Source organism: Clostridium sp. AUH-JLR23 (genome assembly GCF_964238065.1).
In the GTDB taxonomy this organism is placed as follows: Bacteria; Bacillota_I; Bacilli_A; order Erysipelotrichales; family Coprobacillaceae; genus Allocoprobacillus; species Allocoprobacillus merdigallinarum.
On record NZ_CAXSKY010000012.1, the window covers coordinates 1 to 81336 of the forward strand.

An 81336-nucleotide genomic window follows, 5' to 3' on the forward strand; every position below is an offset into this window, starting at 1 on the left:
CAGAAAGAAAAAAGGGAGAATTTTGAATTTGATCAAATATTCTCTCTATTTTAATGTCATTAAATTGACGACATTGAGCAGAATTTACTGCTTCTTTTCTATTTCAATAACATAAGGTGCTTTCTTTTTATTCAACATTTGAAAGCACGAAACATGAAACTGATGAGAATCTAACTGTGATACATATTCATGAATCCATAAACTTTCCTGATATCCTTCTTCATGACCAGGATAAACAACAATAAAAAGAGCTTTTTTCATCATTTCAATAGCTTGACAGACAGCCTCTTGAGTAGACGGCAATGTTGTTGTAATATGATGAGAAGCCTGTGGTAAATAGCCAAGATTGAATATTCCTATATCAAATGATGAAAAATACTGTTTCATATTTTCATGACTATCTAAAATCAGTTGTACATGTTGTCTATCTCCTAAACGTTTTTTTGTATTTTCCAATGCTTCAGGCTGTATATCAAAAGCATAGACCTTTGGACACTGTTCAGCTAAAAAAAGTGTATCATGACCATTTCCCATAGTAAAATCAACACCCACCTGAAAAGAATACGTTGATATTCTTTGATGAACATATTCAACCATCGTTAACATACTATGATCACCCTTTCTTATACATCGACCACTGACATTGATAATCTTTATAGATCACAACAAGATAATGATCTTGAATTTCTTCTACAATTGCATATCTAAATAAGAGCTCAGAATCAAGCTGATATTTTTGTGAAAGTTCTCTTAAAACCTGTTTCTTTGATTGTGGAGTTAAAGTAGACTGATACCATTTTTTAGGTTTCACTTTAAACTGCAATAAATAATCCATAATCAATAAATCATGATACTTCTCAGGTAAATAGGAATCCAAGTAAAGATAAAGTTCATCTAACTGATAACCTATTTTTTTATATTGTTTTTCATGATAAAAACATGAAAGATCATAAAAGAACGCAAATGGCGAAGAAACGTCATCCATCACCGCATTCATCGTATGTACAAAACGCCCACTATTCCAGTATTTCTCCAACATATCTTCAGCCATATGAATATTTTCCATATCATCATGAGATAACCATTTGTTTTCCAGCATTTCATAAGGAGGCTCTTTTTGATAGACATACCCATAATCTTTAGCATCATTACGTAATGATGTTCCTCTTAATAGTTTTAAAAAGCCCAATTGTAATTCTTTTGCACGAAAGGCAAAAACATCATCAAATGATTGAGCAAATCTTTCATATGTTTCATATGGTAAACCAGCAATGAGATCTAAATGCAAATCACATTGACCATCTTGCATTAACATAGTGATCACTTCGCTTAAACGTTTAAAATTCTGAATTCTTTTGACTGCGCGATTTGTCGGTTCATAAGTTGATTGAATTCCTATTTCAAATCTCAATAATCCCTTTGGTGCTTTCTCTCTAATAAAATCAATAATTTTTTGATTGAGGACATCCGCATTAATTTCAAATTGAAATTGCTGTCCTTCTTGATAATGTTTAAAAATATAATCTAAAATCATAATAGCATGATTTGCATCAGCATTAAAACTACGATCTAAAAATTTAATTGTTTTGGCTGAACTATGACAAATCAAATTGAGTTGTCTTTTGAGATAGTCTTCACTAAAAAATCTAAGTCCCTGTTCTAATGAAGATAAACAATATTGACATTGAAATGGACACCCTCGACTTGTTTCAAAATATAAGATACGTTTACTCATATCTTTTTGATCTTGTGGTAAACAATACGGCGAATCTAAGGATTCTACATATTTTAAATCTGCAACAGCTACTGTTGATGAGATATGCCCACGATAACTGACACCTGGTAAACATACATCCTGTTTCTTTTCTAAAGCTTCTAATAATTGAGGGAATATTTCTTCCCCTTCACCACTTAAAATGTAATCTACTGGTATATGCTCTAAAAAGTACTGTGGTTCATAAGTGACCTCAGGTCCCCCTAAAGCAAGAATAATATCAGGTTGTCTTTGACGTAACATATGGCATAGCTTATCAATATATTCAATATTCCATATATAACAAGAAAACGCAATCATATCTAAATGCATTGATAATAAATCATCAACAATATGTTCAAGTGAATCCTTAATTGTATATTCTTTAAAATCAACATCAAAGCGATGATAAGAAGCTACATAAAGCAAACGCAATGATAATGACGTATGAATATATTTTGAATTGAGAGTTGTTATTAATGTTTTCATGATTTTCTCCTAAAAAATAATCTAGGGATAACCCTAGATTATTGACCTTTCTTAATATCAGGGATAACCCCTTTATTTAAGCAATATTCTTCTAATGTCCAACCATTATTAAAGATTTCTTTTGCTGCTTCTTTTCCAACATATCTAAAATGCCATGGTTCATTAGCAATACCTGTAATACCAGCTTTATCTTCTTCATATCTTAAAATAAAACCATATTTATAAGAATTTGCTACACACCATTTATAATCAGGTTTATAACCAAAACGACTATTTTCAATACCATTTAATTTATCATCAATAACAGCCTGACATGTTAAATCAACACCTAATCCTGTCTGATGTTCACTTCCTCCTGGTTCAGCAACTAAACTTGCTGCAGTCACAGGATCATATTTATTGAAGTAATCATCATATGTTGCCTTTTGATCTGCATATGAACGATAAGCACTATTCACAACCAAATCATAACCTTCTTTTTTAGCTGCATCAAACATTTCTACTAAAGCGTTAGCAGCTTCTTTTCTCAATCTTGGATCGTCGCAATCAGATGCCACCTTCACTTTATCAGGATCTGGATTCACTAAATCAGATGGTTCATAATTAGCTGGTAAATAGAATCCTTTTTTCACTAATGTTAAAACATCATCTGGATTTTGAATTGTATAAGGTTGATCAACTTCATTTTCAGAAATAATAAATGGATATGTTGTAATCAATACAGCATAATTATAATTTTTATTTTCTTCATATGATTCCATGTATTGATCAATATCTTCAAAAACAAATCCTTTGACTTGCATAAATGGTTCAATTTGAGCATAAGTATATTGTTTATCTACCAAATGTTTAACTTCATTCACACCTGCGGTTTTTAAAACTTCCCAAATCTGATCATTTGAATAATTAAGCGTTGTTAATTTAGGAACATAATTATCAAAAATATTATCTATAGTTGAAATAACTTCTTTCACTTGCATATCCTTATGTAAGGATAGATATTTTTCATATTCATCATAATATTGAACTTTTTGACTTTGGCTCAACCATTGTGAAATATGTTCCAATTTATCATATGATAAGATTTCATCAACTTCATTATTTTCTAACGCAAGTATTTCACTTTGTTGTGAAAAAGAATAACCTTTAAAAGCCAATTGAATACGACTAAAATTAAACCATACAATAACTCCAATCACAATTGCAACAACAATGCCGATAATAGCAATTCTATCCCAACGTATTCTTGGATGCCTTGATGGAGAATACGAACTATAATATGTATATCTTTTACCTCTATTAAATCTCATAATCTACCTCTTTTCTACGTCTTATAGTTTAACATATTCATCGCTATAATTCTACATTTTCAGCGAATTTCACATGATTAAAAAAATGACATGATATAATATTATTGCAATCTGAACATAATTATGTTATTTTATTTGTTGTATATAAAGGAGGTTTCTCTATGCATTTTGTGATTTGTATGTTTATTGCATTTATCTGCCTCATTACAGCTGTATTATTTGCAGAAGTTTTTCCTAAATGGTTTAAAGCTGTTCTTGCCTTACTAGGAAGTGCGACTGCCGGATATGCAATTGCAATATTCATTAGAAAAATAGCCATGTGGACAAAAGCGTTCAGTAAACCTGAACTTTTACCTACTGCAGGTATCTGTGCAGCAATTATGCTTATTATTGTCATCATTGTGGTCTTTATTCTTAACAAGAGAAAAACAAAAACAGCATAAAAAAACAATCTTTATTATAGAGATTGTTTTTTTATAATCTTTATAGAAACTTAACATAAATTTCATCTTGAACCTTTTGAAATCATATATAATAAACATATAAGGAAGTGAAATTTATGGAGTATGCATATAAGGAATATTATCTAGGCGCATTAACAATGTCAGTAATTGCCTGTATCGGGTCATTATTGAGCGTAGTCAATCTGATTCCTTTATTGATTACTTATCAGTTAATCCAAAAAGCCTGTCACCGTGGACTTCCACATTCTTCGTATAAAATTCTATCCACAATCTTTCAGACAGCTATCATGTTAACATTGTTAATCACAGTTTTATATTTGAGTTTTCAGTGGTGATCGTCAGATGACCACTTTATTTTTTGGGTATATAAACACTGACACTTCCATCTTGAACAGTAAACAGTCCATACCCTTTGTCATCAATAGTAACAGTTTCATTGACATTTTCTAAATAATCATAAAATATCTGATTTTGATATTGCTGTCCTACATACATGTACAGTTGTCCACCATTTTGATTGGTCATAATGCAAGCCAATCCATAAGCTTCTCGTGTCCATCCTATGATATGACGATCATAAAAATAATCATTTTGTTGACCATAGGCATAATATTGACGTAAATATAAAAGACGATCTATAACCTGATTTTGTCCTGATAAAGAAGGTTTTTCAATTCCATAATAATCACCATAAAAGATACAAGGATAACCATCCTTTCTTAGCAAAATCAAGGCATAGGCCAGTGGTTTAAACCAATCCAAAACCCATGATTGCAGACCTTGCTGTGGTTGTGTATCATGATTATCAACAAATGTGACAGCATTCATACAGGCTTTTTGAACCAATGTGTTATTAAAAATTTGGGACATATCATATTGTCCAAAGCTACGTGAGGCTTCATAAAAATGATAATGCAAAGGAACATCAAATAATGATAATGAATAATTCACTTCAGTGAGATATTGAAGTAATTTTTGTACATCACCATGCCAATATTCTCCCACTGTAAATAATTCTTGGTGTGTATACTGTCGCATATGATAAAGCCAATCCTGATAAAATGATGCATTAATATGTTTAACTGCATCCAATCTAAAACCGTCTATATGTGTTGTATCTAAGTACCATTCTCCCCATCTTTTAAGTTCACTTACAACACGATGATTTGAAAAATCTAAATCTGCTCCCATTAAATAATCATAATTCCCATTTTCATTATCAACCTGTGAGTCCCATGTTTTATCCTGAAACAAAAAAGTAGCATGACGTTTTGTTTTGGCATCATAATCTATGCCATCAAAACAACTCCAATCCCATGTAAAATCACTATATTTTTGATGACGATTGGGAAAAGTAAAAAGAGTCGGAACTTGAATCCATTCATTTTGTCTTTCAATATCATAGGTATCATGTTGATTGACTTCACTCGCTTTCACATCTTCATAGCCATCAGCACCCATTTTATGATTCAATACAATATCCCCATAAACCTGTATGCCGACTTGTTGCAGGGCCTGGATTGCTTGTAAATATTCATCTTTGGTTCCATATTTTGTTGGAACAGTTCCTTTTTGATAAAATTCACCCAAATCATATAAATCATATACCCCATAACCAACATCCTGAGTTCCACCAATACCTTTAAAAGCTGGTGGTAACCACAACGCTGTCACTCCTATATCAAAAAGATGCTGTGCATCAGCCTTAACTTTTTGATACAAATGAGGATCTGAAGGTAAATACCACTCAAAATATTGCATTAAAACGCCTTGTTTCATTCAGTTCATCTCCTTATAAAAAAGTATAAAGAAAAAAGTCAAAGACTGCAATAAACAATCTTGACTTTTTGTTACTTCATTAATTGATTGATAACGTCCATCATCTCTTCTATTTTTTGATCAGCATCTTGACTGCCAATAGCATCATGAACACAATGCTGCATGTGAGCTCCAATAATTTCTTTATTAGCACGTTTTAAAATAGCCTGAGTTGCCATGATCTGATTAGATATATCAATACAATAACGATCATCTTCAATCATTTTCATGATGCCATCAATCTGTCCTCGAGCTGTTTTTAATAAACGCATAACATGTTTTTGATCTGCCTGCATTATTCAAATCCTTTAACACTATAACCAGCATCTTCAACTGCTTTGATTAAGATACTTTCATCAACATCATGAGATAATTTTAAATAAGCACAGTTATTTTTTAAATCTACTGTTGCTTCTACACCTTCAATACTATTTAAAGCTTTATCTACATGCTTTTGACAATTTGGACACATCATACCTTCAATATTCATTGTTTTTTCCATTTTCTTTTCCTCCTGTCTGATTATTGTATTTTGATGTTTAGGTTTAAAAAATCTCAGTCTTAGGGCATTGCTGACAACAAAGATCGAACTCAAACTCATTGCCGCACCACCAAACATAGGATCTAACAGCCATCCAAAGACTGGATAGAACACACCTGCTGCAATTGGAATTCCAATCACATTGTAGAAAAATGCCCAAAACAGATTTTCTTTAATATTTTTTAACACTGCATGACTCAGTTCAATCGCATTCACAACATCCTGTAAATCATTTTTCATCAAAACAATGTCTGCTGAATCCATGGCTATATCAGTTCCCGACGTCATCGCTATACCAATATCGGCACGCATAAGCGCTGGAGCATCATTAATTCCGTCTCCTACCATGATAACACGTTCACCTTTTGCTTGTAAATCTCTGATATGTTTTTCTTTATCCTGTGGTAAAACTTCAGCAATGACCTGGATTCCCAGTTCATCACCAATCGCTTGAGCAGTTAATTGATTATCTCCTGTCAACATATAAATAGTTAATCCCATATCTTTTAATTGATTAATAGCGTTTTGACTTGTTTCCTTTAACACATCACTGACAACAATTAAACCAATCATTTGTCCATTATAAGCATAGAATAATGGCGTTTTTCCTTGGCTTGCTAAAAGTTGCGCTTTGGCTTGTACAGGTGATAAATCAATATCATGTTCCTTCATCAAACGTTGATTACCAGATAAAATCATACCTCCATCAATAGTCCCTTTTAGCCCTTTACCAGATAACATCTGGAAATTTTCAACAGTTTTTAAAGATATCCCCTGCTCTTTGACATAATCAACTACAGCTTTGGCAAGAGGATGCTGTGATGAACTTTCAATAGAAGCAGCTAAAGTTAATAACTCTTTAGTGTCTATACCAATAGGATAAATTTCAGTTACCTGCGGTTTTCCTTTTGTAATCGTTCCCGTTTTATCTAAAACAATACTTTTTGCCTTAGATAATAATTCTAGATTTTCTGCTGATTTGATCAGAATACCTAATTGTGCGCCTTTTCCTGTTCCCACCATAATGGCAGTTGGAGTTGCTAAACCTAATGCACATGGACAAGAAATAACCAATACTGCAATCGCACATGTTAAAGCAAAATGGAAAGTCTGTCCACCAAGAGTCACCCATAAAACAAATGTCACTAAAGCAATCACAATTACAACTGGTACAAAGATTCCACTAATCTGATCTGCCAGTTTTGCAATTGGGGCTTTAGATGAGCTGGCTTCTTCAACCAATTCTATGATTTGTGATAAGGTCGCTTCTTGACTTGTATGAGTCACCTCAACTTGAATATACCCTTCTACATTCATCGTTGCACCAATCACTTTATCATCGACAGATTTGTCTACGGGTAAACTTTCACCAGTAATCATAGACTCATCAATGGATGTCTGTCCTTTGATAATCACACCATCTAAAGGTATATTTTGCCCAGGTTTGACAATCATAATATCGCCAATCTGCACATCATCAATAGCCACTTCTACTTCCTGATTATCTTTCAAAAGTGTTGCAGAAGACGGCATTAAGTGAATCAGTTTTTCAATTGCTTCCGTTGTTTTCTTTTTAGAACGAGATTCTAAATATTTTCCTAAAGAAATAAGGGTCAAAATCATGGCTGCTGACTCAAAATAAAGCTGCATCATATATTGATGAGCATCATGAAGATTGCCATGACCTAAATCATAACCCATCATAAAAATAGCATAAATACTATAAACTGCCGCAGCCGTTGAACCAATAGCTATAAGTGTGTCCATATTAGGGCTGCGATGCCATAAAGACTTAAAACCTCTTTGAAAATAGCCACGATTGATATACATGACTGGCAAAGTTAAAAAGAGCTGCGTTAAAGCAAAAACCATCATATTTTCTTCACCAACAAGAATAGATGGTAAAGGTGCTCCTAGCATATGTCCCATTGAAATATAAAACAAAGGAATTAAAAAGACAAAAGAAAGAATCAATGATTTTTTCTTATGATCAACTGTTTCTTCCTGTTTCTGTGCTTGAACAGTTTCTTTTTCTAATACAGCTTTATATCCTGCATCTTCTACAGCTTTTTCAATCATTTGATCGTTGACTTTATTTTCATCATAGTCAACAACCATACAATTGCTTAAAAGATTAACATTAACATCATGAACACCATCAAGATGCCTGACAGCTTTATCTACATGAGCACTGCATGCACTGCATGTCATACCCACAACATCATATTTCTGTTTCATAAGATACCTCCCATACCCCTGTGGGGTATACTAACATTATATATGATTTTTATAAAATAGCAACCAAAATGATAAAAAATAATATTTTCAAATAAAAATGCCCTCATCATTTGGATATCCAAATAACGAAAGCATTGAAAATAATAAAAAGAATGAAACACACTGTCCATTCCTCAATATAAATTATTTACATTTTCCAATAGGAATAATCATTGGCCGTTGTGTTATAGGATCTTTAATAATTTTACTATTTAAACCATAAACTTCTCGTATGATTTCTTCATTAATTATTTCTTCTGGTGTTCCATGAGCTAGTAATTTTCCATTAGATATCGCAAATATATAATCTGCGTAGCGAGCAGATAGATTAATATCATGTAATACCATGGCGATGGTTGTACCTTTTTTCTGATTTAATTCAGTTAATAAGTCTAAAATTTCGATCTGATAAGATATATCTAAAAAAGTTGTAGGTTCATCTAACAACAAAATATCTGTATCCTGTGCTAATGCTAAAGCTAGCCATACTCTCTGTCTTTGTCCACCGCTTAATTCATCTACACATCGATCAGCTAAATCAGAGATACCCATCATATCCATTGCTTCACTAACAATTTGATAATCTTCTTTGCTCATCCCTTTTAGTGGCTGACGATATGGAAATCGACCTCTTGCGACCAAATCAGCAACAGTTATTCCCTCAGGTACAATAGGTGACTGTGGCATTAATCCTAAGTTTTTTGCTAATGCTTTTGAAGGATATTTATGTATGTCTTTATTATTCAAATATACAGCACCATTTGAAGGAAGAACTAATTTGCATAATGTTTTCAATAAAGTTGATTTCCCACATCCATTTGAACCAATTATTACACTAATTTTATGCTCTGGCAACACTAGATCGACATCCTTCACAATTGTATGATTTCCATATCCTGAGGATAAATGTTCTGCATATAAACAATCTGTCATATTAGCCTCCTTTATGATTCATTCTAAATAGCATCAGTAATAAATATGGTGCTCCTAAAATACCTGTAATAATTCCTACTGGATAACGAGCTGGTAATAAATTTTGGGCAACTAAATCTCCCGCTAATACAAGAATAGCTCCCATAAGACCGGCTTGTAACATATTAGCCTGATTTCCTTTGCAGATTCTAGTAATGATAGGACCAGATAAAAAGGATACAGCTGCAATTGGACCACTGATGGAAGTTGCTACAGCAGAGAGAATAATTGCATTAACAATCAACAGTAACTTTGTTCTTTGAATATTTAAACCTAAAGTAGTCGCAAAATCTTCTCCCAACTGTAAAAGCATCAGTCTTCTACTTAAATATACTAGAGAACTTCCCATGAAAATTACTACAATTACAATTCGAACCGCTTCTTCTATTGTGACATTATTTAAACTTCCGCTTAACCACCGTAAGGCATTTGCTACATCATATTGTGCTGCACGAAGTATAATATAAGAAATCACTGCTTGTAAGAATGCCTGAAATCCTAAACCGATTAAAATCATTCTGCCATTATTTGATCCGATTCCCTGCGATAGACGATAGATCAGAAATGCTACAAGCATTCCGCCTAAGATTGCGCCAATAGAAACAGCATTTCCACTCCAATGAAGGATAAGAATACAAAATACAGCTACTGTACTAGCTCCAGATGTTACGCCTATAATATCAGGACTAGCTAATGGATTACCTAACATTTTCTGAAAGGTATTTCCTGCCATACCAAAGGCTATTCCACAAAATACGCCTGCTAACATTCTTGGAAAACGTAATGTATTAACAGTAAATGATGCTCCTGGTATATTTTCATACAATAAGGACTGAATAACAGTATTTAGAGAGTAAAAAGTATTACCAAGCATCATGGATAGTGCCATAAGTATACATAATATAATGCATAATATGATAGTAATGGTTATAATTCTTTTTCTCTGGTGATGATAAACACGTTCTATAATTTCTCTTGTCTGTTTTTTCATAAACTACGTATTTTCACCTTTCTAACAATATAAATAAAGACTGGCGCTCCAAGAATTGCGGTTATAATTCCAACTTCTAATTCTGCTGGACTTGCGATTACTCTTCCAATAATATCTGCACCTAGTAACAGTATGCTTCCTCCCAATGCAGATAATGGAAGGAGATAATGCATATTCGATCCTATTAATAATCGCATAATATGGGGAACCATTAATCCAACAAAAGCAATTGGACCAGCTAATGCTGTTGTAGCACCACATAATAGTACTCCTGCAAATGCTGCCATTGCTCTTACTTTCTTACTATTTATTCCTAAGCTTGTGGCTAATTCATCGCCTAACGCTAAAGTATTTAATGAAGATGATAAATAAAATGATAGAAGTAATCCTAAAATGAAATACGGAAGCAGTACTAAAATCATATTCCACTTAGCTCCGCCAATACTTCCTGTTTGCCAAAAACGAAAACTATCCATTACCTGTGAATTTGGTAACATGATTGTATTCACTAATGACATAAGTGCCATCGATGTTGCAGCTCCTGCTAGTGCTAACTTAATTGGAGTAGCTCCACTTTGTCCTACAGAAGCAATACCATAAACAAGTATTGCAGTTAATATAGCCCCTGTGAAACCAAGCCAGATATACTGACTTGGTGAAGAGATTGAAAAGAACGCAATTCCCACAACCACAAAGAGAGATGCTCCTGTATTTATTCCTAAAATACTAGGATCTGCAATTGGATTTCGGGTAATTGATTGCATCAGACAACCAGATACTCCTAAAGAAGCTCCAGCTAAAATACCAAACAAAGTTCGTGGTATTCTTGCCTGAACAACACTAATAGAAAAGCTTTCTTTGTTGGTAAATAATGCATCAAATAATGTCTCCATATCTACTGATTTAGAACCATATAAAATAGACAATGCAGAAACAACAATTAGACATAGAGAAAGAATCACAAACAAGAAATAAACATTCTTTTTTCTCATTCGTTTACCTTATCTGCAGCCTGTCCAATTAATGATAAATACTCATCAATTGTTGCAGAAATACCTAAAACTGTAGGAGTCGCAGAACCTGCTAATGCACTATTACTATCAATAACTACTACTGAACCACGTTTAATAGCTGGAATCTTTCCAAAGATAGCATCTTTCTGTAAAGCTTTTAGGGTTGTATCATCACCATAAGTAACTAAAATATCTACATTATTTAAAATATCTGCATTTTCTGCGGAAACCGTCAAAGAGAAAGTCGTTTCATCTTTTCCCATTTCCTTAATATTTTCAGGGAATGATAAACCTAAGTCTGTAAGATAGGAAGCTCTAGGATCACTAGTTAAATATACATAGAATGAGCTAGTATCTGCTGGATTAACCCAAAGGAAAGCTCCGCTTTTGCCTTCTATCTGAGGATATTCTTTCAATTTATTCGCAATTAATTGTTCAGTTTCTTTAACCAATGCTTCTCCTTCATCTTTCATCCCCATAGCTTCTGCATTAATCGTAACTTGCTCTCTCCAATATGTCTGCCATGCTACACGTGGATATGCAACTACAGGAGCAATTTTACTTAAGGTATCATACTCTTCTTGTGTTAATCCTGAATAAGCAGCTAGAATGATATCCGGATTACTATCCGCAATAGCTTCATAATCTAACCCATCTGTATCATCATAGACTACTGGCTCTGTTACTCCTAATTTTTTAAATGCCTCCTGTGTCCATGGTGATAACCCATCTTTCGTTAATTCACCGAAATTTCCTTTTGAAACACCAACTGGAGCAACTCCCAATGCCAATGGGACATCCTGATTTCCCCAAGCTATGGTTGCTATGCGCTCTGGCTTTTCTGTAATCGTTGTTTCTCCAAAAGCATGTTTTATTGTAATTGGAAATTGTGTAGATGTATTTGTATTTTTATTTTCATATTCATTAGTTGACGATGATGAACAAGCTGTTGTCATCAATAAGAAACCTGTAAGTACTACAGCAAAAAATTTTTTCATATAAACCTCCTTACATAGTTAGCTTTAGCTAACTTATGAAATAACTATATCAGAACATAACATTTATGTCAATACTATATTAATTTTGAGTTTCGGGATTTTGCAAAGCAGAAGTATCCAATTTGGTAATTTCTGTTTCAAATTGTCTTGATATTGAATGATTTTTTCAATAAAGAAAAAAAGGGTATAACCGACCTGGCAACCTATCAGTTGCCTTGTATATATTATGACTCTATTTTTATACATTCAATTTTAATTGCTTATAAGGCTGATGTCTTCGTATTTGCAGATAGTCTTCAATTCCTATATGACCAAATTTCAATATTCGCCGATTCCATCTTTGATCTGATATAGCCAAAAGTAGTTTTTACTTTTTAAGCTCCTGCTTCTTTCCACTATCTTTATGACTAATAATTTCTTATTGATACTTTCTGTCAATAAAGTCAAATGTCCTATATGCATCATCAGCAAGCTATTGATTCCCAGATCAAGGAAATGATGGATTTTGGGAATACACTGGTCAAATGGAAATATGAGATTGTGAATTCATTTGTGCCGGCAAATGGAAGACGCATATCAAACGGCCTGATTGAAAACAGAAACAAATCCATCAAGCTGCTGAAACACAGTTCAAACGGATACCTCAACTGGCATCGTTTCAAGACAAGAATCATGTACAGTCTCAATAAAGACTCAACATATCACCTGTATCCAATCAAAAACAAGGGGGATTTTACAGAATGATGACAAGAAAAAAGATTTATACACTGATTGTGGACAATCATGATGTAAGCATTATCAGCAGACAACGTCTGCTGGAAGACATACTATACAGACTCAATATGATGAATATGCAGATGAACTGGATGACTTGACTCAGGAAATCAATCTGAAGTTAGATAAACTGATAGAAAAAGCAGAAAAAAAGAACCATGACCCATCATCAGATCATGATTCTCCTATACAGTTTTAAAATTGTGGGAAGAACAGCCTTCCCACAATTTCTTATAATCCAAAACCCCACAACCCCGTGTTATTTTAGATTACCAAAATCAGTAATTATAATTTTAAAGATTGAGTGTATGATAACGATAACCTGTTTGAAAGTCAACTAAATTTTCTAACTCTTCATGTGCTTTAAGATGCTCTAAATTTCTTATAACTAAATCAGTAAAATAAGTTCTGGCACTTTCCCATACATAACCACCTGAAGCATGTGGCGTTATCAAAACATTATCCATTTGCCAAAGCGGATGATCAGCTGGCAATGGTTCTTCTTCAACAACATCTAACCCAACCCCATAAAGATGCCCCTGATTCAATACATTGACAAGATCATCAGTAGCAATAGCACTTCCTCTTCCAACATTAATCAATACAGCATCCCTCTTCATTAACATCAGTTTTTGCTGATCAAATAAATGATAAGTCTGCGAAGATTGAGGCAACGCCAAAATAACAAAATCTCCACGTGGAAGAACATCTTCCAATTGATCCGTTGTATAAATTTCATCAAGACATGATGGACATTGAGATGGTCGACGTCTTACACCAATGTTATAACAGTCAAAAGCTTTTAAGCGTTTTGCGATTGTATATCCTAAATCTCCTAAACCAACAATCACAACAGTCTGACGATAAAGCTCTTTTCCAATAGTATCTGCCTGCCAGATTCCATTTTGCATATGCTGAATATATGTTTTAAAATTTTTATTCAAAGCTAAGATCATACCAATAGTATGTTCAGCAATAGCCACGCCATAAGTTCCAGAAGCATTAGCTAAAAGAGTATGAGAAGACAAAATACCTGGTTTGACATATTCATCACTTCCCGCACTATTTAATAAGATCGCCTGTAAATGCTCACGATTCAAATCATATTGCAACGGTGGATTGCCAACAATCACATCACACTGGTCAATCATCTTTTGTGTCACAGTATGCCTAGTTGCATAAATAAAATGATCTTGAGAAAAATGTTGTTCTATCTTTTCAAAATTATCTTTTTGTAAAGGAGCCAACATTAAAATATTCATAATCCATCCCTTTCATTATCAATGAATTCTTTATAAATAGCTTTAATAGCTGGCTTAAAATAACAGTTACGTACGCCAATAATAATATTTAATTCACTAGATCCCTGATCAATCATTTTGATATTGATATTTTCTTTAGCCAAAGCCTTAAAAACACGAGCCGCTGTTCCTCGACTGGCTTTCATTCCTCTACCTACTACCGCAATCAACGATAAATCCGACTCTAAAATAATAGAATCAGGGTGCACACTGCGATGTAATCCCGCTAAAATATCTTGTTCTTTATCAATAAATTCTTCAGTATTGACAATCACTGTCATTGTATCAATACCCGAAGGCATATGTTCAAATGAAACATGATAATCTTCAAAAACTTGTAAAACTTTACGCCCAAATCCAATTTCAGAATTCATCATATCTTTTTCAATCATGACTGTCGCAAAGCCTTGTTTTCCCGCAATACCCGTAATCACATGTGCTGGCTTATGGCAGGTACTTTCTACAATCAAAGTTCCTGGGTCTTGAGGTCTATTGGTATTTTTTATATGAATAGGAATTCCTTCCTTACGGACAGGGAAAACAGAATTTTCATGCAAGACTGAAGCTCCCATATAAGACAATTCTCTTAATTCTTTATAAGTAATTGTTTCAATAACATCAGGATTTTTCACAATACGTGGATCAGCAATCAAAAAACCTGATACATCAGTCCAGTTTTCATATAAATCAACTTTCCCATTTTTAGCCACTATAGATCCTGTTACATCTGAACCCCCTCTAGAAAAAGCTTTAATCTGACCACTATCATCATTAAGCGATCCATAAAATCCAGGTATCACTGCATAAGAAACTGATTCTAGTTTTTGAGATAAAATAGGATCTGTTTTTTTCGCATCATAACGTCCATCTTCATCAATAAAGATAACATCTTTGGCATCAATAAATTCAAACCCTAAATAAGCAGCCAAAATCTTTCCATTTAAATATTCTCCACGACTCACAATATAATCTTCACTCGTTCCATCTTCTAAAGCTTTTTGAATAGCTAGAAAATCTTCTTCAAGAGATATATCAATATGCAATCCTTCAATAATATCTAAAAAACGTTCTTTAAGCTGATCAAAATACAAATGAAACTCATTTTTTGTCTTAGCATAAAAGATTTTATATAAAAGATCTGTCACCTTGGTATCATCTTTGAATCTTTTTCCAGGTGCACTTGGCACAACAAATCGTCTGTCTTTATCACTTTTTATAATATCATAGACTTTTTGAAATTGTGTTGCATCAGCTAACGATGAACCACCAAATTTCACAATTTTACTCATGATTATCGCCTCCATTAATACTATTAGGATACATGATTCTTCCTCTTTATTCAACCTGGAAAAGAAAAAATATCTTGGTTTTTTTCAAGATATTTCCTCTTATCTAAAGACAATTTCTCCTTTTTCATCATCCATCTGATCAATGATTGCTAGTGATTCTAAATGATAACCTAATTTTCTAATTGTCTTTCCACCACTTTGATAACCTTTTTCAATGACAATACCAATACCTTCTACAGTTGCCCCAGCTTGATGAATCAAATCAATTAATCCTAAAACTGCACAACCATTAGCTAGAAAGTCATCAATGATTAAGACATGATCATTTTCATTTAAATATTGTTTTGAAATCACAACATCATTTGTATTTTGATGTGTAAATGATTCTACTGTTGTATGATATAATTCATCAGAGATATTTGATGATTTTGATTTTTTTGCAAAGACAACAGGTACATTTTGAAAATGTCTTGCAGTCATAACAGCTACACCAATACCACTGGCTTCAATCGTTAAAATTTTATTAATGGGATGTTTTTGAAAAAGTGTTTGAAACTCTTTTCCCATTTCATCTAAAAATGCAACATCAATCTGATGATTTAAAAAACTATCGACTTTTAAAATATTTCCTTTTTTTACAATACCTTCTCTAATAATTTTTTCTTCTAACGCTTTCATAATTCTCCCTTTTGTTGATAAACAATTTTAAATATTTCTTTTTTTATCATTTGATATTGTTGATCATCCATGACTTTTGGATATGTCATGAATGTCAATTGAACTGAATGATCATTTTCTCTAAATGTAGGTTGTATATACTGATAAGGATTTAAAACAAATCCCATTCTTTCATAAAACTGGATACGTTTTCGAGATATTTCATCATGAGGAACTTCCACTTCTAAAAATAAGAATTTATCTTTATATAAATAACAAAATTGTTGTAGAAAGTATGTTCCTAATCCTTGACCACGCATCTTTGTTTCAATTGCAAAGTTTTCTAAATAAACACAATTTTCCAATTCCCATACAATCATTGCCCCTTGTAACTCATTATGATCATATTTTGCATAAATGCTAAATAGATTTTGTTGAAATAACTTTTTCATCTGTTCATAGGGTCTTAACTCTTCCAATACAAAAGATCGCTGAAATAAATGATAAACATCATCAAACTGTGATATAGATATTTTCTCCATTGTTTCACCACCTTATATCCATTCTAGCATAATCCATTCAGGATACCAAGTCTGCTTGTTCAAGTTGTAATAAAAATATCTTGACATCAATGTCTTTTCCATAGCCACCTAATTTTTGTGATGAACCAATGACACGATGACATGGTATAAGCAGTGAAAATGGGCATTCACGCAAAGCACTTCCAACAGCCCTATAAGCCCGCGGATGTCCAATCTTTTCAGCGATATCACGATAGGTTCTTGTTTGACCATATGGAATGTCCATAACAGCCTGCCAAACTTTCTTTTGAAAAGCTGTTCCTTTTAAAAATATATAATGGAAATCAAAAGTTTGTCTTCTTTTTTGAAAATATTCTTCAATCTGCTTGGCTATATTTTTTAAACACTCTGTGTTTTCATAAATACCATTTTCTAAAAAGATTGGTTGACCACAATAAATAATGGCTTGATCTTTACAGGCAATCATTATTTTCCCAATAGGAAATGGATACTGATAATAATAAATTGTCTTATTCATCTGGCATTTTTTTGGCATATTCTAAAGCCTTTTTCGAAAAAGTCTGAGATGCCTTTTGAAGATTTTGTTTCAAATCAGAAAGTTTTTCTAATTGTAATTTCTTATGACGCACCAGACATTTTCCATTGACAAAAACAGTATCTACCTGGCTTGGATTGGCACTATAAACCAGTGCTGAATAAGGATCATAAAGTGGATACATATTCACTGAATCTGTTTCAACAATGATAAAATCTGCTTTTTTCCCCACTTCTAATGAACCAACCAGATGATCAATATGTAAGGCTTTTGCACCATGAATAGTTGCTAAAGAAAGGATATCCTGTGCATGAAATGCGCCACGATCATGATTCACAGTTTTATGAACACAGGCAATCATTTTCAACATTGAAAAGAGCTCTAAAGTATTCCCACTTGATGGTCCATCCGTCCCTAAACCAACACTCACACCATTTTCTAATAGTTCTTTTAAAGGCATAACTCCTTTTGCTGCTTTTAAATTAGAAACCAAACAATGTGCAATACCACTCTTATTTTTTTGAATTAACTTTATATCATCATTATTGATATGAATACAATGTGCTAGAATAACATTTTGATCCAATAAATCATAATGATCTAAAAATGCTGTTGGTGTCATGTGATACTCTTTTTGGAAATAATCCATCTCATAATCCAATTCACTGGCATGCAATGATAAAGGCACATTGTATTGTGTTGCCAATTGATGAGCAAGCTGAAGATGTTCTAAATCATTTGTATTTGTCGCATGTGGCGCAATAAATGGAACAATCAACGGATGATTTTTCCATCGAGGTATAAACCATCGACAATAATCTAATCCCCCATAAGCCAGTTCACTATCACAGCTAGGGAAATCAACAATCGTTTCTCCAACAAAACCTCTCATTTTCATTTCATCAGCTGCTTTTGCGACTTCATCTTCAAAATAATACATATCCATAAATGTTGTAATCCCTGATAACAACATTTCAGCCATAGCATACTTGGAGCTATGATAAACAAGATCAGCCGTCATATATTTAGATTCCAATGGAAATAAGAAGCGACGTAAGCGATCAGGACAATCATCACCTAGCCCACGAAAAGGAATCATTCCTAGATGTGTATGGATATTAATCATACCTGGTAATAAAATACCATGATGTCCATCTATGCATTGATCATATTTTTGTACACATGTTTTCCCTATTTCAATTATATTTTCATCATCAATGAGCATTTGTCCATCTTCAATGACATCAAAATGTTCATTCATTGTTAAAATTGTTACATTTTTAATCAATGTTCTCATAACTGTCCTCCATGAGTGGCACAATTGTCTGATGATAAGTATCCAACATCCCATAATCAGTCACTTTCAGTTCTGGTGAAACAGGTAAAGATAATGTGGATAATGACATAATCACATTATCATGAACATATCCTAAATCTTCCATCGCTTTTCTGACTTGTCGTAAATCTTGAGCTAATTCTTTTAATGGCTGATCACTGACAATACCACCAATATTTAATACAGTGTTGGCTTGAATTTTTTGATTTTGAACAACCAGATATCCACCTTGTTGTTGGAGAAGCTGATGCTGTGCAATAACCATATCTTCAATATTATTACCTAAAATCATGATATTATGATGATCATGTGCCCAGCTTGTCGCAACTGCACCTTTTGTTTGTAATGTATTTTTCACCAAAGCATGTGTAATATGTCCATTTTTTTGATATCTTTCAAAAATAGTCAATAAGCAAAGTCCCGCACTTTGATAATCTACATAGCCGTCTTTGACTGGTAATTTCATTTGCAGATGCTTTGTAAAAGTGGAATGTGGCTGTACTTCCATAACATGACAAAGAACTTCTTTTTTTGATGATGGTATCATAAAATCTTCATTCTTTGCTTGTCTGGCATAAAGTGAATGGTAAAACTCTTGTGGAAACTGTGACTGTTGTTCTTGAATTTCTATTTGTTTTGTTTGATGATAAACACATTGTCCTTTTTTATACACACTATCAATAGAAAAAGAATATAAATCATCCAACAAGATAAAATCCGCTATTTTCCCTGGCGCTATACATCCACGATCAATCATATGCATACGTCTAGCTGGTGTATAAGTGGCACAATAAATAGCTTTTTCAATTGGCATACCTAAATCATAAGCTAATTTGACTAAAAGATTCAAATGTCCCTGCTCTAACTGGTCAGCCATCACATCATCTGTCACCAATGCAAAATATTCATAAAATTGATGTTCTACCAATGTACGAATCGTATCTGCATTCATTGATTTTCTTTGAATTTCCAGAAACATGCCATTTTTTATCTTTTCAACAATGGATTCTGGTGTCTGTTGGGTATGATCTGCATCAACACCCTGATAAATATATCGTGCTAAATCAAGCCCCGTAATTTTAGGACAATGTCCTTCAATAGGTAACTGCCATCTTTTTTCATGACAGGCTTGAATAATCTGATTAATGAGTGTATCTTGTCCACCAATCAAATCTTTAAAGTTCATGACTTCACCCAAACATAAAATACGAGGATTCTCTAAAAGCTGTTTGACATCATCTACATCTATTTTTCCTCCTGTTGTTTCCAAATGTTCATTGGTAGAAGGAACAGAAGAAGGAATTCCATAAAAAATATCCAATGTTGTGTCATTGGATATCATCGTTTCAATTCCACGTATTCCAAAAACATTCGCTATCTCATGTGGGTCAGCAACCACTGTTGTGACCCCATGAGGCAATACTGCTTTGGAAAATTCACCAGGAACTGTCATAGAACTTTCAATATGCATATGAATATCAATCAACCCAGGAATCATGTACTTACCTTGTCCATCAATCACTTCTTGACTTTCAAGTGGTTCATCATCACAAATATAATAAAATTTATCTTCTTGAATATAAACATTCTTTTTTTCAAAACTTTGTGTAAATGTATTATAAACCTGTACGTTTTTGATGAGTTGATTCATGACAACATCTCCTAACTATTTAAAATACGTGTCCATTGATCAACCCAATCCTCTAATAGTGGATTGACAAATTTGAAATCAATAACTTTAGCTCTAGCAGCTACATCACCATAAGTTTTATTAAGTGCTTCTTCTTCAGTTAATTCAACTGTTTTATTTGTAGGTGCTTCATTCAAATCAGAAACAGCATCTTTATATTGTAAATCTTTGCTTAAACGCCAATCAATATATTTATATGCTAAATCTTTATTGTCTGAATTTTTATTCACTTCAATTGTATTAAAGTTGGCATATGTTCCTGATTCAGGTACTACATATTCACAATTTTCATTATTTTTTTGAATTAAACTTACACCAAAGTCAGCAACAACAGCAACTGAAATTTCTCCAGCACTGAACATATTTGTTAAATCTGAAGATTTTGTATATGTTTTCACAATATTTGGTTTTAATTCTTCTAAAGCTTCAAATGCCGCTTTTCCATTATCAGATGTAATATCTACACCTTTATAATCACTTGCAATATGTACCATTGCTGGTCCAAAAGTTGTTGTAATTTCAGGAATAGAAATTTGACCTTTTAAACGACTATCCCATAAATCATTCCATTCTTTAATTTCAAATCCAGTTGCTTCCTTATCATAAATAATACCAATACTATTTAAAGTATAAGGAACACCATATCCATTATCATCTTTTAGCTTAGACGCTGCATCAATTAAATCTTTCGCATTTCCAATTTTACTATAATCTAATTTTTCAAATAAACCAGCTGCATATCCTTTTTGTGCTTCTGCCTGAGATAATTCAATAATATCAACATCAGAATTTGGATTATTAGCAAATTTTGTGTAACGATCTGAAGTTCCACCTTCTTCTACAACAATTTCACAATTGTTTTCTTTTTCAAATGGTTCATAAACATCTTTTTGTACAATATCAGCATTTAATCCCCATGTTGATACAACTAATTTTTGAGTATCACTCCCACTGTTGCTAGAACATCCTACTAAAACCATAGCTCCAGCCATTAAACCAACTAATAATTTTTTCACTTTTTTCTACCTTCCTTTCCTAAACTAAGACAATTTTATTTGCTGGTAAATGCATTTGAATAGTATCACCCTGTTTATAAACTGTTGCATTTCCACCATTAACAACAAGTTTACCAATAGGTGTTTCCACTTCATATTGATAACTCTTTCCAAGGAATGTTCTCACTGTAACATTTCCTGTAATCATATTATCATATTTATCAGCAGATGTTACGATTTCAATATCATCAGGACGAATTGTCCCTTTGCATGTTTCTAAATCGCCATCATTGTCCACTTTCATGATTTCACCATTTTGATTTTGATATTGGTGATCTTGAACTTTTGTTAAATCAAAGAAATTCTCAAATCCTATAAATCTTGCGACAAACTCTGTTTTTGGACGAGAGTAAATATTTTCAGGTGTATCGTATTGTTCAATAACGCCATTATTCATAACTGCTACCTTATCAGAAATAGAGAAACACTCTTCTTGATCATGTGTAACAAAAATCGTTGTAATTCCTAATTTTTTCTGTAATCTTTTAATTTCAACACGCATTTGAATACGTAATTTCGCATCCAGATTACTTAATGGTTCATCTAGTAATAAAAGTTTTGGCTCAATGACAAGTGCTCTTGCTAAAGCAACACGTTGACGTTGACCTCCTGATAATTGTTTAGGTAAACGATCTGTTAATCCTTCCAAATCACAAACTTCAACAACTTCATTGATTTTAGCTTCCATTTGAGCTTTATCCATTTTTCTTAATTTTAATCCAAACGCAATATTTTCTTTAACTGTTAAATGTGGAAACAAAGCATAACTTTGGAAAACCAATCCAAAATTTCTTTTATGAACAGGAACCTTTGTCATATCTTCACCATCTAAAATGAAGTTTCCTTCCTGAGGATCAATAAATCCTGCAACCACACGTAAAGTTGTTGTTTTTCCACAACCAGAAGGTCCAAGCAAAGAGACTAATTCTCCTTTTTCAATATCTAAGTTTAACCCCTGTAAAATATAATTTTTCTGATGATATGCAACTGCAATATCTTTTAAGTTTAAAAACGCCATTCTAACTCCTCCTATTTTGCAAGTGCTGAAATTCCTAATGTTTTTTCAACAATGAACATAATCACAATCGTTGCTACCATTAATAAAACAGAAACTGCTGAAACAGTTGGATCATAATTATATTCAATATAATTCATTAATGTTGTAGGTAAAGTTGTCACTCCTGGTCCTGTTAAAAACATAGATACAGGTATATTATTAAATGAATTAATAAATGACAACATAAAAGCCGCACTGATTCCTGATGTAATATTAGGTAAAACAACTTTAAAGAAAGCCTGACCTTTTTGACATCCTAAACTTAAAGCTGCCTCTTCAATCGCAAAATCAAACTGATCCAATGAAGAACCAACAATACGAATCACATATGGTAAAACAACAAGAAAATGTCCTAATAATAAACTTTCAAAAACAGGAAAATTCAATGTTAAAACCACATATTGATATAAAGCATATCCGACAACAATTCCTGGAATGATTGTTGGGGATAAAAAGAAGCTCTTTAAAAATTTCTTTCCAATAACACTATATCTCGCTAATGCATATGCTGCAGGTACCCCTACAAGCAAAGCAAGTAGAGTTGCTAACAAAGCAATTTCTCCACTTAATGCCAATGAACTCATAAAGCTTTCTGATTCAAACACATTGACAAACCATTGTAATGAAAATCCATGTATAGGAAAAGTAATCGTACTTTCTGAGCCAAATGCTGTCACAGCAATAATGATGAGAGGTATAAACAAAAATGCAAATACCAAAATAGAAATAACCATCAATCCTTTATGTTTACGCATTAGACTTCACCTCGCTTATCCAATTTCGCTGCAATCGCATTTAATGCTTTCATAACAATTAATGTTGTAATAATCATAATGACTGCAAAAACACTGGCTGCTGTCCAGTTATTTAAACTTAATGCCTGTTGTGAAATAAAGGTTGCTAAAACAAGATTCTTTGGTCCACCTAATAACTGAGGTGTTGTATAAGCACTGAGTGATCCTGTAAAAACAAGGACACATCCTACAATAATACCTGGAATACTTAGTGGTAAGACAACCTTCATAAAAGCTTTAACACGATTCGCACCTAAACTTTCTGCTGCTTCCATCATATCATTATCAATATTTTCCATAACACCCACTAAAGTGATAATCATAAGAGGTAAAAATAAATAAATTGTCCCAATTAAAACTGAAAATTCAGTATATAACATTGTAATTGGTTCTTCTATAACCCCTATTGACATTAAAAAATTATTAATCACTCCATTTTTACCTAAAATATTAATCCATGCAAAACTTCTGACAACTGAATTCGTAAGCATTGGAAAAATAGAAATTGCCATTAAAATACCACGCCATTTCTTATCACAACGAGAAATAAAATAAGCTGTGGGTACACCTAAAATCATACAAACAAGAGATGAAATCAAAGCAATCTTAACAGTTCTAATGAAGATTGTCATATAATATTCATCTTGAAAAAATGATAAATAATTCGTGAAACTAAAGCCACTTCCTTCAGGAAACAAAGTTGGTAAAATGATTTGAATCAATGGCATCACCAAAAATACAATCAGTAAAACCAAACAAGGCACCAAAAGAAGATAATGCATTTTTTTCTTCACTCAAGTCCCTCCTCCAATAAAAAAAGTCTATCTACAGATAGACATATAAAAAAGCGTCTATCATAGTCCCGTTATTTTCGGTAACGGGGTAGAAACGATTGGGCCAATTCCCAAACATATATGATAACCACGCTTATTGTAACAAACGTCTATAGTTTTGTCTAATATTTTTCGATTTTTTCACATTTAATCGTATAAAAAATGAAAATACCGCCCATTATTTAACAATTCAACAACTCATATCTTTATCATTTTATCTAAAATATGGAAATTCTACCATTTCCATCATGTTATAGCATATTTAAAAATATTTCCTGACAGTATCTTTAAAAAAAAGAAACCTATCTTATGATAAGTTTCCTTGTTTATGATTTATGCTTCAATTGTTGCTTTCCATAATCCATGTAAGTTACAGTATTCGTATACTTCAATTGTTCCTTTATAATCACCAATTGCAAATACCGCTTCAGGTTGATCAGCAGATGTTAAATCCACACGTAAAACTTGACTGTTGAATACAGCAATGATTGTTGTAATTAAATGTTCATCAGTCATTGGATGTGAAACTTCACCAACTTTTACATGAAGTTTATCTCCATCTATAGATAATACAGGAACGTGTTTTTCTAATGCACCATCTGTTGTATTCGCTGTTAATTCTACCATTGGTTTTCCACAACAAACAACTGGTACTCCTTTATCAACAATTTTTTCTACTACATTTCCACAAACTGGACATACATATAATTTCATAATCTCTTTCTCCTTTCATGACAAGACCATTGTACCATGTCTTATTTATTATAGCTAATCATATGCACTTTTATTATTCTTTTTTTAATAACTGACAATATGTACGATATGTATAATTATCAAAACAAACAATATCTATTCTTTTGACATATTGACATGGATAGTTTTTAAGCGTTTCTATCGCAATTGTAGCTGCCTGTGATACAGGATAACGATAAGCCCCTGTACTAATTGAAGGAAAAGCAATATGTTGACATTGATATTCTTCAGCTTTTTCCAGACAGCGTATATAACAAGACTGTAATCGTTTGGCTTCATCATGTTGTCCATCACGATAAACCGGACCAACTGTATGAATCACATAACGTGCTGGTAAATGATAAGCCTTTGTGACTTTTGCATCACCAGTCGCACATCCATGCAACAAACGACACTCAGCCAATAATTCAGGTCCAGCTTTGCGATGAATAGCACCATCCACCCCTCCACCACCTAATAAACTATTATTGGCAGCATTGACTATGGCATCACATGATATTTGAGTAATATCACCTTGAATAATTTGAATTTTCATTTCTTTCACCTTCTTTTTTATTATAACAAAAAAAGTCATTTGATAGAAACGACTTTTATGCTTTGATCCATTTTTTTATTTTTGTATCTTTTTGTTTCAAGAAATCTATAAATTCATGAACACTCACTTTTAAACAATCTTTTCGAATAATAATGATTTCATTTTTCTTTGCTAATAAAACATATGCATGTTCTGTCTGTGATAAAGTTTTGAAATGAGAGTAAGGAATCTTATTATCAATAGATGTCTGACAATTATGTACAACGACATATTCTCCTCCAAAACTCATTGTATATGTAATCTTCTGTTCATCAATTTCTTCTTTCATCAATTTTAACATTTCTTTGTAATGACTATGAATTAAAAAGAAAATTTCCCCAATACACACAGCACCTAAAACCAATAAAACAACACCTTGTAACATATTTTGATTAACGACATTTATAATACCTAAAATTAATGAAATCACACCTGTTAATGACAATAAATATTTTTGCCATGGAGCAATCATGTATTTTTTCACTTCTTTTAATAAATCTTCATCAACAATATTATGACTAATTTGAATTCTTTTCATATAACCCTTCCTCCAACAACACACCATTATCCTTTATAATTATGTCTTAGATATTAACTTTTATAAAATTTGATAAATAAAAACAATAATCGGCATTGTGATAATACAAAAAATAACGGACATAACATTCATGATACTCGTATAGCCTGGATGTTTATCATATAACTGGGCAAATTGGGTAATTGTTGCAGCAGCAGGAGCACTTGCAGCCAAAAGACTGATCAATAATATCTGATAAGCATCCTGATGAAAATTTTGTAATCCCAGCAAACGAAACGCCAAAATCACAGCCAAAGGATAAACAATCAATCTCAAAAAACAAATACCGTAAACCCTTTTTTCTTTAAAAACAGATAAAATATCAATATCGCCTAATAACATTCCAATCACCAGCATACTTAATGGCCCTACCATAGAACCAACACTACTGACTGTATCGTGAATCAGTGCTGGAAAATGCCAGCGTGCTATAAACATAATCATTCCTAACATAATCGCTATAACATTCACATTCAAGATAATCTTTTTGAAATCATACTGCTTTTCATTACAAACCAGATTTTTTCCATGTGTCCATATTAAAATAGTTTGAACAACCATATATCCACTTGTATATAAAACCCATTCTTCCCCTAAAATAGAAGCTACCAAAGGTATAATCAGATTACCAGCATTAGAATAAATAAGCGTTGCTTTTTCTACAGGCATAAAATGAAAGATCTGTCCCAATAATTTTGTTAATGGAATGAAAATCAAATGAACGACAATGGCTCCAATAAAAGATAAAATCAATCCCATCAGCTTCTCATTTGTAAAATCAATCTGAAAAGAATTTAAAATTGTACAAGGACAAACAATATATAAAACAACTTTAGAAATCACTTTACTATCATCTGGTGTCAGTACACGACACTTTACAGTTAAATATCCTACAAAAATAATAAGAAATAATCCAAAAATATTTTGAGCTAATAAAAGACTTAATTCCATAAATTTCCTCTCCCACATATAGTATACTTATTTTTATCAAATACACGTTTTATTTTCAGGTTTTGAAAACTTTTTATCATATTTCATTACAATTTTATGAATTATGATATAATCATTTTAGACTTATAACGAGGAGAAAAGAAATGAAATTAGAAAAAAGAAAAATTGTCATTATTGGATGTGGACACGTTGGTGTCAGTACTGCATTTTGTTTGATTAATCAAGGTCTATGTGATGAAATTGCTTTGATTGATTTGAATGAAGAAAAAGTTTTAGGAGAAGTTTTAGATTTATCTCAAAGCATTGAATATATGAATCGTAATACACATGTCAAAGTGGGACGATATGAAGACTGTGAAGATGCTCAAATTGTTATCATCACAGCAAGTGTTCCAACCCCTCAAAGTGGTAATGACCGTTTAAAGATGTTAGAACCATCTTTAAATGTCATGAAAAGTATTATTACTCAAATTAAAGAACATCATTTTGATGGACATTTGATTGTTGTTTCAAACCCTGTAGATTTAATGAGTTATTATGCTTATAAACTTTCTGGTTTACCAGCTAATCAGGTTATTGGAACAGGAACAACATTAGATACAGCCCGTTTAAAATATTTCATCGCCCAAAAAATCCAAGTTGATCCTCGCAGTGTTCATGCGATGGTCATTGGTGAACATGGAGATAGTGAAATGATTCCATGGTCAACTGTTCGTATTGGTGGTAAGGATATTTATAGTGTTGTTCAAGATAACCAGAGTCGTTTAGGACAAGAACCCTATCAACAGATGAAAAAAGATACAATTCAGGCTGGTTGGGAAATTTTCAATCGTAAAGGGAATACTTGTTATGGTATAGCCTCAAGTACAGTCGGTATTATTCGCACAATCTTACATAATGAAAACCAGATTTTACCTGTTTCAACATTGCTTCGTGGCGAATATGGTCAGGATGATTTATTTATCAGTGTGCCAGCCATCATTGATCGTAGTGGTGTTAGAGAAATTGTTGAATTACGCATGACACCACAAGAACAAGAAGAGTTCAATCAATCTTGTCAACGCTTAAAATCATTTTATGATTTTTTAAATCAATAGGCCCTTTAAATAATTGAGGGGTCTAATCTAAAAAGCTTTAAATTAATAGTGGGGTATTTTGACCCCACTTTCATTTTAAAGCAGGTCGAACAATATTTGATTGGTGACTATCTGTCATCTTTTTTTATTACATTTTCCTCTTGGTTTACCAACTCTTTTCATCTTTTTTTCATGCTCGGTTGCAGTATGTTTTTATATGAATTTTGCGAATAGATGAACTTATTTCTAGCTCTTGCAAAGTTTTGCATTCCATTTGCATTACTGGTTGATCTTCTTGATATAGTTATTTTTTTCTCAATAGGTCTGCTAGATAGTCTTCTTTTTCGTAATATTGTTTGCAAACAAATTATAACAGGAGATTCTCATTTTATAAAAAGCAACCCCAATTTAAATTTAAAGCAAGAAAAGACAGACCCCTTTAAAAATTTAAAGGCTAGGGTCTGCCCCGCAAATATTTAATATACCAATCAATAGTTCTATGCTTAAACATAGAACTTTTTTATATCCATAAATGAATCATAATAGGCGCTAAAAACACAGTGAATATACCTGAAATCACAATGGATAAACTACTCATTGCTGCCTCAATTTCACCCCACTCAATCGCTTTCGCTGTTCCAATAGCATGAGCACTATTTCCTAATGCCAATCCACGTGCAACAGGATGATTGATATGGAAAACTTTAAAAATCGTTTTAGCAATCATTGATCCAAAAATTCCTGTTAAAATGACAACACCTACTGTCATTGTCGAATGACCACCAAGTAATTCTGATACTCCAATAGCAATCGCTGTCGTAATAGATTTTGGCATCAAAGAATATAAAACTGTTTCACTTGTCTTCAACAAAATACAAAGAACCATAACACTCATCAAACCAGACAGACAACCACATAATAAGCTTACTATAATAGCTCCAAAATGTTTAACCAGGACTTGTGTTTGTTTATATAAAGGAATCGCTAAACAAACAGTTGATGGAGTCAATAAATATGTAATCATTTGTGCTCCTTGATTATATGTCTGAAAATCAATATCTAAAACATATAAAACAAAGATAGTCAAAAAAGCACTGATTAATAATGGATTCAAAAAAGAATAAGACCATCGCTTTCTTATTTGAACAGCCAACCAATATGTTAATAAACTTAATACAATGCCAAAACAAGATGTTTCAATCAATAAATTATTCATTGATATTTTTCCTTTCTATCATATATTGTGCAACTTTCCCTGTCACTACCATTACAATGACTGTACTTATAACAAGAACAATCATAATCACAGCTATGTTTTCAAATAATTCTTCTTTGACATTCATTAAACCAACAGCAGATGGAACAAATAAAACAGGCATAATCAAAATCAGCCAATCTGCAACATCTTCTATTGCTGATAATGGAATCATTTTTGTATAAAGACCAACTAACATGATCAACAATCCATAAACACTTGCTGGAATGGGTAATGGTAAAAAACTCAATAATTCTCCTACAAATGAAATCAACATAATAATAAGAAACTGATGTATATATTTCATAATGACCTCCTGTTGTGATACCGTGCAACATTATAACATGATTTGACTGATGATTATACTTTTTTTATAAATTCATTTGCATTTTTATATTGAATAGATTTAAATATAGAGTTGAGGTGATCACAATGGCTTATCAAAAACAATATTATAAAAGAGGTTATTATGTTAAAAAAATCATTGATGATTATTGTGTTTTAGATATCGAAACAACAGGTTTATCTTGGCAAAAAGATAAAATTATTGAAATTGGAATATTAAAGGTCAGAAACAAGGAAATCGTTGAACGTTATAGTCAGTTAATCAATCCCCAACAGAATATTAGTTCTTTTATCACTCAACTCACTGGCATTGATAATCAAATGGTAGAGGATATGCCTGTTCTCTCTTCTGTTCAAGATGACATTTTGCAGTTTCTTGGATACGATCCAATTATTGGACATAATACAGCTTTCGATCTTAATTTTATTGCGAATCATTTTCAGATCAATTTATCTAATGAATATATGGATACGGTTCAATTTTGTAGAAAGGTTTATCCTCAAATGCCCCATCATCGTTTAACAGACATGGTAGAATTTTTAGGGCTTTCCACAAATGAACACCGTTCTTTAGCAGATTGCATATCTACATATGAACTTTATGAACACCTTAAAAAAGAAATAATTAGACAACATATATCCATATAAATACCTCAAAAGCATAGCTGACTATCCATTATAAGTATTTGATTTTTATAATGTCTATATATAGAATATAGTCAAGGAGGCTTTCATATGATTCAAATGCTTACCAAAGAAGATATTCAAAAAAGTTTAGAAGATATGGGATGTTCATCCAAACAAGTTCAAGAATTTGTTGATGACTTTGAAAATCATCGTTTTGAATTTCTTTTCCTTTTTTTAAAAAAGAAAAGATATGAAATTCTAGATGAAGTGCATCAAAAACAAAAGAAAATTGATCATCTTGATTATCTGATTTACACTTTAAAAAATATTCAAAATAAAGCATAAGCTTTCTTAAAGGAGGTCAATATCATGCAAATCAAAAAGATTATTGAAAATCAAACTTTTGATGAAGAAAGAGCTTTATACAACATACAAAATACTGAAGTGAGAAACTGTACTTTTGCTGGTCCTCAAGATGGAGAATCTGTCTTGAAAGAAACAAGACAAGTCAGAGTTGATCATTGTACTTTTTCGCTTCGTTATCCCTTATGGCATGTACAGGGTTATGAATTAATTCACAGCTCTTTAGATGAATTAACAAGAGCTCCTATCTGGTATTCTCATCATGGTTTGATTGATTCTTGTGATATTCAAGGTATAAAAATTTTAAGAGAATGTAGTGATACAATTGTTTCAAATTGTCAGATTCAATCACCAGAGTTTGGCTGGTTCTGCCAGGATATTTCTATTAAAGATAGTGAAATTCATTCTGAATATATGTTACTTCATAGTCATCATGTTAAAATTGATCATTTGAAATTTACAGGAAAATATTCTTTCCAGTATATGCATGACTTAGAAATTACAAATTCTTATTTAGATACAAAAGATGCCTTCTGGCATAGCAATAACGTCATTGTTAAAGATTCTGTTGTCAAAGGTGAATATTTAGGGTGGTTTTCAAAAAATGTCACATTCATTAACTGTCAGATCATTGGAACACAACCACTTTGCTATTGTGAAAATTTGAAACTCATTGATTGTGAAATGATTGATTGCGATTTAGCATTTGAATATTCTGATGTGCAGGCAACAATCAAAGGACATGTTGATTCTATTAAAAATGTCAAATCAGGAACAATTACGGTTGACAGTGTTGGTGAAATCATCAATGAAGATGCTGTTATGGAAACAAATGGTCAAGTGATCATCAGACAAGCCCCTATAAACAATCAGTCTATTTGTCAATGCTGTTGTTAAACGTTAACTGAAAAGTTGGCGTTTTTTGTTATCAATAATTGAACATTAAAAAAGTGAATCTCTGCAATTAAGATACCTTAACTTTTAGAAATTCACTTCTCTCTTCATTTCATGTTTTTAAATGAACATTTTTATTTCACAACAATATTCACGAGATTGTTATGCTTGATCAAAAAGCACTCTTAAAATAAGCATTTTTTGATTTCTCTTCTTACATCTAATAGACTATATAGTTATATATCTTATAAAAACTGTTTCTATCATCTTTATACCCAATTTTTTCTTCAATGTTTTAGGTTCCTAGTCCGGTGAGATAAAAAATCCTTTTGATACATCAGCGAAAAGATTAATAAAACAATTAAACAACAAATATGAGGATAAACCCTAATACTATGGTATATTCGTATTGCGTAAATCGTAATTTTATCTATAACGATATATTAGGTAATTAAAAAAACTTCATTTTATTGTTCGTTGATGTTAAGTCCATTTTATAATTTATTGAAAATTGTCCTTGATATATATAAATTATTTATAGTTTTTAGTTGATATTTTTATAAAAGTTACATATAATACTAATGTAAATGGCACTCGGTGCGGAAGAAAGCTCACGATTATTCGTGAGCTTTTTCTATACTTAAAAATTTAATCATATTTAAGTATTTTTTTCTATCAGATATGGTTCTTAATTCATGTGTTTTAGGATTATAAAATCTTATTAATATTTCTAAACTGTTACAGTGCATTACACAATTTCTAATTGATACCAAACAGAAAACTTTATTTATAAAATCAGGAACTTGATCAACATTAAAAGTCATTTGGTATTTCTTTAAATCTTTAAATATTTTATTTTGTAAATGATGATTAAGACATGTAAATATTGTTAACATATTCCCTAAACTCATTCTATCAAAAAAACAATAGACATTTGCATATTTAAAAATATCTTTTTTTAAAGAATCTATGTGATTATTCATATGCGATATTCTAGTTTTAGTATATCGTGATTCTAAAAAAGAAAACTGAAGTTTCAATGAATCAAGAAATAATTGAAGCTGGTTAGAATCTCTCATATCATTAGATATTAATATATGATATGCTGTGATTGTCTTAAAGTGAATTTCAAAATCAAGTATATTAGAAATGATTGTTGGATATCTTTTTCTTTCATCTCTGAATAAAGAATAGTATTCATTAAAATCAACATCTCTTTCATATACATGATTGCCATTAACTTTTTCAACCTCTTTGTTTTCATTTAGTTTTGCAAATTTATGTTTAAATGGCGTAATAATATTAATGTAATTATATTCTAATAATTTATCTTTTGCTGTATCTTTATTCATACAATTAAATTGTACTCTTTTATTCTTATTTAAATACTCAATTTGTTCAGAAATTGTTTTAGCAATTTTATATTGTTGATAATCGCTGTTATCCATATTGCCACTTCCTTTGATTTGTTTTCTAACTATTAAAAATATTTGATGATTTTATTAATGTATATATTTTATCAAAAATAACAACCAAATTAAAATAACAAATTAATTTCAGTTAAATTTCTTATAAAATCTAGACATTTTAATTAACTAGTTAAAACATATCTTTGACGAAAAAATTGAATAATTAATTATAAAAAAACATGAGAATATTATAGAATTATCAAATATGTCTTAAACAAAATCCTCTATTTAATCAAATCTGACTCTATAAGTTTTTGTAATATCATTTTCAATAAACGGTTCAATAAAACCAGTAATGTCGTATGAATAGTTTACTATTAGTTCATTCATATATGAGATTATAACATTTTTACATGAAGTTCTTCATTCTTTTATCTAGAGTTATATATGTAGTTTGTACAATGTATCAATTTTATACAAAAAGAGTAGAGATTATATTTTGAAATCAAATAATAAATCTCTACTTAAATAACTTATAAAAATATAATTATTTCACAACAATATTGACAATCTTATTTTTCACGACAATAATTTTCACAATATTCTTTCCTTCAGTATGTGTTTTTACATTATCTTGAGCTAAAGCTTCCTGTTTCACGACTTCATCATCTTCATCTTTATTCACAGTGATTTTAGCACGAAGTTTTCCATTAACCTGTACAGCCATTTCAATTGTTGACTGTTCCAACATCGCTTCATCATATGTTGGCCATGGTTCATAAGCTAATGTTTCATCATGTCCAAGTAACTGCCACATTTCTTCACAAACATGTGGAGCGATACAGCTTAACATTTTCACTAAGTTTTCAGCATATGGACGATAGACAGTTTTGGCTTTATAAGCTTCATTGACAAAAATCATCATTTGTGAAATAGCAGTATTAAATCCTAATGTTTCATAATCATGAGTGACTTTTTTAACAGTAGAATGATAAACAAAGTCTAATGAATGATCATTTTCATCACTTAATTTATCAGATTCCACAATCAAACGATACACACGATCCAACCATTTTCTAGCACCGTCAACACCTGTTTCACTCCATGGTTTACTTGCTTCCAAAGGTCCCATAAACATTTCATAAACTCTTAATGTATCAGCCCCATAAGTTTGAACAATATCATCAGGGTTAATGACATTCCCTTTAGATTTACTCATCTTTTCACCATTTGTTCCTAAAATCATACCTTGATGATATAATTTCTGGAATGGCTCAGGATGTGACAAATATCCTTTATCATATAAATAACGATTCCACATACGAGAATATAATAAGTGTCCAACAGCATGTTCTGGTCCACCAACATACAAATCAACTGGTAACCAGTGATCCAATAACTTTCTATCAGCAATCGCATGATCATTATGTGGATCAATATATCGCATATAATACCAGCTGCTTCCCGCACTTCCTGGCATTGTACTTGTTTCACGTTTTCCAGCTTTTCCATTCACAGTGACATTCACCCAGTCTGTAGCTTTATCCAATGGTGATGCCCCACTTTTAGAAGGTGAGTAATCTTCTAATGGTGGTAAAATCAATGGTAATTCATCATCTGATAATGCAACGGAAGTGCCATCATCAAAATTAATCACTGGAATTGGTTCTCCCCAATATCTTTGACGTGCAAAGATCCATTCTCTTAAACGATAATTCACTTTCTTTTCACCACAATGATGATCAGTTAACCATTGAATCATTGTTTCAATGGCATCTTCTTTGTTCATACCATTTAAGAAATCAGAATTAATATGATTTCCATCCTGTGTCCATGCTTCTTTTGTAACATCTCCACCTTCAAGCACTGGAATAATTTCAAGATCAAATTTATTCGCAAATTCCCAGTCACGATCATCATGAGCAGGGACCGCCATAATAGCACCAGTTCCATATCCTGCTAAAACATAATCTGAAATCCAAATAGGTATTTTCTTTTGATTCACTGGGTTAATCGCATAAGCACCAGTAAAGACACCTGTTTTATCTTTATTTAATTCAGTACGTTCTAATTCAGATTTTGTAGCACAGACTTTCACATAGGCTTCAATCGCTTCTTTTTGTTGTGGTGTTGTAATCTTAGCTACCAATTCATGTTCAGGAGCTAACACACAATAAGTTGCACCAAAAAGCGTATCACAACGTGTTGTAAACACAGTAAACTGTTCATCATGTCCATCAACTTGGAAATGCACATGAGCGCCAATAGACTTTCCAATCCAGTTTCTTTGAATTTCTTTAGTAGATTCAGGCCAATCAACATCCTCTAAACCAGCCAATAATTTTTCAGCATAAGCAGGAATATCAATAACCCACTGTTTCATATTCTTTCTAATAACTGGGTATCCCCCACGTTCACTTTTTCCATCAATGATTTCATCATTAGCTAAAACAGTTCCTAATTCTTCACACCAGTTCACTGGAATATCCACATTTTTAGCTAAACCATCTTCATAAAGCTGTTTAAAAATCCATTGTGTCCAATGATAATAATCAGGATCACAAGTAGAAATACATTTATCCCAATCAAATGAAAAACCTAACATCTTTAACTGATGTGTAAAAGTTTCAATATTATGACGTGTAAATCCTTCAGGGTGATTTCCTGTTTTAATCGCATATTGTTCAGCTGGTAATCCAAAAGCATCAAATCCCATTGGATGTAAAACATTATATCCCTGCATTCTTTTCATACGTGACATAATATCTGTTGCTGTATATCCTTCAGGATGTCCAACATGTAATCCTTGTCCTGATGGATATGGAAACATATCTAAAGCATAGTATTTAGGTTTTGAAAAATCCCAAACATCAGTATAGAAAGTCTGATGTTCATCCCAATATTTTTGCCACTTCTTTTCAATGGCCTGATGATCAAATGGCATCATTTATCCCTCCTTATAATATAAAAAGCCGTCCTTCTAAGGACGACTTGATCGCGATACCACCTTAGTTCATATATGGAATCCATATATGCTCTCAAAACTTTAACGCAGTTAACGACAAAGACTACTCTTTTCGTCTTTGTATCTCCAAGGCGAGTTCATTGCCTAACCTGTCTATTTCCACCACCCATAGACTCTCTAAAAAGTATCAACAACTACTACTCCTTTTCATCGATTCTAAACACAGAATATTATATCATATGTTTATTATTTTGCAAATCTTTTCTTAAATTTTAGGAAAATGATACATAACAATAGCTCCTGCAATCGCAACATTTAAAGATTCAATCGCTTGAATAGGAATATATAAATGAGCATCACATGCATCTAAAACAGCTTGAGAAACACCTTGTCCTTCATTACCTAACACAAAAGCCATTTTGTCTTGTGGCTGATAGTGATGAATAGGTTGTGCCTGATGTAATGATGTTCCATAAACTCTGACATCATTTTGTTGGAGTGATGTGATAGCTTCTATCAAATCCATTTGACAGATGGACATTTGAAAAAGTGCTCCCTGTGTTGCACGAATGACTTTATCATTATATAAATCCACACTATTATAGGACATGATAATTTGATCATAGCCCAGTGCTAATGCTGTTCTGATAATTGTTCCTAAATTACCAGGATCTTGAATATTATCCAATAACAGATAACGCTGATTATTGGTATTGAAAAGACGATGATGTGGTTTATGACAGATGGCCATAATAGGTTGTGGTGTCTTTGTAAAAGCGAGCTTTTCCATGACATTGGAAGATACATAAATCGTTGGTTCTTCAAATGTTTCATGAAGCGTTGTAATAATTGTTTCAATACAATTGGCTTTTTTAGCTTCTTCAACCAAATGATACCCTTCAATTAAAAATTGATCTTCTAAATCACGGTATTTCTTTTGTTTCAATTTCATGATTTTTTTTATTGTTTCATTTTGTATAGATGTAATCATGTATGCTTCTCCTTTAAACGTTTTTGAATTTCCTTATAACAAGGCATTCTTTGAGCTATTTCCTGATAAAACAAAGCAGAGTGATTAGGCTGTAAAAAGTGTACGAGTTCATGAAGAATGACATAATCAATAAGTTCTTTTTCCAAATGAATAAGTCCTAAATGAAAAGAAACACGATGATCACGATAATAACAGCTTCCCCATCGACTCTTATATTTTTTAATCTCAATCAAAGGCATATCTAAATCAAAATCATAAGCTAAATAAGCAATGATTTTCTCTTCAATGTAATCATGTAATATTTGACGACACATTTTTTCAATACATGTTTGTATATCACGATGATAAACATAAATATCCTGATGATGAAATTGACATTTTTTTATTCCTATATCACGTAAAACAATACGATATCGCTGATTAAAAATCAAGACATACCCATGATCACAATATTGAGCATAAGGCTGATAAGCATTGATTTGTTTCAGTAAGCGTTTTTGATAAGTCTGTATTGTTTTTTCAATATATTCTAATGGTGTTCCATAAGGTGCACTGACAAATAACATTCCATCTTTAACACGCATACGTATATTTTTCATATACTTATATGTTAACTGATATGTTATAGTTTCACCATTTAATAAGATTTGATACTCTTTCATAAAACTCCCTGTATAAATCAAAATATTTATCCCATATTATATAAGAAAGGACTGATAAAATGCGTGAAGCACTTTTAATGAATCTCAAAGGATTTTCTCCAGCACAACTCCAAGAAACAATTGATGAAGGTATTGCTTCTCAAGAAGAAACAATTCTTGTTGGTTTAGGTGTTCTTTTTGAAGAATACTATAATTCTTTGGATCAGACTTCTAAACAACATTTTTTACAAAGCCTGAGTGCTCTTTTATAGACCATTTGATGGTCTTTTTTTATGAATATATAATTGTTTCACTTGTCTTAATGCAATAAACAGACATAAGAAAATAAAATTCCATTGAAATAAATCCAACATTGGAACAAAGAACAAAATAATCGCAATCAAGCATAAAACAAGAATAAATTTATATGTCAGAATATTTTCATAAGTATCAAATATGATTTTTGATATTTCAAAAATCATATAATCCAATAACCATAACAATAAAAAATATAATGTTGTATAAATATTAACTAAAAATAATCGTTGAATAGCTTCAAGAAATGAACATTCATAATATGATATCAATGATATCATAAAAGATATAAAAGCAATAACCAAAGTAGATAAAGCATTTCTCAACATATATAATGTCATTTTATCTTTTTTTCCTGGTGTCATAGTTATTCTCCTTTTTGAATAGGACTTAAAGGTAATGTAAAAGTATAAGGATGCAAATCATCTTCACTTTTCATTAATGTTATTACACAACATAACTGCATATCAAATAATGATCCTTGACCATCATAATATCCAATTTCTTCCATCTGATCATTTAAAAAATCTTCTGTTTTTCCTTTTAAATAAACAAATCTTTCATAATCATTAATATTCACTTCATGATTCTGTTCATGAGAATACATATAATTAATAATCATATAAGGATATTCTTTAGCAAGATCCTGATCTTTACTTGAAAAAACTCCTGTTTTTAACCAATTTTCAGTCACATATACATTGGTTAATGTATAATCTTTATTTGCTGAAGTATATGTCAACATATCTTGATTTTTTAATTCTATTGTCTGATCATAAGTTGTTTTGTTTTGACGATTGACTGATATTTGCAGTTTTGCATTTTGAATATCTTCTTCTAAAAAGGCATCTTCACTTTCTTGTTCATCTAATGTCACGACCTGATCATCATTTTGAATCTTAATTTTCTGAGATAACTGATGTTCCTGGGATAAAATTAAAGTCAATGTCACTTCATCATTCTTTTTAAAAACTTGCGATTTTAAAGGCGTAATGCGTGCATGACCATATCCCTGTGTTTGACCATCCTGATAAAATTGATATCCATCAACAACAAATTCATCATTTTCACCACGCAAACAATACTGATAATCTAATCTTTCTACATATGTATGAAACATAAAATTAGGATACCAGAAAAACAATGTTGCGATTAAAAGAGCGAGTAAAATTAATGATAAAGTAAGTTGTTTTTTGACTTCATTATTCATATCATCACCAACACCCATTATATATTCTTTATAAAAAAAAGGAAAGACCTTTTCGCTTTCCTTATGAAGAACCTAAAGTGACATTGACTGAAGATGTCGAACCATTACGATTAATTGTTAATTTTATCGTATCACCAGGATTTTTAGAATAAAGTTCTGTCAAGAAATTCTTATATGATTCAATATCTTTACCTTCAATTTGTGTAATGACATCTCCTACTTGAATACCTGCTTGACTCGCTGGTGATTGACTTTGTACATCAGCAACATAGATTCCTTTATTTAAATTCGTTTGAATACGATACATATAAAGTTCATATGAAGAATAACTATCTAACGATACAGCTGAAATCCCAATAGTTGGACGATTCACTTTACCTGTTTCAATAATTTCTTCAACTAATTTAACAGCATCATTAATTGGAATAGCAAAGCCCATACCCTCAACTTCTTCTGAAGCTAATTTCATAGATGTAATACCAACCAATTCTCCAGCAGCATTGACTAATGCTCCACCACTATTTCCTGGATTAATCGCTGCATCAGTCTGAATAACATTCATATCCCAGTCTTCTCTACCATCATCATTCAAATCAACAGATACTGTTCTTGATGGAGCAGATACAATCCCCTGAGTGACTGTTCCCGCATATTCAATACCTAATGGACTTCCCACAGCAAGAACAGGTTCTCCTGCTTCTAATAAATCAGAATCTCCAACCTTATAGGCTGATACATCAAAATTAACTGTCATTTTCAAAACAGCAATATCACCATACTCATCACTACCTAAACATTCAGCTCTCACTGATTCACCATTAGAATAGATGACTTCAATAGATTGAGCATTTTCAATAACATGGTGATTTGTAATGACATAAACTGTTTTTCCATCTACTTTGTAAATGACACCACTACCACTACCAGCAAGTTGGTTATTTTGATAAACTGCAATACCAACAGCGGATTCCTTGGCACTTTCAATAACATCTGTTAAATCAGATTGCACATCATAATTAACTGTTTGAACAGTCGCATTAGATGAAGAAGCAGAATGACCACTTCCCTGATTCCCTAAGACTTTATACATCAAAAATCCATTACATCCTAGTGATACAATCAATAATAACACAACAAAGATTTTAAATAGCTTATTTTTATTCATATGTTTCATCATATATCTTTCCTTTCCATCATCAGATGATTTCTTTTTATATTTTTAATATAATATATAAATACCTTAACATTATTTTAAAAATGTGTGAAAATGTCAAAATAATGTCTATTCAAGGAGTTTCTTGATTTCTTCCATATGTTCTAAAGCTAATTGATAGCCATATTGATAAATACGATCAATCTTCTGTAAATCTTTTTCAAAAGAATCAATTTGAAGTTCTTCACTTGGTCTTAAAATAATCGCCTGTCCCTGTTGTTCTAACTGTTCACAATAAGCCAATGTTTCATTATATAAAAGATGTCTTGTTAATAAGGGTTGTACAAGTTGAGGATATTTTTTCTTTAATAAACGACTCGCAACAACATTAGCCTTTGATAGTGTTTTTTGATATCCTTTAGGTCGCGTTAGGACAATCAATAGTTTCTGATGTCCATCCTCCATAGCTTTTTTAACTGGAATAGGATCACAGATTCCTCCATCATAATATTTCTTACCATTTAAAGAAATAACTGGAAAAGCAAAAGGAATGGCACAAGTTGCTTTCAACATTGTACATTTTTTATCTAATTGTTTCCCATCCAAATATTCACATTGACCTGTTTCCACATTGGTCACACCAACTTTCACTTGAGCTGGGTTATTTAAAAATGTATCCCAATCAAAAGGATAGATTTCGTTAGGAATCGTTTCATAAGCATACTTTAATCCAAATAAACTACGATCATGCCAATAATTACGAAGTCCCACATATCTTTTATCATGACGATGATTCATTAAAATATCATAATTACGTTTTGGCTGCTTAGATACATAAGAAAAACCGTCTGTAATACCTGCTGATACTCCAATAACATAAGGAAAATCAACACCATAATCATTCAATGCATCCATTACTCCACTAGAAAAAATAGGACGAAAAGTTCCTCCTTCTAATACAAGAGCACCCATTAGCGTTTATCCTCTACTATAGACATATACATGTCTTCGTCAAATTCCTTTAAGAAAGCAACCAGCATATCAACAGTCGCTTCAAAATCATCAAGATGAATCATCGTATAATGAGAGTGCATATAACGTGTCGGGATAGAAATAGTTAAATTCATGACACCCTGTCCCACTTTACTTAACTCTCCTGAATCTGTTCCACCTGCCAAATCCATATCAAGCTGATAAGCAATATGGTGATTTCGACAAATATTTTCTAATTGTTTTAATAAACCAGTATGACCAATCACACTGCCATCCATCACACATAATGCAACACCATTTCCCAATCTAACATCGCCCTGTTCCCCGCCAGGAAGATCATACGAAAAAGTCACATCAATGGCTAAAGCCAAATCCGGTTGAACCATTTGTGCCACTGTTTTAGCACCACGTAATCCCACTTCCTCCTGTACTGTTCCTGCTACATAAAGAGTGGGATAAATCTTTTCATGATGCAAACGTTTCATAACTTCTACCATGACTGCAACTCCAATGCGATCATCCCATGCTTTGGAAAGTACACATTTTTCATTTTGCATCATAATAAAATCAGATACAGGCGTTACAGGATCACCTTTACCAATTCCCATATCTAAAACATCCTGTTTAGAAAAAGCCCCTACATCCAAATATAAGTCATCTACAGTAAGCACCTTTTCTTTAGGTGTCTGTTGTTTAAGAGCCATGACACCTTTTATGTTTTGACCACCACGTGTTTCAATATTCATTAAAGATGATGGTAAATGACGTGGATTCCAGCCACCTACGGGCTGAACCTGTATAAATCCATGTTCATCTATATTTTTAACTAAAAATCCTATTTCATCAACATGAGCTGTTAATAAAACCTTAAATGGGCTCTCTCCATTTTGAATCGCTATTAAACTTCCTAACCCATCATATTGTATTTCATCTGCATATTCTTCTAAATATGTTTTCATTAATCTTGTTATATGTTTTTCATAGCCAGAAATACCATTGGCTAAACTGAACTGTTTCAACATTTCTAAATCAGCCATTTTTTCAACCTCCTGTTTTCTATTATACCTTATTTTTATATCATCACAAGAGTCCTAAAAATTATTCCCATTTTTTCTCCAAAAAAACAAAAAGAGGGAAAATCCCTCTTTATTTTGCTAAAGCTTTTTTTGCTGTATCTACAATAGCAGTAAATCCTTGAGGATCTGCAATTGCGATTTCAGATAACATTTTTCTGTTAATTTCTACATTAGCTAATTTTAAACCATGCATTAATTTTGAATAAGAAATATCATTCATTCTTGCAGCTGCATTAATACGTGCAATCCATAATTTTCTCATTTCACGTTTTAAATTTCTTCTATCTCTATATGCATATTCTAAAGAGTTCATGACTTGTTCATGAGCTGTTTTATATAACGCATGTTTAGAACCAAAATATCCTTTGGCTAATTTTAAGACTTTCTTTCTTCTACGTCTAGTTGTATATCCACCTTTAACTCTTGCCATTTTTTATCCTCCTATTCATTACCCTTGTAATCTAGATTTAATACGTTTCATATCTGAAGGGTGTACTAAAGTTGCTTTTGCTAAATGTTTCTTTTGTTTATGAGTCTTGTTATGAGATAAATGTGAAACATACGCATGTCCACGTTTATATTTTCCTGAACCAGTTCTTTTTAAACGTTTTTTAAGTCCACTATGAGATTTCATTTTTGGCATAATAATATCCTCCTGTTATTTTTTCTTTGGTGCTAATATAGCAGTTAATGTTCGTCCCTCTAATTTGGCAGGTTTTTCAATCACACAATAATCTGCACATTCAGCGACGAAATCATCTAGTATTTTTTGACCAATATCAATATGAGCGAGCTGTCTACCTCTAAAGCGAACCGCAATTTTAACTTTATCACCAGCTTCTAGCCATTTCAATGTTCTTTTTAATTTGACATTTTTGTCATGAACATCAATCGTTGGTGATAATTGCGTTTCTTTTAAAGAAACAGTTTTAGAATTCTTCTTCATTTCTTTTTGTTTCTTTTGTTGTTCAAAACGATATTTTCCATAATCCATAATACGACATACAGGTGTTTTGGCTTTTGGTGCAACACACACTAAGTCTAAATCTTCATCATATGCTGTGTTAATAGCCTGATTACGTGACATGACACCTAACTGGTCCCCATTTTGATCAATCACTAAAACTTCTTTGAAACGAATCTTTTCATTCACTAAATCGTCATTTGATTGATTGTTATACTTGCTAATAATAGCCACCTCCTATAAATTGTGTAGTTTAAACAAAAAGTGAGCACATAAAGCACCCACACATTGACATTAAGATATTCATCTTAGTGACATAAGCCTAGCATCATAAACACTCAGGCGAGAAGTAGGCACTTCTTCTTTCCACTACTTTTCATTTACTGTCATATCATAATAGATTTTTGATGATATGTCAATCTTTTTCTTAATAATATTGTTGAGTTTATCGTTTTTTGAATAGTTTTTCAAAACTTTGTGGTGTTGGTGATACAAAACGCATCTCCTTTTTAGTCAAAGGATGAATAAACATAAATTCATGCGCATGCAATCCCAGTCTTTTTAAAGGATTTGAAGTAGAATGATATTTGTCATCACCCACAATAGGATGATGTAATGAAGAAAGATGGACACGAATCTGATTTTTACGTCCTGTATCCAAATAAACTTCCAGCATACTCCATTTTGGACAAGAGCGAATCACACGATAATGTGTAATGGCTCTTTTTCCATTTTGTTTGCTTGTTATATAAACATTTTGAGTTTTCGATTCTGCCAGATAATTATCTATAGTTCCTGATGGTTTTGACATTTTTCCTTCCACAATCGCAATATAACCTCTTGTTTTAACATATTGATTCCAATGATGAGTTAAAATATCATATAGCTTTTTTGATTTGACAAACATCAAAATCCCAGAAGTATATTGATCTAAGCGATGAACCAAAAAGATATTTTCATTTTTTGATGTTAAATACTTTTTCACAATAGCATAGGCTGTCTTTTGACTTTCTTTGGTTGTCGCTTCACTTAATAAACCACATGGTTTATCAATAACAATCAATTCTTTATCTTCATAAAGAATAGGAAAAGGCAAAGCATCTTTCTTTTTTTCGATAGAAACAATTTGCCCCTTCTTTAAAGGATATGCATAATGCGTCTGAATATGTCCATCTACATAAATACATTGAAATTTGAGAAGATTTTTTAGTTCAGAACGTTTCTTAGATGTTTGTTCTAATAAAAATGGTAGTAATGTCGTTGACGTTTCGACTTTATATTCCATGAATCATTTCCTCCATATGATCATAAACACAGATCTTTAAATTCTCTTTGCCTTTTTGAAGAGCTTGTGATAATGGCATGGATGATGGTGTTATGCTCCAGACATTTTGAAAACCTAACGTCTTTAATACATCCAAGTCTTCCACACGACCACAAAAAGCATAAACATTTTTATGATATTTTTGAGCCAGCTGTAAAACACCATAAGGTGTTTTTCCATATTGTGTCTGATAATCCATCTTGCCTTCACCTACAATCACACAATCACATGAGGCAATAGCCAATTCTAAACCGACCATTTCACTAACAATATCAAAACCACGTTTTAAATGTCCCTGACACAACAACAATGCATAACCGAGTCCTCCTGCTGCTCCTGCTCCTGGTTCGTTATGAAATGACACACCTAACTGCTTTTCAATAAGATGACTATAATGTTTCATGGCCTGATCAATTTTTTGACAATCATGAGGAGCTAATCCTTTTTGTGGACCATAAACATATGTTGCACCCTGTTGTCCACATAAAGGATTGGAAACATCACAAACACCTATGATTTCAATATCTTTGAGTCGTTTTTGGAAATGACTCCAATCCATAGAAACAATCTCTTCAAGTCCAGCCATTGTCAATGGGACCGTGAGATGCTGGTCATTGAAAAAAGATACCCCTAAAGCCGCTAACATACCAATGCCTCCATCATTTGTTGCACTGCCTCCTAAACAAATCATGATACGTGATACAGGAAACTCTAGAGCCTTTAAAATCAATTCTCCTAATCCATATGTTGTGGTCAAATATGGGTTTTTATCTTTTTCATCTAAAAGTTCTAATCCGCAAACCTGAGCACATTCTATAATAGCCAAATCTCCAACAATTCCTAATGGCGCTTTTCGCTTTTCAAAACAAACACCTGTCACTTCATATTCGTAAATACGTCCATTCATAGAATGAATCAATGTTTCTAGCGTTCCTTCTCCACCATCTGCCAGTGGTAGACATTGTGTGACAATCGCATCATCATAATCTTGAATAGCCAGTTTGATTTGCATACTGGCTTCTAAAGCACTCATACTTTCCTTAAAAGAATCAGGCGCAATCACAATCTTCATTTCTCCACCTCCAAAAAAAGAGTAGACTATTCTACTCTATAAAATACATGTTGAATTTCTCATTACAAAAGCTTTTAATAAAATCTCAATCAAGACAATAATCCATAAAGGAATAGCTGTCCAGCTTAATGCGACAATTAACATTGCTATCTTAACAACAACAGTTAAAATATTATTCATAACTGCAATTGTACGCATATGACGTGCAATAACAAAAGTTTCATAAACTCTATTTAAATCTGCATCAATCAATACAATATCACTATTTTCTACAACTTTTGGATCAGCAAGTCCACCACGAGAAATACCGACATAACTCTTCTGTAAAAGTTCAATATCCTTAAAAGTATCACCAATATATACAACTGGTCCTGTTAAAGAATCCATTTTTTCCATTTTTTCTTCATTTGTCAGATTGTTATAAATCATATATTGATCATCTTCTAATGCCACTGGACCATCATTATAAATAACTAATGTTCTTCCCATATGAGATAGCTTTTTAAACAGATTTAATTCCTCATTTGTGACCTCTACCCCATCAAAACGGTCATAAACAATAGTCTGAGCTGCATTCACTGAATCTAGCCCCATTGATGATTCAACAATAATTCCATTTTGAAATGCTTTCGCAAATCCTGCCAACATCCCTAAAGATGTTGCCTGATCACTTGATAAAGCGCCAGATATAACAAGGAAGATGGCTCCAACATGAATATATGCTCCATAATCTTCAAAATTAACAAGTGGTAAAACAATACCTAAAAGAAGTCCTAGAATAGTCATAACAGGTGTATAAAATTGTGCTAAACGTTTTGTATATTTTTCTACTTTTGATTCATAGACTGGTGCTACACTGGCAATATTCATTAAATTCATGTAGTTAGAACTTTCATAAGTTTCATCAACCTGCACATAAATAGGCATATCACCAACATTGACATCACCACTACGCACATGACTTCCTTCTTTCACAACAACAGGTTCATATGTACTGGTATTAGAATAAGTGCTCATTGCTGAAACACCTTTATGAATAGTCCCTGGAATAGAAACAGTTTCTCCTGGTTTAACCACCAGAATATCACCAATTTCTACATCATATAAAGAAACTTTTTCTTCTGTATCATCTTTCCATTTGATTCCTGTTTCAGGCATTTCCACAGCGTTATCAATTTTAAGTAAAGAACGTTCTAGAACTTTATTTAAAAATGGTGTCGACAGTTCATAAAGAATCAAAGCAAAACATGTTTCAATGTAAGCTCCTGAAACAATTCCAAAAACCATCGCTATAAATATGATAAGAGATTCACTCAAAAACTTCTTAGATAAAATATCTCCCCAAGCTTTTTTTAATAAAGGTGTCCCTAATAAAATGACTGTCACCAACCATAAAACAGGTGTCATCCATGTATGATCTTTAGATGTTACCAAAGCCAATGCAATCACAACCAATAATATTCCCACACGAATATATGTATGCAAATATTTTTCATTAAAGACATCCTGTGAACGAATAGGACGATGATGTTCAATGATTTCCACAGAAGGATTGATTTTAAACAATTCTTTTCTTAATAAACTTAAAACATCACGTTGATTAGATGTCAGTAATAACAGCTTGTTTTGTGCATCATAACGTACATTTTGATATCTATGATCTTTTTCTATTCTTTCAACAAGAACATAAATATCATCTTCTGTAATCATATTTTTAAACATGAAATAATATTGACGATCTTTCTTTTTCGCAAAATCATATTCACGTTTTTTACCATCAATGACCTCTTTGACAACCAAATCTTTATTTATACTTTGAATAAGACTTAATAAAGCATCAATATCAAGACAATGAAAAACAATACTATCTTTATTAACCTTAATATGCGAAACTTGTTCTTTTTCATTTAATTTCAAACTTAAATGATTCAATTCTTCAACCGATTGAATATGAGAGATTTCAAAAGTCTTTTTTGTCAATACAATCACCCTTTCTACGACATCATAACATATTTTTTATAAAAAACAAAGAAACATCATGATTTCTCATAAGATTGAGCATGTTTTACTAATTGAAAATACTCTTTAAATTCAGCTTCACTGCAACTTAAAGAAAACTCTTCTCCATAAATTTTATAAAAAGAAACTTCCATGTCACCTGTACGAATCATACATAAATAAACTTGACCTTTTTTAAAAATAATCAGTTCTTCTTTACCAATTTGCATACGCATGTCCTGAACACAGCGACAATAACAGCGTTTTCCTTCATTAGCCACAGGTGACACCTCCTTAAAGATATTCTATCACTTTTCATATGGCTAAAAAAGAAAAATGATACCCATGTGAGTATCATTTAGTTTTGTGAAAATTCTGCTAAAACAAGATCAGGATTTTTATCTGTTGCCCAACGAACACCCCATTCATTAGAGAACAGTAATAAATATTGTCCTTTTAAATCTTGAACTTTCTTTGTATCTGATGAAAGATTCAATTTCTTAAAATCAACCTGATCATTTTTAATCCAACGAATATATTGATATGGAAGAGGGGTACTGACAATGTCAACATTGTATTCATTTTTTAAACGATATGTTAAAACCTCAAACTGTAAGACTCCAACAACTCCAACGATAATTTCTTCCATACCGCCACCAAGCTCAGTAAAAATCTGAATAGCTCCCTCTTGAGCAATCTGTTCTACACCCTTAACAAACTGTTTACGTTTCATTGTATCTTTATTTCTGATTGTTGAAAAATGTTCTGGCGCAAAAGTCGGAATACCTTCATAGGCAAATTTATTTTTAGCCGTGCATAATGTATCACCAATCGAAAAAATACCTGGATCAAAAACACCAATAATATCTCCTGAATAAGCTTCTTCGATTTCTTCACGATTTTCAGCCATCAGTTGTTTAGACTGATTTAACTTAATCTTTTTATTACCCTGATAGTGGAAGACTTCCATACCTTTTGTAAACTTTCCTGAACAAACACGCATAAAGGCCATACGGTCACGATGTGCTTTATTCATATTGGCCTGAATCTTAAAGACAAAAGCACTAAAATCTTCAGAAAATGGATCTATTTCACCTATATTGCTTTGACGAGGCAATGGTGATGTTGACATTGACAAGAAATGTTTCAAGAATGGTTCAACACCAAAATTTGTAAGTGCTGAGCCAAAGCAGACAGGTGATAGTTCACCTTTGTGGACACGTTCAATATCAAACTGTGCCCCTGCCCCATCTAATAATTCAATATCATCTTGTAATTGTTGATACAAAGTTTCCCCAAGATGTTGTTTTAACTGTTCATCATGCGCATCACAAACTTCAACATCTACTTCTTTTTTACCACCCTGAACTGGAATAAAGCGAATAACTTCTTCTTTTTGACGTTCATAAACGCCCTTAAATTCTTTACCACAACCAATTGGCCAGTTAACAGCACATGTTTCGACTCCCAATTCACGTTCAATTTCTTCCATTAATTCATAAGGATCTTTAGCTTCCCTATCCATTTTATTAATAAAAGTAAAAATAGGAATATGACGCATAGCACAAACTTTAAATAGCTTACGTGTCTGATCTTCGACCCCTTTTGAACCATCAATAACCATGACAGCACTATCTGCTGCCATTAATGTACGATACGTATCTTCTGAGAAGTCCTGATGCCCTGGTGTATCCAAAATATTAATACAAAAACCATCATAATTAAATTGTAATACAGATGATGTGACTGAAATTCCTCTTTGTTTTTCAATTTCCATCCAGTCACTGACAGCATGTTTAGATTGCTTTTTTCCTTTGACCATACCAGCTTCCTGAATAGCTCCTCCATAAAGAAGAAACTTTTCAGTTAATGTTGTCTTTCCAGCATCTGGATGCGAAATGATCGCAAAAGTTCTGCGTTTTTGCACTTCTTCTTTGAATTCTGACATGATTTTCCTCCTTAACGTCTCTAAGAAATCATATTAATGAAAATCTTATCGTTTGTCAATTTTAAAATGCAAAGTTTCCATCTTTAAAAATCATAAATGTTGATCCATCTTCTAAAGTGGCTTCAATAGACAAATCTTTTGTCCCAATCATAAAATCAACATGTGTCAAAGAATCATTAATACCCTGTTGATAAAGTTCCTCTTTACTCATTTGAAGACCATCTTTGATACATTCACCAAAACCTTTACCAATAGCCAAATGACAAGATGCATTTTCATCAAATAATGTATTATAGAAAATCAGATTTAACTGACGAATAGGTGAATCATAAGGCACGAAAGCCACTTCACCTAAATAATGACTGCCTTCATCCGTTTCAATAATGCTTTTTAAGACATCCTGCCCCACTTTAGCATGATAATCCACAATACGTCCATTTTCAAAAGTGATATTAAATTCATCAACAATATGTCCCTGATAATGTAAAGGCATAGAGCTATAAACAACGCCATTGACTTGATGGAAATTAGGTGAAGTAAAGATTTCTTCAGTTGGTATATTAGGGAAAGAATAAATCCCATCAGTTGTATAACTTCCTCCTCCAGCAAATAAATATTGAGGATTCATACCTATAGTTAAATCTGTTCCAAGACTATTAGAATAATGTAAGGATTTGATTTTCTTCTCATTTAAAATACGAACACGTCTTTCAAATGAACGACGATGTTCATTCCACGCTTCAATAGGATCTTCTCGATCACAGCGTGTCACCTTGAAAATAGCTTTCCATAAAGCATCAACCGCTTCTACGTCACTCATTTCTGGAAAGACTTTATTTGCCCATCCAATACTTGGAGCGCCCACAATACACCAGCGATTAATCCCTAAATCTAATGCATCATAAAATGGCTGACAAGCCTGACGCACCGCTTTACTCCAAGTTTGAATTTTTAATGGATCGATATCTTTCAATGATTCAGGATCAGATGATTCAATAGAAATCAAAGCTGCATGTTGAAGCGCATATTGGTTTCTCATTTCCTGAATATAAAGTGGAACTGTTTCAAAATGTTTTTGATCACAATGTTCATATCTTAAACGTGTTACTTCTTCATCACGATAATTGACAATCACATCCTTTGCACCCACTTCATAAGCTTTTTTGGTTAATAAATGGACAAGCTGATAACTGTCAATAGACGCTTCAATGAATAAGTCCTGTCCTTTTTGTAAATTCACACCTTGTTTAATAATAAGTTCAGCATATTTTTCTAACATGATTATCCACCTTTCTATCTAATCAAATGATACCCTATTTTGTTCTATTGTCAACAAGAACTTGTGCCATAAACGACTCTATGTTATAATGAAAAAGCAAAGGAACATAGCACGTATTTTTAAAAGTATTAGTTATTCTTCAAAGCAAAGATTTATTAGTCGTTTAAAAATGAAGTACTGGTTTTTTGCGAAATCTTTTAAGGAGGTACTTCATAATGAGTACAGGTAAAGTGAAATGGTTTAAATCTGATAAGGGTTATGGTTTTATTACAATGGAAGGTCAAGACAAAGATATCTTTGTTCATTTCTCTTCTATTAACGCTGAAGGATTTAAAACTTTACAGGAAGGTCAAACTGTTGAATTTGATATCGTTGAAGGAGATAGAGGACCTCAAGCTACTAACGTAACAGTTATTGATGATTAAACCATATAAAAAACACATCTTCGGATGTGTTTTTTATATGTGTTCTAACTTGATTGTTTTGATTTTAAAAAGGAAATAATAATATTTAAAAATATATAATCCAATAATAAAGACTCTTAACCACCATAAGTCTGTCAAAAACAATGGAAAAGCAAGCATGAAACTGGCAAGACTTAAAATACAGATTTTTGTTTTTAAAGTCATTGCTCTTTTTTGAACAAATGGTTCTAAATGTCTTTGATAAGCCTTTGTAGATACAAACCAGTTATGCACACGCTTAGAGCTCCTTGCAAAACAAAAGCCAGCCAGTAAAAGAAAGGGTGTTGTTGGTAATATAGGCAATACAATCCCAATAAATCCTAGACCAAAGCTAATCATTCCTATCATTAAATAAATATAACGCATACGTTTCCTCCTAAATTTTTAAAGCATGACGTAAAGCCAGTAGAGGATGATAAAAAATCATTCTCGGTCCACTATAACGCATGACTTTTTTGATTTGCTTTTGCATATTCTTTTCATAACAATGAATATGACATTGACTACAAAATGTTTTATCTTTCATCATGGGACATTTTTCAATACGCTTCAAAGCATAATTGACTAAAGTCTTTTCATCTATATCATCATGATGCAAACAATATAAATGAATCATCAAAGCCACAACTTTCATTTCTCTTTGTCGTTTCTTTTCAATATTCATTAGCTGACCCTACCTTGATCCATTTTGATTGTTTGATTGACAATCTTCATTGTCGATTCACGATGAGAAACAAGAATAATGGTTCTCTCTTTTTCATTTTGTAATGCTTTTAAAATAATCCCTTCATTTAAAACATCTAAATTACTTGTTGGTTCATCTAATAAAATACATTCTGCCTGGCTCAGAAATGCTCTTGCTAGTGAAATTCTTTGTCTTTCTCCTCCTGATAATGATGACCCCAGTTCACTAACAGGTGTCTGATAACCCTCAGGTAAAGACATAATCCAATCATGCAGACTGGCTTTTTGACAGGCGGCTTGAATCTCATCACTTGTAGCATCCAATTTTGTGATTTTAATATTATTTTCAATCGAATCATGGAATAACACAGTTTCCTGTGTGACATAAGCAAACATATGACGCATATTGGATGTATTGATGTCTGTTAAAGGTGTTTGACCTATTTGGATCACACCACGAAGAGGATCATAGAAACGCATAAGCAACTTTAATAAAGTCGATTTTCCACTACCACTCTTTCCAATAATACCTGTCACTTTTCCTTTATCAAAATGAAGATGAAGATTCTGTAAAATAGGATCATCTTGTTGATAAGCAAACGTCACATCATCAACGTGGATATCATCAAATGATATATGAGGCTGTCCCGTCACTTCACAGATAGCTTCCTTTTCTTCTAAAATGGCCATGACACGACGACCACTGCTTAATGTAGAAAGTAAATTATTTGCCAGATTAGACAAGGCCATCACTGGTCCAAAACTTGAAAGCATCAGTACTACTGCCGTTATGACATGATAAACATTGACTTGATTTTGTAAATAGAAAATATACATCACGATAAACATAACGAAAGATGAGATAGATATCAGCAATTGTGAACATACAATTTGCGTAGCCTCAATATTTTTCATCTGTCCTTGCATATCCTCAATACAATCACTACGCTCATTCATCTGTTCAAGACGTTTGTTACCAGCATGATATTGTAAAAGTGTTGATAAACCACGATAGCTTTCTAATAGGAAACTGCTCATATTGCCAATTTCATCACGATTCTTTTGCCCTATCTCCTGCCCTTTGTGATTGACATAAAAGGGAATCACAATAGCCATCATCAAATAAGCAATCAAAGCAATTATCATAGCGAATATATGTATATGAGCAAAAAATTTCAATAAAATCAAGGATGTGAAAAAAGCAATCAAAACTGGTGAAATCGTATGAGCATAGAAAACTTCAAGTAACTCAATATCATTGGTAATAATAGAAATTAAGTTGCCTTTGTCTTTACCATCCAATTTGGCTGGTGCCAGACGTCTTAATGCCGTGTATACATGATCACGTATAATCGCTAGAAGTTTAAACGCAATATAGTGATTTAATGCCTGTTCACCATAATGAAGGACACCTCTTAGTATTGCCAAACATAGCAAAATACCTAAAACCCATGAAAGAGGAAAGTGTGCATACATCCCTGTTGTCTGTAAAATAGCCATCACCGCTATAACGGGAATGCCAATCGCACAAAGAAAACCTAAAACACCTAACAAAACAGCTCCTAACATTGGAAGTGTTAATGGTTTGACAAGTTTTAACATTTTCCATATCAATTGTACATTATTCATGGCTATACACCTCCAATTCCTGTTGACTTTGATACATATGATGATAAATGCCTTCTTGATGCATAAGTTTTTGATGTGTTCCCTGTTCTACCAAAGTCCCTTGTTGCATCACATAAATCTCATCACAATGAATCACACTTTGTAAACGATGGGTAATGAAAATAACCGTTTTTGTTTGTGTTAAGGTCTCAATGACATTTAAAATATGGTTTTCACTCTCTACATCAATATTACTTGTGGCTTCATCAAAAATATAAACATCTACGTCTTTAAGTAATGCTCTGGCAAGATTCAATCGTTGTTTTTGTCCGCCAGATAAATTACTTCCATTTTCTAATAATGGCGTATCCAATCCCATTTGTTCATGGAAAAAGCCATCTAAACGCACTTGCTTTAATACATCCCATAACTGTTCATCACGATATTGTGAAAACATATTTAGATTTTCTCTAACCGTTCCTTTCAATATCATAGGATCATGTGTCACATACATCACATGTTCCATAAAACTCTTATCACGAATATCACTACGTTGATGCTCACCCATATAAAGATGTCCTTCTAAACAACGGTGATAGCCCATCATTAACTTGGCTATTGTACTTTTTCCTGAACCACTTTCTCCAACAATACCAATAAATTGATGTGGCTGAATATGTAAAGATACATCCTTTAAAATAGGTCTTTTGTCATCATATTGAAAAGAAACATGTTCAAGTCTGATATCAAAGGAAGCATCTAAATCATATTGACCATCTGATGATACAGGCAAATCTAAGATTTTAAAAATTTTATCACTCGCAGCAATACCATTCATCGCAATATGGAAGAAAGAGCCTAACTGTCTTAATGGAATAAAGAACTCAAAAGACATCAAAACAATAAACAATGCGCCAAACAATGATAAAGTCTGATTTTGAAAATGTGTAATCGCAAAAAAGCATCCCAATCCTGCCCCACCATAGGCAACAATATCCATAATACTGATACTATTTAATTGCATAATCAAGACACGCATTGTAATACGTCTAAAATTCTCTGCTTCCTGATTCATCTGTTGTTGTTTATAAGCATCACTTTGATAAATTTTTAATGTTGTGAGTGCTTGAAGATTTTCTAAAAAACTATCTCCTAGTGTTGTATAGCTGTTCCAATATTTAGAAAGCAGTTTTTTGGCAAACTTCTGTACGAAAATAATCGAAACAGGAATCAATGGAACACAGACAAATAAAACCAAAGCACTTTTCCAGTCTAAGAAAGCTGTCAAAACAAATAATGTGACTGGTGCTAAAACACTATAAAATAATTGTGGTAAATATAATGAAAAATAAGTTTCTAACTGATTAATACCTTCCACTGATAATTGAACCAATTCACTTGTTCTGACATGATCTTGATAATGACTTCCTAAACTTAAAACTTTTTCAAAAAGACGCTGTCTTAAAGTCTTTTTCACAAGACTTGCTCCTTTAAAAGAATAATAAGTTGCCTTTTTTAAAACATAAGCTCGTATCATCAAAGATACAATCATAACAAGTAAAATCAAAACAACTTTTTCTATGGAAAGTTGTTGATCAAACAACTGTATAAACAAAACACATATCAATAACGTCAACACAATATTCATCAATAAAGCTATCCATTGACAAAATACCTGTTTCCATATATATGATTTTGCATTTGGCATTTCTTTTAATAATCTCTTGTCAAACATGAATACTCTCCTTTTTTGTTAGTCTTATCTAACCGAAGTATCCAAATGTTAGCATAGAGTAACTTTCAAGTCAATAAAAAGTGATAGAATATCCTATCACTTGTTAAAATGAGCTATATCATATGTTTGCCATTGTTGATTTTTTTTGATCAATCCCTGATAACGACATGTTTGACAATCATATTGTAAAACATTTAAAAATTGTGTTGTGATCACAGAAGAATCTAAATATATAAAATCACCTAAACAACAGATCTGATGAAAATCAGATTGATGAGTTACTTGATGTGTACCAATATGTCCAGCAATGACTTTTTTATAAAACTGTCCTTGCGAGGCAGGATATTTCATCAAATAGGTATTGACTGTTGATACCTGTTTCCATAGTTCTGGTTGATAATCAATGACTTCAATACCAGCATGCACAAAGATCTGATGATCATTTTCATAATAATAAGGTAAATGTTTTAACCAGTTCATAACAGAAGCATGTTTTTGACATATCAGTTCACGGCATTGATGATACATATCTTCTATTATAGAGAAACGATCTTGATGATAAGCAGATGCTCGTTGATAGATGGATGTCATTTCATCTTCACCTGTAAAACTTTCTAACGTTGAAAAAGACATATCTATTTGCGTATCCAGATAAGTTTCACGATCTTCTAAAAAAGATAATAACCATTCTTCATGGTTTCCTTGTAAAACAATCACCTGTTGAGGATATGCAAGTTGAAGCTGATAAATATATTGCAGTGTCAAACATGAATTTCCATGACAATCACCATCAATATAATCACCAACTAAAATCAATTGATCACCATTTTCAAAACGGACCCATTCATCAACAACATTCTTTAATAAATCATATCTTCCATGAATATCTGAAATTGCATAAATATATGCCATGATATCTTCCTACCCTACAATATTATTCTTCTGTATATTTCGTATTAAAAATATCTTCCTGATCAAAATCTTCCTTCATTTCTTTTAATTCAGGCAATTCATCTAAGGAAGTCAATGAAAATGCATCCATAAATTCATCTGTCACTCCATATAAGATGGGTTTACCCGGTGTATCTTCTCGTCCAACTTCTTTAATTAAAGCTTTCGCAGCTAGTTTTCTAATCATCGCGTCACATCCAACACCACGTATTTCTTCAATACGTACACGTGTAACAGGTTGATTATAAGCAATGATTGCTAAAGTTTCTAATGCTGCATTAGACAATGTATTTTCACTTTGTTCAATCATTCTTTGATAATATTCATGATGTTTGGCAAGTGTGGCAAATTTATAGACACCACCAAAATTAACCAGTTCAAACCCTTTGATTCTCTTATCATTTTCAATTTGAATCAGTTCATCAACATATTGTGTCGCTTCTTTTTTACTTAATTTTAAAACAGAAGAGATTTGTTTGATTGTTAAACCTTCATCTCCTGATAAAAACAACATACCTTCTATCACACTTAATATTTCATTTTTGTCCATCAAACTCTCTCCTTTAAATAGATATCTTCAAAGTTTCCATCCTGTTCAATAACCAGTTCATTTTTATTGACTAAAACAAGAACAGATAAAAAAGTAATCACAAAGAAGATTTTTGTTGGTTCCTCAAACAAATCTTCTAACTTAACCCTTTGATTTTTATGTATACGAAAATACTGTCTAATCTGATCACTACGTTCATCAATAGAAATCTCAACACGTGCTATTTTAGATTCTAATGGTGCCAATAATGCTTTTCTTTGAAACATCTTTTGCATAGCTCTAATTAAATCATAGACTTCCAAATTATCTGGAATCATTTCTGTTGTATCAATAACATATTCATCCATAAAAGCAGGAGCTTTTGTATGAATATATTGTCTTTGTTCATATTTTTCTTTAAATTCATCTAAGACATCTTTATATTTTTTATATTCAATTAATCGTTTGATTAACTGTTCTCTTGGATCTTCCTGATAATCATCTTCCAATTCAACCTTTTGGGCTGGTAAAAGCATTTTACTTTTCATCTCAATCAACTGTGCTGCCATGACTAAATATTCTGACATTGTTTCTAATTGCTGAGCATCCATTTGATCAATATAAGCAAGATATTGATCAGTAATAACTGAGACTTCCAAAGTTTCCAAATCCATTTCCTTTTCTTTAATTAAATGCAACAATAAATCTAATGGACCCTGAAAATCTTCAAGAACAACTTCATATGCCATGCTTCCACCTCCACTAACTTATGTATTATAACATAAAGTCCAATGCCATGACTATATAGAATACCTAAATATTTTTCTATGAGATTGTTGTTTTTTAAAGAAAACATCTTTTACATAATTTTCTTAACTTCATGACTAACAGTCAATTCCTTTTCTATCGGTATTCTTCTATTGAATATCTTTAATCCATAGATCAAATCTCTTTTATTCTTGTTTTAAAACTACTTTTCATCAAGACCAATAAACATCAAATATTCTTTCATTATAGACATGACTTCATGCTGACGAAGGAATGTTGTATATATACAATCTACACATGACTATCATCAATGACACACTTTCCTTGAAACATAAGACCATTTAAAAGATCAGCAAAACAGTCAGAATGACAAAAATAATTCTTAATATGCGTATCAAATCAATTTCTAAAATTCATCATAATAATAGCTCCTCCTATTATTTATATACGCATTTTTTTATGACACACTTTTTTATCTTTATAAAGATTATAACATAATATTTGCTTATAGCATACTTTTTGATAAAGTAAAAATCCTTTTTACAAAGGATTTTCTTCTTATCGACACATCAATTTAATAATTTCTTTGTCTGTTTCTTTCATACCTTCTCTTGATAGTTGACCAATATTACGAATCGTATTTTCTACACCTTTTAAAACAAGACCTTCACCGTCTTTAAATTCACAGCCGTTTTTATACATATAGTATCCTAATATTCCTGCATCCACACTGGCAGCAATCTTTCCAGCACATGATGGTTTCGCCCCATCACAGATAATACCAGATACAATAGCCAATCCATTAACCATTGTATGACAAAGAGCTTCATAGTCACCACCAAGCAAATAGGCAATTCCACATCCTGCTCCAATTCCAGCGCTGACAGCCCCACAATAGGCAGATAGTCTTCCAATCCCTGTTTTTTGATGAATTGTACATAAATTAGATACAATCAATGCACGATAAAGTTCTTCTTGGCTTTTATGATATTCTTTGGCATATACAATGACTGGTAAAGATGCTGTCATTCCCTGATTACCACTTCCCGAATTAATAATGACTGGCATTTCACAGCCACTCATTCTGGCATCACTTCCAGCTGCTGCATAGGCCTTGGCTTTGACTTTGACATCATCACCATATGTCTTTAATAAAATCTGGCCAATATGTGCACCCCAGTCATTTTTTAATCCTTCACATGCAATAGCATAATTATAATCAATTTGTCGCTGTAAAATATCTTGCACTTCTTCAATCTTTACATTTTTGGCAAACTCATAAATATCACGAATATTCAATAAACTACGATCTGTTAAAGTCTGATCCGTAGAAGCAACGACTCCCATCTGGAAAAGGACTTCCTGATCTTTTTCAATATACACAATATTGGTATGAAAACCAGCAATACGTACTTTTGCACGATGATTTTGACCAATTAATTCAACACAGATGTCTAATGCATATTCACTTTCTATAGGTATAATTTCAATAGGTGTTCGATTCAACCATTGTTGCATTTCCTTTTTTTGCTGATCAGTCACATGCGCAATGACTTCTAATACATTTTCTGTAATTCCTGCCACTACACCAGCTCCAATACTTGAAGGAATTCCTTTTAAACCTCCAGTATTAGGAACAACAACACTTTTAACATTTTTAATAATATTCCCACTAACTTTGACTTTAGCTTTTACAATGTCATCATCTAAAACATCACGACATTTACTTGCACAATAAGCCAAAGCAATAGGTTCTGTACATCCCATAGCAGGAACCAGTTCTTCTTTTAAAATCTGTATATAATGACGATAATTTTTTTCTTCCATATTCTCTTCTCCCCGTTACTTTCTTATTCTAACATTATTTTAGAAGATATGAAATACCATTATCTGACAAATCTCAACATTGTGACTCATCGACATAGCACCAAATGACATAAAACATCAATCCTATTGAAAATATAACATAAACATTATAAAAAAGCATAGCATTCATCAAATATTTTTCCTGTGAAAAAACAATCAATAAGCCCATCTTTGCGACAACAAGTACAAAAGAACCTAAAAATGTATAAAACCAGCCATGTCTTCTTTGATAAAGATAAGACCATACACCTATCAAATAAAAGAGAATACCTATACACGCTAAAAGATTTAACCAATCTATCACAACCATTTTATATAATGGATTATATTGTATAAAAAACAATGGCAACATACTGATCACAAAAGCGTTCATTAATCTATGTGTCATCTTGATCACCCTGTAAGAGTTTATCAAAATAAAAAAATATCTTCTTTAAGAAATGATTAAGAAGATATTAATCTTTTTTAGGTTGTCTAATAAAAAAGCGTAATAATTCTTTACCATGGAAAGGATACAAGGGATATAAATAAGAAACGCCAAAGGTTTTGATACGTGCTAAACTGATCCAAAAAATCAGATTAAATAGAATAAATCCATATATATTCAATAACATAACGGAGATAATCATCATGATTTTGATATATTTATTGGTCAGTGATAATTCATAATTAGGGGTTGCAAAACCACCCACAGTTCCAATCGCACAAAACATCAAAATATCTTCTGAAAAAAAGCCAAGCTGAATAGCAAATTCTCCAAGTAAGATAGCTGCAATCAATCCCATCGCATTAGACAATGATTGGGGCGTATGAACAGTCGCAATACGTAAGAGTTCAATAGATAATTCCATAATGAGAATCTGTATAAAAAAGGAATAATCCCATTGTAAAAAGGATGAACTTAAAGCAAAAATAGGAACAAGATATATAGATAAAAAAACTGCAGTCATACGTATGAATCGTATAAATGTCCCAATCAATGGTGTCTGACGATGTTCTTCAACATGTTCTAAGATTTCAAAAAGAGTTGTTGGCAACATCACTATAGAAGAAGATGTATCACATATAATCGCAATATAACCATGTTGAATATGTGTTGCGACAATATCAGGTCTTTCACTATATCTCACTAAAGGAAAAGGGTTATATCCTTGATTCAATAAAACTTCTTCAATAGCACGATCAGTCATGATAAATTCTTGAGTTTGAACTTGAGAAATACGAGTTAAAAGTTGTTGTAAGACTTGTCGATCAACTTTATCTTCCAGATAAGCCACGGCAATATCAATGGGGTTTTGTGTTCCCATTGTTGTTAAATGAAAACATAATTCAGGTGAACGAATACGACGACGAATCAACCCTGTATTATTTAAGATAGACTCATTAAAGCCATCCTTAGCTCCACGGACACTTTTTTCTGTTTCTGGTTCTTGAATAGCACGATTTGGAAAATTTTTAGTATCCATTAAATAGGTGATTTCACCATCAAATAAAGCACTATTACCACCAAGAACAGCTCTTTGAATTTTTTGAATCTGATTTGTAGAAACGATTTCAACATCTCCCATGTTGATACAGTTTTCTAAATCTTTTCCTTCTCTATTTTCAATACCTTCTACCAGTCGTGAAATCAAAACATCGTTAGATAAACTGGCTAAAAAATAAAGATGAACCAGTCTTCCTTTAAAATTTAAAATACGATGTTTCAAATCATAAGAATTATTCATGATTTCGGTTTAAAAAGAATAGCCACAAGGAATCCAAAGAGAATGGCTGCACTAATTCCAGCAGCTGTTAAATCAAACATTCCCATTGCAATACCAAAAACACCATACTCTTTGGTAGCTGCCATGGCTCCATGCATTAAAGAATGTCCAAAACTGGTAATAGGTATTAATGCTCCTGCATGAAAAATATCAACCAGACGATCATAAATATGGAAAAGATCTAAAAACGAACCTAAAACAACAAATAAACTGGTAATATGACCCGGTGTCAAACGACTATGATCATAAATAAGCTGTGCTATTAGACAAACAAAACCACTAAACAAAAAAGCCATGATATAATTCATTCTATCGCCTCCAGACTGATGGCATGAGCAATGCATGGAATACTTTCTTTTTGCGCACTCATCATTGGTGATAATAAGGCTCCTGTTGAAACAACTAGCACACGTTTTAATTTTTTGTCTTTAAGTTGTGGGTATAATGAACCCATTGTCACCAAAGCACTACAGGCACAGCCACTGCCACCTTGAAAAACAGGCTGTGAAGATAAATCATATAACATGCATCCACAATCGTTATATCGCACAACATCCATTTTATGACGTTGCAGCATTTCTTTTAAAATCTGATGACCATACATAGATAAATCCCCTGTCACAACCAAATCATAATCATGAAAAGTGCGTTTTAAATCCTGAAAATGATTCATGAGAGTATCAAAAGCCGCTGGTGCCATGGCACGTCCCATATCATTAGCATCATTCTGTGAGTAATCTATGACACGTCCTAATGTGATAGCTTCAACTCTTACAGACTGTGGCTGTTTGGTTAATAAAGTGGACACAGCTCCGGTCGCTGTAAAGGTTGTTGTGTCTTTTTTTTGGACACCATATTCAACAGGATAACGGTATTGTCTTTCAGCGGTTGCATTATGACTTGATACCATTGTCACAATTTTGTCTACATAGCCAGCATCTATCAACAAGCCAGCCATCGCCATGGACAGAGCAAAACCCGAACATGCGCCATATAATCCAACAAAGGGTTGAGGCAGTTCTCTTGCCAGATAGTTGACAGATGTAATCTGATTTAACAAATCACTTCCTAAATATAAATCAATATCTTTATATTTTAGTTTTTCTCTTTTCAAACAAATATCCAAGGCATCCCTCAACATTTTACGTTCAGCTTTTTCAAATGATTTTTCACCATAATGATAATCCTGCAAACTTTTATCAAAACAGCTTCCTAATGGTCCTAAATATTCCAATGGTCCACAGACTGTCCCTGAAGAAGCAATATAAACATTTTCTAAAGTCACCGAATTACCCAAAAAGTGTAATGACATATCGAATCACTCCCAGCAGTGCTGAACTGACAATGCCATATGTAATGACAGTTCCTCCTAGCTTAAACATATTGCTGCCAATCCCCATAATCAATCCTTCACTTTGACTATCTAAAGCACATGATGTCATACTATTAGCAAAACCAGTAATGGGAATAAATGTCCCTGCTCCTGCCTTTTGAGCCAATTTATCATAAATACCTAATCCCGTTAACAAACAGCTTATAAAAACTAATGTAATAATCATCATAGGTGTTGCATCTTCTTGTTTAACATGATAAACATTCATGAAAAATTCTAAAACACCTTGTGCAATAGCACCAATGACACCTCCATACAAAAATGCATAAAACGCATTTTTCATCTTATGTCCAGTTGGTTTCAAAGATTCAGCCAACTGATCATATTCTTTACGATCCATTTTTCATCACCTCTTACATAGTGTTTACATTTTTTGACTTTTCAAACATGATTTTTTTTGTTATACATATACTCTTCTTGAAAGGAAATGATGAATCATGAAAAAACTTTTAACGCGTATCTTTGAATACTTTTTTGAAGTGATTGAAGTTGATGAAGATGGGCATGAAATCAAAAAACAACAAGAATCTTAATTCTTGTTGTCATTTTTCTAAACGTACCCATATTCTATTTAAAATAGGAATCAGAATATAACCGATAAAAATTTCAATTGGTAAAACTGCACATTCCTTAACAACTCTTATACATAGTGAGATTGTCCAAGGAATCTGATACATCATATCTAACCATAATGGTGTTAAACATAAAGTGACAACCAATTCCGTAAGGACAACACATAAAACCCATGTTGAAAAGGTTTTGGCTTCCTGTGCATTAATTTTACGTTTTAAAAATGCAATCACTATCATAAATATCAATGATAACAACAGACAAATACTTATCAGTGTGATTTTATCTTGTGATTGAAGATGATACACTGTTTCAGAAATATTCACTGAATCAAGCTGTCCAATATAAATGGAAGCCCCAATACCTAAAACCAAAATCAGTCCAATTACAATGCGTAAAACATTTTGTGGGCTGATATTTTTTGAATGTTCATGAATCAATGACGGAATGACACTGACAAGAATTGTTCCTAAGGTAAATCCAAAGAATGGAAATCCTGTAGGTACTAAAATCAAACCAATCACATCGCTACACAAACCAACAATAAAGGCATAACTTGGTGATAAGAAATATCCCGCTAACATCAAGGGAATATATTCAAATCCAATTTTAAGACTTTCAGCTCCAAACAACGGGATCATAATAGCCAATCTTTTACAGATTGCTGTTAAGATAATAAAAATAGCTGCTATCACTAATTTCATGACATTTCCTTTTTCAAAAGGATAAAACTTAAATACATAAAAACCGAGTGCAATAATAATGATTGCAATAATAATTTGTTCCATAACATCATGCTACATATAACAAAATTTTCCTGCTTCATCCTCATTTCTAGTCCACAGGCGTTAATTCCGATCATAAGACCGTACATGCTTTGCTACTGACGTAGACTCCTCCTTCTTTTTTTATTTTTTTCTATCATACACGATTTATTCATTATTGACAATATTTCTTTCTTCTCCTTTTAAGAAGGCAAGTATATTTTCATAAACTTCATCTACGCATCTTTGTCTTGCTTCAATAGAACCCCAGGCAATATGTGGTGTGAAGATAACCTTATTCATATCTTGAATAGAATAAAGCACATCATCTTCTAATAATGGTTCATGTTCAAAGACATCTAAGCCAACTCCCGCTAAATGTCCTTCATTCAAGACTTTCACTAAAGCTTTTTCTTCTATAATGCCACCACGTCCAACATTGATGAGATATGCCGTTGGTTTCATTTTTCTTAAAGCTTCTTCATTAAATAAATAATGTGTCTTTTCATTTAATGGTGCATGAATACTAATAATATCTGATGTCTTTAACAAAGTTTCAAAGTCAACCTGCTGATAATCGCTGGTTGCATTTTGACCACTTGTCGAATAATATTGAACTTTAGCACCCATAGCCTTTGCGATACCTGCGACCTGTCGACCTATATGACCTAATCCGACAATCCCCCAAGTCATAGAAGCAACATCATGGAAAACATCATCAAAATAACTAAAACACTGACTTTGACAATATGCTTTTGATTTAACAAAATGATCATATGTCACATTTTTCTCTACCAAATGCATCAATAAAGCTAACGTATGTTGAGCAACTGTCTTAGTCGAATAATCTTTTACATTAGCGACCTTAATGCCATGATCACGACAATATTCTAAATCAACATTATTCGTTCCTGTCGCAAATAAACAGATTAATTTCAAATGTTTTAAACCTTCCAGCACTTCCTTTGTCATTTCATTTTTATTTGTAATCACAATATCAGCACCTAAAATACGACCTTTAATTTCTGAAGGTTTTGTATCTTCATACATGGTCACTTGTCCTAAAGAAGCAATTTTTGACAAATCAACATCTTTTCCAACAGAAGCACTTTGTAAAACAACAATATGTGTATCTTCCTGTTTTAATAATGTCATAAAATCTTCTAGTGAAACATCCTGGAAAAGTTTTCCAAGCCAAATAGCTTCATTTAAATCTAAAATATCAGTTGGTAAAGCCACCCCACACATCACAGTATCTACAATTTCAAATTTTAAAATATGCTGAATCATCGCAACACCTAAAGCTTTAGATGTCATTGTTTTATCATCTTCAATTTTTTCTAAAAGATGTTGTTTAAAATGTTTTTCATTTTGTATACATTGATAGATACACTCCTGTAATGACGTATATGTTAAAACATGTTCTCTTATAAAATCATGATAAAGAAGTGGTAAAACAACATCATACAATTCTAATGGCACAGGTTTTCCATACCCTTTTGTAAAATTATACAGTATAGCTGTTCCTAATTCTTCATCTTTCATGCGATCTACTAATTTCATGATTATTTCCTCCCTCAAATAAATAAACTTCTACTCTTTGTCTTTCAGCCTTAGCTTTATCATCATAAAAAATCATACAGATTTTCATTTTCTGTTCATGAATATTATATTTCATCACATTATAGGAAATATAACGGCTACGACTTTCTTTTAAGCCACCCGTAGCACTTCCTGCCCCAATATAATAACAATCATCTTCTTTTTTAAAAAAAGGTAAATGCTTATGGCCATGAAACACATAATGAATATGTCGTTTTTTTAGCCAATCAATTAATAATGGTGCATCAACCAAAACTTTTGAAGTTTCTATAATACGATTGATAAATGTTTTTTCATGCCATTTGGTTTTAATAAACTCTGCTTTATCTATAGGATAAACATGGTGATGCAACATCACTAATAATGTATATTCTTCTAAATGATCAATAGCTGACAATTCATCATCTATTTCATCAAGTTGTCTTTTTCCTACTTTTCCTCTCGCTAAGTTTCCTTCACTTGTTGTATCCATTTTAATAATAACGATTTTTTCCTGTTCTAAAACTTTAACATTTTCACCAAGCAGATAAGCAATTACTTTACTTTTTTGATTTCTAGCAAAATTAAAGCCATGAACAATCACATCATGATTTCCTAAAATAAAAGTCACATTCGCCTTATAACGCTTTTTAAGACTATTCATAAAATCATTGGCTAAATACATATTTTTACGATTAGGAGATTCCATCAAATCACCTGTTATCAAAATATTAACTGCCCATAAAGAAGGTAATCTTGGAATCAGTTCATCCAATGAAGCATAAAGACGCTCCAGTCCCTTTTGACGTTTATCTTTACCGAGATGCAAATCACTCAATTGAATGAAATAGGCATCATTCTGATACTGATTATAAACGTCAAATAAGCAAACTTGATTTTCAATATAGGATGTTAACTGTAAGAAATCTTTTTGATTATGTATCGGCGCAAATACCGCCTGTTGTCCTTTAAAAATTAAACATCCTGGCCACATATCAGCATGATTTAAAGCACAGAAAAAGGCAGGAAAAGGATCAAAGAAAGATAAATTATCACGTTGAAAATGTTCTGAAATAGCATAGAAATAAATATTCTCGTATTCAGGAAAAGATGTCATTTGAAAAGAAGATTCATCAAATCCAGGTACATAAACAATGTGAATCGCTTCCTGATATGTTTGAGCCATTGTTTCCATTTCACTAGAAAAAGGCTTATGCAAAATATGATCCACATCTTCAGCTTTCATAAAACGTGACAACAATGCATAATCATCCCTTGTGATAGAAGATAAAACATCACACGAAATATGGCGTTGGCAAAGCCATTGAACAAAACTTTGTATATAGTCATATGACATCAATAAATCACGCATATATGCTGATTCATTACGATAAACAATATTAAAAAAGGTATTGATAAAGAAGATTTCATTCACTGTCTTTTCACCTCATAATTTTATTATACTACAAATTGAAATAATTGAATATGAAAAAATATAACGGGAATCCCGTTATATTTTAGAATTTTAAGTTTCTTGGTGTTCTTGGGAATGGTTCAACATCTCTAATGTTTTGCATACCTGTCAAATACATTAAGAAACGGTCAAATCCTAGTCCAAATCCAGCATGTTTACATCCACCAAATCTTCTTAAATCCATATACCATTGAAGTCCTTCTTTAGACATTTGTTTTTCATCCATGATTTTTTCTAGAACTTCATATCTTTCTTCACGCTGACTTCCACCAACTAATTCTCCAATTCCTGGCACCAGCAAATCACATGCTGCAACAGTCTTGCCATCATCATTTAAACGCATATAGAAAGCTTTAATTTCTTTTGGATAATCTGTTAAGAACACTGGTCCACCTACAATTTTTTCACAGATATAGCGTTCATGTTCACTATTGAGGTCCATACCCCATTCAACTTTATTTTCAAACTTAACATCGGCCTGTTTTAAAATATCAATAGCTTCTGTATATGTCATACGTTTAAATTCACTATTTCTGACATGAGTAATTCTTTGAATACATTCTTTATCAATCATTTGTTCAAAAAATTTCATTTCTTCAGGTGCATTTTCTAAAACATAGTCAATACAGTATTTCACCATATCTTCAATTAAATCCATATCATCTTCTAGATCAGCAAAAGCAATTTCTGGTTCAATCATCCAGAATTCACTGGCATGACGTGATGTATTTGAATTTTCAGCTCTAAAAGCTGGTCCAAATGTATAAACATCTCTAAAAGCCATACAGAATGCTTCAACATGTAATTGTCCTGTTACGGTTAAAAACGCTTCTTTACCAAAGAAATCTTTATCAAATTCAGTATTATCAATGGTTGTTGCTCTAAACATTTCTCCAGCACCTTCACCATCATTACTTGTAATAATTGGTGTATGCACATAAACAAAACCTTGTGACTGGAAAAATTCATGAATAGCCATTGATAAAACACTTCTTAATCTAAAAATAGCGTAAAATGTATTAGCACGTGGACGAAGATGAGGAATTTCTCTCATATATTCAAAAGAATGTCTTTTCTTTTGAAGTGGAAAATCTTCATCACATGCACCTTCTACAACAACTTGTGTTGCTTCAATTTCAAAAGGCTGTTTAGCTTCAGGTGTGAGTTTTAATTTTCCTAAAACACGAATAGCACTTCCCGTACTGATATGTTTGATATCATCATAATCTGATAAAGTTTCCTGTAAATATACAATCTGGCAGTTTCTAAAATATGTTCCATCGTTTAAAGCTATAAAACCAACTTTTCCATTATCACGATTTGTACGTACCCATCCATCTAATTCAACATATTCTAAACCTTCAGTTTCAAAATCTTCCCCAGATAAAACCATTTCATACAATTCTCTGACTGTCATAAATTCAAACATTAATCTCTCTCCTCCTTTTTATAAAAAAAGCCGTTCCTAAAAGGAACGACTATAATATCGCGGTACCATCCTCATTCATACTCATCATGAATATGCTCTCTTACCATAACGCTGTTTAGCGGGATAGTCTACTTACATTTCTCCTATCCGGTTCATTGAGTGTTCCATATTATAACAATTTCTTTTGCTTACACCATCCAAAAGTCGCTATCAAACTTCACTATAATACGTTCTCAAATCATTACCTGTACATCTATTATTAACATCTTTCTCACAAAATTTCAATACTTTATTCATCATTGACATGCATTTTTAAAACCAATTCCTGAATAGCCACAACAACATCGACTGTCTGTACAACAACATCACTATGAACTGTAAAATGTGTATGCGTAAAATCTACAATTCCTTTAATGCCTAAATCCATTAAACGATCGACTGTTTCCTGAACATTTTCACTAATAGCCAATATCGCAATCTTGCAGCCTTGAGGAAATGTTTTTTCCAAATCATCAATATGATAAAGTTTAACCCCAAAGCGTTCTCCAACTTTATTTTGATCCAAATCATAACCACACACAATTTTTCCAACTGTATATTGCCAGCGATTATATTTTAAGATGGCACTTCCTAAGTTACCAACACCAATCAAAATAATAGATTCATCTAACCCTAAACCAAGAACATTATTAAGAATATTAATAATTTCCTTTGTATCATATCCGATACCACGTTTACCTAATGTTTCTTTGTGTGTCAAAAAACTAAAATCACGACGAATGGTTGTATCCAAGATTCCTGTTGCTTCAGATAATTCACTTGATAAAAAGTTGTTTTGCCCTTCATGTTGCATATTACGCAATGCCTTTAAATAAACGGGAAAACGTGACATTGTTGCTTTTGAAATTTTATGCTGTTTTTTTTCCATTAAGATTCACCAAGACTTTCCTCTTCTAAATCATATGACGGTTTGACCATTAAGTCAAGTGATGAAAATTTCTGATGTTCAAACATCACACGTGCTGCCGAAGCAATCATAGCTGCATTATCTGTGCAATAGCGCATTGGTGGAAATAAAACAGGTATCTCACTACGCTTTGTCAGTGCTTGTCTTAATCCCTGATTTGCACTGACTCCCCCAGCCACGATAATCTGTTTAACATGATAATCCTGAGCCGCTTTGATTGTTTTAGAAACCAGAACATCAACAGCAACTTCCTGAAAAGAACATGCTAAATCTTGAGGAATAATCTCTTCACCACGCTGTGATGCATTATGACAAAGATTAATCACTGCTGATTTTAAACCACTAAAAGAAAAATTATAGCTTTCATCATTCATGGGTAATGGCAAAGCATAAGTATGTTTTCCTTCTTTTGCCATACGATCAATAACCGGTCCTCCTGGATAAGGCAAATGCAATACACGTCCAACCTTATCGTAAGCTTCTCCAATCGCATCATCTAAAGTCTGACCAATGACTTCAAATGAAAATTCATGTTTCATATAAACAAGTTCACTATGCCCACCACTGACAACTAGACACAAACATGGATATTGAATGTCTTCGACAAGTTCATTAGCATAAATATGTCCAGCAATATGATGAACACCAATCAATGGTTTATGATAAGCTAATGCCAATGTTTTGGCAGCCTGCATCCCAACATGTAAAGATCCTACCAGTCCAGGCCCTTTGGTAACGGCAATGGCATCTATATCCTGCATATTGATTTGGGCTTCATTTAAGGCTGTCTTTAAGACAGTCGATACACATTCTACGTGCATACGACTGGCAATTTCTGGAACAACTCCACCAAACATACGATGTGTATCAATTTGTGATGCGACAACATTGCATAAGAGTTCACGTTTATCCTTTAAAATCGCCACTGCCATTTCATCGCAACTTGATTCAATTGCTAAAATAAGACTCATGCTTTTCCCTCCATTTCTTTTGTCATTAAATAAGCATCTTCATGATTATCCTGATAATAATCTCGACGTATGGATTGAATATCAAATCCATTTTTTTGATAAAGCGCAATCGCTTTTTGATTAGATTTTCGTACTTCTAAACTCATCGTGTTTACACCTGCATCCCTGGCATAAGATAAAGCAAATTCTAAAAGCTTTTGTCCATAACCTTGAGATTGTTCTTCTTTTTTTATCCCAATAGATGCAATTTGTGCCTGCTCATACATCACCCAAAAATCAATATATCCAATGATTTCCATTTCTTTTTTTAAAACAAAAATATGTGCAAATGGATTTTCTAACAATTCGTATTCAAAATCTTCTTTTGACCAAGGTGATGTCATTAAAGTGTGTTCTAACTGCACGAGCGTCTCAATTTCTTTTGACTGCAAAGCTTCTATAAGCATATTTTTTTAGCCTCAACATCTTTAAGATAGCGTGGTACTAAAGCATCAACATTTTGCACTATTGATGTCTGCTTGGCTAATTCATGTAAATTTTTAGCCAAATCAACCGTATTAGGTTCATACCCCACAACTTCATTTTGTCCAACAACTTGAAAATCACTATAATCTTGCATAAATTGTGGAAACTGTTGAATATCTATCATTTGTTCTGGAATAACTGCCTGTCCATTTTCATAGGCACAGACAAAAACTTTTTGACTACGTGCATCAATCACAGATACACATTTTTGTAAACCTGCATAAGCTGCTAAAGAAGAAATAGCTTTGATATGTACTGAAGAAATAACACTTAATGTTTTTGCTATTGTTAAAGCAACTCTTTCTCCCGTATAAGAACCAGGTCCTAATGTAATGACCATTTCATCAATATCCAGTAATTCCTTTTGATGTTTTTCTAATAATTTTTGAAGATAGGGAATTGCATTTTCTGATTGGCGTTTAGACCCCATTTCCTGAAGAGATGACAAACATTGATCATCTTCATATAAAGCAACCATTAAATATTGATTCGATGTATCCATTATAAGCTGTAACATATTTCCATCTCCTCCAATAATTGCTGATATTTTTCTCCATAAGGTACAAATGTCATTTGACGTGTCTGATCACTATTTTTTGTCATATGTATTTCTAATCTTTCTTGAGGTAATATATCTTGAATATACATTGGCCATTCAATAACACAAACACCATCATTTTCAAACATTTCTTCAAATCCTAATTCTTCATTTTCACCTTCTAAACGATAAGCATCAAAATGATATAAAGGCCATCTTCCCTGATATTCCTTCACAATCGTAAAAGTTGGTGAATTAATAATCTTTTTAACACCTAGACCTTTTCCAATTCCTTTTGTAAATGTTGTTTTACCAACACCTAAATCTCCTTCTAATGTAATCACAGCATTAGGAAATAAGTGTTTAGCAAGTTCTTCTCCAAAATCAATCATATCTTGTTCATTTTGAAAATCCACGATGATCTCTCCTTTTTTTATAATTTCCACTTTGATAATAATGATACCAATGTTGTGCAAAACCAGGTCTAAAAGGTCCTGCCATATTCATAGCCATCTCAATCAGCTGATCTAGCTGCTGATATAATATCTCATCTAGTTCTTGACCATAATTCATCATCATTTTATGTTGCTGGTATTCTTCTTCATCTAATATTTTATATTTATAATCTGGAAAAACCTTTAAATCTAAATCATAATCAATGTATTTTAAAGCTTCTCCATCATACAATGTTGGTGATGCAATATTACAATAAAAATGCACCCCTGTTTTACGAATCATACAAATGACATTATACCATTTTCGCTTAGGGAAATAACAAATAGCTGGTTCTCTTGTATACCATTTACGTCCATCTGATTCCGTAACAAGCGTTCTATTATTCACCACAATAAAATGATATGGTGTTTCTTCTAAAACAAGTCCTTTATCCCAACAGCGATGAATGCTTCCATCATGTTTATAACAATGAATAAGGATATTTTGACCAACAAATGTCTTATTCATAATCAATAACCTCTTTCTATAACAGAAATATTATACACAAGTTATACTCTTTTTTAAAGCAAATTTACTATTTTCTATATAGTAAAAAAATCTCTCAATACTGAGAGATTACATAAACGCTCTTTTTAAACGAGGATATAACAATGGAACATCAACCATAAACAATATAAGCGTTGGTGCAGAAAAATGAACAAACAACATGACAATTGTACAGTTAGTTCAATTTGATAAAAAAATTTATATATTACTTGTAATCGCAAATAATATTCCATAGCGATTTTACAATACTGTATCAAGCCAAAAAGGCATTCAATCATGCACTAAAAAATATAAAACAATTTCCAGAAGATTTTTGTTTTCAACTTACAAAAAAGAAAATGAAACTTTTCAATACCAGATTAACACCTCAAAAATATGAGATGAGTCATTAACCAATACATTCGTAGTGTTAACGTACTTGTTTCCATATATCATTGATCAAAAATGTTTTTCTTTAGATATTCTATTTAGCTTTACTTCTGCAACAGATATACCTACTATCACAATAAAAGCAGACATGACAAAAGACATCATTCCTAAAAATATTTTTAATTGTGCTCTTAATTATTTAATATGCCATTTATAATAACAACATATTTATCTTTTTTATTTCCAATAAACATTTTTAATACACACTTCATTCAGGTCTCCTAAATATCGAATATCATTATATACTATGAACGATTCAAGAGTATATTTTTCCCCAATTTTTAATAATGATAAAATAAGATATTCATTACTATTCACCTTAAAATAAAAATAATCCCCTTTCAAAGAACTGTTAATCAATCGTTCTTCTCTATTTTCTTTCATCCTTGGCTTTTTTGATATATTATTAAAAAAATATGGTAACCATTCAATTCTTGATAATATCATATCCCATGTAATATGTTTATGATTTGCTGTTGGTCTATTTCGTCTAATTCTATTCTCGAACATATCTAAATCAATCTCATTATTCAATAAAATTTGAAATCCATTCTTCCCTTTATATTTTGATTTATGCCTTTGTTTATCATAAGCATATTGTAACCCAATTAAATGAGGTAGCTGTGTAGTACTGATCTTTATTTGCAACATTTTATCAACCGTTTCAATACAAAGAATTTTATTATCAAATTGAAAGAAGTATAATGCATATTCATGAAAAGAATAGCTTCTCATATCAATTCTATTTCTTGCTTTGTTTAATTCCATATTTTTATTCCTCTTTTAAGCACTGAAAAAGGGATTGTAAAACAATCCCTCTATTCAGAAAGTCTGAGCCAAATTTAGGAAATGGCTAGTTCCAGGGCTGTAGTATTTGTTTTTGCGCCCGCCACAGTCGGGTCCCCATCGACTTTCGAATGATCACATCTTCGTTTAAAACGAAATGTCGCAGATGAAATAACTGTCATCCTCAGCAATTATATTATGGATAATCTTATCCATTCATATACTTATTTTCTTCGAAATTAAATATTCCTTTTAATTCCACATTCATTATAACACATTTTCTAGAAAACTCTAGATATTAATACAAAATCTTTCTAACAAAATCAAATCAGTAAATTCTGCCTAAAGCCTACTCTAAAACAATGATAAACTCTTTATCGAAGCAACACTAGCTTTTAAAGCCGCAATAAAAAGTTATCCCTTAACATATCTATTATGAATAACGTTAAGAGGTGTTTCAATCATCAAATTTGAATGAACTTCCTTTATACAACATACTTATAACAAAACGACTTTATTTGTCCATGGCAATCACCAATTCATTTCTAGTCGAAATAAAATCTATTTCTTTCCATTGTTTTTCATAGTCCTTTTTTTGAAACAATATGAGATAAAAAAGACTGTATTAAGCAAGAATGATATAATCAATATGTTTGTTTATTTCATGTGTCTACCATAGTGGAATCATATCACTTCACTATCCACTCCATACGGACTTTTTATGATATATTAAAAAATCTCTCAGTATTGAGAGATTACATAAACGCTCTTTTTAAACGAGGATATAACAATGGAACAACAATCATACATAATATAAGTGTTGGTGCAACATAGATAATATTATATCCTAATGAATAAACAATTGGATTCATACCTTCTGGTGCATAACTTGCAAACAAGAAAGCGCCTGAAGCAAAATGAGATAAGTATTTTAAAAACATGACAAAAACAATACCCCAGCAAATAGGAAGGTTTCCAATTTTTTGTGTTTTCATCAAAGGTGTTAATCCACATACTGCAAGTGGTAATACATAATCAAGTAAAACTGACCATGGTCCATAGTAAGTTGCTAAACCTAAGACAAACTGTAAAATAGATACCCCTATTCCACAAATGACACCATATCCAGCTCCCATTAAATAACCACATAACATGATGGCAATGACATCAACAGAGATGGTTCCTCCCTGTGGTAAAGAAGGAATAATTTCATTCACATAGCTCAAAATCAGTGTAATAGCCATAAACATTGCAAGCTGACACATACTTTTGACTGTGAAATCAACTTTTAAAATTTTTTTCATAATTCGATCCCCTTTCATTGAAGCCAACAAATAAAAAAGACTTTTCTACCCACGTAAAAAAGTCACAAAAATCATTATTTGCACTCTCTACGCTGGCATTACCCAGTTCAGATCATAAGGGACAAGGTGAAAACCTTTCTCAGCAAATGCACCCCTGGCTCATATCTATTATATTCTTTTTTAGAAAAAATACAAATATTTTTTACAAAACATTTTTTCCTAGTTTTTTTATAAATAAATGCTATAATAAAAGGGAATTAAGGGAGGATAAGAAAAATGGCAAAAATTATTGCAGTGAATGCTGGTAGTTCATCACTTAAATTTCAATTATTTGAAATGGATGATGAAACAGTCATTACTTCTGGTGTTATTGAAAGAATTGGTTTAGAAGATTCGATTTTTACAATTAAATTCAATGGTGAAAAAGATGTTCGTACTTTACCTATTCCAACACATAAAGAAGCTGTTCATTTATTATTAGATACATTATTAGAAAAGAATATCGTGTCTTCATTGGAAGACATTAAAGGTGTAGGACATAGAGTTGTACAAGGAGGTTCTTATTTTAAAGAATCTGCTATTATTGATGAAGATGTTGTCAGCAAGATTGATGAATTAAAATCATTAGCACCTTTACATAACCCTGCTCACTTAACAGGATATTATGCTTTTAAGGAAGCTATTCCAAATGCTGGTGCTGTTGCTGTATTTGATACTGCTTTCCATCAGACACTTGAACCAAGATGTTATATTTACCCAATTCCATATCGTTTCTATACTGATTATAAAGTGAGAAAATATGGTGCACATGGAACTTCACATTATTATGTATCACAAAAAGTTATTGAAAAACTAGGTAACCCTGAACATTCTAAAATCATTGTTGCTCACTTAGGAGCTGGTGGTTCTTTAACAGCTGTCAAAGATGGAAAATCTATTAATACATCTATGGGATTTACACCATTAGCTGGAATTATGATGGGAACTCGTAGTGGAGATTTGGATCCTTCTATCATTGATTACTTGATTGAACAAGTTGGTATGGATATGAAAGATGTCATTCATATGTTAAATAAAGAATCTGGATTACTTGGTGTATCAGGTGTATCAAGTGACTTTAGAGATGTATTAAATGCTGCTAATGAAGGAAACGAAAGAGCTAAGTTAGCTATTGACATTTTCTTTAGAAGAGTTATTGCATACATTGGTAGATATTTTATTGCTTTAGGTGGATGTGATGCAATTGCCTTTACAGCTGGTATTGGAGAAAACTCTGCTTATGCTAGAAAAGAAATTCTATCATTAGTAAGTGAAGCATTAGGTATTGTTGTTGATGATGATGCTAATGAAAATGGTGAAGGTGAACGTTTAATTTCTAAACCTGAATCAAAAATCAAAGTTTATGTCATTCCTACAAATGAAGAACTTGTGATTGCCAGAGATACAAAACGTTTATTAAATCTATAAAATAAAAAAACAATATAAAAGAAAAGAAGATGCATGGATCAAAATCCCTGCATCTTTTTCTTTACCTATCTGTTTCTTTTTGAGTTCTACAAAGCTTTATAATGAAAATCAAACATCCTCCAGCTAATATCAGATAATAAAACATGTGCGTTGCATCTCCTGTTTTCACAACGACAACTGGAATCTTTTCATTTTCATACTGAAAACTATGCACCTTTCCAATTCCTTCAAGCTGATCATCAATGACAATCTTAACAACTTCATCAGATAACTGATAACCCTTTGGCGCTTTTGTTTCTTTGACATAAACTGTTTGACCATACTCTAAATTTTCAAAAGTGACAGTCCCTTTTGTTGTATCAGCCTTTAATGTTTTGAATGGCTTTTGACATTTTTCATCTAAATAAATTGTAAACTCAAAATCATTATGAACAATGTTCTTATGTGTTTGACTATCAACCTTATTGATCAAAATATCAGTGATAATACGATGATCTGTCATTGTCAGTGACATATCCTGTTTTCCATCAACAGTCAAAGTCACGGACGGAGATGTTTCATATCCTTCTGGTGTTTTGACTTCAACAATTGTATAAGTTTCCCCTACCTTCAATCCTTGCGCATAATGAACTGATCCATCTGTTGTCCATTGATCAATGATGTTTTTTGTTTTATTAGACACAATCTGTAATGTCGCACCTTTGACATTATTTCCTAATTCATCTTTCTTTTGAATACCAACTGTTGTATCAATCATTGTGATATGCTGATTCTGTTGATCATCAGTGACAGTAAACTCAATATCCTGCGCCAGATTCTTACCAATTGGTGCTAAATCTTCATGAAGAATATAAGTCTTACCTACTATAAGATTATTTATAGTATGACTATCCTTTGTAGAAATCCATTCATCAACAATTTTTTCTGTTTCTTTATCAATGACCTGCATAGATGCACCTTCAATTTCCTGTCCACCTGCATCCTCTTTTGAGAAAATGACTTTCTTATCTATCATAGATAAATTCATATTTTCATTCTCTTTCACAGTAAACTGTATTTCATTAGCCATCGCAAATCCATCTGGTGTTTTGATTTCTCGAAGAAAATATGTTTGACCAACAATAAGTCCTTCAGCGTGATGAACACTTCCGTCAGTTACCCATTGGTCAACAATATTTTTGGTCTTATCACTGACAATCTGAAGAGTTGCTCCTTGAACAGCGTTACCATCTGCATCTAATTTATTGACATCCACCTGTGTATCTTTCATGACAATTGTCTGTTTGTTTTTTGACATTGTAAACTTCACATCTTTGGCATAAGTATATCCAAGGGGTGTCAAATCTTCACGATAGATATAATCCTTTCCAATGACAAGTCCTTTAACGAGATGACCTCTTCCATCACTTGTCCATTGATCAATAATTTCTCCACTTTTAGCATCAATGACAGAATATTCTCCACCTTTGAGTTCTGTTCCGTTTAAATCCTGTTTAGAGAAATATGTTTCTGTTAGCTTATTCTTCATTGTCTTTTCCACTGTATATTCTTTTGTCGTATTGTCTTTGATATCAAACTCAAAAATGACTGGTTCATCCAAAAGAACATATCCATCTATCGTTGAAATCTCTTCAACCTTGTATCTGGCACCCGTTGTTCCAAGTGGTAAATCTTTTAATTCCAGTTTTCCACTTTCATTAATCATATAAATACCATCAGTTGAATTCCCCATAATGACAGGATCACCTTTTTTGTAAATCATCTTTCCTGTTGCTGGATCCATAATATCACTATCAGCAGTGACTTTAAACTGTGCTCCACCAACAGCTGTATCTTCCTCTCTTTCAAATTCTTTATGAAGAATCAAATGTCCTGTTGGTTTTTCATTGATAAATGAAACTTCAATGACAGGTTGATTGTCCTCATCAAAATAGATTTCATCATTATCTGCTGTAATATTCACTTGAATATCATCTCCAATAAGGAATCCTTCAGGATTTCTCAATTCTTCGATTGTATATGTTCCTGATTTGACCATATCATCCAGCACAACATATCCATTTTCATCTGTTGCCCATTCATCTTTATAAACCATACCAACTTTTTGTTTGACATCATTTCCTTCGCTATCTTTTAACTTAAATGTCGCATGAGATAAAGCCACTTTCTGTCCATCTTTATCTCTTTTCACAATTTTTAACCATGCCTGAAATGGTGCATTGTTGACCATTCTATATTCAATTTCCTGATCTTCATTAATGGTAATAAAAAAATCACCAGCAGGATAATAATTTTCTGGTGTTTTTGTTTCCTTTATTTGATAAATACCATAAGGCAGATCAATAGATGTATCTCGTCCCGTTGAATCTGTCACAAGAACATCATAAGTTCTTGCCTGATCCCATCCATTCTTTTGAACATCTGAGTAAAGCTTGATAGTAAATTCTACACCTGCCAATCCTTGTGTAATGCCACTTGATCCATCAGTTCCCATTTTGGCAACTTCAAGTTTTCCTTTAATGACTTGTTCTTTAGAAACAACACTTTGTGTGACAACCTGCTGATTCGAATTTGAAGATGTCAATGTCACTATCTGAAGCCCATCTAATAAATATCCAACACTTGGCTTTGTTTCTTCTACTCGATAGACACCCATCGGTAAATTAGACCATGAAATTTTTGCCTGATCATTTGTTTTCTTTGTTCCTGTATCACCCCAGACACCATTTCCAACTGTCTTTTGAGAGATGATTTCATCTTTCTTATAAAGCACAGTTCCATCAGATGGATTCAATATATCTTGATTGGCTTTTAAAACATATTCTGCATCTTTCAAGGTTGCATCTCCTTGAGAGACATTCCCAGTTTCTTTATCCTGTTTCTTTAATTCAATTTTCCCTAGAACTGGTTCATTATAGATTTCAATGGCATAAGTCTTACCATTTTCAGTCACGCTCTGATTCTTTTCAAGTGTCGCAATGACATAGTTCTGTGGTGCTTCTTTTTCACGAATCGTATATGTTCCATAATCAAGTAATCCTGTTTTAGCAACACCTTCACTATTTGTAGATATTGTCGCAACTACCTGATTTCCACTTAAGACCTCAAACTTTGTACCTGGTTTCTTAACAACCTCACCTGTTTTTTTGTCCTTTTTCACAACCTGAATATAACCCTGTTTCCAGTTATTCGTTTGCGTAAACGAAGCTGTTTGACCAGCTTTTAACTCTACTGAATGGACTGTTGAATCCAAGACAAGATGATCTGGAACCTTGATTTCCTGTATATAAATGGTTGTTGGTTGCAGTTTGTCAATCGTAACTGTTCCATCTTTTCCAGTTGTATATGTACCTAGACTTTGACTCATGTCTGCATGATAAGAAATTTGAAACTGTACATCAGCAATATTATTACCCTTATTATCTTTTTTAGTAATCTTTAAAGCAGATGCTCCAACCTTAATCTTAAAGAAAGCACTTGGCATAGCTTCATCCCATTCTCCTGCAATCGCGACTTTCTGATATCTTTCAGAACTGTCTAAACAAAGCAGCTGTCTTTTATTGAGATCAAGACTATTGATTCCAGATACTGTTTTCGTATCATCAAATGAAGCATTCGCTGTGACTTTTAAAACATTCCCATTTTTAACAAACGAAAGCCCGTTGGCCTTAAAATCATATCTTTCAAGAACCTGATTTTGATCATTCATTTCCATATAATAATGATTGCCATCAAATGCAGTCATTTCATATGTTTTCGCAAGATTTTCACTCTTTGATGCAAAACTAGGAATCTGCCCCCATGTCTTTAAAATCTGGCTATAAGAATCATAGTATGTTTTGACATTGGACTTTGTCGTAGAGTTAGACCAATTCAAAGAATTATAAACAGAAGTCGCACCACTGGTTGTCACACCTCGATAACTACCATCTGCATTTCTTTCACCAACCATGATTTCCCATACAATAATTTGTGCTGCATACCACTGATAGGCATTTCCATTCACTGCTTTTAATGATCCATTTGTATGATATAAAACATTGATCTTTGTTGGTGCTAGACTTAGCACTCGACTAATAAGCTTTTCCTTTTCTGACGAACTTAAATATTTGTTCTTTTGAGCTTCTTCAATAAGCTCAATTGTGTCAGTAGGCGTATACTGTGTTCCATCATGAACAGCCTTTCCATTCTCTAGACAATAAAAATACTGTCCATTTGTCGTCAGAAGAACCGTCACACCTTCATCATATGAACTGGCCTCCAAAACAGTTCCATCATTTAGTTTGGATCCAGCTTTTGTGGTGACACCTGCCAGATAATTATAAGTATTCATCTCATATGAAGCTCCATAAACTTCACCTATGTTCAACATAAAAATACACGACAACATCAAAAGTATGACTTTCTTTAATTTTATAAAATGCTTATGTTTATCCATCTTTTTCCCCTGGTATATTATAATTGACTCATTTATCAGTCATTAAAATATACCTTCTCCTTTCTATCAACTTTATTAATACGTA

General features: G+C 32.3%; 82 protein-coding genes, 2 riboswitches and 3 other annotated features. Of the genes, 11 read left to right on the forward strand and 71 right to left on the reverse strand.

Annotated elements, in window-relative coordinates:
* Positions 1–84 precede the first annotated feature (84 nt).
* Genes ACESR5_RS07155 through ACESR5_RS07165 form a run of 3 tightly spaced genes read right to left on the reverse strand, consistent with a single transcriptional unit; the run spans position 85 to position 3552 of the window.
* A complete protein-coding gene (locus ACESR5_RS07155; RefSeq protein WP_087297601.1) occupies positions 85–606 on the reverse strand; it encodes a class I SAM-dependent methyltransferase in 522 nt (173 codons plus the stop codon).
* Between the two features lie 7 nt (positions 607–613).
* Entirely contained in the window at positions 614–2242 is a 1629-nt protein-coding gene (locus tag ACESR5_RS07160) for a DUF4080 domain-containing protein (RefSeq protein WP_373154853.1), read from the reverse strand.
* Positions 2243–2280: 38 nt separating this feature from the next.
* Positions 2281–3552 carry a M15 family metallopeptidase gene (locus ACESR5_RS07165; protein WP_087297603.1) on the reverse strand — a complete coding sequence of 424 codons (1272 nt, stop codon included), beginning with the start codon at positions 3550–3552 and terminating at the stop codon, positions 2281–2283.
* A gap of 161 nt (positions 3553–3713) precedes the next feature.
* Between ACESR5_RS07165 and ACESR5_RS07170 the strand changes: the two genes are divergently transcribed.
* Together ACESR5_RS07170 and ACESR5_RS07175 are read left to right on the forward strand one after the other, a co-directional pair.
* Complete coding sequence (locus tag ACESR5_RS07170) at positions 3714–3995, forward strand: hypothetical protein (protein ID WP_087297604.1); 282 nt, start codon at positions 3714–3716, stop codon at positions 3993–3995.
* Between the two features lie 116 nt (positions 3996–4111).
* A complete protein-coding gene (locus tag ACESR5_RS07175) occupies positions 4112–4351 on the forward strand; it encodes a hypothetical protein (RefSeq protein ID WP_087243234.1) in 240 nt (79 codons plus the stop codon).
* 16 nt (positions 4352–4367) lie between these two features.
* On the opposite strand, the gene ACESR5_RS07180 is transcribed toward ACESR5_RS07175, so the two are convergent.
* The 7 genes from ACESR5_RS07180 to ACESR5_RS07210 all read right to left on the reverse strand — a co-directional run bounded on the left by ACESR5_RS07180 (position 4368) and on the right by ACESR5_RS07210 (position 12626).
* On the reverse strand, positions 4368–5795 hold the full coding sequence (locus tag ACESR5_RS07180; RefSeq protein WP_373154856.1) for an alpha-amylase: 1428 nt from the start codon (positions 5793–5795) through the stop codon (positions 4368–4370).
* A 71-nt stretch (positions 5796–5866) separates the two neighbouring features.
* Entirely contained in the window at positions 5867–6130 is a 264-nt protein-coding gene (locus ACESR5_RS07185; RefSeq protein ID WP_087243232.1) for a metal-sensing transcriptional repressor, read from the reverse strand.
* Positions 6130–8613: a heavy metal translocating P-type ATPase gene (locus ACESR5_RS07190; RefSeq protein ID WP_373154859.1), complete on the reverse strand. Its 2484-nt coding sequence runs from the start codon at positions 8611–8613 to the stop codon at positions 6130–6132. The genes ACESR5_RS07185 and ACESR5_RS07190 overlap by 1 nt, the downstream gene beginning before the upstream one ends.
* A 183-nt stretch (positions 8614–8796) precedes the next feature.
* Positions 8797–9585 (reverse strand): ABC transporter ATP-binding protein, encoded by a 789-nt coding sequence (locus ACESR5_RS07195; RefSeq protein ID WP_087254783.1) that lies wholly within the window; start codon positions 9583–9585, stop codon positions 8797–8799.
* A gap of 1 nt (position 9586) precedes the next feature.
* Positions 9587–10615 carry an iron chelate uptake ABC transporter family permease subunit gene (locus ACESR5_RS07200; protein ID WP_087243229.1) on the reverse strand — a complete coding sequence of 343 codons (1029 nt, stop codon included), beginning with the start codon at positions 10613–10615 and terminating at the stop codon, positions 9587–9589.
* Positions 10612–11607: an iron ABC transporter permease gene (locus tag ACESR5_RS07205; RefSeq protein ID WP_087243228.1), complete on the reverse strand. Its 996-nt coding sequence runs from the start codon at positions 11605–11607 to the stop codon at positions 10612–10614. Before ACESR5_RS07205 ends, ACESR5_RS07200 begins: the two co-directional genes overlap by 4 nt.
* The gene (locus tag ACESR5_RS07210; protein ID WP_373154862.1) at positions 11604–12626 is read right to left on the reverse strand and encodes an iron-siderophore ABC transporter substrate-binding protein; all 1023 of its coding nucleotides are present in this window, start codon (positions 12624–12626) and stop codon (positions 11604–11606) included. The genes ACESR5_RS07205 and ACESR5_RS07210 overlap by 4 nt, the downstream gene beginning before the upstream one ends.
* Before the next feature lie 456 nt (positions 12627–13082).
* Here ACESR5_RS07210 and ACESR5_RS07215 point away from each other — a divergent pair, with 456 nt between their 5' ends.
* Together ACESR5_RS07215 and ACESR5_RS07220 are read left to right on the forward strand one after the other, a co-directional pair.
* Complete coding sequence (locus ACESR5_RS07215; RefSeq protein ID WP_373154864.1) at positions 13083–13370, forward strand: transposase; 288 nt, start codon at positions 13083–13085, stop codon at positions 13368–13370.
* On the forward strand, positions 13367–13501 hold the full coding sequence (locus ACESR5_RS07220; protein ID WP_255374772.1) for a hypothetical protein: 135 nt from the start codon (positions 13367–13369) through the stop codon (positions 13499–13501). Before ACESR5_RS07215 ends, ACESR5_RS07220 begins: the two co-directional genes overlap by 4 nt.
* 192 nt (positions 13502–13693) lie before the next feature.
* On the opposite strand, the gene ACESR5_RS07225 is transcribed toward ACESR5_RS07220, so the two are convergent.
* The 15 genes from ACESR5_RS07225 to ACESR5_RS07295 form a co-directional block, all read right to left on the reverse strand.
* Positions 13694–14662 carry a D-2-hydroxyacid dehydrogenase gene (locus ACESR5_RS07225; protein WP_087936812.1) on the reverse strand — a complete coding sequence of 323 codons (969 nt, stop codon included), beginning with the start codon at positions 14660–14662 and terminating at the stop codon, positions 13694–13696.
* Positions 14659–15990, reverse strand: a complete 1332-nt coding sequence (locus tag ACESR5_RS07230) for an aspartate kinase (protein ID WP_087936811.1) — start codon at positions 15988–15990, stop codon at positions 14659–14661. Before ACESR5_RS07230 ends, ACESR5_RS07225 begins: the two co-directional genes overlap by 4 nt.
* A gap of 99 nt (positions 15991–16089) precedes the next feature.
* On the reverse strand, positions 16090–16668 hold the full coding sequence (locus tag ACESR5_RS07235; RefSeq protein ID WP_087243223.1) for a xanthine phosphoribosyltransferase: 579 nt from the start codon (positions 16666–16668) through the stop codon (positions 16090–16092).
* Positions 16665–17189 carry a GNAT family N-acetyltransferase gene (locus tag ACESR5_RS07240; RefSeq protein ID WP_373154866.1) on the reverse strand — a complete coding sequence of 175 codons (525 nt, stop codon included), beginning with the start codon at positions 17187–17189 and terminating at the stop codon, positions 16665–16667. The genes ACESR5_RS07235 and ACESR5_RS07240 overlap by 4 nt, the downstream gene beginning before the upstream one ends.
* A gap of 37 nt (positions 17190–17226) precedes the next feature.
* Entirely contained in the window at positions 17227–17724 is a 498-nt protein-coding gene (locus ACESR5_RS07245; RefSeq protein ID WP_373154868.1) for a methylated-DNA--[protein]-cysteine S-methyltransferase, read from the reverse strand.
* Positions 17699–19021 carry an amidohydrolase gene (locus ACESR5_RS07250; RefSeq protein ID WP_373154869.1) on the reverse strand — a complete coding sequence of 441 codons (1323 nt, stop codon included), beginning with the start codon at positions 19019–19021 and terminating at the stop codon, positions 17699–17701. Before ACESR5_RS07250 ends, ACESR5_RS07245 begins: the two co-directional genes overlap by 26 nt.
* Positions 19005–20711, reverse strand: a complete 1707-nt coding sequence (locus tag ACESR5_RS07255; protein ID WP_373154871.1) for an adenine deaminase C-terminal domain-containing protein — start codon at positions 20709–20711, stop codon at positions 19005–19007. The genes ACESR5_RS07250 and ACESR5_RS07255 overlap by 17 nt, the downstream gene beginning before the upstream one ends.
* Before the next feature lie 11 nt (positions 20712–20722).
* On the reverse strand, positions 20723–21766 hold the full coding sequence (locus tag ACESR5_RS07260) for an extracellular solute-binding protein (RefSeq protein ID WP_373154873.1): 1044 nt from the start codon (positions 21764–21766) through the stop codon (positions 20723–20725).
* 19 nt (positions 21767–21785) lie between these two features.
* Positions 21786–22823, reverse strand: a complete 1038-nt coding sequence (locus tag ACESR5_RS07265) for an ABC transporter ATP-binding protein (protein WP_087305003.1) — start codon at positions 22821–22823, stop codon at positions 21786–21788.
* 11 nt (positions 22824–22834) lie between these two features.
* Positions 22835–23617 carry an ABC transporter permease gene (locus ACESR5_RS07270; protein WP_087305002.1) on the reverse strand — a complete coding sequence of 261 codons (783 nt, stop codon included), beginning with the start codon at positions 23615–23617 and terminating at the stop codon, positions 22835–22837.
* Positions 23617–24450 (reverse strand): ABC transporter permease, encoded by an 834-nt coding sequence (locus tag ACESR5_RS07275; RefSeq protein WP_087358493.1) that lies wholly within the window; start codon positions 24448–24450, stop codon positions 23617–23619. Before ACESR5_RS07275 ends, ACESR5_RS07270 begins: the two co-directional genes overlap by 1 nt.
* A gap of 43 nt (positions 24451–24493) precedes the next feature.
* Positions 24494–24594, reverse strand: a riboswitch (purine riboswitch).
* Between the two features lie 228 nt (positions 24595–24822).
* Entirely contained in the window at positions 24823–25203 is a 381-nt protein-coding gene (locus ACESR5_RS07280; protein ID WP_087358491.1) for a desulfoferrodoxin family protein, read from the reverse strand.
* 73 nt (positions 25204–25276) lie between these two features.
* On the reverse strand, positions 25277–25777 hold the full coding sequence (locus ACESR5_RS07285; protein ID WP_087358489.1) for an O-acetyl-ADP-ribose deacetylase: 501 nt from the start codon (positions 25775–25777) through the stop codon (positions 25277–25279).
* Positions 25778–25832: 55 nt separating this feature from the next.
* On the reverse strand, positions 25833–26354 hold the full coding sequence (locus ACESR5_RS07290) for a YcxB family protein (RefSeq protein ID WP_373154876.1): 522 nt from the start codon (positions 26352–26354) through the stop codon (positions 25833–25835).
* Between the two features lie 60 nt (positions 26355–26414).
* Positions 26415–27344, reverse strand: a complete 930-nt coding sequence (locus ACESR5_RS07295; protein ID WP_373154878.1) for an AEC family transporter — start codon at positions 27342–27344, stop codon at positions 26415–26417.
* Positions 27345–27487: 143 nt separating this feature from the next.
* Between ACESR5_RS07295 and ACESR5_RS07300 the strand changes: the two genes are divergently transcribed.
* Positions 27488–28441, forward strand: a complete 954-nt coding sequence (locus tag ACESR5_RS07300; protein WP_373154880.1) for an L-lactate dehydrogenase — start codon at positions 27488–27490, stop codon at positions 28439–28441.
* A 499-nt stretch (positions 28442–28940) separates the two neighbouring features.
* On the opposite strand, the gene ACESR5_RS07305 is transcribed toward ACESR5_RS07300, so the two are convergent.
* Together ACESR5_RS07305 and ACESR5_RS07310 are read right to left on the reverse strand one after the other, a co-directional pair.
* The gene (locus ACESR5_RS07305; protein WP_373154882.1) at positions 28941–29636 is read right to left on the reverse strand and encodes an LrgB family protein; all 696 of its coding nucleotides are present in this window, start codon (positions 29634–29636) and stop codon (positions 28941–28943) included.
* Positions 29629–29982, reverse strand: coding sequence for a CidA/LrgA family protein (locus ACESR5_RS07310; RefSeq protein WP_087243215.1), 354 nt, complete (start codon positions 29980–29982; stop codon positions 29629–29631). The genes ACESR5_RS07305 and ACESR5_RS07310 overlap by 8 nt, the downstream gene beginning before the upstream one ends.
* Before the next feature lie 125 nt (positions 29983–30107).
* Between ACESR5_RS07310 and ACESR5_RS07315 the strand changes: the two genes are divergently transcribed.
* From ACESR5_RS07315 to ACESR5_RS07325, 3 genes are all read left to right on the forward strand, one after another.
* A complete protein-coding gene (locus tag ACESR5_RS07315) occupies positions 30108–30668 on the forward strand; it encodes a PolC-type DNA polymerase III (RefSeq protein ID WP_373154884.1) in 561 nt (186 codons plus the stop codon).
* Between the two features lie 87 nt (positions 30669–30755).
* Positions 30756–30992 carry a hypothetical protein gene (locus ACESR5_RS07320; RefSeq protein WP_087243214.1) on the forward strand — a complete coding sequence of 79 codons (237 nt, stop codon included), beginning with the start codon at positions 30756–30758 and terminating at the stop codon, positions 30990–30992.
* Positions 30993–31016: 24 nt separating this feature from the next.
* Complete coding sequence (locus ACESR5_RS07325; protein ID WP_373154886.1) at positions 31017–31907, forward strand: DUF3737 family protein; 891 nt, start codon at positions 31017–31019, stop codon at positions 31905–31907.
* A 614-nt stretch (positions 31908–32521) separates the two neighbouring features.
* Here ACESR5_RS07325 and ACESR5_RS07330 read toward each other — a convergent pair.
* From ACESR5_RS07330 to ACESR5_RS07345, 4 genes are all read right to left on the reverse strand, one after another.
* Positions 32522–33352 (reverse strand): Abi family protein, encoded by an 831-nt coding sequence (locus ACESR5_RS07330; protein WP_373154888.1) that lies wholly within the window; start codon positions 33350–33352, stop codon positions 32522–32524.
* Between the two features lie 508 nt (positions 33353–33860).
* Positions 33861–36257 carry a leucine--tRNA ligase gene (leuS, locus tag ACESR5_RS07335; RefSeq protein ID WP_373154918.1) on the reverse strand — a complete coding sequence of 799 codons (2397 nt, stop codon included), beginning with the start codon at positions 36255–36257 and terminating at the stop codon, positions 33861–33863.
* Between the two features lie 35 nt (positions 36258–36292).
* Positions 36293–36498, reverse strand: a binding site (T-box leader).
* Positions 36499–36543: 45 nt separating this feature from the next.
* On the reverse strand, positions 36544–37269 hold the full coding sequence (locus ACESR5_RS07340) for an RNA methyltransferase (RefSeq protein ID WP_087304856.1): 726 nt from the start codon (positions 37267–37269) through the stop codon (positions 36544–36546).
* Positions 37266–37931: a M48 family metallopeptidase gene (locus tag ACESR5_RS07345; RefSeq protein ID WP_373154889.1), complete on the reverse strand. Its 666-nt coding sequence runs from the start codon at positions 37929–37931 to the stop codon at positions 37266–37268. The genes ACESR5_RS07340 and ACESR5_RS07345 overlap by 4 nt, the downstream gene beginning before the upstream one ends.
* Before the next feature lie 59 nt (positions 37932–37990).
* Here ACESR5_RS07345 and sspI point away from each other — a divergent pair, with 59 nt between their 5' ends.
* Positions 37991–38182: a small acid-soluble spore protein SspI gene (sspI, locus tag ACESR5_RS07350; protein ID WP_087243207.1), complete on the forward strand. Its 192-nt coding sequence runs from the start codon at positions 37991–37993 to the stop codon at positions 38180–38182.
* Here the strand turns inward: sspI and ACESR5_RS07355 are convergent.
* From ACESR5_RS07355 to ACESR5_RS07420, 14 genes are all read right to left on the reverse strand, one after another.
* Positions 38177–38590 (reverse strand): hypothetical protein, encoded by a 414-nt coding sequence (locus tag ACESR5_RS07355; RefSeq protein ID WP_087297134.1) that lies wholly within the window; start codon positions 38588–38590, stop codon positions 38177–38179. The genes sspI and ACESR5_RS07355 overlap by 6 nt on opposite strands.
* A gap of 2 nt (positions 38591–38592) precedes the next feature.
* Complete coding sequence (locus ACESR5_RS07360; protein WP_129737104.1) at positions 38593–39435, reverse strand: hypothetical protein; 843 nt, start codon at positions 39433–39435, stop codon at positions 38593–38595.
* A gap of 61 nt (positions 39436–39496) precedes the next feature.
* On the reverse strand, positions 39497–40612 hold the full coding sequence (locus ACESR5_RS07365; protein WP_373154890.1) for a S1C family serine protease: 1116 nt from the start codon (positions 40610–40612) through the stop codon (positions 39497–39499).
* Between the two features lie 105 nt (positions 40613–40717).
* Entirely contained in the window at positions 40718–41560 is an 843-nt protein-coding gene (locus ACESR5_RS07370) for a patatin family protein (RefSeq protein ID WP_289527139.1), read from the reverse strand.
* Positions 41560–42618 carry a M42 family metallopeptidase gene (locus ACESR5_RS07375; protein ID WP_373154891.1) on the reverse strand — a complete coding sequence of 353 codons (1059 nt, stop codon included), beginning with the start codon at positions 42616–42618 and terminating at the stop codon, positions 41560–41562. The genes ACESR5_RS07370 and ACESR5_RS07375 overlap by 1 nt, the downstream gene beginning before the upstream one ends.
* Before the next feature lie 109 nt (positions 42619–42727).
* Entirely contained in the window at positions 42728–43087 is a 360-nt protein-coding gene (gene rplT / locus ACESR5_RS07380) for a 50S ribosomal protein L20 (protein WP_087243201.1), read from the reverse strand.
* Between the two features lie 18 nt (positions 43088–43105).
* Positions 43106–43300, reverse strand: coding sequence for a 50S ribosomal protein L35 (gene rpmI / locus ACESR5_RS07385; protein WP_087243200.1), 195 nt, complete (start codon positions 43298–43300; stop codon positions 43106–43108).
* Positions 43301–43315: 15 nt separating this feature from the next.
* On the reverse strand, positions 43316–43855 hold the full coding sequence (infC, locus tag ACESR5_RS07390; RefSeq protein ID WP_087243199.1) for a translation initiation factor IF-3: 540 nt from the start codon (positions 43853–43855) through the stop codon (positions 43316–43318).
* Between the two features lie 16 nt (positions 43856–43871).
* Positions 43872–43992 (reverse strand) — a sequence feature (ribosomal protein L20 leader region).
* A gap of 74 nt (positions 43993–44066) precedes the next feature.
* The gene (locus tag ACESR5_RS07395; RefSeq protein ID WP_087243198.1) at positions 44067–44906 is read right to left on the reverse strand and encodes an RluA family pseudouridine synthase; all 840 of its coding nucleotides are present in this window, start codon (positions 44904–44906) and stop codon (positions 44067–44069) included.
* Positions 44896–46017, reverse strand: coding sequence for a glycerate kinase (locus ACESR5_RS07400; RefSeq protein ID WP_373154892.1), 1122 nt, complete (start codon positions 46015–46017; stop codon positions 44896–44898). Before ACESR5_RS07400 ends, ACESR5_RS07395 begins: the two co-directional genes overlap by 11 nt.
* 36 nt (positions 46018–46053) lie before the next feature.
* Entirely contained in the window at positions 46054–47997 is a 1944-nt protein-coding gene (locus tag ACESR5_RS07405) for a hypothetical protein (protein WP_373154893.1), read from the reverse strand.
* 56 nt (positions 47998–48053) lie between these two features.
* Positions 48054–48296: a hypothetical protein gene (locus tag ACESR5_RS07410; protein WP_087297141.1), complete on the reverse strand. Its 243-nt coding sequence runs from the start codon at positions 48294–48296 to the stop codon at positions 48054–48056.
* Between the two features lie 77 nt (positions 48297–48373).
* Entirely contained in the window at positions 48374–49963 is a 1590-nt protein-coding gene (locus ACESR5_RS07415) for a peptide chain release factor 3 (protein WP_087243195.1), read from the reverse strand.
* A gap of 61 nt (positions 49964–50024) precedes the next feature.
* Positions 50025–51242 carry an aminopeptidase gene (locus ACESR5_RS07420; protein WP_373154895.1) on the reverse strand — a complete coding sequence of 406 codons (1218 nt, stop codon included), beginning with the start codon at positions 51240–51242 and terminating at the stop codon, positions 50025–50027.
* A gap of 215 nt (positions 51243–51457) precedes the next feature.
* Here ACESR5_RS07420 and ACESR5_RS07425 point away from each other — a divergent pair, with 215 nt between their 5' ends.
* Positions 51458–51667: a cold-shock protein gene (locus ACESR5_RS07425; RefSeq protein WP_087304846.1), complete on the forward strand. Its 210-nt coding sequence runs from the start codon at positions 51458–51460 to the stop codon at positions 51665–51667.
* 33 nt (positions 51668–51700) lie between these two features.
* Here ACESR5_RS07425 and ACESR5_RS07430 read toward each other — a convergent pair whose 3' ends face one another.
* The 25 genes from ACESR5_RS07430 to ACESR5_RS07550 form a co-directional block, all read right to left on the reverse strand.
* On the reverse strand, positions 51701–52072 hold the full coding sequence (locus tag ACESR5_RS07430) for a YbaN family protein (RefSeq protein WP_087243192.1): 372 nt from the start codon (positions 52070–52072) through the stop codon (positions 51701–51703).
* A gap of 10 nt (positions 52073–52082) precedes the next feature.
* On the reverse strand, positions 52083–52370 hold the full coding sequence (locus ACESR5_RS07435; protein WP_087243191.1) for a nitrous oxide-stimulated promoter family protein: 288 nt from the start codon (positions 52368–52370) through the stop codon (positions 52083–52085).
* Positions 52370–54019: an amino acid ABC transporter ATP-binding/permease protein gene (locus tag ACESR5_RS07440; protein WP_373154897.1), complete on the reverse strand. Its 1650-nt coding sequence runs from the start codon at positions 54017–54019 to the stop codon at positions 52370–52372. The genes ACESR5_RS07435 and ACESR5_RS07440 overlap by 1 nt, the downstream gene beginning before the upstream one ends.
* Positions 54012–55733 carry an ABC transporter ATP-binding protein/permease gene (locus tag ACESR5_RS07445; protein WP_373154899.1) on the reverse strand — a complete coding sequence of 574 codons (1722 nt, stop codon included), beginning with the start codon at positions 55731–55733 and terminating at the stop codon, positions 54012–54014. The genes ACESR5_RS07440 and ACESR5_RS07445 overlap by 8 nt, the downstream gene beginning before the upstream one ends.
* A 96-nt stretch (positions 55734–55829) precedes the next feature.
* Entirely contained in the window at positions 55830–56645 is an 816-nt protein-coding gene (locus ACESR5_RS07450; RefSeq protein ID WP_373154901.1) for a metallophosphoesterase, read from the reverse strand.
* 22 nt (positions 56646–56667) lie between these two features.
* Positions 56668–57234, reverse strand: coding sequence for an SMC-Scp complex subunit ScpB (scpB, locus tag ACESR5_RS07455; protein WP_373154903.1), 567 nt, complete (start codon positions 57232–57234; stop codon positions 56668–56670).
* On the reverse strand, positions 57234–57962 hold the full coding sequence (locus tag ACESR5_RS07460) for a segregation/condensation protein A (RefSeq protein ID WP_087297145.1): 729 nt from the start codon (positions 57960–57962) through the stop codon (positions 57234–57236). The genes scpB and ACESR5_RS07460 overlap by 1 nt, the downstream gene beginning before the upstream one ends.
* A gap of 577 nt (positions 57963–58539) precedes the next feature.
* A complete protein-coding gene (locus ACESR5_RS07465) occupies positions 58540–59808 on the reverse strand; it encodes a serine dehydratase subunit alpha family protein (protein WP_087935845.1) in 1269 nt (422 codons plus the stop codon).
* Positions 59809–59881: 73 nt separating this feature from the next.
* Positions 59882–60235 carry a hypothetical protein gene (locus ACESR5_RS07470; RefSeq protein WP_373154904.1) on the reverse strand — a complete coding sequence of 118 codons (354 nt, stop codon included), beginning with the start codon at positions 60233–60235 and terminating at the stop codon, positions 59882–59884.
* A 67-nt stretch (positions 60236–60302) separates the two neighbouring features.
* Positions 60303–61574, reverse strand: coding sequence for a spore germination protein (locus ACESR5_RS07475; RefSeq protein WP_129737082.1), 1272 nt, complete (start codon positions 61572–61574; stop codon positions 60303–60305).
* Positions 61571–61921: a stage V sporulation protein AE gene (gene spoVAE / locus ACESR5_RS07480; protein WP_087297148.1), complete on the reverse strand. Its 351-nt coding sequence runs from the start codon at positions 61919–61921 to the stop codon at positions 61571–61573. Before spoVAE ends, ACESR5_RS07475 begins: the two co-directional genes overlap by 4 nt.
* Entirely contained in the window at positions 61918–62925 is a 1008-nt protein-coding gene (gene spoVAD / locus ACESR5_RS07485; protein WP_373154906.1) for a stage V sporulation protein AD, read from the reverse strand. The genes spoVAE and spoVAD overlap by 4 nt, the downstream gene beginning before the upstream one ends.
* Entirely contained in the window at positions 62903–63346 is a 444-nt protein-coding gene (spoVAC, locus tag ACESR5_RS07490) for a stage V sporulation protein AC (protein WP_087243180.1), read from the reverse strand. The genes spoVAD and spoVAC overlap by 23 nt, the downstream gene beginning before the upstream one ends.
* 202 nt (positions 63347–63548) lie before the next feature.
* Positions 63549–64364 (reverse strand): folate family ECF transporter S component, encoded by an 816-nt coding sequence (locus tag ACESR5_RS07495; RefSeq protein WP_087243179.1) that lies wholly within the window; start codon positions 64362–64364, stop codon positions 63549–63551.
* Between the two features lie 144 nt (positions 64365–64508).
* Positions 64509–65903 carry a D-2-hydroxyacid dehydrogenase gene (locus ACESR5_RS07500; RefSeq protein WP_087305245.1) on the reverse strand — a complete coding sequence of 465 codons (1395 nt, stop codon included), beginning with the start codon at positions 65901–65903 and terminating at the stop codon, positions 64509–64511.
* The gene (locus tag ACESR5_RS07505) at positions 65875–67356 is read right to left on the reverse strand and encodes a metallophosphoesterase (RefSeq protein WP_373154908.1); all 1482 of its coding nucleotides are present in this window, start codon (positions 67354–67356) and stop codon (positions 65875–65877) included. The genes ACESR5_RS07500 and ACESR5_RS07505 overlap by 29 nt, the downstream gene beginning before the upstream one ends.
* Positions 67357–67438: 82 nt before the next feature.
* Positions 67439–68788 (reverse strand): asparagine--tRNA ligase, encoded by a 1350-nt coding sequence (gene asnS, locus ACESR5_RS07510; protein ID WP_373154920.1) that lies wholly within the window; start codon positions 68786–68788, stop codon positions 67439–67441.
* Positions 68789–68862: 74 nt separating this feature from the next.
* Positions 68863–69075: a binding site (T-box leader), on the reverse strand.
* Between the two features lie 38 nt (positions 69076–69113).
* Entirely contained in the window at positions 69114–69752 is a 639-nt protein-coding gene (locus ACESR5_RS07515) for a redox-sensing transcriptional repressor Rex (protein ID WP_087243175.1), read from the reverse strand.
* Positions 69752–70762 carry a tRNA (adenosine(37)-N6)-threonylcarbamoyltransferase complex transferase subunit TsaD gene (tsaD, locus tag ACESR5_RS07520; RefSeq protein ID WP_087243174.1) on the reverse strand — a complete coding sequence of 337 codons (1011 nt, stop codon included), beginning with the start codon at positions 70760–70762 and terminating at the stop codon, positions 69752–69754. Before tsaD ends, ACESR5_RS07515 begins: the two co-directional genes overlap by 1 nt.
* The gene (rimI, locus tag ACESR5_RS07525) at positions 70759–71208 is read right to left on the reverse strand and encodes a ribosomal protein S18-alanine N-acetyltransferase (RefSeq protein ID WP_373154910.1); all 450 of its coding nucleotides are present in this window, start codon (positions 71206–71208) and stop codon (positions 70759–70761) included. Before rimI ends, tsaD begins: the two co-directional genes overlap by 4 nt.
* The gene (gene tsaB, locus ACESR5_RS07530) at positions 71199–71804 is read right to left on the reverse strand and encodes a tRNA (adenosine(37)-N6)-threonylcarbamoyltransferase complex dimerization subunit type 1 TsaB (protein ID WP_087243172.1); all 606 of its coding nucleotides are present in this window, start codon (positions 71802–71804) and stop codon (positions 71199–71201) included. The genes rimI and tsaB overlap by 10 nt, the downstream gene beginning before the upstream one ends.
* Positions 71789–72241: a tRNA (adenosine(37)-N6)-threonylcarbamoyltransferase complex ATPase subunit type 1 TsaE gene (tsaE, locus tag ACESR5_RS07535; protein WP_373154912.1), complete on the reverse strand. Its 453-nt coding sequence runs from the start codon at positions 72239–72241 to the stop codon at positions 71789–71791. Before tsaE ends, tsaB begins: the two co-directional genes overlap by 16 nt.
* The gene (locus ACESR5_RS07540) at positions 72225–72788 is read right to left on the reverse strand and encodes a DUF402 domain-containing protein (protein ID WP_087243171.1); all 564 of its coding nucleotides are present in this window, start codon (positions 72786–72788) and stop codon (positions 72225–72227) included. The genes tsaE and ACESR5_RS07540 overlap by 17 nt, the downstream gene beginning before the upstream one ends.
* A gap of 645 nt (positions 72789–73433) precedes the next feature.
* Positions 73434–74024, reverse strand: a complete 591-nt coding sequence (locus ACESR5_RS07545; RefSeq protein ID WP_373154914.1) for a PBECR4 domain-containing protein — start codon at positions 74022–74024, stop codon at positions 73434–73436.
* Positions 74025–74797: 773 nt separating this feature from the next.
* Positions 74798–75346: an energy-coupled thiamine transporter ThiT gene (locus ACESR5_RS07550; RefSeq protein ID WP_158093962.1), complete on the reverse strand. Its 549-nt coding sequence runs from the start codon at positions 75344–75346 to the stop codon at positions 74798–74800.
* Positions 75347–75412: 66 nt separating this feature from the next.
* A riboswitch (TPP riboswitch) is annotated at positions 75413–75512 on the reverse strand.
* 110 nt (positions 75513–75622) lie between these two features.
* Here ACESR5_RS07550 and ACESR5_RS07555 point away from each other — a divergent pair.
* On the forward strand, positions 75623–76813 hold the full coding sequence (locus ACESR5_RS07555) for an acetate/propionate family kinase (RefSeq protein ID WP_087243168.1): 1191 nt from the start codon (positions 75623–75625) through the stop codon (positions 76811–76813).
* A gap of 61 nt (positions 76814–76874) precedes the next feature.
* Here the strand turns inward: ACESR5_RS07555 and ACESR5_RS07560 are convergent, their stop codons facing one another.
* The gene (locus ACESR5_RS07560; protein ID WP_373154916.1) at positions 76875–81251 is read right to left on the reverse strand and encodes a collagen binding domain-containing protein; all 4377 of its coding nucleotides are present in this window, start codon (positions 81249–81251) and stop codon (positions 76875–76877) included.
* Between the last annotated feature and the right edge of the window lie 85 nt (positions 81252–81336).

Coding starts and splice junctions, on each gene's coding strand:
- ACESR5_RS07325 (WP_373154886.1), top strand. CDS start 31,017: ATGCAAATCAAAAAGATTATTGAAAATCAAACTTTTGATGAAGAAAGA.
- ACESR5_RS07495 (WP_087243179.1), bottom strand. CDS start 64,364: ATGGAACAAATTATTATTGCAATCATTATTATTGCACTCGGTTTTTAT.
- ACESR5_RS07255 (WP_373154871.1), bottom strand. CDS start 20,711: ATGAATCAACTCATCAAAAACGTACAGGTTTATAATACATTTACACAA.
- ACESR5_RS07470 (WP_373154904.1), bottom strand. CDS start 60,235: ATGACACATAGATTAATGAACGCTTTTGTGATCAGTATGTTGCCATTG.
- ACESR5_RS07540 (WP_087243171.1), bottom strand. CDS start 72,788: ATGAATAAGACATTTGTTGGTCAAAATATCCTTATTCATTGTTATAAA.
- ACESR5_RS07265 (WP_087305003.1), bottom strand. CDS start 22,823: ATGGCGTTTTTAAACTTAAAAGATATTGCAGTTGCATATCATCAGAAA.
- ACESR5_RS07270 (WP_087305002.1), bottom strand. CDS start 23,617: ATGCGTAAACATAAAGGATTGATGGTTATTTCTATTTTGGTATTTGCA.
- ACESR5_RS07465 (WP_087935845.1), bottom strand. CDS start 59,808: ATGGAAGAAAAAAATTATCGTCATTATATACAGATTTTAAAAGAAGAA.
- ACESR5_RS07425 (WP_087304846.1), top strand. CDS start 51,458: ATGAGTACAGGTAAAGTGAAATGGTTTAAATCTGATAAGGGTTATGGT.
- scpB (WP_373154903.1), bottom strand. CDS start 57,234: ATGGACAAAAATGAAATATTAAGTGTGATAGAAGGTATGTTGTTTTTA.
- ACESR5_RS07365 (WP_373154890.1), bottom strand. CDS start 40,612: ATGATGAAACATATGAATAAAAATAAGCTATTTAAAATCTTTGTTGTG.
- ACESR5_RS07250 (WP_373154869.1), bottom strand. CDS start 19,021: ATGAGAACATTGATTAAAAATGTAACAATTTTAACAATGAATGAACAT.
- ACESR5_RS07200 (WP_087243229.1), bottom strand. CDS start 10,615: ATGAAAAAACAGACAAGAGAAATTATAGAACGTGTTTATCATCACCAG.
- ACESR5_RS07340 (WP_087304856.1), bottom strand. CDS start 37,269: ATGATTACATCTATACAAAATGAAACAATAAAAAAAATCATGAAATTG.
- ACESR5_RS07500 (WP_087305245.1), bottom strand. CDS start 65,903: ATGAAATTAGTAGATCGCATGAAAGATGAAGAATTAGGAACAGCTATA.
- ACESR5_RS07180 (WP_373154856.1), bottom strand. CDS start 5,795: ATGAAACAAGGCGTTTTAATGCAATATTTTGAGTGGTATTTACCTTCA.
- ACESR5_RS07395 (WP_087243198.1), bottom strand. CDS start 44,906: ATGGAATATAAAGTCGAAACGTCAACGACATTACTACCATTTTTATTA.
- leuS (WP_373154918.1), bottom strand. CDS start 36,257: ATGCCATTTGATCATCAGGCCATTGAAAAGAAGTGGCAAAAATATTGG.
- ACESR5_RS07280 (WP_087358491.1), bottom strand. CDS start 25,203: ATGAAATTATATGTATGTCCAGTTTGTGGAAATGTAGTAGAAAAAATT.
- ACESR5_RS07355 (WP_087297134.1), bottom strand. CDS start 38,590: ATGACACCAGGAAAAAAAGATAAAATGACATTATATATGTTGAGAAAT.
- ACESR5_RS07445 (WP_373154899.1), bottom strand. CDS start 55,733: ATGTTTGACAAGAGATTATTAAAAGAAATGCCAAATGCAAAATCATAT.
- sspI (WP_087243207.1), top strand. CDS start 37,991: ATGCGTGAAGCACTTTTAATGAATCTCAAAGGATTTTCTCCAGCACAA.
- ACESR5_RS07245 (WP_373154868.1), bottom strand. CDS start 17,724: ATGCCAAAAAAATGCCAGATGAATAAGACAATTTATTATTATCAGTAT.
- ACESR5_RS07155 (WP_087297601.1), bottom strand. CDS start 606: ATGTTAACGATGGTTGAATATGTTCATCAAAGAATATCAACGTATTCT.
- ACESR5_RS07165 (WP_087297603.1), bottom strand. CDS start 3,552: ATGAGATTTAATAGAGGTAAAAGATATACATATTATAGTTCGTATTCT.
- spoVAD (WP_373154906.1), bottom strand. CDS start 62,925: ATGTCATTACACTTTTTGGGTAATTCGGTGACTTTAGAAAATGTTTAT.
- ACESR5_RS07300 (WP_373154880.1), top strand. CDS start 27,488: ATGAAATTAGAAAAAAGAAAAATTGTCATTATTGGATGTGGACACGTT.
- ACESR5_RS07315 (WP_373154884.1), top strand. CDS start 30,108: ATGGCTTATCAAAAACAATATTATAAAAGAGGTTATTATGTTAAAAAA.
- rplT (WP_087243201.1), bottom strand. CDS start 43,087: ATGGCAAGAGTTAAAGGTGGATATACAACTAGACGTAGAAGAAAGAAA.
- spoVAE (WP_087297148.1), bottom strand. CDS start 61,921: ATGAATTATATCATGGCTTTTTTGTTTAGTGGTTTTGTTTGTCTAATA.
- ACESR5_RS07475 (WP_129737082.1), bottom strand. CDS start 61,574: ATGAATAATTCTTATGATTTGAAACATCGTATTTTAAATTTTAAAGGA.
- ACESR5_RS07160 (WP_373154853.1), bottom strand. CDS start 2,242: ATGAAAACATTAATAACAACTCTCAATTCAAAATATATTCATACGTCA.
- ACESR5_RS07290 (WP_373154876.1), bottom strand. CDS start 26,354: ATGAAAAGAATTCAAATTAGTCATAATATTGTTGATGAAGATTTATTA.
- ACESR5_RS07370 (WP_289527139.1), bottom strand. CDS start 41,560: ATGGGTGCTCTTGTATTAGAAGGAGGAACTTTTCGTCCTATTTTTTCT.
- ACESR5_RS07175 (WP_087243234.1), top strand. CDS start 4,112: ATGGAGTATGCATATAAGGAATATTATCTAGGCGCATTAACAATGTCA.
- tsaD (WP_087243174.1), bottom strand. CDS start 70,762: ATGAGTCTTATTTTAGCAATTGAATCAAGTTGCGATGAAATGGCAGTG.
- ACESR5_RS07460 (WP_087297145.1), bottom strand. CDS start 57,962: ATGGCATATGAAGTTGTTCTTGAAGATTTTCAGGGTCCATTAGATTTA.
- rimI (WP_373154910.1), bottom strand. CDS start 71,208: ATGCTTATAGAAGCTTTGCAGTCAAAAGAAATTGAGACGCTCGTGCAG.
- ACESR5_RS07310 (WP_087243215.1), bottom strand. CDS start 29,982: ATGAAATATATACATCAGTTTCTTATTATTATGTTGATTTCATTTGTA.
- ACESR5_RS07320 (WP_087243214.1), top strand. CDS start 30,756: ATGATTCAAATGCTTACCAAAGAAGATATTCAAAAAAGTTTAGAAGAT.
- ACESR5_RS07295 (WP_373154878.1), bottom strand. CDS start 27,344: ATGGAATTAAGTCTTTTATTAGCTCAAAATATTTTTGGATTATTTCTT.
- ACESR5_RS07220 (WP_255374772.1), top strand. CDS start 13,367: ATGATGACAAGAAAAAAGATTTATACACTGATTGTGGACAATCATGAT.
- ACESR5_RS07210 (WP_373154862.1), bottom strand. CDS start 12,626: ATGAAAAAATTTTTTGCTGTAGTACTTACAGGTTTCTTATTGATGACA.
- ACESR5_RS07225 (WP_087936812.1), bottom strand. CDS start 14,662: ATGAATATTTTAATGTTGGCTCCTTTACAAAAAGATAATTTTGAAAAG.
- spoVAC (WP_087243180.1), bottom strand. CDS start 63,346: ATGGATCGTAAAGAATATGATCAGTTGGCTGAATCTTTGAAACCAACT.
- ACESR5_RS07205 (WP_087243228.1), bottom strand. CDS start 11,607: ATGAGAAAAAAGAATGTTTATTTCTTGTTTGTGATTCTTTCTCTATGT.
- ACESR5_RS07240 (WP_373154866.1), bottom strand. CDS start 17,189: ATGGAGAAAATATCTATATCACAGTTTGATGATGTTTATCATTTATTT.
- ACESR5_RS07435 (WP_087243191.1), bottom strand. CDS start 52,370: ATGAATATTGAAAAGAAACGACAAAGAGAAATGAAAGTTGTGGCTTTG.
- ACESR5_RS07400 (WP_373154892.1), bottom strand. CDS start 46,017: ATGAAGATTGTGATTGCGCCTGATTCTTTTAAGGAAAGTATGAGTGCT.
- ACESR5_RS07285 (WP_087358489.1), bottom strand. CDS start 25,777: ATGAAAATTCAAATTATTCAAGGTGATATTACTCAAATATCATGTGAT.
- ACESR5_RS07430 (WP_087243192.1), bottom strand. CDS start 52,072: ATGCGTTATATTTATTTAATGATAGGAATGATTAGCTTTGGTCTAGGA.
- ACESR5_RS07330 (WP_373154888.1), bottom strand. CDS start 33,352: ATGGATAACAGCGATTATCAACAATATAAAATTGCTAAAACAATTTCT.
- ACESR5_RS07515 (WP_087243175.1), bottom strand. CDS start 69,752: ATGGAAAAAAAACAGCATAAAATTTCAAAAGCAACAATGTCACGTTTT.
- ACESR5_RS07235 (WP_087243223.1), bottom strand. CDS start 16,668: ATGAAAGCGTTAGAAGAAAAAATTATTAGAGAAGGTATTGTAAAAAAA.
- ACESR5_RS07555 (WP_087243168.1), top strand. CDS start 75,623: ATGGCAAAAATTATTGCAGTGAATGCTGGTAGTTCATCACTTAAATTT.
- ACESR5_RS07170 (WP_087297604.1), top strand. CDS start 3,714: ATGCATTTTGTGATTTGTATGTTTATTGCATTTATCTGCCTCATTACA.
- ACESR5_RS07450 (WP_373154901.1), bottom strand. CDS start 56,645: ATGGCATATATTTATGCAATTTCAGATATTCATGGAAGATATGATTTA.
- ACESR5_RS07345 (WP_373154889.1), bottom strand. CDS start 37,931: ATGAAAGAGTATCAAATCTTATTAAATGGTGAAACTATAACATATCAG.
- rpmI (WP_087243200.1), bottom strand. CDS start 43,300: ATGCCAAAAATGAAATCTCATAGTGGACTTAAAAAACGTTTAAAAAGA.
- ACESR5_RS07195 (WP_087254783.1), bottom strand. CDS start 9,585: ATGACAGATTGTTTATATGCAGAACATTTATCCTCAGGATATGGAAAT.
- ACESR5_RS07215 (WP_373154864.1), top strand. CDS start 13,083: ATGCATCATCAGCAAGCTATTGATTCCCAGATCAAGGAAATGATGGAT.
- ACESR5_RS07550 (WP_158093962.1), bottom strand. CDS start 75,346: ATGAAAAAAATTTTAAAAGTTGATTTCACAGTCAAAAGTATGTGTCAG.
- ACESR5_RS07545 (WP_373154914.1), bottom strand. CDS start 74,024: ATGGAATTAAACAAAGCAAGAAATAGAATTGATATGAGAAGCTATTCT.
- ACESR5_RS07420 (WP_373154895.1), bottom strand. CDS start 51,242: ATGTTAGAAAAATATGCTGAACTTATTATTAAACAAGGTGTGAATTTA.
- tsaB (WP_087243172.1), bottom strand. CDS start 71,804: ATGTTACAGCTTATAATGGATACATCGAATCAATATTTAATGGTTGCT.
- ACESR5_RS07190 (WP_373154859.1), bottom strand. CDS start 8,613: ATGAAACAGAAATATGATGTTGTGGGTATGACATGCAGTGCATGCAGT.
- ACESR5_RS07230 (WP_087936811.1), bottom strand. CDS start 15,990: ATGAGTAAAATTGTGAAATTTGGTGGTTCATCGTTAGCTGATGCAACA.
- ACESR5_RS07305 (WP_373154882.1), bottom strand. CDS start 29,636: ATGAATAATTTATTGATTGAAACATCTTGTTTTGGCATTGTATTAAGT.
- ACESR5_RS07375 (WP_373154891.1), bottom strand. CDS start 42,618: ATGGCTGATTTAGAAATGTTGAAACAGTTCAGTTTAGCCAATGGTATT.
- ACESR5_RS07360 (WP_129737104.1), bottom strand. CDS start 39,435: ATGAATAATGAAGTCAAAAAACAACTTACTTTATCATTAATTTTACTC.
- ACESR5_RS07560 (WP_373154916.1), bottom strand. CDS start 81,251: ATGGATAAACATAAGCATTTTATAAAATTAAAGAAAGTCATACTTTTG.
- ACESR5_RS07415 (WP_087243195.1), bottom strand. CDS start 49,963: ATGTCAGAATTCAAAGAAGAAGTGCAAAAACGCAGAACTTTTGCGATC.
- asnS (WP_373154920.1), bottom strand. CDS start 68,788: ATGGTTTTATCTGGGGAAGATTTTGAAACTGAAGGTTTAGAATATGTT.
- ACESR5_RS07440 (WP_373154897.1), bottom strand. CDS start 54,019: ATGAATAATGTACAATTGATATGGAAAATGTTAAAACTTGTCAAACCA.
- ACESR5_RS07185 (WP_087243232.1), bottom strand. CDS start 6,130: ATGCAGGCAGATCAAAAACATGTTATGCGTTTATTAAAAACAGCTCGA.